Source organism: Solimonas variicoloris DSM 15731, from assembly GCF_000382285.1.
Classification (GTDB): domain Bacteria; phylum Pseudomonadota; class Gammaproteobacteria; order Nevskiales; family Nevskiaceae; genus Solimonas; species Solimonas variicoloris.
In genome coordinates this window covers 1-101,010 of sequence record NZ_KB907937.1, presented here as the reverse complement: position 1 = coordinate 101,010, position 101,010 = coordinate 1, and the positions used below count along the sequence as shown (strand labels likewise).

Genomic DNA, 101,010 nt, shown 5'->3' with positions numbered 1-101,010 from the left:
CGCCGTCAGGCCGTGGAGCCGGTGATCGGGCACCTGAAGGACGACTGCGGACTACGGCGGAACTGGCTCAAAGGATCGGAAGGGGATGTGCTGCATCCGGTGTTGTGTGCCGCCGGCTACAACCTGCGCTGGTTGATGCGGGCCATTGCCCGGTTGGGACTGAAGGCCCTTTTTGCACTCTGGCTTCTGGTCGGGATGCTTGAGCGGGTGGTCAGTGACGAGGGGGGCATGGCCGCCGGGTCGGCGGCTGGCGGCGGTGAATTGAATATTTCAGGACCGACTATTTGCTGTCGCACGATCAGGCGCAGGGCACGCAGATGGCGACCTACAAGCTGCTGGCGCAGGCCGCGCGTGAGAGCGGCAAGCTCGCCGAATCGGCCTACCAGATGGGCACCTACCTGTTCCTGCGCGGCGACCCCGGCGCCGCGCTGGCCCAGCTCGACGCCGGCCTGCGCCTGTCGGACCTGTCGCCGCAGGATCGCGCCCGTCTCGTCGCCAAGCGCACCGAGGTCCGCAACGCGCTGCCGGACAGCTACCGCATCCGCTGAGGATCAGCGCTTCAGCAAACCCGCCTCGTACAGCCAGTCGCGGCAATCGATGAGCATCGCCTCCAGCGTCTGCGGCACGTAGCCGAGTTCCTGCTGGGCGCGCTGGCTGCTGCAATACAGGTTTTCCGACAACAGCGCGACCGCGTCGCGCGTGATGTCCGGCTCGCGGCCGAACAGCGGCGCCGCCCATTCCTCCAGCGTCGCGTACCAGTGCAGCAGCCGCGGATGCAGCGTCAGCGGGTGGCGGCGCACGCCGATCAGCCGCGCGATCTCGCGCACCAGGCCGACGTAGCTCGCCTGCGCACCGCCGAGCAGGTAGTTGGCGCCGATGCGGCCGCGCTCGGCGGCGGCGACGTGGGCGCGCGCGACCTCGCGCACATGGCAGAAGCTGCCGCCGCCCGGCGGCATCGCCGGCAGGCGGCCCTGCTGCACGAGCCCGAACATCCGGGCCCAGGTTTGCGTGTCATAGGGGCCGACGATGTTCGACGGATTGAGGATCACCGCCGGCAGGCCGGCGCTGATGCCCTTGCGCACTTCGCGCTCGGCGAGCGCCTTGCTGCGCACGTAGTTGATCGCCGCGGTGCTGCCGCGGGTCGGCGTGTCCTCGGTGATGGTGCCGCTGTGCACGCCGTAGGCGACGATGCTCGAGGTGTGCACGAAGCGCTTGACCTGCGCCTCCAGCGCCGCGCGCACCATGTTGCGGGTGCCGCGCACGTTGACCTTGATCTGCTCGACGTGGGTGCGGTTCCACAGGCTGGTGTTGCCGGCGACGTGGAACACGCAGTCGACACCGCGCGGGATCGCGCCGCGCAGCGTGCGCTGGTCGGTGACATCGCCGACCACGCGGCGCAGCCGCGGGTAGCGGTCGAGCGGTCCGAGGTCGGAGTTCTGCCGGTGCAGCGCGATGACCTGCCAGCCGCGCTCGTGCAGCTCGGCGAGCAGATTCAGGCCGACGAAGCCCGTCGCCCCGGTCACGAATGCCGTTTTCGTCAAGCGTTTCTCCTCCGCCGACGGCTCTTGGTACTTCTTTTTTTGTTTCTTGCCGCCGCAGTCTAGCAGCGCTCCGGTCGCCGGCGCGGGGCGGCCGCCGGACGGCGTCGGATGGGGCGGAACGGCCGCAGCGGCGGCTCAGCCGAGGCGCATCGCCTCGTCGATCGGGGTGATCGTGCCCCAGCGCTTGCAGCTCGGGCACTGCCAGAACTGCTGGCGCGGCGAGAACCCGCAGTTGCCGCACTGGTAGCGCGGCGAGCTCTCCATCATGCGGCGCAGGGCCCGGTGCAGGCTGGCGGCCGGCTTGTCGAGACCGGCGGCGATCACCGCCGGCTGCTTTTCGAGCACTTCGAGGAACTGCGCCAGCACGGCGCGGCTCGGACGCACTTCCAGCCCTTGGGCGAGGCGGTCGGTCGGGTCGAGGCCTTCGTCGGCGAGCAGGCGTGCTTCGGCAACGTACGGCAGGCTGCTCGACGAGATCTCCTTGGCGTCGGCGAGAAACTGCAGGAAGCCTTCCGAATGGCCGGTCTTCTGCGAGCAGCGATACAGCGGCTCGATGACGTCCGGCAGGAAATGCGCATCGAGCTGGAAGGCACGCAGATAGGCCTGCGCGGCGGCGCCGAAGTCCTGCTTGCCCTCGTACAAGGCCCCCAGCATCAGATGCGCACGCACGCAGCCCGGATCCTCGTCGAGTGCGCGCTTGGCTTGGCGGATCGCCTCGTCGACGTTCTTGGCGCGGCGCGCCTCGTCGGCGAGTTCGCATTCGTACTGCGCGATCAGATCGCGCTTCGACTCGCCTTGCGCGGCCTCGAGACGGCGCGCCGCGGCGATCGCGTGCTCCCAGTCACGGCCCTGCTCGTAGATCGTGCGGATCTGGTCCAGCGATTCGGTGACGTAGCGGCCGTCGGCGACCAGCCGCTCGAACTGCGCTTCGGCGTGATCCATGACGCCGGCGCGCATGTAGTCGAACGCCAGTTCGCGACGCACCTGCGCCTGCATGTCGGGCGCCAGGCCTGGCCGCGACAGCAGGGCCTCGTGGATGCGCAGCGCACGGTCGATCTCGCCGCGCTTGCGGAACAGATTGCCGAGCGTCAGGTGCAGCTCGACGGTCGAGTGGTCGAGCTCGGCGACCTGCGTCAGGGCCGCGATCGCCTGGTCCGGATCATCCGAGGCCAGCTGCGTCAGCAGGCCGCCGAGCTGCTCGGGGGCGATCGCCGCCGCCGTCGAGGTCCGCGCACGCCGTCCGAGCGCCCAGCCCAGCGCAAGGCCCAGCGGCAGCAGCAGCCAGGGAAACAGGGAATCGAGCATGCGGGTCCTGAGCGGGACGGTAAGGAACGCTAGCGGGCTTCCGGCGGCGTGCCGACCGGCAGATTGCGCAGCGTGCGCAATTCGCCCTCGGCCTCGCGCAGCTGCTTGCGCAGGCGGCCGAGCTCCAGGCGCATGCTGAACAGACGGCTGGAGACGGCGGCGATCGCGAGCAGGATGCCAGCCGAGAACGCCGCGATCAGCACCGCGATCAGCGGAAACTCGGTGGCGCCGAACAGATAATTGAACTGCACGGGCTGGGCGTTGAAGTAGCCGATCGACGCGCCGAGCACGAGGATCACGAGCAGCACGATGAGGACGGCCAGGCGTGACATGGCGGCCTTACGCGACGCTGACCGCAGCGCTGGTCGCGGCGGCGGCAGCAGCTGCCGCTTCCTCGGCGGCGACCGCATTGACGCGCTCGCGCATCTCCTTGCCCGGCTTGAAGTGCGGAACCCGCTTCGGCGGGATCTGCACCGGCTCGCCGGTCTTCGGATTGCGACCGACGCGGGCCGGACGGTGATGCAGCGCAAAGCTGCCGAAGCCGCGGATCTCGACGCGCTCGTCGCGCGCCAGCGCGTTGCTGATCTGGTCCAGAACCAGTTTGACGGCCAGCTCGACGTCCTTGTGCATCAGGTGCGTCTGCTTCGCCGCGAGCTGTTCGATGAGTTCAGACTTCGTCATAAGTCCCGGAACCAAAAAGCGTTTTGACGCGCTAACAATAGTTAAAAAAAAAGGGCCACGCAAGCGTGGCCCTCTCATTTTTCCCAGAAATTCCGGGAAGATAGACGAACAACTTAATTGTTGCCGCCGCCCATCTGTTCCTTCAGCAGGTCGCCCAGGCTGGTCTTGCCAGTCGACGCGTTGCGGCTGTACTCCGCGACGGCCTCCTGCTCTTCCTGGATTTCCTTCTCGCGGACCGACAGCATCACCGTACGGCTCTTGCGGTCGACGCCGATGAAACGGGCGTCCAGCGAGTCGCCTTCCTTCAGCACCTTGGTGGCATCCTCGACGCGGTCACGCGAGAGATCGCCGGCCTTGATGTAGCCTTCGACGCCGTTGCCGAGGTCGATGACCGCACCACGCGCATCGACCGTCTTGGCGATGCCCTTGACGATGGTGCCCTTGACGTTCTTGGCGATGAACTCCGACAGCGGGTCCTGCTGGACCTGCTTGACGCCGAGCGAGATGCGCTCGCGGGCGCCGTCGATCGCCAGCACCACGGCGTCGAGTTCCTGGCCCTTCTGGTAGCGGCGGACCGCGAGTTCACCCGGCTCGTTCCAGTCGAGATCCGACAGGTGGACGAGACCGTCGATACCGCCGTCGAGGCCGATGAAGATGCCGAAGTCGGTGATCGACTTGATCGCGCCATGGACGCGGTCGCCCTTCTGGTGGTTCTGCGCGAACTCTTCCCACGGATTCGGACGGCACTGCTTCATGCCGAGCGAAATGCGGCGGCGCTCGCCGTCGATGTCGAGGATCATGACCTCGACTTCGTCGCCGACCTGCACGACCTTCGCCGGGTTGACGTTCTTGTTCGTCCAGTCCATTTCCGAGACGTGGACCAGGCCTTCGACGCCCGGCTCGATCTCGACGAACGAACCGTAGTCGGTGATGTTGGTGACCTTGCCGAACAGGCGGGTGCGCTCCGGATAGCGACGTTCGATGTCGCTCCACGGATCGGCGCCCAGCTGCTTGAGGCCCAGCGACACGCGGCGACGCTCGCGGTCGTACTTGAGGACCTTGACTTCGATTTCCTGGCCGACCTGCACGACTTCGGCCGGATCCTTGACGCGCTTCCACGTCATGTCGGTGATGTGCAGCAGGCCGTCGATGCCGCCGAGGTCGACGAACGCGCCGTACTCGACGAGGTTCTTGACGACGCCCTTCAGCACCACGCCTTCCTGCAGGTTGGCGAGCAGGCTGTCACGCTCGGCCGAGTATTCGGCCTCGAGCACTTCGCGGCGCGAAACCACGACGTTGTTGCGCAGCTTGTCGAGCTTGATGACCTTGAACTCGAGCGGCTTGCCCTCGAGGTACGAGGTATCGCGGACCGGACGGACGTCGACCAGCGAGCCCGGCAGGAACGCGCGGACCGTGCCGATGTCGACGGTGAAACCGCCCTTGACCTTGCCGGTGATGATGCCGATGACGGTTTCCTTGCCCTCGAACGCCTTGCCCAGGCGCTCCCAGGTCTTGATCCGCTCGGCCTTCTCTTTCGAGAACTTGGTTTCGCCGAAGCCGTCCTCAACGGTTTCCAGCGCCACTTCCACTTCGTCGCCCGGCGCGACCTTCAGCTCGCCGTCGACCAGGAACTCGGAAAGCGGGATCACGCCCTCCGACTTCAGGCCGGCGTCGACGATCACGACATCGGGCTTCACGGCCAGCACGCGCGCATTGACGATGGTGCCGGACTGCATGGACTGGCCGCCCTTGAGGCTGGCCTCGAACAACTCAGCGAAACTCTCGCTCATCTAAACACTCTTGAAATGGATGATCCCCGCGCCTCTTGCTTGGGGTCCTGTCAGGTCAGTCAACGGCTCGCATCCTTGCTCGCCGGCCACAAGCCGGGCCCCGGAGGGCGCGGCTGATGTTCTTCCTTCGCGCAGCGAAACGGGCTCAGACGATGGCGGACCGCTGCAGCAGGCTTTCGATGATCGCCAGCACTTCGACTGGTGGAAGCCCTGTCGTATCAACGACTTGAGCCCCATCCGCCGGCCTCAGCGGGGCGATGGGGCGATTGCGGTCGCGCTCGTCGCGGGCGCGTATTTCTTCACGAAGGGGGGCGAGTGTAGCCTCAATCCCCTTTGCCCTCAACTGCTTGAGCCGGCGCTGCGCGCGCTCGTCGGGGCTCGCGTCCATGAAGATCTTGAGGGCGGCATCGGGAAAGACAATGGTGCCCATGTCACGGCCATCGGCGACGAGGCCCGGCGCCTCGCGAAAATCGCGCTGGCGCTGCAGCAGGGCCGCGCGCACCGCCGGCTGCGCCGCGATCAGCGAGGCCAGCGCGCCGGTCGACTCCTTGCGCACGTCGTGGGTCCAGTCCTCGCCGTCGACCAGGATCGCCTCATCGTCCTCGGTCGCGCCGACGAAGCGGATCTTCAGCGCCGGCGCGAGCCGCGCCAGCGCGTCGCCGTCGTGCAGATCGATACCGCGGCGGTGGCCGGCCAGCGCCAGGATGCGATACAGCGCACCGCTGTCGAGGCGGTGGTAGCCGAGCCGCTCGGCCAGCCAGCGCGTGACCAGCCCCTTGCCGACACCGCTCGGCCCGTCAACGGCAATGACCGGGATCGCGGCCGCGCTCATGCGCGCACCCGCAGGTCGAGGCCGGCGTGCTGCGCGAGCGTGGCGAACCCAGGAAACGAGGTATTGACGTTGGCGCAGTCGAAGATGGTGATCGGCTGCTCGGCGCGCAGCGCCGCGATCGCGAACGACATCGCGATGCGGTGGTCGCCGCGGGCATCGACCGCACCGCCGTGCATGCGGCCGCCCGACACGCGCATGCCGTCGGGCAGCGCGATCGCTGCAATGCCGAGCGCGCGCAGGCCGTCGCACATGCTCTGGATGCGGTCGGATTCCTTGACGCGCAGTTCCTCGGCGCCCTCGACCACGGTCTCGCCGTCGGCGAAGGCGGCGGCGATGAAGATGATCGGAAACTCGTCGATCGCCGCCGCAACCAGCTCCTTGCCGATCTTCACGCCGCGCAGCCCGCCGCCACGCACGCGAATGTCGGCGACCGGCTCGTCGCCGAAGGCGCGCTGATTCTGCAACTCGATATCGGCGCCCATCGCGCGCAGCACGTCGATGATGCCGGTGCGCGTCGGATTGATGCCAACCTCGGTCAGCAGCACTTCGCTACCCGGCACGATCGCCGCACCGACCATGAAGAAGGCTGCCGACGAGATGTCGGCCGGCACCCGGATCTGCGTCGCGCGCAGCGGCTGGCCGCCCTCAAGCCCGGCATAGCCCGGCCGCGCTTCGACCCGCACGCCGAAGGCCCGCAGCATGCGCTCGGTGTGGTCGCGCGAGGCTTCCGGCTCGAAGACCTCGGTCTTGCCGTCGGCATAGAGGCCGGCCAGCAGGATGCCGGACTTGATCTGCGCGCTGGCAACCGGCGAGTGGTAAGCGATGCCGTGCAGCTTCTTGTGCGGCAGCACGTTCAGCGGCGCCTTGCCATCATTCGATTCGATGCGCGCGCCCATCTGTTCGAGCGGGCCGATGATGCGCTTCATCGGCCGGCGTGACAGCGAGGCGTCGCCAACCAGCGTGCTGGTGAAGGTCTGCCCCGACAGCAGGCCGGCCATCAGACGCATCGACGTGCCCGAATTGCCGAGATCGAGCGGTCCATCCGGCGACTTCAGGCCGTGCAGGCCGACGCCGTGGACGCGCAGCGAAGTCTCGCCGGGACGCTCGATCGCCACGCCCATCATCTGGAACGCCTTCATCGTGCACAGGCAGTCCTCGCCGGTGAGGAAACCCTCGACCGTGGTCACGCCGTCGGCCAGCGAGCCGAACATGATCGAGCGATGCGATATCGATTTGTCGCCGGGCACGCGCAACTCGCCGCTCAGGCGGCCGCCGGGGTACACCTCGAAGGTCAACGAACTCGAACTCATGGCTTTCCTGTACAGGATCGCGCGCAGTGCGCGGTCCTACTCGATCTGTGTGAGATAGCGCTCGCGCGCCGTCCGCGCTCGCGCGAACAGTTCGCGCAGCTCGTCCCAGCGCTCCTCGCGCATCATGCGCCGGATCTGCTGCAGCTCCTCGATCTGGCGATCGAGCAGCTCGCCGACGGCGCCGGCGTTGGCGCGAACGATGTCATGCCACATCTGCGCCGAGCTCGACGCGATGCGCGTGAAATCGCGAAAACCGCCGCCGGCGTTCGGGAAGATGTCGTCGCTGTGCGGCAGGCGCGCCAGCATGTCGACGAAGCTGTAGGCGATCACGTGCGGCAGATGGGAAGTCGCCGCGAAGATCGCGTCGTGCTCGGCGGCGCCCATTTCGACGACGCGCGCGCCGACCGCCTGCCACAGCTTGGCGACCAGCGCCCGGGCCGCCGGCGACTGTGCGGCGTGCGGCGTCAGCACCACGCGATGATTGCGGAACAGATCGACGAGGCTGTTCGCCACCCCGCTCTTTTCGGTACCGGCGATCGGATGCCCCGGCACGAACCAGGACGGCAACTGTCCGCAGACCGCCTCGACTTCGCGCAGCACCGACTGCTTGGTGCTGCCGACATCGGTGACGACGGTATCGGCGCGCAGGCCCGGCAGACAGGCGCGCAGCGCCTCGCCAGTATGCAGCACCGGCACCGCCAGCACGACGAGATCGGCGTCGCGTACCGCCGCCTCGGCAGTCTCGTACACCTGGTCGACGACGCCCAGGCGCAGCGCCTGCTGGCGCTGCTGCGGATCCGGGTCGTAGCCGGAAACGCGTCCCACCTCGCCGGCGGCGCGCAGCGCGCGCGCGAACGAGCCGCCGATCAGGCCGAGGCCGATGACGGCGAGGTGGCGAACGCTCACGCCGGCCGACCCGCGGCGCCGAGCACCGCGCGCAGCGCTTCGAGGAAGCGGTCGTTCTCGGCTTCGGTGCCGATGCTGACGCGCAGGAACTGCGGCATCTGGTACGAGGCCATCGGCCGCACGATGACGCCCTGTTCGAGCAGACCCTGGTGGATCGGCTTGGCGTCGCGGCCGAAGTCGATCGCGAGGAAGTTGGCCTGCGACGGCAGCACCGTCAGCCCCATCGCCTGCAGCGCGGCCGTCAGGCGCGCGCGCTCGCGCGCATTGAGCGCGACCGCGGCGCGAACGTAATCCTGATCGCCAAGCGCGACTTCCGCGGCGAGCAGCGCCAGGCTGTTGTTGTTGAACGGCTGGCGCACGCGGTTCAGCACGTCGGCCAGCGCCGCGCTCGACAGCGAGTAGCCGACGCGCAGGCCGGCCAGCCCGTAAGCCTTGGAGAACGTGCGGAACACGATCAGGTTCGGAAAGCGATCGAGCCAGGCGCGCGTCGGCGGCTGCAGCGCCGCATCGAGGTATTCGAAGTACGCCTCGTCGAGCGCGACGATCACGTGCGCCGGCACCTGCGCGAGAAAGGCCTCGATCGCCGCCGGCGCGAGCCAGGTTCCGGTCGGGTTGTTCGGGTTGGCGATGAAGACCAGCGCGACGTCCGGATTGGCCTGCAGCGCCGCCGGAAACGCGGCGAGATCATGGCCGTAGGGCTGTGCATCGCGGGCCGGCAGGGCCGGCACGACCACGGCGCGCGCATCCTGCGCCTGGGTGATGATCGAATAAACGGCGAAGGCATGCGCCGAATACAGCGCGGCGCGGCCCGGACCGAGGAAGACGCGGCCGAGCAGTTCGATGATGTCGTTCGAGCCGTTGCCGAGCGTGATGCGCTCCGGCGCGATGTCGTGCAGCGCGGCGATCTTCTGCTTCAGGCGATGCCCGCTGCCGTCCGGATACAGCGCCAGATTGTCGTGTGCGACGGCGGCGGCCAGCGCGGCGCGGACCTTCGGACTGGCGCCGAGCGGATTTTCGTTCGAGGCCAGCTTGATCGCGTTCGACACGCCGAGGCGGCGCTGCAGTTCGTCGATCGGCATGCCCGGCGAATACGCTTCGAGGCTCATGACGCCCGGCGAAGCCCTTTGCAAAGTCTGATCCATGATCTTGGTTTCTGAACGCATTACATGACGGCCCGCGGATACGAGCCGAGAATCTTGAAGAAGGCCGCCGACGAACGCACGGTCTCGAGCACCTCGCGCACCTTCGGATCCGATTCGTGTCCGGCGAAGTCCACGAAGAAGTAGTAGTCCGGGACCACCGAGCCCTTGACCTGCCGCGACTCCAGGCGCGTCAGATCGAGCCCGCTGTCGGCGAACGGCTGCAACAGCTTGAACAGCGCGCCCGGCTGATTGCGGTGCGCCGTCATCACGATCGAGCTGATGTCGTCGCCGGTCGAGGCGGGCTCATGCCTGCCGATGATGAGAAAGCGCGTCGTGTTGCTCGGATCGTCCTCGATGTTCGAGGCGAGGATGTTCAGCGCGTTGATGCGCCCGGCCTGCAGCGAGGCGATCGCCGCGGTGCCGGCGCCTTCGGCCGCCGCGCGACGCGCGGCCTCGCCGTTGCTCGACACCACTTCGCGCTCGGCCTTCGGCAGATGCGCGTCCAGCCACTTGCGGCACTGCGCGAACGACTGCGCGTGCGAATAGACCTTGACGATCGACTCGAGCTCGGTCTGCTTCGACAACAGCTGGTGGTGGACGGCCAGCGTCACCTCGCCGCAGATGCGCAGCTGGGTATGCACCAGTTCATCGAGCGTGTTGCTGACGACGCCGCCGATCGAGTTGGCGACCGGCACCACGCCGTAGTCGGCGGCGCCGGTCTCGACGTCGCGGAAGATCTCGTCGATCGCCCGCGTCGCGCGCGCCGTCACGCTGTCGCCGAAATGCTTCTGCACCGCGGCCTGCGTGTACGTGCCCTCGGGCCCGAGGTAAGCGATGGTGAGCGGCGACTCCAGCGACAGGCACACCGACATGATCTCGCGCATCAGGCGCGCGATCGTCTCGTCGGTCAGCGGGCCGCCGTCGGGGCCGTGATTGCGCTCGATCGCACGGCGCAGCACCTCGGCCTCGCGCGACGGGCGATAGTGATTGCCGGTGTCGCCGGAACGCTGCTTGATATGCGCCACTTCGAGCGCGATGCGCGCACGCTGCGAAATGAGCGCCTGGATCTGCTCGTCGAGCGAGTCGATCTGCGACCGCGCTTCGGCCAGGGTCTGCGGCACCTTCATCGGATGGGCGTCTCGAAACGGAAAAAGCAAAGGCCGCGGATTCTAGCGGGAATCCGCGGCCTTCGGGACTTGCGCCCGACCGCCCGAACCGGGCGGCCGGGCGCGAGCGGCATCAGCGGCCCACGATCACGCGGGTCGCCAGCACGCCCGGAATCGCCGCGATCTCGCCGGCCACCTCGGCGGGCACCGCCGAATCGAGGTCGGCGATCGTGTACGCCAGGTCGCCGCGCGACTTGTTCAGCAGGTCGGCGATGTTGAGGTGATGCTTGGCGAGCGCCGTCGAGATCTGGCCGACCATGTTCGGCACGTTCTCGTTGACGATGCACAGGCGCGTCTTGCCCGGCAGCAAGGGCATCTGCGCCTCCGGGAAGTTCACCGAATTGCGGATCGTGCCGAGTTCGAGGAACTCGCGGATCTGGTCGGCGACCATCACTGCGCAGTTGTCCTCGGCCTCGCCGGTCGAGGCGCCGAGATGCGGGGTCGCCAGCACGCGCGGATGGCCCTTGAGCGCGTTCGACGGGAAGTCGCAGGCATAGGCGTGCAGGCGGCCTTCGTCGAGCGCCTCGATGACCGCCTTCTCGTCGACGATCGCGTCACGCGCGAAGTTCAGAATCACGCCCTGCTTCTTCATCAGGCGGATGCGCTCGGCGTTGATCAGGCCGCGGGTCGCGTCGAGCAGCGGCACATGCACCGAGATGAACTGCGACTTCGACATCAGATCATCGACCGACAGCGCACGATGCACGCCGGCGTTCAGCTGCCAGGCGTTCTGCACCGTCATTGCCGGATCGAAGCCGTAGACCGTCATGCCGAGCTCGAGCGCGGCGTTGGCGACCTTGACGCCGATCGCGCCGAGGCCGATCACGCCGAGCGTGCGGCCCGGCAGCTCGAAGCCGACGAACTTCTTCTTGCCGGCCTCGACGGCCTCATGCATGGCCTTGTCGTCGCCGTCGAGCTTCTTGACGAAATCGAGCGAGGCCGGGATGTTGCGCGCCGTCATCAGCATCGAGGCCAGCACAAGTTCCTTGACCGCATTGGCGTTGGCACCCGGCGCGTTGAAGACCGGCACGCCGCGCTTGCTCATCGCCGCGACCGGAATGTTGTTGGTGCCGGCACCGGCGCGGCCGATGGCCTTCACCGAAGCCGGGATCTCCAGCTTGTGCATGTCGGCCGAGCGCACGAGGATCGCGTCCGGATTCTGGATCTCGGAAGCGATCTCGAAACGGTCGCGCGGCAGACGCTCGAGCCCGTTGACGGAGATGTTGTTGAGGGTTTGGACTTTGAACATGGCTTAAAACCGGAAATTGGGGATCGGGAAACGGCCAACGTCAGAATCGGGAAGCGGTTTCGTCTCGCAACGATTCCGCATTCCCGATACTCGATTGCCGCCTTTTCAGCCGCGCGTCCGCGCGAATTCCTTCATGTAGTCGACGAGCTGCTGCACGCCTTCGAGCGTCATCGCGTTGTAGATCGACGCGCGCATGCCGCCGACCGAGCGATGCCCCTTCAGGCCCGACAGGTCAGCCGCCTTGGCGCCCTTCAGGAACTCGGCGTCGAGCTCCGGATTGGCGAGCGTGAACGGCACGTTCATCCGCGAACGATCGGCCTTGGCGACCGGATTGCGATAGAAGTCCTGGCTGTCGATATAGGCATACAGCAGCTCCGCCTTCTTGGCGTTGCGCTCGCCGATGCCGGCGAGGCCGCCATGCGCCTTGATCCACTTGAAGACCAGACCCGAGACGTACCAGGCAAAGCACGGCGGCGTGTTCAGCATCGACTCGGCGTCGGCCATCTGCTTGTAGTCGAAGATGCCCGGCGTATTCGGCAGCGTCTGGCCGATCAGGTCGTCGCGCACGATGACGATCGTCACGCCGGCCGGGCCGATGTTCTTCTGCGCGCCGGCATAGATGAGGCCGTACTTCGTCACGTCGAACGGGCGCGACAGCATGTTCGACGACATGTCGGCGACCAGCGGCACGTCGCCGGTGTCCGGATCGGCGGCGAACTCGACGCCGTGGATGGTCTCGTTCGAGGTCACGTGCACGTAGGCCGCGTTCGTATCGAGCTTCCAGCTCGAGCGCTCCGGGATGTGCGTGAACTTGTCGGCTTCGCTGCTCGCGGCGACGTTGACCTTGGCATAGCGCGCCGCTTCCTTGGCGGCCTTCTTGCCCCAGTCGCCGGTCAGCACGAAATCGACGTTCTGCTTGCCGCGCAGCAGGTTCATCGGCACGAACGTGAACTGCGCCGTCGCGCCGCCCTGCAGGAACAGCACCTTGTAGTTCGCCGGAATGCCGGCGACCTCGCGCAGATCGGCTTCCGCTGCCTGCGCGATGCTCATGAACTCCTTGTCGCGATGCGACATTTCCATCACCGACATGCCGCAACCCTGCCAGTCGAGCAGCTCGGCCTGCACCTGCTGCAGCACTTCGAAAGGCAGCGTCGCCGGTCCGGCGCTGAAGTTCACGACTCTTTTCATTTCAGTTTCCTCGAAAGACCTGCTTCAACCACTCGTTTACCGCCTGAATACCGGCGGACCGCGCCCAGCCCGGTCCGCCCTCCTGGCCGCGACCCGCCGCAGCGCGCCCGGCCCTCATTCCCGCCGTCCCGCCCGTTCAGCTCCAGCGCTCGACGTCGAGATTCGGCACCGACGCGAAAGCCGCGACGCGGTCCGTCACCAGTACCAGCTGCCGCGCCGTTGCCGTCGCCGCGAGCCACAGATCCAGCGGCGCCAGCTTTTCGCCGGCTGCCTGCAGATAGGCGCCGATCACGACCGCCTGCTGCGCCTCGGCGGCGCCGATCCCGAGCACCTGCACCGAATGCAGGAACTCCTTCAGCAACTTGCCGTAGCGCGCCTGCGCCCGCGGCTGCAGGCGAAGCGCCGTCTCGGCCTCCGCCTGCCCCAGCACCGACACCGCGACGTCGCTCGGCTTCAGCGCCTGCAGCCGCAGCACGACCGGCAACCGTCCCTTGATCGCCGCGGCGAGCACGTCGGAGTCGAGCAGATACTTCACCAGTGCACCGGCGCCGAATCCGGCAGCGCCTCGCGCCAGGCCTGGAAGTCCAGCGTTTCCTCGGTCAGCTCCGGCGCCGGATTGCCGAAGTGGCTCTTCAGCACCGCCGGCCAGTCCTTTTCCTCATTGCGCGCCAGCCAATCCTGCACGGCGAGCGTGATCACGCGATTGCGCGTCAGGCCGACGCGGGCCACCGCGCGGTTCAGCCGCTCGATCGTCTCGTCGTCGAAATGGACACTGAAATTCATCGCCGCGAATAATAACCTAACATGTCCTGTTAGTCATATGGGCCCATAAAAAAGGCGCCGCAGCGCCCTCTTTATGCTCGATATTTTACGAGCCCGCCGATTCGTCGTCGTCAGCGCCGACGGTGTCCTCGCCGTTTTCGACCGGCACCGCGAGCGCCGGCAGGCTGTCGTCGTCTTCGGCCAGGATGCGGTCGATGCCGACCAGACGGTCGCCGTCCTGGGGACGCATCAGGCGCACGCCCTGGGTGTTGCGGCTCATCGTGCGCACGTCGGTCGTCCGGAAGCGGATCAGGTTGCCGTCTTCGGAAATCAGCATGACCTCGTGGCTGTCGTCGACCGTGACGGCGCCGATCAGACGCCCGGTCTTGTCCGACAGCGATTGCGCGATCACGCCCTGACCGCCGCGACCGCGGCGCGGGAACTGCTCGACCGGCGTGCGCTTGCCGTAGCCGAATTCCGAGACGGTCAGGATGTCGCCGCCCTCGGCGACGATCAGGGCGATGATGCGGGCCCCGTCGCTCAGCGCGTCGGCCGCCTCGTCACCCTCGGCAAGCTCGGCGCCCGCCTCGTCCGCCACTTCTTCACCGGCCTCGTCGCCGCCGGCAAAGGTCTTGATCAAGCGCATGCCGCGCACGCCGGTCGCACCGCGCCCCATGGCGCGCACGTCGCCCTCGTCGAAGCGGATCGCACGGCCGGCGTCGGAGATCAGGATGACGTCGTCCCGACCCTGCGTCAGCGCCACCCCGACCAGCTCGTCGTCGACGCGCAGGTCGACGGCGATGATGCCGTTGCTGCGCACGTTCTGGAACGCCGCCAGCGGCGTCTTCTTGACCGTGCCGCGGCGCGTCGCCATGAAGATGTACGGCGCGGCGCCCTCGGCCGCCTCGGCATCGGCCGCCGCGCCGAAGCTCTTGATCGGCAGCACGGCGTTGATCTTCTCGCCGGCTTCGAGCGGCAGCATGTTGTTGAACGGCTTGCCACGCGAGCCGCGCGAGCCGCTCGGCAGCTCGAACACGCGCAGCTTGTAGCACTTGCCGAGGCTGGAGAAGCACAGCAGCGTGTCGTGCGAGTGCGCGACCCACAGGCGGTCGACGAAATCCTCTTCCTTGGTGGTCGCCGCAATCTTGCCGCGGCCGCCACGCTTCTGGGCCTGATATTCGTCGAGGGCCACGGCCTTGACGTAACCCTCGTGCGAGAGCGTCACGACCATGTCCTTCGGCACGATCAGATCCTCGTGCGCGATGTTCAGCGCCGCGTCGGTGATCTCGGTACGGCGCGCGTCGCCGTACTGCGCCTGGATCTCGAGCAGCTCGCTGCGAATCACCGACAGCAGGCGCGCCTCGGAGCCGAGGATGTCGAGGTAATCGAGGATCGATTCGATCAGCTCGCGGAACTCCGCATGGATCTTGTCCTGCTCGAGCCCGGTGAGGCGGTGCAGGCGCAGGTCGAGGATCGCCTGGGCCTGGGCTTCGGACAGCCGGTAGCCGCCCTCGACGATGCCGAATTCGGCGGCGAGATCGGATGGCCGCGAGGCGTCGGCGCCGGCGCGCTCCAGCATCGCCGTGACCGGGCCCGGATTCCAGACGCCTGCCATCAGGCCGGCCTTGGCCTCGGCCGGCGACGGCGAACGGCGGATCAGCTCGATGATCGCGTCGATGTTGGCGAGCGCGACCGACAGGCCTTCCAAGACGTGCGCCCGCTCGCGCGCCTTGCGCAGCAGGTAGCGGGTGCGCCGCGTCACCACCTCGCGGCGGTGGCGGACGAAAATCTCCAGCAGTTGCTTGAGCGACAGCAGGCGCGGCTGGCCGTTGTCGAGCGCCACCATGTTGAAGTTGAAGCTGTCCTGCAGCTGCGTGTGGCGGAACAGGTTATTCAGCACCACATCGGCGTTCTCGCCGCGGCGCAGCTCGATCACCATGCGCATGCCGGACTTGTCCGACTCGTCGCGCAGCTCGGTGATTCCCTCGACTTTCTTGTCCTTGACCAGCTCGGCGATCTTCTCGAGCAGGCGCGCCTTGTTCACCTGGTACGGCAACTCGGTGACGATGATCGCTTGCTTGTCGTGGCCAATGTCCTCGAAGTGCGTGCGGCCGCGCACGACGATGCGCCCGCGGCCGGTCGCGTAGGCGTCGGCCAGGCCGGCGGCGTCGAGCAGCAGGCCGGCAGTCGGAAAATCCGGCGCCGGGATGTGCTGCATCAGCTCGGCCAGCTCGATCTCCGGCTTGTCGATCAACGCGATGCAGCCGTTGATGACCTCGGACAGATTGTGCGGCGGGATATTGGTCGCCATGCCGACGGCGATGCCGGACGCGCCGTTGACCAGCAGCTGCGGAATCTTGGTCGGCAGCACCGAGGGTTCGGTTTCCGAGCTGTCGTAGTTCGGCTGGAAATCGACCGTTTCCTTGTCGATGTCGGCCAGCAGCTCGTGCGCGAGCTTGGACATGCGCACTTCGGTGTAACGCATCGCCGCCGGCATGTCGCCGTCGATCGAGCCGAAGTTGCCCTGGCCGTCGACCAGCATGTAGCGCATCGAGAAATCCTGCGCCATGCGCACCATCGTGTCGTAGACGGCGGTGTCGCCGTGCGGATGGTACTTACCGATGACGTCGCCGACGATACGCGCCGACTTCTTGTACGGCTTGTTGTAGTCGTTGCCGAGTTCCTTCATCGCGTACAGCACGCGACGGTGCACCGGCTTCAGGCCGTCACGCGCATCCGGCAGCGCGCGGCCGACGATGACGCTCATCGCGTAGTCGAGATACGAACGGCGCATCTCGTCTTCGAGATTGACGCTGAGAACTTCCTTGGCGAAATCGGTCATGGAGCGTGTTGTAACGGGGTCTGTCCTGGATCAAGGCCCGGGCGTCGCGCCGGCGCGGCCGCCAGCGTCGTGCTCTCGTTTTCGGCGCGGAAAAGGCGTCGCATCCGCAGTCCTGGATGCAGCCCTTGTCGACCGCGAAATTCTAGCACGGACGAGGGCTTGGCGCCGCTTTTCGGGCCCCGGCGAGGCTTCCGCGGCGGCCTGCCGGCGCGGCTCAGCCCAGCACTGCGCGGACGGCCTCGCGGCTCGGCCTGGCGATGACGCCGGACTCGCAGACGATGGCGTCGATCAGCTCGGCCGGCGTGACGTCGAACACTGGATTGAAGGCATCGTAGCCCTGCGGCGCGATCGGCACGCCGCGAAACTCGGTGAGCTCGGCCGCCCCGCGCTCCTCGATCGGGATGTCGGCGCCGCTGCGGCAGCGCAGGTCGAAGGTACCGCTCGGCGCGACCACCATGAACTTCACGCCGTGCCGACGCGCGGCGACCGCCAGCGCATAGGTGCCGATCTTGTTGGCGGTATCGCCGTTTTCGGCGATGCGGTCGGCGCCGACGATGACCCAGTCGATCTGCTCGCGGCTCATCAGGTGCGCGGCGGCGCCGTCGGCGATCAGCTTGGCCGGAATGCCTTCCTGCTGCAGCTCCCAGGCTGTCAGCCGCGCGCCCTGCAGCCACGGCCGCGTCTCGGTGTTGTAGACGCGGGCGATGCGATTCAGCGCGTAGGCGCTGCGGATCACGCCGAGCGCCGTGCCGTGCCCGCCGGTCGCCAGCGCGCCGGTGTTGCAATGGGTGATGACGCTCGCGTTCGAACCGATCAGGGCCGCGCCGAACGCACCCATTTTCAGGTTCTGCGCCAGATCCTCGTCGTGGATCTTCACCGCCTCGGCTTCGAGCGCGGCGAGGTCCGGGCGCTCCAGCCACAGGCCGCGCATGCGCTCCAGCGCCCAGCGCAGATTCACGGCGGTCGGCCGCGATGCGGCGAGCAGGTCGAAGGCGCGCTGCACGCCGTCCGGATCAGCGCGCAGCGCCAGCACCATGCCATAGGCGGCAGCGATGCCGATCGCCGGCGCGCCACGCACCGCCATGCCGTGGATCGCGTCGGCAATGTCGCCGGCACTCTCGCAGCGCAGGTAACGCAGCTCGCCCGGCAGCACGCGCTGGTCGAGCAGCCGCAGGTGGTCGCCCTCCCAGATCAGCGGCTTCACCGGCTCGGGGCGCACAGCGGAAAGGTCAACGGCAGACATGACGGCCTCGGGTAAACTTGAACGGACATTCTATCCATCCCCGACTTTCGCCACTGCATGCAGACCGTAGACCTGCTGGTGACGCCGCGCTGGCTCGTGCCGATCGAGCCCGAAGGCGTCGTGCTCGAAGCGCACGCGCTCGTCGTCGACGCCGGCCGCATCGAAGCCGTCCTGCCGCTGGCCGAGGCGCAGACGCGCTACCAGGCCCGCGAGACCGTTGCGCTGCCCCAGCACGCCGTGCTGCCGGGCCTCGTCAATCTGCACACGCACGCTGCGATGAGCCTGCTGCGTGGCATCGCCGACGACCTGCCGCTGATGGACTGGCTGCAGAACCACATCTGGCCGGCCGAGGGCGCGCACGTCGGTGCCACGTTCTGCGAGGACGGCCTGCGCCTGGCGTTCGCCGAGATGATCCGCGGCGGCACGACCTGCGTGAACGACATGTACTTCTTCCCGGACGCGACGGCCCGCGTCGCCCGCGAAACGGGCCTGCGCGCGACCGTCGGCCTGGTCGTGTTCGACTTCCCGACCGCCTGGGGCAGCGGCGCCGACGACTACATCCACAAAGGCCTGGCGCTGCATGACGCGCTGCGCGACACGCCGCTGGTGCGCACGATCTTCGCGCCGCACGCGCCGTACACGGTGTCCGACGCGCCGCTGCAGAAGATCCGCCGCTACGCCAACGAACTCGGCATCGGCATCCACATGCATGTGCATGAAACCGAGTTCGAGGTCGTCGAGGCGGTCAAGCAGAGCGGCAGCCGTCCGTGGGCACGGCTCAAGGCACTCGAACTGCTCGGTCCTGACTTCATCGCCGTGCACATGACGCAGCTGACCGACGCCGAGATCGCCGAGGCGGCCGAGTACGGCGTGCACATCGCGCACTGCCCGGAGTCGAACCTCAAGCTCGCCAGCGGCTTCTGCCCGGTCGACAAGCTGCTGACGGCAGGCGCCAACGTCGGCATCGGCACCGACGGCGCCGCCAGCAACAACGACCTCGACCTGATCGGCGAGCTGCGCACCGCGGCGCTGCTCGCCAAGGCGGTCGGCGGCGACACGCGCGCGCTGGCGGCCCCGGCGGCGCTGCGCATGGCGACGCTGGCCGGCGCCCGCGCCCTCGGGCTCGACCAGGAAATCGGCTCGCTGGTCGCCGGCAAGTCGGCCGACTTCATCGCCGTCGACCTTCACGCTCCGGCCACCCAGCCGGTCTACAACGTCCTGTCGCAGCTCGCCTACGCCGCCGGCCGCGATCAGGTCAGCGACGTCTTCGTCGCCGGTCGTCCGCTGCTGCGCGGGCGGCAGCTGACGACGCTCGACGAAACCGCCGTCATCGCCAGGGCCGCCGAATGGCGGCAGAAGATCCGTCCATGAGCGCCACCACCGAACACGAGCGCGGCAACGTCGACGCCCGCGAAATCGCCAACTTCGAACGCCTCGCCTCGCGCTGGTGGGACCCGCGCGGTGAAATGGCGACGCTGCACCAGATCAATCCGCCGCGCGTGCGCTACGTCGCGCAATGCGCCGGCGGCCTCAAGGGCAAGCTCGCGCTCGACATCGGTTGCGGCGGCGGACTGCTCAGCGAAGCGCTGGCCGCCGAAGGTGCCGAAGTGCTCGGCATCGACATGGCCGGCGAGCTGATCGACATCGCGCGCCTGCACGCCCTCGAATCCGGCCGCACGCCGCCGGCGTTCCGGCTCGACTACCGGCAGATCAGCGCCGAGGCGCTGGCCGCCGAGCGGCCGCAGGCATTCGATCTGGTCTGCTGCATGGAAATGCTCGAGCACGTGCCGGACCCGGCCTCGGTGATCGCCGCCTGCGCCCGCCTCGCCCGGGCCGGCGGCGACCTGGTGTTCTCGACCATCAACCGCAGCCCCAAGGCTTTCGCGCTCGCCGTGGTCGGCGCCGAATACGTGCTGAACCTGGTGCCGCGCGGTACCCACGACTACGAGAAGTTCATCCGCCCGTCGGAGCTGGCGGCCTGGGCGCGCGGCGCCGGCCTCGAGGTCGTCGGCATCAAGGGCCTGCGCTACAACCCGCTGCTGAAATCGGCGCGGCTGGCCGACGACATCGACGTCAACTACTTCATGCATTGCCGCAAGCCCGCATGAGCGTCGCCCTGCCGCTGGACGCGTTCGCCGTGCGGCCGCGTGCGCTGCTGTTCGACCTCGACGGCACGCTGGTCGACACCGCGCCCGACCTCGGCGACGCCGCCAACCGGGTCCGCGAGGAGCTGGGCCTGGCGCCGCTGCCGCTCGCCGACTACCGGCCGGTCGCCTCGGCCGGCGCGCGCGGTCTGCTCGGCCTGGCGCTCGGCATCACGCCGCAGCACGCCGAGTACGGCGCGCGCGTCGAGCGTTTCCTGGCCTTCTATCGCGCGCGCCTGGTCCGCCACTCGGCCTTGTTCGACGGCATGGGCGAGCTGCTGCAGGCGATCGGCGCCGCCGGCCTGCGCTGGGGCGTGGTCACCAACAAGGCCGCGGCGCTGACGCTGCCGCTGCTCGAAGGCCTGGCGCTGCGCGCCGACTGCGCGGTCAGCGCCGACCAGGTGCCGCGCCCGAAGCCGGCGCCCGATTCGCTGCTGCGCGCCTGCGCGCTGCTCGGTCTGCCGCCGCGGGCCTGCTGGTACATCGGCGACGACAAACGCGACATCGTCGCCGGCCAGGCCGCCGGCATGCTGACGATCGCCGCCGACTGGGGTTACCTCGGCGCCGACGGGCCGATCACCAGCTGGGGCGCCGAACGCATCGCCGCAACGCCGCGCGACATCGTCGCCTGGCTGCAGGCATCCCGCTAAGCTCGGCACGGCCGGATTCGGGAACCTCATGAGCTGGCGATCACCGGGCAAAAGCGGCTTGCAGAGCCTCGACCGCATGGCAGGGCTGCTGCGCGGCCGGGCCAATCGCTACGCGTGGATGGGGCTCGTCGTCGCCCTGCTGGCGATCCTCGCCGCGACCCTGCTGAGCTGCCAGTACGAGCACGGCGATTACACGATCGGCGGTCTGCTCGACGTGCAGCAGAACAATCCGGCGCTGTGGGCGCTGGACCTGATGCCGATCGCCTTCCTGATCTGGGGCCAGTACATCGGCAGCGTGATGTCCTATCAGGCCGGCGCGCTGGTGCTCGACGAAACCCGCGAACTGCGCGATGAGGCCAACCGCCTGCAGTACGAGCTGAGCCGCCAGTCGGTCGCCGGCCACGCCACCGGCCTGCCCAACCGCCACGCGCTGGCCGGCGCGATCAACACCGCGATCCACCGCCTCGACGGCAAGCGCAGCGGCAGCTTTGCGGTGCTGGTGCTGACCACCGAGCACTATCACGAGATCGCCCAGGCGCACGGCGAGGCGGCCGCCGCCCAGTACATCGGCCAGCTCGGCGAACGCCTGCAGAATGTCACCGGTGGCGGCGACCTGCTCGCCCACTTCGGCCACGACGACTTCGGCATCCTCGTCGCGCAGGCCAGCGACGAGACCACTGCGCGCCATTACGCCAGCCGCCTGCAGCTCGCGCTCGACGTGCCGATCACGGTCGGGCGCAGCGCCTTCTCGCTGCGCGCCAGCATCGGCATCGCCCTTTATCCGGCACACGGCCCGAACGCAGAGACCCTGCTGCGCCACGCCGAGACCGCCAAGTACGCGGCGGTCGCCGCGCGCCGCGACTACCTGGTCTACGAGCCGACGCTCGATGACGCCCGCACCGAGGCCTCGCGCCTGTCGGCCGAGCTGCACGGCGCGCTCTACAACGAAGGGCTCGGCGACGACTACCAGCTGCAGACGCCGCTGCGCGCCGGCCTGCCGCCGCGCGTGCGCCTGCTGCCGTACTGGGAACATCCGCGCCGCGGTCGTCTCGGCGAGGCCGATTTCCTGCATCTGCCGGATCGCGTCAGCCTGATCCATGGCCTGACGACCTGGCTGCTGCGCGAAGGCCTCGCGCGCCTGTCGGCCTGGCGCGCCAGCGGCGCGCCGCAGCTGCAGCTGGTGCTGCGCCTGCCGGACGCCGCGGTGCGCGAGCTCGGCTTCGAGGACCTGATCCAGCGCATGCTGCACTCGCACGATCTGCCGGGCTCGGCGCTGGTGCTCGAGATCGGCGAACGCGCGCTGGCGCTGGCCGGCGACGCACAGCGCACGCAGCTCGCCGCGCTGCGCCAGGCCGGCGTGGCGCTGTGCCTCGACGGCGTCGGCGAGCCCGGCGCCTCGGCCCTGACCGCGCTCTATCATCCGCTCGACGAATACCGCTTCGCGCCGGCGCTGATCAGGCGCTCCGGCGCGGAACCGCTGGTCCGCGACGCCTTGCGCAAGCTCGTCGAGCTGACGCGCATGCTGCGACTGCGCATCGTCTACGCCGGCGTCGACCACGAAGCGGAGCGCGCGCTGATTGAACAGCTCGGCGGCGACTACGCCGAAGGTCGCGCCTACCGGCCGGCGCTGACGCCGCAAGCCGTCGAACGCTGGCTGCAGGCCGGCATGCGCTGAATGGCGCGTCCTGCCACACGCTGACCTCCCGGCGTCGCCGCCGCCGCGCGACGCCTTTCCTTCCCGACCCCCATCCGCCGCCATGTCCGCCCTGCCCGCCTCGTACACACCCGCTTCCGATCTGCTGCAGGGCCGCCACCTGCTCATCACCGGCGCCGGTGACGGTCTCGGCCGGGCCGCGGCGCTGGCCTGCGCCCGCCATGGCGCGACGGTGATCCTGCTCGGCCGCACGGTGGCCAAGCTCGAAGCCGTCTACGACGAGATCGGCGCCGCCGGCGGCGCGGCGGCGATCTATCCGATGAACCTCGCCGGCGCGACCTGGGCCGACTACTTCGAACTGGCGAGCACGATCGAGCGCGAGTTCGGCCGCCTCGACGGCCTGCTGCACTGCGCCGCCCACTTCAAGGCCTACACGCCGCTGTACGACGTCGAGCCGAAGGAATGGATCGAGAGCCTGCAGGTCAATCTGACCGCCGCGTTCGCGCTGACGCGCCACTGCCTGCCGCTGCTCGGCCGGGCGCCGGACGCGTCGATCGTGTTCGTCAGCGACCGCCAGGGCCGCGAAGCGCGCGCGTTCGGCGGCGCCTACGCCGTCGCCAAGGCCGGCGTCGAGCAGATGGCGCAGATCTGGGCCGCCGAGCTGCGCGCCAATCCGCACCTGCGCGTCAACACCTACGACCCCGGACCGATGCGCAGCGGCACGCGCCTGAAGGGTTATCCGGGCGAACCGATCGAACGCTCGCCGCTGCCGGACGCCGCGACGCCGGCGCTGCTGTGGCTGCTCGGCCCCGACAGCCGCGGCACCAGCGGCCAGCGCCTATAGCCGCTGGTCCGCGGCGGACGCGCCCAAACGAAAAACCCCGCCGGAAGGCGGGGTTTTTCGTTGCAGCCTGGTGCCGAAAACAGGAATCGAACCTGCGACCTACTGATTACGAATCAGTCGCTCTACCGACTGAGCTATTTCGGCAAGGGGCGCGATTATAGGGGGAGCGTCGCCCATGAACAATGCCGGCGGCACAGAAAGTGTGGAAGCCCTGCGGCGCCGTCGCACTCGATCGCGCTCAGTGGAAATCGCGCGACAGGTACGGCAGGCCGTCGATCCAGTGCGAACGGTCGGCGAAAGCCTCGGCGACGACATGAATCACCCAGCCGTCGGCCTCCGAGCCCTGCTTCTGCAGGCGGCCGCGGGCCAGCAGGAAGCGGCCGCCGACGACGATCTCGCGCTGCGCCTCGATCAGCGCCGGACGCACGATCAGATTGACCACGCCGGTCTCGTCCTCGAGCGTGAGGAACATCGTGCCGCTCGCCGAACCCGGCCGCTGGCGGAACATCACCATGCCGGCGACGCGCACCGCCTCGCCGTCCGTCCGCTCGCGCAGCGCGTGATTGGGCACGATGCGCTGCCGCTCGAGCCGCTCGCGCAGCAGCGCCGCCGGATGGCGGCGCAGGCTCAGCTCGGTCGCACGATAGTCGGCGTAGACCGCCTCGCCCTCGCTCGGCGCGCGCAGCGATGCCGCCTCGTCCGGCAGCGCGGCATCGCGCAGCAGGCCTTCGAGCCGCGCATGTCCGCGCGCCTGCCAGCGCGCCTGGAAGCGATGGCCGGCGAGCGCGGCCAGCGCGTCGGCGCCGGCCAGCAGATCGAGCTCGCGCCCCGTCAGCACCGCGCGCCGGGCCAGATCGTCGACGTCGCGGAACGCGCCGTGCGCGCGCGCCGCGACGAGACGCAGCGCCGGCGCCTCGCCGCAGCCCTTGACCAGACGCAGGCCGAGCCGGATCGCCGCCCGCCCGCGCGCATCGCGCTCCAGATGGCAGTCCCAGCGGCTCGTCTGCACGTCGACCGGGCGCACCTCGACCTCCATCCGCCGCGCTTCGGCGACCAGCATCGACACCGGATAGAAGCCCATCGGCTGCGCGTTGATCAGTCCGCAGATGAACGCCGCCGGGCGGTGGCGCTTGAGCCAGGCCGATTTGTAGGCGAGCAGCGCGAAGCTCGCCGCATGGCTCTCCGGAAAGCCGTAGGAGCCGAAGCCTTCGATCTGCTTGAAGATGCGCGCGGCATACGCATCGTCGTAGCCGTTTTTTTTCATGCCGCTCATCAGCTCGTCGCGGAAGCGGTCGACGTGGCCGTTGCGCTTCCACGCCGCCATCGCCCGGCGCAGCGCGTCGGCCCGGCTCGCCGAAAAGCCGGCGGCGACCATCGCGATCTGCATCACCTGCTCCTGGAAGATCGGCACGCCGGAGGTGCGCCCCAGCACGCCCCGGATCGGATCGTCCCTGCCCAGGGGATACTGGATGTCGTCCGGATTCATGTGCCGCTGCCTCAGGTACGGATGGACCATGCCGCCCTGGATCGGTCCCGGCCGCACGATCGCGACCTGCACCGTCAGGTCGTACAGGGTCTTCGGCCGCAGCCGCGGCAGCATCGTCATCTGCGCGCGCGATTCGATCTGGAACACGCCGACGGTCTGCGCCGCCGACACCATCTCGTAGGTCTGCCGGGTCGGCGCGTCGGCGTCGTAGCCCCGGTCCTGGATCGAGCGGTAGTCGACCGAGGTGTCGCCGAACTCGCGCAGGTGCTCGAACATGCGCCGCAGCGCGCTGAGCATGCCCAGCGCCAGCACGTCGACCTTCAGCAGGTTCAGCGATTCCAGATCGTCCTTGTCCCACTGGATGATCGTGCGCTCCGTCATCGCCGCGTTCTCGACCGGCACCAGCTCGTGCAGCGGTCCGTCGGAAATCACGAAGCCGCCGACGTGCTGCGACAGATGCCGGGGAAAGCCGTTGCCCTCGAGTAGTTCGCCGGCCAGCTGCAGCCACAGGCGGATGCGCGGCGCCGCCGGATCGACGCCCACCACTTTCAGGCGCTCCGCCAGTCCGTCCGGGCTGTCCCACCAGGCCAGCGACTTGGCGACGCGGTCGATCACCTCCGCGCCGATCTCCAGCGCGCGGCCGACGTCGCGCAGCGCCGAGCGCGGCCGGTAGCCGATCACCGTCGCCGCGAGCGCCGCCCGCTCGCGCCCGTAGGTGGCGTAGATGTGCTGGATCACCTCCTCGCGCCGCTCGTGCTCGAAGTCGACGTCGATGTCCGGCGGCTCGTCGCGTTCGATCGACACGAAGCGCTCGAACAGCAGCGCGTTGAACTCCGGATTGACCTCGGTGATGCCGAGCACGTAACAGACGACCGAGTTCGCGGCGCTGCCGCGCCCCTGGCAGAGAATGCCGCGCTCGCGCGCGTACCGGACAATCTGGTAGACGGTCAGGAAAAAGGCTTCGTATTCCTTCTGCGCGATCAGCGCCAGCTCGTGCTCGATCGTCGCCCTCACCTTGGCCGGACAGCCGTCCGGCCAGCGCGTGGGAATCCGCGTTTCGACCAGCTGGCGCAGCCAGCTGGTCGGCGTATGGCCGGCGCCGACGATTTCCTTCGGATAGCGGTACTTCACCGACTCGATGCGGAAGCGGCAGCGCGCGGCGACGTTCAGGCTCTCGTCGAGCAGCGCGCGCGGATACAGCGCAGCCAGATCGTCGAGCCTGCGCAAGTGACGCTCGGCGTTGGAAAACAGGCGATGGCCGCAGCGCGCCACCGGCAGATGGTGGCGCAGCGCCGTCATCACGTCCTGCAGCGCACGGCGCCGCGCGACGTGCATGTGCACGTCGCCGCTCGCCACCAATGGCAGCCCGTGGCGCCGGCCCAGCGCCTGCAGGCGCGCCAGCTTGCGCGCGTCCTCGCCGTCGCGATGAAGCTCGACGGCGATCCACACGCGGCCCGCATGACGCTCGTGCAGCCAGACCAGCGATTCGTCGTCGTCGCCATCGCCGGGCAGCCACAGCAGGCAGCATGCGTCGAGGGCGGCGAGATCCTCGCGCGCCAGCCGGTAACGGCCCTTGTCGCCGGCACGGCGCGCCTGCGTGATCGCGCGGCACAGATTGGCATAGCCGCGCGACGATTCGGCGAGGGCGACGCAGCGCAGGCCGTCCGCGGTGTTCAGCTCGCTGCCGATCAGCAACTCGGGCACGGGCGCGCCTTCCTCGCGCAGGCGCTTCTGGGCGTCGTACGCACGCACGACGCCGGCCATCGAGCACTCGTCGGTCAGGGCCAGCGCCGCATAGCCGAGCGCGCTGGCCTGCATCATCAGCTCCTGCGGCAGCGAGGCGCCGCGCTGAAAGCTGAACGCCGACACCGCGTGCAGTTCCGCGTAGCCCATGTTCAGCCCCAGAGCCCGTGCAGGAACCAGCGGCCGTCCGGCGTGCGGAAGACCCAGGCACGCTGGCCCTGCCACTCGGTCACGCCATAGTCGCGGCGCTGGTCGTCGCCGTCCCACCAGCCGCTTTCGATGCGCTCGATCGCGGCCGGCGGCGCCGGCATCGCCGGCAGCGGCAGCGGCCGCTGCAGCAGCCACAGCGGTCGCTGCCGCGGCGTGACCGCTTCGCCCGCGCCGTCGCTGCTGCGCCAGGCCCGCTCCGGGCGATGGTCGGCCTGCGGCGCCGGCGTCCATACCGCAGGCGCGCCGAGACGCGCGGCGATGCGCTCGACCGCGGCCGTCCACTCACCCTGCCCGTCGCTGCGCGCGAACAGATCCGCCTGCACCGCGCAGGCATCGGCGAGTTCGGTCGCCTGCAGTTCGAGCGCCCGCACCGCCGCCGGCAGCGGCTCGCGGGCGAGCCTTTCCTGCAGGCCGCCGAGAATGCGCGCGCCGTCGCGGTGCGCATCGAGGAAACGCAGCGTGAAGCGCGTACGCCGGCGCTGCGCGTGCAGCGCCTCGAGCCGGACCTCGCGCAGCGTCACGTCGCGCGCGCGCAGCCAGGCCTGCAGCTCGTAGGCCAGGCGGCGCAGCGGGAACAGCAGCGGCTCGACCTGCTCGATCTCGCCGGCCAGCTCGAAGCGACGGTGAAACCGGGGCGGCGGCATGATCGCCTCGGCCGGCTCGGCGGCCTGACCGTACAGGCGATCGAGTTCGAGCAAGCGCCCGGCGCCGAAGCGGCGCGCGAACGCGGCGCGCGGCAGCGCGCGCAGCTCGCCGAGCCGGCGCAGGCCGACGCCGTGCAGGGCTTCGAGCTCGGCGCCCGGCCACGGCAGCGCCGTCACCGGCAGTCCGGCGAGCCGGCGTTCGAGCGCATCCGGCCCACGGATCGGCATAGCGTCGCCGAGGCCGGCCAGCAGGGCCGCGGCGGCGCGCGTCGGCGCCACCGCCAGCTGCACCTGCTGCCCGGCCTCGGCGAGTTCGGCGCAAAGACGTTCGCGCAGCGCGTCGTAACCGCCGAACAGGCGCAGGCTCGCGGCGATCTCGACCCACAGCAGGGCCTGCGGCACGCGGCCACTCTCGGCGAATTGGCGGATCTCCAGATGCACCGGGCTGCCGTAGTGATAAAGCCGGTAGGCCAGACCGAGCAGCGCCGCGCGCTCGGCGCGCGCGTGGCGCGGCTGCGGACGCAGCAAGGGCTGCAGCGACAGCGCGGTGCCGAGCGGCATGCCGGCGGCGACGTTCGGTCCGGCCGTGATCAGCCAGCGGCTGGCACCGCGCTGCTCGGTGACGACGTCGAAGGGATCGCGCAGGCCGAGCGCCTCGGCCGGCAGACGCGGGAAATGCAGGCAGAGCCAGAGCATGCGCGCCTCATGCGGCGATCGCGCAGGCCCGATCCGGCCGGGCACCGCGGCACTTCAGCACCTCGACGCGCGCCGATCCGGCGACGCGCTCGATGCCGAGCCGCAGCGCCGCGACCGACGCGGCATCGCGGCGCGCGGCGCGCCGATAGACCAGGGCGAAGCCGCCGCCGTGCTCGGCGGCGAGCTGCAGGCGCCGCTGCGCGGTCGGCGCGATCGCGTCCTGCCACAGCAGCACGGCGCCGGCCCGGGCGCGCAGCAGTTCCTCGGCCGCCCACAGCGCGTCGGTCTCGTCGTGCGTGTCGACGACCAGCAGGCGCTGCGTCGCCAGCCCCTGCTGCACCAGCCCCGGCGCGTACGGCAGATGCGGCGGCGCGACCATCGCCAGCGCCCGCTCCGCGCGCGCCAGACGCACGAGCAGCGGCATCGCCAGCTGCAGTTCGCCGACCCCGGGCGCCGGATAGACGATCTCGCTGAGTGCCGCACAGGGCCAGCCGCCGCCCGGCAGCAGGGCGTCGAGCGCGGCGTGACCGGTCGGCTCGGCGCGCAGCGGCGCCTGACCGTTGCCGCGCCAGAGCCGCGCGTCGCGCAGCAGTGCGTCGGGCAAGGGCGCACGCATCGCCCGTTCAGGAAATGCCGAAGCCGCCATTGCGGACCAAGCCGACGACGCGGCCCTCGATGACCAGCTCCTCGCGACTCAGGTCGATGCGGATCGGCGCGAAATCCGGATTGGCGGCGAGCAGGCGCACGAGATCGCCGCGCCGCTCGAAGCGCTTGACGGTGACCTCGTCGCCGATGCGGGCGACGACGATCTCGCCGTTGCGCGCCGTGGCCCGGCGCTGCACGGCGAGCAGGTCGCCCGGCAGGATGCCGGCATCGCGCATCGACCAGCCCTGCACGCGCAGCAGGAAATCCGGCTCGGCGGCGAACATGCGCCGGTCGAGCTTGTACCAGCCCTCGACGCTCTCGGTCGCCAGCATCGGCAGGCCGGCGGCGACACGGCCGACCAGCGGCACGCCGTCGTTCGCCGCTTCCGGCGGATCTTCCGGTTCGAGCACGCGAATGCCGCGCGATACGCCCGGCCGCAGTTCGATCGCGCCCTTGCGCGCCAGCGCGCGCAAGTGGTCGTCGGCCGCCGTCGGCGAACGGAAGTCGAAGGCGGTGACGATCTCGGCCCGCGTCGGCGGCAGGCCGTGCTCGACACAATGGCGGCGGATGAAGGCGAGGATTTCAGCCTGGCGCGGCGTCAGGTCCATGTCGGAAGCCCGAATAACTGTATGCACATACAGTATTCGATCGGACCGACGACTGTAAATCCATACAGCCACCCTCCTCGCCGCCACGCAAACCATCTGGCGGCTGGCCGCGGCGGCCCGGGATTGCGGGCCGGCTGGCGCGGCACCCCAACGAAAAAGCCCACGCGATGCGTGGGCTTTTTCGTTTACAGCTGGCGGAGAGAGCGGGATTCGAACCCGCGATACGGCGATAAACCGTATACACGCTTTCCAGGCGTGCTCCTTCAACCACTCGGACATCTCTCCGGGAAGCGTGATCGCTGCGAGCGAGGCGCGCGATTATAGAGAAACGAGTGCTACCAGGGCCACCACCAGTGCTTCTTCTTCTCGGTGTCGTCCTCCGGCAGCGGCATCTTGGCGTCGCCCTTCGCCGGCGCCGCCTCGCCGGCCAAGCGCGGCGGCATGTCGAGGCACTCGTACCGGGTGCTGTCGGGGTCGGCCGGATCGCGTACCTTCTTGCCGAACGGCTCGCTGCTGGCCGGTGCCGGCGGAATGCGCAGCGCGGACGGCGATTCCGGCACCGTCAGCCCCGGCACGGCGCCCGGCGTCGCCAGCGTCTCGGCCTTCTGGTAGGCCTGCTCGGATTCGCAACGGCGGGTGTTGCTGCAGGCCGCGAGCAGCGCGGTCGCCGTCAGCAGGGCCACGGGGAGCAGACGCATCAGATCGCTCCCGCCGTGCGCAGCGCCGAACGCACCACGTCCTGGTGCGAAGGATCCATCGCCACGAGGGGCAGGCGCAGGCCAGCGGGAATCTTGTTCATTTCGTTCAAAGCCCACTTGACGGGAATCGGATTGGGTTCGACGAACAGATGCTTGTGGAGGGGCTGAAGTTCCGCATCGATGCGTTCGGCCTTGGCGCGATCGCCGGCGAGCGCGGCGGCGCACATCTCGTGCATCTTGCGCGGCGCGACGTTGGCGGTCACCGAGATGTCGCCATGCGCGCCCATCAGGATCGATTCGCAGGCCGTGGCGTCATCGCCGGAGTAGATCGCGAAGTCGCGCGGCAGGCCCAGCGCCAGCAGTTCCTGGATGCGCGCGAGATCGCCCTTGGCCTCCTTGAGGCCGACGATGTTCTTCAGCTGCGCGAGGCGCGCCACCGTCGCCGGCAGCAGGTCGCAGCCGGTGCGGCCGGGCACGTTGTAGAGGATCACCGGAATGTCGACCGCCTCGGCGATCGCCTTGAAATGGCGATACAGGCCTTCCTGCGGCGGCTTGTTGTAGTACGGCGTCACCTGCAGCACGGCGTCGGCGCCCGCTTCCTTGGCGGCGCGCGTCAGCTCGATCGCCTCGGCGGTCGAGTTGGCGCCGGTGCCGGCGATGATCGGGATGCGCTTCTTGGCGAGCTTGACGACGCGGCGGATCACTTCGATGTGCTCGTCGACGTCGAGCGTCGCCGATTCGCCGGTGGTGCCGACCGCGACGATGCCGTCGGTGCCTTCCGCGATGTGCCATTCGACAAGCGCCGACAGGCTGTCCCAGTCCACCGCGCCATCCGGGAACATGGGGGTGACGATGGCGACGATGCTGCCCTTGATCATGCTCGGTACGGGGAAACGGAAATTGCGGGGGGCGCAAGTATAGCGGCTGGCGCACCGCCGACGCATCGGGAGCACCACGCCCTGGCGCCGGCTCCGCCGCCGGCGCCAGGGCCCTGCCTATTGTGTCAAGCCCTGCAGCGTCCAGATTCCGGTCACATGATCGTTGTTCACCTGAGCGGCGTCGCCTTGGGCGCTCAAGCCGGAAGCGGCGATCTTCGGATCACCCGGGGTTCCAACGGTGATGTCCAGGTTGTGGGGGCTTAGCCCGCAAGCCTGCAGCACGGTGCCCGCCGAGGCATTGGCGGCCAGCACATTGACCAGGAAACCCGGCAACAGGAATCGGCGACTGGCCGTGCCCGCAGGCACCATGTGCATCATCGTGACCGAAGGCAGGTTGCCGCCGATACCGAGATTCCGCTGCCCGCTGCAAGCCGGCTTGCCGGCGCCGTCGGGCGGCACGTAGTACTCCCAGGACGCATCGCCTGAGGCGACGCGGTAAACCCAGCCCGGCAGCTGTGGCCCCTCCTCGCCCGGCTGCAGCGGATAGTCCGGCCAATAGCTGCCCGGGCCCGGCGCACTGGTATCCATCGTGTTTTCGAGGCGAGCGTTGGCGATTTCCAGCTTCTGCGTGGTGCCATCGAGGCCACTGAAGCTCATGTTCAGGGTGCCGACCCAGTCACGGCAGCCGATACTGGTCGCCAGCACGCCGGGCAACAGATCGCGTGAGCTGGTCGGACCGTAGTTCGGTGCGCCTTCGCCGGTTTCGGCGTTGCCATACATGACGATCATCTCATCGACTTTGGCGGCCGGATTGTCACGACAGAACGCCGCCCAGAACCGGTTCGACAGATCGGCCGTCGCGGCAACGCCGGGCGCCGGCGCTGCCTGCCAGCTGCCATTGATCTTCAGGTAGACCTGCATGCTGAGCCCGCGTCGCTCCAGCGCGCTGAGCCCGGTGTAGTACAGAGACTCGCCGAAATCGGGCGCGGTCTTGACCGTGGCCTTGAAGGTCCAGCCGTTGAAGATGGTGATGCTACGTGCCGCGCTGTCTGGAAACGCGACACGGTAGTAGACGGCTGCCGCATGCGGAATATCGACCGTATGGTTGATCACCGACGTGCCGGACCCATTCATCCGCAGGTCGGCGGAGTTGCCGGCCTCGATCTGCATCTTGCTGGCGATGCCGTCGGCGGCGAGATAGCCGGTCAAGCCATCGCTGTTCCAGTTGGCGGCAATGAACTTTGGCCAATCGAGCGCGAACGAAGCGCCGGCGTCGACCAGCGCCGCATCGATCGCGCTCAGCTCACTGTTGTAGGTCGCCGTCTGATCCCAGATGCTCTTGACGATCCCGGCGCCATGCAGTGACTCAAGGAACAAGGGGAAGACGTAGGCGCCGTAGCGGAAGAGGCCGGGCGTGCTGCGTGAATCGTACGAGTCAGACACATATCCGCCGCTCAGATAGTGCTTGACGTAGCCGTGCTCCCAGTTGTTCTTCGCGTAGACGTGGTTCGTCGCCCAGACCGCAGTCGCCTCCTTGGTCGTGTAGTAGTCGTCCACGCATCGCGCAGGTGACATCGCGTACTGGATCGCATGCATGAATTCATGCGCCGCCTGCGCAATCAATCCCTGGTTGGACAGCGAGCGATTGAGCGCAATGTGGACGGAAGTCGCCTTGCAGCGCCACGTCGACGGCGTCGTCAAGCCTTCATTGCCGTTCGCGAGATCAACCAGCGCGACATCGAGCCGGCCATCGGTTTCAGTCCACAGCGAGCCGGCCACGCCGCCAGTGCCCTCGTCGCTCAGCGGCGTGCGCCCCATGGTCGTCGTGAGCTTGGGCCAGATCGCCTGCTCGAACTCGGCAAGCAGTATGTTGGCTTTGGGGCGATCCGTTGCCTCCTGGTCGGCTTGATACCAAACGACGACCTTGTTCCCGCTGACATTCTTCCAACTGCTGAGTGGCGAGCAGCCCGGACAGGAATCTGCCTTCGCACGTCCACTGCTGAGAGCCTTGCCCGCAGCATGACGCTCCGCCCACCAACTGCCCGAGTAGTAGGGCGGAAGGAAGTACGGCAGCATCGCCGACTTGGTTTCGTCGGAAATCCTGTCGAGGCCGACACTGTCCACTTGCGCGACAAACGCGTCGTGTGCATGACCTTCGATCTGCCCGACGTCATCGCCGCGATACGCCGCCGGCAACCGAACATCATCGAACTGCGCATACATGCGATAAAACAGTGCCTGCTCCGTGTTCAGATCACCTTTGGCGAGCGCAGCGTCGATCAGAGCGTTGCTGCCTGGCGCACCGCTGGGCGCCGGAATCGGATCAGGATCCGAGCCGTACTGATCGCCGTCGCCACCAACGATCGCGGGCGGACCGTCCGTACCTCCCGAGCCACCACCCGCCTCGCCGCCCGCATCACTTCCGTCGCCACCTGCACCGCCGCCGCAAGCAAGCAGCATGGCCAGAACGCAACAGCCACTCCAACGCACGAATGTGCTGACGATCCTCATCGCTACTCCCCCTGGGCTCAGCCCGCAGCGCCCGCCGACGACGGGCGCGCCACGGTAGGCAGCGCAGCAAGAGCGCAACAAGCACCCGAATGAGTTGTCCGTGCGGCCGAAGTGTCGTATAGCGCACACTTTGAGCCCGGCTGACGGGCCAGATCGGCTGGCACTACAATAGGCCGCTTTTCCGCCTGCCGTGACCATGTCCGCCAACGATAATCTGCTTACCGTCTCCGTCATCGGCAAACCGAAAGGCAATGTGCCGCTCGAACTGTTCAAGGCGATCCGCGAGCGCGGCGGCGAAGTCGAGGACTGCCGCATCGCGCAGATCGGCGACCGCCTGACGGCCAATCTGCTGGTGTCCGGCAACTGGAGCACGCTCGGCCGCCTCGAGACCGCGCTGCCCGGCATCGCCGAAAAGCTCGAGCTGCAGGTGCGCTTCGAACGCTGCGAGACGCGCCCGGTCAACCCGGACTTCCGTCCGTACGCCGCCGAGGTGATCGCGCCGCAGGACCCGAACCTGCTCGTCAACATCCTCGAGTTCTTCCAGCATCAGGATGTCGAGGTCGTCGAGATCTCGACGCAGAAGTACCAGTCGACCTATACCGGCGCCGAGATGGCGAACGTGCAGATGGTGCTGCACGTGCCGGTCAATCAGCATCCGCAGGCGCTGCGCGAATCCTTCATGGACCTTTGCGACGATCTCAACGCCGACGGCATGCTCGATCCGATCAAGACCTGAGCGCCTGCGCGGTCCGGCGCCGCGCCGGGCCGCTCAGACCGGCGGCCATGCCCGGCGGCCGCCGATCCAGGTCTCGCGCACCGTCGTGCGCGCATCCAGCGGATCGCCGCTGAGAATCACGAAATCGGCCGGCGCACCGGCCGTCAGGCCCGGCGCCTCGTGCCCGTGGATCGCCCGGTATCCCCCGACGCTGTAAGCGGCGATCGCCGCCTCGGGCGCGATCGCCTCGCGCGCATCGACGACACGGCCGTCCGGCAGACGCCGCTCGACGGCGGCGCGGATATTGAACAGCGGATCGAGCGGCCCGCACGGATTGTCGGATGACAGCGCCAGCGGCACGCCGCGCGCCTGCAGCGAGGCCGCCGGCAGCACGCGCAGCCGCGGCATGGTGCGGCGTGCGATCAGGGCTGCGCCGTAGTGTTCGATGAAGCCGGTCTGCAGCGAAGCGACGGCGCCGCAGTCGGCGACCGCATCGAGCTCGGCGTCGCCGAGCACGACCAGGTGTTCGAGCGTGGCGTCGCGGATCCCGGCCTGCTTCAGCGCCGCGCAGCTGCACGCCACGGCGTGGTTGCCGAGCGCATGGATCTTCGGCCGCACGGCGTGCTGCGACAGCGTGTCGAGTCGCTGCTTCAGGGCGTCACCATCCATGCGCAGATACGGCATGTAGAAACGGCGGTCGCGGTAGACCGTGCGATAGCGCAGCAGGTCGCGCAGCGGCGAGGTATGCCCACGGCAAGCCTGCGCGACGGCGCCGCCGGCCATCGCCATGACGTGCGCAGGGTCGAGGCACAGGGCGCATTTGTGCGCGCCGTCCATGAACAGCTTGGCGCTGGCTGGCCCCTCGCCGCATTCGGGACACAGTTCGGCCGCCTCGGCAGCCTGCAGCAGGCTTGCCTCCGCCACGCGCGACCACGACAGGCGCAGCGGCGTCGCGCGCCGCAGGCGCTGCATCGCGTCCTGCATCGACGGCGGCACCAGCGGATCGTGGCAGGCGGTGATGCCGAGCGAGAGATGACGCTCGGCTTCGGCGCGCAGCAGCGCGTCGTAACCGCCGTCGCCGAGCTGCGCGGCGAGATCGGCGAGCGCGCGCTGGAACACCATGGCGCTGACCGCTTCCCAGAGCAAGCCGGTCGGCCGCCCGCGACGGCGCTCGATGTCGTCGGCGATCCGCGGCGCGAGCGTCGCCGCGCCGCTGGCCGCGAGCGCCGCCGACGAAACCCAGCAGCGGTGCAGCGAGCCGTCCATGACGATCGCCGGCCGGCCGCCGACGGCGTCGTCGAGCCGCGACTGTGCCGGCACGCCGCCGCGCCAGCCGTCGAAATCGACCTGCATCGCGATCAGCCACGGTGCGCCGGGCCGCGCCGTGGCCAGCTGCCGCAGCGCCGCGAGCGCGGCGTCGGCGTCGCGCCAGCCACTGCCGTCGAGCCATTCCGGAATCCACGCGCTCACCGTCAGATGCGAATGCGCGTCGACGAATCCGGGCACGATATGGCAGCCGCTGAGATCACGCCCGCCGCCGTCGGGCTCCGCCCCATCCGCCGCGATGGCGGCGATGCGCTCGCCGTCGAGTCGCAGCGATGCGCGCCGCGGATGTGCCTGCGCGCCCGCCCACACCATCGCGTTGTCGAACCGCATGCACGCCCCCTTTCGTCGGATCGGCCGATGCTCTATTAGTCAAATGACTAAGTCAATTGATCTATAGTGTCGTCGACCATGGGAAGCACCGCATGAGCAGCACCGCCACCACGCCCCGGCGCAGTCGCCGCGCCTGGACACCGATCAGCGCCGAGGAACGCCATCGGCGTCTGATCGAGGCCGCGATCCGCGTCATCGCCCGCGACGGCCTGCCGGCCGCCTCGACGCGCGCCGTCGCCGCCGAAGCGGGCATGAATCAGGCGATGCTGCACTACACCTACACCGGCAAGGACGCGCTGCTGATCGCGGTGCTGGAGGCTATCCACGCAGACGTGCGGGGCGTGATCGCCGCGGCCGTGCAGGGCGCCGCGACGCTGGCGGATGCCGCGCGGCAGGTGTCGCGCGCGTACTGGCAGCATGTCGTCGCCGCTCCCGCACTGCAGAAAGTTCATTACGAGCTGACGCTCTATGCGCTGACCGCAAACGGCCAGACCGGCCTCTCCCGCCGCCAGTACGAGGGCTACATCGAGATGCTCACGCAGGCCTTCGCCGGCGTGGCGCCGACGTGGCCGCAGGATGAACTGCGCCGGCTGGCCGGCGCGGCGCTGGCGGCGATGGACGGCCTGATCCTGCAGTTCCTCGCCACCGGCGACGCGGCCGCCTGCGAGGCGCGGCTGCAATGGATCGACGCCGCGATCGTCGCCGCCGCGCGCCGCGCGCCGCCGACGCCTTCTGCAGCGGAGCGCGCCACGCAGCGCCCGACGCGGCGCCCCCGCTCGCGCTGAGCGCGCGGCGCGGCGACCGGCACCGAGAGCCGCCGGCACATCACCTACCTAGCGTTGCCGGCAAGCCGCGCCGCCCTATACTCGCGGTTCCCGAAGGCCGGCCTGGCCGGACCGCAAACCGGCACAGCGCGCGGCCTGCAGCATCCGACACGCACCGATACGACCCGATAGGCGAAGAACCCCATGAGCCTGCAGATTGGCGACAAGATTCCCGACCTGACGCTGCCGGCCAGCGGCGGCCGCAACATCGCGCTGCGCTCGTTGAAGGGCAAGGCGCTGGTCGTCTACTTCTATCCGAAGGACAACACGCCGGGCTGCACGCAGGAAGGCCAGGATTTCCGCGACCTGTATGCGGACTTTCGCAAGGCCGGCGCCGAGGTGCTCGGCGTGTCGCGCGACAGCGTCAAGTCGCACGACAACTTCGCCGCCAAATTCGAGTTCCCGTTCGCGCTGCTGTCGGACGCCGACGAGACCCTGTGCCAGGCCTTCGACGTCATCAAGGAAAAGAGTTTGTACGGCCGCAAGTACCTGGGCGTCGAGCGCAGCACCTTCCTGTTCGACAGCCAGGGCGCGCTGCGTCAGCAGTGGCGCGCGGTGAAGGTCAAGAACCACGCCGCCGAGGTGCTCGCAGCGCTGCGCGCGCTGTAGTGCGGGAGGCCGGAACGGCCGCAGCGACCGGCTCGCGGGTTTTTCACAGTAGCGGCAAAGCCCCGCGCTGGAAAGCACTTTTTTCTGCAAACCGCATGGGCTAGTCTGAGCTCGGCCGCCGGAAATTCCGGCGCGGCGAACCAAGCCAGCGGCACAAGAAAATTCACACGCATCGCTTCAAGCGCAGCCGAACCCGCCAGGTCCTGAGCGACGGACGCGGGCCTCTTCTTCCCCCGACGACTCCAGACGGCGCCGCGAATCCGCTTCGCGCGCGCGAGGTGCTTCCTACCCGATGAGCAAGCGCAAGATCTTCGTCCTCGACACCAACGTCCTGCTGCACGACCCTTCCTCGCTGTACCGCTTCGAAGAACACGATCTCTTTATCCCCATGGTGGTGCTCGAGGAACTCGACGCCGCCAAGAAGGGTTCGAGCGAAATCGCCCGCAACGCGCGTCAGGTCAGCCGCTTCCTCGACGAGCTGATGCACGACAAGAACCACGCGCAGATCGAGAAGGGCCTGCCGCTGCCCGGCGTGCGCGGTTCGGCCAGCAGCCAGGGCCGCGGTCGCGGCGGTGAACCGGCGTCCGGCAAGCTGTTCTTCCAGACGCGGCCGAGCGAGGCGGTACTGCCTGGCCTGATGCCCGGCAACAAGCCGGACAACAGCATCCTGGTCAATGCCCTCGACCTGCAGGCCAAGAATCCGAACCGCCACGTCGCGCTGGTTAGCAAGGACATCAACCTGCGCATCAAGGCGGCGATCGTCGGCGTCCATACCGAGGACTACCACAACGATCAGGTCCTTGACGATCTCGATCTGCTGTACACCGGCTACAAGGAGCTTCCGCACGACTTCTGGCAGACGCACGGCGAGAAGATGGAGAGCTGGCAGGACAGCCGCGGCCGCGCCTGCTACCGCATCAAGGGACCGCTGGTGCGCAACTGGCACGTCAACCAGTTCCTCTACATTCCCGACGACGACGAAAAAGGTCTGGAACTGGTCGTGTCGCGCATCGAGGACACGACCGCCGAACTGCGTGTGGTGCGCGACTACCGCGCTGCCAAGACCAGCGTCTGGGGCATTCACGCCAAGAACCGCGAGCAGAACTTCGCGCTCAACCTGCTGCTCGATCCGGACGTCGACTTCGTGACGGTGCTCGGCACCGCCGGCACCGGCAAGACGCTGCTGACACTCGCCGCGGGCCTGGCGCAGACGATGGACGAGCAGCGCTACCGCGAGATCATCATGACGCGCGTCACCGTGCCGGTCGGCGAGGACATCGGCTTTTTGCCCGGCACCGAGGAAGAAAAGATGGCGCCGTGGATGGGCGCACTGATGGACAATCTCGAAGTGCTGACGCAGAACGGCGCCGGTGGCGACTGGGAGCGGCAGGCGACCAACGACATCCTGGCCAAGCGCATCAAGATCCGCTCGCTGAACTTCATGCGCGGCCGCACCTTCCTGAACCGCTACATCATCATCGACGAGGCGCAGAACCTCACCGCCAAGCAGATGAAGACGCTGATCACGCGCGTCGGACCCGGCTCGAAGATGATCTGCCTCGGCAATCTCGGCCAGATCGATACGCCCTATCTCTCCGAAACCACCTCGGGCCTGACCTACGTCGTCGACCGTTTCCAGGGCTGGCCGCACGGCGGTCACGTCACGCTGGCGCGCGGCGAACGCTCGCGCCTCGCCGCCTACGCATCGGATATCCTGTAGCGGATACGGGCGGCGCCCGAGCGGCGCCGCCCTGCCATGAACAGATCCGCACAGAACAAAGCCGTACCCGGAGACGCCGACATGCTCGGACGCTTAGGAAAATCAATGAAAGAGGGCGCACTCGCCGTCGCCCTGCGCGCCTACATCAACGACCGCTACAAGGAATACGGCGAGATCCTCGACCTGCAGGTCGACACGAACGAATGCCGCCTGTCGTTCCGCGTGCTGCTGCGCGGCGAGAAGGAACCGGCGAGCGCGTCGATCGACCGCTACGAGATCGAGCACGAAGGCGAGGACGTCTATCTGAAGCTGCGCAGTTTCTCGACCTCGCGCGAATGGATCACGTTGCTGCTCAACCAGCTGCTGGCCGGCAAGCGCTTCAAGATTCCGTCGAAGGTGGCTTCACTGCTCTGAGCACGGCCGGCGCCATGGCGATGACCGAAGCCGGCCTGCGCCGCTGCGTCGCGGCTTGGCCGGGCGTGACGCTCGACGTGAAGTGGCAGGATCACCTGGTGGCCTGCGTCGACGGCCGCATGTTCGCGATGCTGAACCTGCCCCGCTCGGCGCATCCGGACTGGCTGCACTTCAAGGTCGAGGACGATCTGTTCCTGGCGCTGACCGAGCAGCCGGGCATCATGCCGGCGCCTTACCTAGCACGTGCGCGCTGGGTCACCGTCACCGAGCCGCGACGCTATCCACAGGACTGGACCGTCGCCCGCCTGCGTCGCGCCTATGAGCTGGTCGCGGCACGCCTGTCGAAGAAGCGCCAGCGCGAACTCGGCCTGTGGTCCGCGTGATCCGCGCATGGAGCTGGCGCCCGAACTGCTGGCTGCGCTGTGCGGCTTCGCCTTCCTGGCCGGCTTCATCGATTCCGTGGTCGGCGGCGGCGGTCTGATCCAGGTCCCGGCGCTGTTCGTCCTGCTGCCGCAGACCGCGCCCGTCGCGCTGCTCGGCACCAACAAGTTCGTCAGCATCTGGGGCACCGCGGCGGCGGCCGTGCAGTACGCGCGCCGCACCCCGATCGAATGGCGCGCCACGCTGCCGACGGTCGCCGCGGCGCTGCTGGCCGGCTTTCTCGGTGCGCGCGCCGCAGCACTGATCCCGGCCGACGGCTTTCGTCCGCTGGTGCTGGTGATGCTGCTCAGCGTGCTCGCCTACACGCTGTGGAAAAAGGATCTCGGCGCGCTGCACACCCCGCGCCTCGGCCGCAGCGCCACGATCTGGGCGGGACTGGCGACCGGCACCCTGATCGGCTTCTACGACGGCTTCCTCGGCCCGGGCACCGGCTCGTTCCTGATCTTCGCGTTCGTCGGCCTGTTCGGCTTCAGCTTCCTGGCCGCATCGGTCTCGGCCAAGCTCGTCAACGTCACCACCAATGCCGCGGCGCTCGCCTACTTCATCACGCACGGCCACGTGCGTTACGAGCTGGCGCTGCCGATGGCGGTCTTCAACGTCGCCGGCAGCATCATCGGCGCGCGTCTGGCGATCCGCCGCGGCAGCGGCTTCGTGCGCGCGCTGTTCGTCGTCATCGTGACGATCCTGATTGCCCGCTACGCCTGGGACATCGCGCACCTGCACGCGCGCTGAGGCGGCCGCAGCGACGGCGCGGACCGCGGTTCAGGCGCGATCGGCGGCAAACGCGAGAACCTCGTCGAGCCGCTCGCGATCGCTCAGCAACAGCAGCAGGCGGTCGATGCCGAGCGCGACCCCGGCGCAGTCCGGCAGGCCGGCCTGCAGCGCGGCGATCAGGTTGGCGTCGTACGGCGGCACCACGCGACCGTTGGCGCGACGCCATTGCTGGTCGGCCTCGAAGCGGCGCCGCTGCTCGCTCGCATCGCTCAACTCATGAAAGCCGTTGGCGAGCTCAAGGCCGCGCCAGAACAGCTCGAAGCGTTCGGCGACCGGCGGGTCGCCGGCACGCACGCGCGCCAGCGCCGCCTGCGAAGCGGGAAAGTCATAGAGGAAAGCCGGCGCCTCGCGCCCCAGTTGCGGACCGACGACGTAGGACATCCACAGGTCGAGCCAGAAATCGCGGCTGGCGCAGTCCGCGTCACTGAGACCGTCCGGCTCGGCGACGCCGCGCGCCGCCAGCCGCTCGCGCAGCGCCGCGGCATCGAGCGCGAACGGATCGAAGCCGGCGTGCTTGCCGAAGGCCTGGCGATAGCTGTAGCGCCGCCAGCCGCCGGCCGGGGCGCCGCAGTGGCGCAGCAGCGCCTCGACCTCGTCCATCAGCCGGTGATGATCGAAGCCCGGCCGGTACCACTCCAGCATCGTGAACTCGGGGTTGTGGTGACGCCCCTGCTCTTCGTAGCGGAACACCGGCGCGATCTGCCAGATCGGCCCGCTGCCGGCGGCCAGCAGCCGCTTCATCGCGAACTCCGGCGAGGTCTGCAGCCAGCGGCCGTCCTGCGTGACGAAGCTCTCGATGTGACGATCGACGGTCGCGTGGCGCGACAGCAGCGGGGTCGCCACTTCCAGGACCTCGCGCGCGGCGAAGAACGCGCGGATCGCGGCGAGCAGCGCGGCGCGGGCCCGCAGCGACTCGATCGTGGCGCTCGGTTGCCAGTTCATGGCCATGTGCTCCGTTGACGGGTCTTCCGAAACGGCAAAGGCCGCCTCGCGGCGGCCTTTGCGACAGCGGCAAGCCTCGCGGCTTACTTGCCGACGCGGCTCAGGTATTCGCCGGTGCGGGTGTCGACCTTGATCTTCTCGCCTTCGGTGATGAAGAGAGGAACCTTGACGACCGCGCCGGTCTCGAGCTTGGCCGGCTTGGTGCCGCCGGTCGCGGTGTCGCCGCGCAGACCCGGATCGGTTTCGACGATCGTCAGCTCGACGGTGTTCGGCGCCGTCACCAGCAGCGGCACGCCGTTCCACAGCGTGATGCGCACGGTCTCCTCGCCCTTGATCCACTGCGCGGCGTCGGCCATCGCCGCCTTGCCGGCCTGGATCTGCTCAAAGCTCGTCGGATCCATGAAGGTCCAGAACTCGCCGTCGTTGTAGAGGTACTGCATTTCGGCGTCCTCGACGTCGGCGACTTCCCAGCTGTCGCCCGACTTCAGCGTCTTCTCGAGGACGCGGCCGGTCTTCAGGTTGCGGATCTTCAGCGTGTTGGTCGCCTGGCCCTTGCCCGGCTTGCGGTACTCGTTGTCGATGATCGAGTACGGATCGCCGTCGATCAGGACTTTGGTGCCGGCCTTCATTTCGTTGGTGCTGACGGTGGCCATATCGGTCGCTTGCGTGTTTCGGTCGCTTTAGTTTTGAGAGCCGTGCCCAGGGCCGCGGCGGCGCCATGGACGGCATAAAATGAGCGCGAATGATACCGTCCAACCCCCAAAACAACCAGAGCGGACCGCCCCGGGCGCCGGCCTGGCAACACGAGCTGCGGCAGTCCTTCACGCGCCCGCACGAGCTGCTGGCGTTTCTCGGTCTCGACCCGGCGATGCCGGCGCTGCGCGCCGCATCGCTGCGCGACTTTCCGCTGCGCGTGCCGCGCGGCTTCGCGGCGCGCATGCGCAAGGGCGATCCGCACGACCCGCTGTTCCTGCAGGTCTGGCCGGCGCCGCAGGAAGATGAGACGACTCCGGGCTACGTGATCGACGCGGTCGGCGACCTGCATCGCGTGCGCGGCGCCGGGCTGATCCACAAGTACCGCGGCCGCGTGCTGATGGTGGCGACCGGCGCCTGCGCCGTGCATTGCCGCTACTGTTTCCGGCGCCATTTCCCGTACTCCGAGCAGCTCGCCGCGCGCGAACACTGGGCCGCGGCGCTGGCCGAGATCGCCGCCGATCCGAGCATCGAGGAAGTGATCCTCTCGGGGGGCGACCCGCTGTCGCTGTCCGACGACAAGCTCGCCGAGCTGGTCGGCGCGCTCGACGCGATTCCGCAGCTCAAGCGCCTGCGCATCCACACACGCCAGCCGATCGTACTGCCCGAGCGCATCGACGAGCGCCTGCTGGCCTGGCTCGACACGACCCGCCTGCAAACCGTCTTCGTGCTGCACGCCAACCACCCCCGCGAACTCGACGCCGCGGTCGCCGAGGCCCTGCTGCCGCTGCGCCGGCGCGGCATCCCGCTGCTCAATCAGGCGGTGCTGCTGCGCGGCGTCAACGACGACGCCGAAACCTTGGCGGCGCTGTCGGAGCGGCTGTTCGAATGCGGGGTTCTGCCCTACTACCTGCACCTGCTCGATCGCGTGCAGGGCGCGGCCCATTTCGATCTGCCCGAAACCCGCGCGCAGGAGCTGATGCGCATGCTATCGTCGCAGCTGCCGGGCTATCTGGTACCGAAACTGGTACGCGAGATTGCCGGCGAGCCCGCCAAGACCTGGATCGACTGGCAGGAGCGGAGCTCGCCGCAGACCGACTAGACCCGGCGCGCACTCGTGGGGACGAGGCGAAAACGACGAATCGGGTTGGGGGCATCGATGGGTGTACCGAGGATGCGCGCGCCGCCGCTGCAGCGCGCCCGCTGCTTGTCAAGCTGCCGTTCGCGCGGTGCAGCCCGCCGCTCGTCGCCTGTGCGATGCGCGGGCCTGCGCACCCCGTTACTAAGCCTGTCACCCATGGAAATTCCCCAATGGCCGCCGGTGCCCTAGCCTCCCCCATGCCGATCGATCCCAGAGCCCAGCTCGTCCATGCCGCCGCTGCCGCCAACCAGGCGAGCAGCCACGTCGCGCTGGTCGTCAGCGACTCCGAAAACATCGCCAAGCGCATCGAGAGCTATCTGCGCAATGCCGGCCACCCGGTACGCACCGCCTGGGTCACCGATCTCGAGGACGTCGAGGAAGCGCTGCGGCGCGGCGCGCCGGATCTCGTGCTGTGCGCCGATGCGCTGGCCCAGGCCCCGCTGCGCGACGTCGTCGAGCTGTGCCGGCGCCTTGCGCCGGATCTGCCGGTGCTGCTGCTGAGCGCACGCGCGGCGGCGGACGACACGGTCGCGGCGATGGCGGTCGGCGCGCACGATCACGTCGCCTACGAGGATCAGCGCGATCTGCGCCATCTGGAACTGGCCGTGCTGCGCGAGATCGCTGCGCACCAGCACCACCGCGAGCTGCGCGCCACGCAGAAGCGTCTGGCGACTTTCGAATCGCGCCACGAGGAGCTGATCAGCGGCACCAACGACGCCGTCGCCTACATCCAGGAAGGCATCCTGTCGAACGCCAATCCTGCGTTCGCGCAGCTGCTCGGCCACGCCGACGCCAGCTCGCTGGCCGGCGTGCCGCTGATGGATCTGGTCGCGCCCGATTTCGTGCCCAAGGTCAAGGAACAGCTCAAGCTGCTGCTGCGCGGCAAGACCGATAACCGCACGCTCGACTGCTGCCTGCTCGATCAGCAAGGCCGCCGCGTCGCCATCAGCGCGCGCCTCACCGTCAGCGAACAGGACGGCGAGCAGCTGATCGAGATGCTGATCCGCGCCGAGGCGGCGCAGCTGGCACCGGCCAGCGCCACCGCCGCACCGAGCGGCCGCCTGCAGTTCTTCGAAACGCTGGCCGCGGCGATCGCCGGCGCCGGCCAGCAGAAGCAGCAACGCGCCGCGCTGCTGTTCACGATCGACGCTTTTGCCGCACTCGAAGAACAGCTGGGCCTGCACGACGTCGAGCAGGCGGTGCTGCAACTGCTCGCCTGGATCAAGGAGCGCCTCGGCAGCGGCGACCAGGTCTTCCGCTTCTCGACGCACGAGCTCGCGGCACTGACCACGCAGAAGGATGCGGCGGCGGTCCAGCAGCTCGGCGAGTCGCTGGTCCGCGACGTCACTCGCCAGATCTTCAACACCTCGGGCCACGAGGCACAGCTGTCGCTGACCGTGACCGCCTATCCGTTCAGCGGCAGCGAGCAGAGCAGCGCCGTCGTCGCCGAGCTGTCGCGCCATGCCCGCCAGCTGTCCGCCAAGGGCGGCCGCCAGTTCGCCAACCTCGGCCCGACCGCGCAGAGTTCACTGCAGGAGCGCGAGCTCGAGCGCAAGGCGGCGGTGATCCGCAAGGCGCTCGAAGCCAATCGCCTCAAGCTCGCCTATCAGTCGATCGCCAGCCTCGAAGGCGACACGCGCCAGCATTTCGACGTGCTGATGCGCCTCATCGACGAGGACGGCCGCGAGCTGCATGCGTCGGAATTCATCGAGTCCGCCGCCCAATCCGGCCAGATGCTCGCGCTCGATCGCTGGGTCGTGCAGCGCACGCTGAAGATGCAGGCCAAGCGCGATGGCGCACAGGAAGCCTCGAGCCTGTTCGTCAAGCTGTCGGAGGACACGCTCAAGGACTGCGAGGCCTTCGTCGGCTGGCTGCAGGAACAGCTGCGCAGCCGGCCGTTGCGTCCGGGCGAGATGGTGTTCGAGCTGCAGGAGCTGGTGCTGCAAAACCATATCCGCAAGGCCAAGCTGCTGAGCAAGGCGCTGATCGACCTCGGCGCCCAGTTCGCGATCGAGCACTTCGGCGTCGGCTCGAACTCGGCGCAGATGATCGAGCACATTCCGACGCAGTTCCTCAAATTCCATCAGTCGTACGCGAAGAACTTCGGCGACAAGGAAACGCACCGGCGCATGTCGGCGCTGATGGAACTCGCCAAGCAGCGGCAGATCAAGACCATCGTCAGCCACATCGAGGACGCCAACGTCATGGCGCGCCTCTGGCAGATGGGCGTCAACTTCATCCAGGGCTACCACGTGCAGGAGCCCGAAGTGGTGCTGCTGTCAGCCGAAGTCGGCGCGCGCTAACGCGGACGGGAGCCCACGAAAAAGGCGGCCCGGAGGCCGCCTTTTTTATCTGTGACGCCGCGCGCCTCAGACCACCTGCGCCTTCTGCAGCGCTTCGATGCGCACTTCGAGCGGCGGATGCGTCGAGAACAGCTTGGCGAGCTGGCCACCGCTGATGCCCATCGCCGTCATGTTGGCCGGCAGCGTCGACGGTTCGTGCGCCGCCTTCAGGCGCTGCAGGGCCGCGATCATCTTGCGCTTGCCGGCGAGGTGCGCACCGCCGGCGTCGGCGCGGAACTCGCGCTGCCGCGAGAACCAGGCGACGATCATGCTGGCGAGGATGCCGAACAGCAGCTCGAGGATCATCACCGTGAACATGTAGCCGAGACCGGGGCCACTGCTCTCTTCCGAGTTGCGGCGGAACAACGCCTGGTCGATGGCGTAGCCGATGACGCGCGCGAGGAACATCACGAAGGTGTTGACCACGCCCTGGATCAGCGTCAGCGTGACCATGTCGCCGTTGGCGACGTGGCTGATCTCATGGCCGAGCACGGCCTCGACCTCGTCCTGGCTCATCGAGCGCAGCAGTCCGGTCGACACGGCGACCAGCGCGTTGTTGCGGCTCATGCCGGTGGCGAATGCGTTCGGCTCCGGCGCGTCGTAGACGGCGACTTCCGGCATGCCGATGCCGGCGGCGCGCGCCTGACGCTCGACCGTCTGCAGCAGCCACATTTCCGACGAATTGCGCGGCTCCTTGAGGATCTGCGCGCCGGTCGACCACTTGGCGACCATCTTCGACATCGCCAGCGAGATGAACGCACCGCCGAAACCGAACACGGCGCAGAACACCAGCAGCGCCTGATAGTTGAGACCGTTCGCCGTCAGCCAGCGATTGACGCCGAGCAAAGAGGTAACGACGCTCAGGACGAGCACCACGGCGAGGTTCGTCGCCAGGAACAGCAACACTCTTTTCATGGACAAGACTGCCTTTCAGTCGAGGAATCGGGATCGGTTGTCAGATGCATTCGCCACGGCGAAGGCATCTGTTAACAGACCCGACTTTGCGTAATTTCGGGCTTTTGACCGGATTTTCAAGTCGAAGGTTTCGCCGACGTTTCCGTCTGCATGCTGTCGACGCGCTGGAAGCCGCGCGGCAGATGATTGCCGCGGCTGGCGCGCGAGCCACTGTAGTGCGCCAGATCGGCCGGTTTCAAGGTCAGCGTACGCTTGCCACAGACCAGCGTCAGGCTGGCGTCAGCCGGCACCACGCACGAGGCCAGAATGCGGTCCTCGCCCTTGAGCGCGACCAGCTTGTTGCCCTTGCCCTTGGCCAGCTCCGGCAGCTCGGCGAGCGGGAAGACCAGCAGGCGGCCCTCGGCGGTCGCCACCGCATAACGGTCCTGGCTGGCGTCGCCGACGCGCGCCGGCGCCAGCACGCTGGCGGTCGCCGAAAGGCTGATGACGGCCTTGCCGGCCTTCAGTCGCGATTCGAGATCACCGAGCTTGGCGATGAAGCCATAGCCCTCGTCGCTGCCGAGCACGAGCTTCTCGCCGGCGTCGCCCATCAGCAGGGCCGTGATGCGACCGCCGTCCTGCAGATCGAGCTTGGTCGTCACCGGCTCGCCCTGCGAACGGGCGCTCGGCAGCTCGCGCGGATTGAGCGTGTAGCTGCGTCCCTTGTGGTCGAGCAGCACGAGCAGCTGGTTGGTCCGGCCCTGCACGGCATGGCCGAACTCGTCGCCGGCCTTGTAGCTGAGCGCCGTCGGGTCGAGCTCGTGGCCCTTGCCGGCGCGAATCCAGCCGGCTTTCGACAGGACCACGGTGACCGGTTCGGTCGGCAGAATCTCGGTGGCCTCCAGCGCCGCCGCCGGCGGCCGCGCGTTGATCGGGCAGCGGCGTTCGTCGCCGTACTTCTTGGCGTCCTCGCGCAGTTCGTCGCCGATCAGCTTCCTCATCTTGTCGTCGTCGCCGAGCAGTTCCTCGAGCCGGGCGCGCTCGGCGGCCAGCTCTTCCTGCTCGCCGCGGATCTTCATTTCCTCGAGCTTCTGCAGGTGGCGTAGCTTGAGGTCGAGGATCCACTCGGCCTGCGCGTCGGACAGCGCGAACGTACTGATCAGCTTGGCCTTCGGATCGTCCTCGAAGCGGATGATGCGGATCACCTCGTCGATGTTGAGGTAGGCGATCAGCAAGCCTTCGAGGATATGCAGGCGCTCGTTGAGCTTGGCCAGACGATGATTCAGGCGCCGGGTCACCGTCGCGAAACGGTAGTCCAGCCACTCCGACAGGATGTCCTTGAGGTTCTTGACGCGCGGCCGGCCATCGAGGCCGATCATGTTGAGATTGACGCGGTGGCTCTTTTCGAGATCGGTGGTCGCGAACAGATGCGCCATCAGCTGCTCGGCGTCGACACGGTTGCTGCGCGGCACGATGACCAGGCGCGTCGGGTTCTCGTGATCGGACTCGTCGCGCAGGTCCTCGACCAGCGGCAGCTTCTTGGCGCGCATCTGCTCGGCGATCTGTTCCAGCACCTTGGCCGGCGACACCTGGTGGCCGAGGTGCGTGACGATGATGTTGCCGTCGTCGTCGCGCTCCCAGCGCGCACGCGCGCGGATCTGGCCGTAGCCGGTCTGGTAGATCTTCAGCAGGTCGTGCGGCTCGGAGACGATTTCGCAGCCGGTCGGATAATCCGGCGCCGGCACGAACTCGCACAGCTTCTCGATGTGCGCGTTCGGATGCTTGAGCAGATGCAGGCAGGCGGCGACCAGCTCGCGGATGTTGTGCGGCGGAATGTCGGTCGCCATGCCCACCGCGATGCCGGTGGTGCCGTTGACGAGGATGTTCGGCAGGCGCGCCGGCAGCAGGCGCGGTTCGTCGCGCGAGCCGTCGAAGGTCGGCAGCCAGTCGACCGTGCCCTGCTCGGTCTCGGCGAGCAGGGTCTGTGCGTAAGGCGTCAGCCGCGACTCGGTGTAGCGATAGGCGGCGAACGACTTCGGATCGTCCTGCGAACCCCAGTTGCCCTGGCCGTCGACCAGCGGATAGCGGTACGAGAACGGCTGCGCCATCGTCACCATCGCCTCGTAGCAGGCCGAGTCGCCGTGCGGATGGTATTTGCCGATGACGTCGCCGACCGTCAGCGCCGACTTGCGCGGCTTGGCGGTAGCGTTGATGCCGAGTTCGGACATCGCGTAGACGATGCGGCGCTGCACCGGCTTGAGGCCGTCGGCGACGTGCGGCAGCGCGCGGTCGAGCACGACGTACATCGAATAGTCGAGATAGGCCTTCTCGGCGAAGACGCGCAGCGGCAGGCGCTCGGTGTCGGCGCCGTTGTCGGTGGTGTTCTGGCTCATGGAGTCGGTCTGGATCGGTTCGGGCCGGCGGCCCGGTCAGGGAGCGGAATTCTACGGCCTGTCGCCGGCATCGCGGCAGAATGCCTGGATCGCACCGACGAAAGCCTCGCCGTACTGCTCGAGCTTGCGGCTGCCGACGCCGGAGATGTCGGCGAAGGCGTCGAGATCCTGCGGCCGCGCTTCCGCCATCTCGCGCAGCGAGGCATCGTTGAAGACCACGTACGGCGGCACGTTCTGGGCGTCGGCCAGGCGCTTGCGCAGGGCGCGCAGCTGTTCGAACAGCGACTGTCCCTGCGGCGGCAGATCGGCCGCCGCGGACGCGCGCCGGGCCTTGCGCGTCGCCGCCGTCTCGCGCGCCGGCGGCGGCACGACGCGCACGCGGCGCTCGCCCTTGAGCACGTCGCGGCTCTCCGGCGTCAGGCGCAGCACCGGATAGCCGTCGCTCGTCTCGCCGAGCAGGCCCTGATGCAGCAGCGCGCGCAGCAAGGCGCGCCATTCGTCGAGCGAACGCGCCCTGCCGATGCCGTAGGTCGACAGCTGCTGGTGGCCGCGGTCGATCAGTTTCTGGTTCTCGGAACCGCGCAGGATGTCGATCACGTGCGCGCCGCCGTAGCGCTCGCCGCGCTGCGCGAGACGCGCCACGCAGGACAACAGCTGCTGCGCTTCGAGCGTCCAGTCCTCGGTGACCTTGGCCTCGAGGCAGTTGTCGCAGGCGCCGCAGTTGCCCGCGTACGCCTCGCCGAAATAGCGCAACTGGATCGCGCGCCGGCATTCGTGCGATTCGGCGTAGTCGAGCACCTGGCGCAGCTGCTGGCGGGCGACGCGCTGCTCCTGTTCGAGCGGCGCGCCGGACTCCGGATCGGTTTTCTGCGCGATCAGGAACTCCGCGGTGCGGATGTCGCCGAGGCCGAAGAACAGGATGCAGCGCGAGGGTTCGCCGTCGCGGCCGGCGCGCCCTGCTTCCTGGTAGTAGCCCTCCATCGTGCGCGGCAGGTCGTAGTGCGCGACCCAGCGCACGTCGGGCTTGTTGATGCCCATGCCGAACGCGATCGTCGCGACGATGACCTGCGCGTCGTCGCGGATGAAGCGTTCCTGATTGGCGCGCCGCGTCTCGGCGTCGAGTCCGGCGTGGTACGGCGCGACGGCGATGCCGTCGGCAGCGAGCCGTGCCGCAAGTTCGTCGACGCGCCGCCGCGACAGGCAGTAGACGATGCCGGCACCGCCGTCGCGCACCAGCGCCAGCAGCTGCGCATAGGTCTGCTGCGTTTTCGGCCGTACCGCGTAATAGAGATTAGGCCGGTTGAAACTGGCGACGTGCACCGCCGGATCGCGCAGCTGCAGCTGGGCGACGATGTCGCCGCGCACGCGCTGCGTCGCCGTCGCCGTGAACGCGAACACCGGCACCGCGGCGAACTGCGCGCGCAGGCTGCCGAGCTGGCGGTACTCGGGCCGGAAGTCATGCCCCCACTCCGAAACGCAGTGCGCCTCGTCGATGGTGATCGCCGAAATGCCCTGCGCCTGCGCCAGCCGCACGAGGAAGCCGTCGCGGAACTCCGGCAGCAACAGGCGCTCCGGCGCCAGGTACAGCAGCCGGTAATCGCCGCGCAGCAGCCCGGCCATGCGCGACGCCGCCTCGGCGCTGCCCAGCGTCGAGTTCAGGAAGGTGGCGGGCACGCCCATTTCGTCGAGCAGCCGCACCTGGTCCTGCATCAGCGCGATCAGCGGCGAGACGACGAGCATGACGCCGGACTTGAGCAGCGCCGGCAGCTGGAAACACAGCGACTTGCCACCGCCGGTCGGCATGATCGCGAGCAGATCGCGGCCGGCCAGGGCGTCGCGGACCACGGCCTCCTGGCCGGGCCGGAAGTGGTCGAAGCCGAACCAGCGCTTCAGCGCCCGCTGCAGCGCATCGTCCGCAGCGGCGGGCATCGCCACGGCATTCACGGTAGCAAGGAGTCCGGCGGGCGCGATGCCGGCACCACGGCGAGGCCGAGCATGGCCTGCGCGATCTCGCGCTCGCCCATGATCGTCATGTTGGCGCCGCACTGCTGCAGGTAGCTCACTTCGGCATCGGAATGCGCACGGGCGACGATGACCAGTTCGGCGTTGGCCTTGCGCGCCTGCTTGACCACCTGCCCCGCTTCGAAGCTCTGCGGGATCGCCACGAACAGGTGGCTGGCGCCGCCGAGATTGGCGGCCTGCAGCACGCGCGGCTCGGCGGCGTTGCCGATCAGCAGCTCGGCGCCGTCGGCCCGCGCGACCGCGGCCGGCTTCTCGCGATCCTCGATCACCAGATGCGGCGCGCCGGCTTCGCGCAGTCCGGCCGCGACCAGACTGCCGACACGGCCGTAGCCGACCACGATCGCGTGGCCGTGCAGCGTGGTCGTGCGCAGCGGCGCCGGCGCTTCGGCAGTCGCGGCGCTCGCCGTCGCGGCCGCCGGCATCACCAGCGGCGCGGCCTTGCGCATGCCGCGCTCGGCGAGCGCGAAAGCGACCGGATTGAAAAGAATCGACAGGATCGCGCCGGCGAGAATCAGGTCCTGGCCCTGCTGCGGCATCAGGCCAAGTGCCAGCCCCAAGCCGGCGAGGATGAACGAGAACTCGCCGATCTGCGACAGGCTGGCGGCGATCGTCATCGCCGTCGGCCGCGTGTAGCCGAACGCACGCACGATCACGAACGCCGCGATCGACTTGCCGACGATGATGATGGCCAGCGTCGCCAGCAGCTGCAGCGGCGCGCGCAGCACGATGCTGGGGTCGAACAGCATGCCGACCGAGACGAAGAACAGCACGGCGAAGGCGTCGCGCAGCGGCAGCGACTCCTCGGCGGCGCGATGCGACAGCGGCGACTCGGCGAGGATCATGCCGGCGAAGAACGCGCCGAGCGCGAACGAGACGTCGAACAGGTACGCGGCGCCGAGCGCGACGCCGAGCGCGACGGCGAGCACCGACAGCGTGAACAGCTCGCGCGAACCGGTCCGCGCGACCCAGTCGAGGATGCGCGGAATCAGGCGGCGGCCGCCGATCAGCATCACCGCGACGAAGGCCATCACCTTGCCGATCGTGATCGCCAGCGTCGCGGCGATCGCACCCGCCCCGACCGAGGCGCCGCCGGCGGCGCCGAAGGCTTCCGCCAGCGCCGGAATCAGCACCAGCGCCAGCACCATCGCCAGATCCTCGACGATCAGCCAGCCGACCGCGATGCGGCCTCGGTCGGTCTCCAGCAGGCGGCGGTCCTGCAGCGCGCGCAGCAACACCACCGTGCTCGCCACCGACAGCGCCAGGCCGAACACGATGCCACCGCCGAGCGGCCAGCCGAGCAGCAGCGCGAGGCCGACGCCGAGCGCCGTGGCGACCGCGATCTGCACGACCGCGCCGGGCACGGCGATCTTGCGCACCGACAGCAGATCCTTGAGCGAGAAATGCAGGCCGACGCCGAACATCAGCAGGATCACGCCGAGCTCGGCCAGCTCGCTGGCGAGGCTCTGGTCGGCGACGAAGCCCGGCGTGTTGGGCCCCATCGCCACGCCGGCGAGCAGGTAGCCGACCAGCGGCGGCAGGCGCAGGCGCTGCGCGATCGCCCCGAACACGAAGGCGAGCACGAGGCCGCCGACGATGGTCGCGATCAGGGGCGTCGAATGATGCATGCGTCGGGCGCGAGGAAGGGAACCGGGGGACTGCCTTCAAGGATACGCAATACGCCGCCTCCGCGTCTGACCTCCCCGACAGATCGCTCCCGCGCGCTCAGACCTCGGCGCGGTTGCCTTCGCGCTCGAGCCAGTCCTTGCGATCCGAGGCGCGCTTCTTGGCCAGCAGCATGTCCATCACCTTGTCCGCCGACAGGCCGGCGTCGGCGACGCCGTCATCGAGCGTCAGCTGCACGAGGCGGCGCGTGTCGCGCGCCATCGTCGTCTCGCGCAGCTGCAAGGGGTTCATCTCGCCGAGACCCTTGAAGCGCGTGACCTGCGGCTTGGCGCGGCTGCCCTCGGCGGCGAGGCGGTCGAGCACGCCGTTCTTCTCGGCCTCGTCGAGCGCGTAATAGACCTGCTTGCCGGCGTCGATGCGGAACAGCGGCGGCATGGCGATGAAGATGTTGCCGGCGGCGACCAGCGGACGGAAATGCTTGAGGAACAGCGCGCACAGCAAGGTCGCGATGTGCAGGCCGTCGGAGTCGGCGTCGGCGAGCACGCAGATCTTGCCGTAGCGCAGGCTGGCGATGTCGGCACTGCCCGGATCGACGCCGATCGCCACCGAAATATCGTGAATTTCCTGGGAGGCGAGCGCCTCGTTGGCATCGACTTCCCAGCTGTTGAGGATCTTGCCGCGCAGCGGCATCACCGCCTGGTACTCGCGGTCGCGCGCCTGCTTGGCGGAGCCGCCGGCCGAGTCGCCTTCGACGAGGAACAGCTCGGTCAGCGCCGGGTCGTTGGACACGCAATCGGCCAGCTTGCCGGGCAGCGCCGGCCCGCTGGTGACCTTCTTGCGGACGACCTGCTTCGACAACTTCAGGCGCGCATTGGCGTTGGCGATCACCAGCTGCGCGATCTGCTCGCCGGCGTCGGTGTGCTGGTTCAGCCAGAGGCTGAACGAATCGTGCACCACGCCCTGCACGAAGGCGGCCGTCTCGCGCGAGCTGAGCCGCTCCTTGGTCTGGCCGGCGAATTGCGGGTCCTGCATCTTGACGCTGAGCACATAGGCGCAGCCGTTCCAGACGTCTTCCGGCGTCAGCTTCAGGCCGCGCGGCAGCAGGTTGCGGAACTCGCAGAACTCGCGAATCGCCTCGGTCAGGCCGGTGCGCAGGCCGTTGACGTGCGTGCCGCCCTGCGCAGTCGGAATCAGATTGACGTAGCTTTCGGCGACCGGCTCACCGCGCGCGCCTTCCTGGTTCAGCCACGCCAGCGCCCACTCGGCTTCCTCGCGCGCCGCCTTGAACTGGCCGATGAAAGGCTCGCCCGGCAAGGTCTCGGCGCCCTGCAGCGCATCCTTCAGGTAGTCCGGCAGGCCGTTCTCGTACTGCCAGCTCAGCTCCTCGCCGTGGATCTTGTCGATCAGCGTGACGTGCAGGTTCGGGCACAGCACGGCCTTGGCGCGCAGCACCTGCTTGAGGCGCGGCATCGAGAATTTCGGCGAGTCGAAATACTTCGGATCGGCCCAGAAGCGCACGGTGGTGCCGCGCTTGTTCCTAGCGACCGTACCGACCGGCTTCAGCTTCTCGGCGACTTCGCCGTCCTTGAACACGATCAGATGCTCGGTGCCGTCGCGGAACACGCGCACTTCGAGACGATTCGACAGCGCGTTGACGACCGAGACGCCGACGCCATGCAGGCCGCCCGAGAACTGGTACTGCTTGTTCGAGAACTTGGCGCCCGAATGCAGCTTGGTCAGGATCAGCTCGACGCCGGTGACCTTGTGCACCGGGTGAATGTCGACCGGCATGCCGCGACCGTCGTCGGCAACTTCGAGCGAGCCGTCGTCGTGGACGGTGACGGTGACGTTCTTGCAATAGCCGGCGAGCGCCTCGTCGACCGCGTTGTCGATCACTTCCTGGGCGAGATGGTTCGGGCGCTGGGTGTCCGTATACATGCCCGGGCGCTTGCGCACCGGATCCAAACCCTGAAGGACTTCAATTGCTTCGGCGCTGTACTGATTGTTGCTGGCCATCGGAGGGGGTCGCGTTGCGGACGCGCGAAGGTAGCCAATGCGTCGCGCCTCGGCAAGATTGCCCTCGCCGCCGTTCTCGGGCACGCAGGCGCGCGCCTGCGCCGCCCGTTCCGGTACCGCCGCTGCGGCCCGCGACGTTCTGGATGCGCCCGGCGGCGATTACACTACGGCTCTTTCGTCTCCGGCTCTCGCGAGCCGCGCTCAACATGCCCGCCAAAAACCCGGTTCCGCCGCCCGCCCCCGCTCCGTCCGCCGACCCGGTCGGCCAGTTCGAGGAGGCGATGAAGGAGCTCGAAAGCATCGTGCAGACGCTCGAGCGCGGCGATCTGCGCCTCGACGAGTCGCTGCGCCTGTTCGAACGCGGCGTGGCGCTGACCCGCCAGTGCCGCGGCTCGCTCGAACACGCCGAACTGAAAGTGCATGACCTGCTCGCCAGCGACCACGACGGCGATGACGATGCAGACGAGGACGCAGGCCCGTGAACGCGCCGTTCGCCGCGCGCGTCGAGGATTACCGGCAACGCCTGCAGGCCGCCTTCGAACGCGCGCTGCCGCCGGCGAGCTGCTATCCGGCGCGCCTGCACGAGGCGATGCGCTACGCCGTCGACGGCGGCAAGCGCCTGCGCCCGCTGCTGGTGTACGCGGCCGGCGAAGTGCTCGGCCTGCCGGCGCGCGCGCTCGACGCGCCGGCCTGCGCGATCGAGCTGATCCACGTCTACTCGCTGGTCCACGACGACCTGCCGGCCATGGATGACGACGACCTGCGCCGCGGCCGGCCAACGACGCACAAGGCCTACGACGAAGCGACCGCGATCCTGGTCGGTGACGGCCTGCAGGCGCTGGCCTTCCAGGTCCTCGTCGCCGACCGCGAGGCCGGGCTGTCCGCCGAACAGCGCGTTCAGATGGTCGACCTGCTCGCCGAGGCCGCCGGCTCGCGCGGCATGGTCGGCGGCCAGGCCGTCGACCTCGCCTCCGAGGGCAGTCAGCTGACCCTGGCCGAACTCGAAGCCCTGCACGTCCACAAGACCGGCGCGATGATCCGCGCCTGCCTGCGGCTCGCCTGCGCCGCCGCGCCGGCGCTGCGCGCCGAGGCGCGCGACGCGCTCGATCACTACGGCAAGTGCATCGGCCTGGCCTTCCAGATCCAGGACGACGTGCTCGACATCGAGGCCAGCTCGGCGGCGCTCGGCAAGACGGCGGGCAAGGACGAGGCCCGCCTCAAGTCGACGTACCCGTCGGTCATGGGCCTGCCGGCGGCCAAGGCCCGCGCCGCCGAGCTGTTCGCCTCGGCGCGGGCGGCGTTGGCGCTGTTCAATGACAGCGCGGAGCCCCTGCTGTGGCTGTCCCGCCATATCGAGGGCCGCGACCACTGAGCCACAGTGCCGTTCACGCACTGGTTCGGGGCAGCCCCTTGGCCGATAATCCCGTACTGCTTTCAGCACAGGGTGCCCTCGGGCACATAAGAAACTTCATGACCGATATTCCCGGATACGCCCTGCTCGGGCGCATCCAGACGCCGGATGAACTGCGCCAGCTGCCCGCCGACGAGCTGCCGGCGCTCGCGGTCGAGATGCGGCGTTACCTGATCGAGACGCTGGGCCGGATCGGCGGCCACTTCGCCGCCAACCTCGGCACCGTCGAGCTCTCGCTCGCCCTGCACTACTGCCTCGACACCCCGCACGACCGCATCGTCTGGGACGTCGGCCACCAGGCCTACCCGCACAAGATGCTGACCGGCCGGCGCGCGCGCCTGGAGACGATCCGCCGCCTCGGCGGCCTGGCGCCGTTCTGCCTGCGCGCCGAAAGCGAGTACGACACCTTCGGCGTCGGTCACTCGTCGACTTCGATCTCGGCCGCCGCCGGCATGGCCGCCGCGGCGCGCCTGAAGGAAGAGACGCGCCGCGTGGTCGCGGTGATCGGCGACGGCGGCATGACTGCCGGCATGGCCTTCGAGGCGCTGAACCACGCCGGTCATCTCGGCCTCGACATGCTGGTGATCTACAACGACAACGACATGTCGATCTCCGAGAACGTCGGCGCCCTGCGCGACCACTCGGCGCGCCTGATGCAGAAGCTCGGCATGAAGGCGCCGCACGCAGCCCGCGCACCGCGCGCCGCCCACAACGAAGCCCACCTCGACCATCCGGGCGCGATGTTCGAGACCTTCGGCTTCCGCTATTCGGGTCCGGTCGACGGCCATGACCTGCCGGCGCTGATGCAGGCGCTGGACGGTCTGAAGAACGCGCGCGGCCCGCAGCTGCTGCACGTCGTCACCGTCAAAGGCAAGGGCTTTGCGCCGGCCGAGGCCGACCCGATCAAGTATCACGGCATCACCCAGTTCGACCCGGTCACCGGCGCGTTCCCGGCCAAGAAGAGCGAATCCGCGCCGACCTATACGCAGGTGTTCGGCGACTGGCTGTGCCGCGCCGCCGAGCGCGATCGTCTGGTCGTCGGCATCACGCCGGCGATGCGCGAAGGCTCGGGTCTGGTGCAGTTCGCGCAGCGCTTCCCGGCGCGCTATTTCGATGTCGGCATTGCCGAGCAGCATGCGGTGACGCTCGCCGCCGGCCTCGCCTGCGAGGGCATGAAGCCGGTCTGCGCGATCTATTCGACCTTCCTGCAGCGCGGCTACGACCAGCTGATTCACGACGTCGCGATCCAGAATCTGCCGGTGCTGTTCGCGATCGATCGCGGCGGCCTGGTCGGCGCCGACGGCGCCACGCATCACGGCAGCTTCGATCTTTCCTACCTGCGCTGCATCCCGAATCTGGTGGTGATGGCGCCGTCGGACGAGAACGAGTGCCGGCGCATGCTGTCGACCGGCCTGACGCTGGCGCAGCCCAGCGCCGTGCGCTATCCGCGCGGCAATGGCATCGGCCTGGTCCCCGAGCACGAGGCCCGGCCGCTCGCCGTCGGCAAGGGCCGCATCGTCCGCGAAGCGCACGGCCGCCGCCGTCCGCGCGTCGCGATCCTGGCGTTCGGCGCGATGGTGCAGCCGGCGCTCGAAGCCGCCGAGATCCTCGACGCCGTGGTCGCCGACATGCGCTTCGTCAAGCCGCTCGACGCCGAGCTGATCCTCGAACTCGCCAACGAGAACGACCTGCTGGTGACGATCGAGGACAACGTCCGCCTCGGCGGCGCCGGCTCCGGCGTCAACGAAGTGCTGGTCGCCCAGCATCACACGGTGCCGGTACTGAACCTCGGCCTGCCCGACCAGTTCGTCGAGCACGGCACGCGCGAAGAATTGCTGGCGCAGGCCGGCCTCGACACCGCCGGCATCCTGCGCGCGATCCAGAAGCGCCTGCGTTCGCGCGATCTCGACGAGGCCAAGCGCGGCAGCACCGGCGGCTAACTAGACGCCGGCCGCCGCGCGACCGCGAAACCAGTCGAGCTTTTCGCGCAGCTTCACGACTTCGCCGACCATCAGCAGGGTCGGACCGTGCAGCTCGGCGGCGGCGACAGCCTCCGGCAGCGTGTCGAGCGTGGCGGCGATGACGCGCTGCGCCGGCGAGGTGCCGTCCGACACCACTGCGGCCGGCCAGTCGGGCGGCAGGCCGTGCGCGCGCAGCTCGGCGCAGATCTGCGGCAGCGTCTGCAGGCCCATGTAGAACACCACGGTCTGCCCGCGACGCGCGAGCTGATCCCAGTGCAGTTCGAGCTGGCCGTCCTTGCGCGCGTGTCCGGTCACGAACACGCAGGACTGCGCGTAATCGCGGTGCGTCAGCGGAATGCCGGCGTAGGCCGCGCAGCCGGCGGCGGCCGTCACGCCGGGCACGACCTGAAAAGCGATCCCTTCGGCCATCAGCGTTTCGATCTCTTCGCCGCCGCGTCCGAAGATGAACGGGTCGCCGCCCTTGAGGCGCAGCACGCGCCGGCCGGCGCGGGCCTGACGGACCAGCTCGGCGTTGATCTCCTCCTGCGGCACGGTATGCCGGTTGCGGGACTTGCCGACGAAGAGGCGCTCGGCATCGCGCCGCACGAGGTCGAGCACGCCGGGCGACACCAGGCGATCGTAGAGCACGACGTCGCACTGCTGCATCAGGCGCAGCGCGCGGAAGGTCAGCAGATCCGGATCGCCCGGGCCGGCGCCGACCAGATAGACCTCGCCAGCCGGCGGCGCGCCGCCGATCAGCCGCTCGAGTGCGGCGTCGGCGGCGGATTCGTCGCCGCGTTGCGCCGCCTCGGCACCGGGGCCATCCAGGAACTGCTCCCAGATCGCGCGCTTCTGCACGTGCGCCGTGCCGCGCACGCGGGCACGCCGGCTCTGCAGATAGCGGGCGAGCCGGCCGAGGCCGGACGGCAGCAGCGATTCGATGCGCTCGCGCAGACGCCGCGCCAGCACCGGCGCCGCGCCGCCACTCGAGATCGCGACCAGCAGCGGCCGGCGATCGACGACGGCCGGCACGATGAAGCGGCTGCGCGCCTCGTCGTCGACGACATTGACCGGCACATTGGCGCGCTCGGCCGCCTCGGCGACGGCAGCGTTGAGCACGGGATCGTCGGTTGCGGCAATGGCAAGCCGCCGCCCCTCGACCTGGTCAGGCGCGAAGTGCGGCGCCAGCCAGCGGGCCTGTCCCGCCTCGACGATTGCGCGCACCTCGGCTTCGAGCACGGCGGCGACGATGTCGACCTGCGCCTGCGCACGCCGCAAGGCCTGCAGCTTGCGTGCAGCGACCGCGCCGCCGCCCACCAGCAGCACCGGCTCGCCACGCAGACGGATGAAAACGGGAAAGTACGGCCAGGCATCGGAATCGGCGGACATGCGCGAAGCTTAGCGTGTCGAAGCGTTCAGCCGGCGATCGCCTTGGCCGCCATCGTGCCGCCGATGAAGATCAGAAAGGCGGCGACGAGCCGCTTGAGCAGGCGCGGCGGCAGGCGAAAGCCCAGCCGGGTGCCGAGCCAGATGCCGGGCAAGGCCCCCACCAGCAGCAGCCCCAGCATGCGGTAGTCCACCGAGCCGATGCCGGCATGTCCCAGGCCGGCGATGCCGGTGATCAGGACCGCATGTGCGAGGTCGGAACCGATCAGCACGATTGGCCGTTCCTTGGGGTACAGCAACAGCAGCAGCATCATGCCGATCACCCCGGCGCCGACCGAGGAAATCGTCACCAGCGTACCGATCAGCGCTCCGGAGAGCAGCGTCAGCGGCGCCTGCAGACGCTCGAGCATCGCCGCGCTCATGGCCAGACCGCTGCGCTGCATCCAGCGCAACAGCGGCTCCTGCAGCAGGGTGAAGGTGGCGGTGACGATGATCGCCGCCGACAGCACCAGCTTGATCAGATGATCGAGCCCGGGCCCGGCCGGAACCTGACGGAGTACCACGAGCGTAACGATTGTCGCCGGCACGCTGCCGGCCGACAGCATGCCGACCAGCCGCCAGTTGACCGTGCCGTTGCGGCGATGCAGGACCACGCCGAACGCCTTGCTGAGGCTCGCGTAGAGCAGATCGGTGCCGACGGCGATCGCCGGCTTGATGCCGCAGAACAGGATCAGGATCGGCGTCATCAGCGATCCGCCGCCAACACCGGTCGCACCGACCGCGGTGCCCACCACCAGTCCTGCCAATATGAAGCCGAGTTCTTGCATTTGATTTTTTAGGTATATCGACGCCCGAACCGTCGAAGATTCCGGAATAGCGGACTATACTTTTATTCTGTTTCCGAATATGAGGCCGCCATGAAACTCCGGCAGCTGCATTACATCCACGAAGTCGCCCAGCGCGGCCTCAACGTCACGGCCGCGTCCGAAGCCCTGTTCACGTCGCAGCCCGGCGTCAGCAAGCAGATCCGCATGCTCGAGGACGAACTCGGCGTCGACATCTTCGTGCGCAACGGCAAGCATCTGTCCGAGATCACGCCGGCAGGCCAGCGCATTCTCGACTGCACGCAGCGCCTGCTCGCCGAGGTCGAGAACATCAAGCGCGTCGCCGAGGAATTCCACGACGCCGACCGCGGCGATCTGGCGATCGCCACCACCCACACGCAGGCGCGTTATGCCCTGCCGCGGGTGATCCAGCCGTTCCGGCAGCTCTATCCGCGCGTCAGCCTGCACCTGCACCAGGGCTCGCCGCCGCAGATCGCAAGAATGGCGGCCGAAGGCCAGGCCGATTTCGCGATCGCGACCGAGGCCATGCATCACTTCGAAACGCTGGTGATGCTGCCCTGCTACCACTGGAACCGCGCGGTCCTGGTACGCCCGGACCATCCGCTCGCCGGCAAGTCGCGGCTGACGCTGCAGGACATCGCCGCGCATCCGATCATCACCTACACCTTCGGCTTCACCGGCCGCTCGAAGCTCGACCAGGCCTTCGCCGCGCGCGGCCTGAAGCCGGACGTAGTGCTGACGGCCGTCGACGCCGACGTCATCAAGACCTACGTACGCCTCGGCCTGGGCGTCGGCATCATCGCCAGCATGGCGTTCGACGAGAAGACCGACCGCGACCTCGTCTGCCTGCCGGCCGATCATTTGTTCGAAGACAGCGTCACGCATATCGGCTTCCGGCGCGGACTGTTCCTGCGCGGATACATGTATGACTTCCTGAAGCTGTTCGCCCCGCACCTGACGCGCGAGGTCGTCGATGAGATCAGCGCGATCGCCGATGCCGAGCAGCGGCAAAAGAGGTCCGAAGAATTGATGAAGTCCCTGCCCGATGCCCAATAACCGTTCGGCATGAGCTTATAACTTCAAGATCGGAATTCCGCCGCGCCGGATGGGAACCCGGATAATGCGCGTCCCGCGCAGGACACCGCCATGTACCGCTACGACTCCTACGACCAGAAGCTCGTCGACGAACGCGTCGCACAGTTTCGCGACCAGACCCGCCGCTTTCTGGCCGGACAGATCCCGGACGAAGAGTTCCGGGCCCTGCGCCTGCGCAATGGCCTGTACATCCAGCGCTTCGCGCCGATGCTGCGTGTGGCGATCCCGTACGGCCTGCTCGCCGGCCGGCAGCTGCGCATGCTGGCGCACATCGCGCGCGAGTATGACAAGGGTTTCGGCCATTTCACGACGCGCCAGAACATCCAGTACAACTGGCCGCAGCTCGAGCGCGTGCCGGACATCCTTGCCGATCTGGCCAGCGTGCAGATGCACGCGATCCAGACTTCGGGCAACTGCATCCGCAACATCACCTCCGACCATCTCGCCGGCGCCGCCCGCGACGAGCTCGTCGATCCGCGCCCGTATTGCGAGCTGACGCGGCAGTGGGCGACGTTCCACCCCGAATTCAACTGGCTGCCGCGCAAGTTCAAGATCGCCTTCTCGGCGACCAAGACCGATCGCGCTGCGACGCAGGTACACGACATCGGCGTGCACATCGTCCGCAACGCGGCCGGCGAGCTCGGCTACACGATTTATGTCGGCGGCGGCCTCGGCCGCATGCCGATGCTCGGCCATCCGATCCGCGAATTCCTGCCGGAACTCGATCTGCTCTCGTACCTCGAAGCGGTGCTGCGCGTGTACAACCGCCTGGGCCGCCGCGACAACATTCACCGCGCACGCATCAAGATTCTCGTCAAGGAGCTGGGGCCGGCGAAGTTCACCGAACTCGTCGAGGCCGAGTGGGCGCAGATCCGCGATGGCGAGCTGCGCCTCGACGCGCAAGACATCGAGAGCATGAAGTCGCACTTCGACGAGCACCCGTACGACCAGGGCGCTGCCGACGATGCGAGCTTCGCCGCGCACCTGCGCCAGGACAGTGCCTTCGCCGCCTTCGCCAAGCGCAACGTCAAGGATCATCGCGTCGACGGCTACAAGATCGTGTTCGTGTCGCTGAAGCCGCGTAACGGCGTGCCCGGCGATGTCTCGGCCGAGCAGCTCGACATCCTCGCCGATCTGGCTGAGCGCTACAGCTTCGGCGAAGCGCGCGCCACGCACGACCAGAACCTCGTGCTCGCCGAAGTGCGGCAGAGCGACGTCTACGCCGTCTGGCAGGCACTGCGCCAGTACGATCTGGCGACCCCGAATATCGGCCTGCTGACCGATATGATCTGCTGCCCCGGCCTCGACTATTGCTCGCTCGCCAACGCCGGCTCGATCGGCGTCGCACAGGACATCACCGACCGCTTCGAGTCGCTCGATTACCTGTACGACATCGGCGACATCAAGATCAAGATGTCGGGCTGCATGAACGGCTGCGGCCACCACACCGTCGGCCACATCGGCATCCTCGGCGTCGACAAGCACGGCGAGGAGTGGTACCAGGTCACGCTCGGCGGCTCGGCCGAGGATGACGCAAGCCTCGGCGACCGCACCGGTCCGGCGATCAGCCGCGCCGACATCGCCGAGGCCGTCGAACGGATCATCGCCGTCTACATGGAGCAACGGCACTCGGAAGATGAATCGTTCCTGCAGTGCTATCGCCGCATCGGCATGACGCCGTTCAAAACCCGCATCTATGCGGAAGACGGAGTTGCGGCGTGAACGTTCTGCTGCTCGACGGGCGCCTTGCCACGGACGAATACCAGGAACTCGCCGACGACGCGCCGCTGCCGGCGTCGGCGGATGCGATCGTGGTATCGCTCGAACGTTGGCATCGCGATACGCACGCGCTTGCGGCGACCGGATCTAAGGTCGCGGTCCGGCTTGCCAATACGATCGACGTCACGACGCTGCCCGACTCGCTGCTGGCATGCCCGATGATCGAGCTATGGTTCCCCGCGTTCGCCGATGGGCGCGCCTACAGCCAGGCGCGCCTGCTGCGCAGCCGGCTCGGCTATCGTGGGCAGATTCGTGCACGCGGCTCGGCGGTGGTCGCTGATCAGCTGCAGAGCATGGCGCGCGTCGGCATCGACGCGTTCGTCCTGCGTGAAGATCAGGATTCGGAGACCGCAGCGCGCGCCTTGCATGGCTTCGATCTCGCCTATCAAGGCGCCTGCGACGCCCTGCCCAGGGTACGGCAATTGCGACGTTCCGCGTTCGCATCCCGTTGAAGAGTACGAACTGTGCTCCGCGGCACAATTCGAATCCGATTTTCTTGCATCGCAAGATGAATTCGGTCAGTGTCGCGTAAGCCTATGCCCCAACGAAGATTTGTGGCGCCTGCGCACTACGCTCCACACCCCAATTCGGGCCTTGTATTTGGATATCTGAAACACTAGAGTGTTTCGCGGCGGCGCAACAAACGCATCGAAGCGTGCCGTACGAGCCAACCACAGGGGAATCACGGTTATGAAGGTAAAGAATAAGACGGTTCTGGTAACGGGCGCCCTGATGCTCGCAAGCGCGCCGGCGTGGGCCCAGAGCGGCTCCGAAGCCGCTAGCGCCGCCGCCAGCGAACTGAAAGGCTTCGCCGCACCGGCCCTGCAGGCTCCGGTCGCTTTCGGCGCGCGCTGGGGTACGTTCGGCGCTGGCGTCTATGGCCAGACCTGCGATTGCAACACGGATGATGCCGATGGCTCGCTGGGCGTCGCTTTCGGTCTCGGCGATCCGGACAAGTACGCGGCGCTGGAAGTCTCGGCGGTCGCGGCTTCGCTGTTCGGCGACAAGGGCGCTTCGGACGGCTTCGGCGAAGCCGGATCGATCGGCCTGAAACTGCACACCAATCTGCCGGGCTTCGCCTCGTTCGCCGTCGGCGTCAACGGCACCGGCCGCTGGGGCAGCGAGAGCTACAAGAACTCGAACAAGTCGAGTGTCTATGCGGTCGCCAGCAAGATGCTGCCGGTCGGCCAGTTCGCGACGATCCTGAACATCGGCATCGGCGATGAGATCTACAACGAACCGAACAAGAGCGGCGCCAACGTGTTCGGTTCGGCCGCGTTCTACTTCACGCAGCAGATTTCGGTGATCGCCGAGTACACCGGCCGCTTCACCAACGCGGCGGTTTCGGTTGCCCCGTTCCGCTCGTTCCCGCTGACGGTCACGCTCGGTGCCACCAACCTCGGCGAGCGTTACGGCGGCGACGTCGAGTTCGCCGGTTCGGTCGGCGTCGGTTTTGCGTTCAACTAAGGAGGCAGCACATGCGCAAGCACACCCTCATCAAGATCGCCTTCGCGGCAATCGTGGCCGGCGCGTCGCTTCCGGCGATGGCACAATCCGGCAGCAGCGGCAGCAGCGGGACCAGCGGCAGTGCCGGCCTTGGTATTGACTTCGCGGGCCTAAGCACGGCCAGCGGCACCGGCAATCCTTACATCAGCCTCCCCGGCTCGTCGAATCCTGGCCGAATGGGCGGCCCGATCGAAGGCCTCCGGGAACACTTCACGAAGACTAAGCCGTCGCAGCGGTCAAGCTTTTGATGACTGCGGGAATATCTTTACGAAAAGCCCCTCGCAAGAGGGGCTTTTTTATGGGCTCCGCACTGCTTCATCTCGCGGCTGTGCTCAACTCGGATTCGGCCTGCTCCGTGTAGTTGCGGTGTGCAAGCCCGAATTTCGAGGAAAGGTACGCCGCGCATGAGCCTGCGCAGACAGGATCAGTCCTGCGCAGCCTTGGTGGCGACCTTCGTGAAGCGCGGCGAAACTTCGACCAGCTGCTGCTTCGGTCGGTAGGTCTGGAAGTAACCCTTGACGCCGGTGAAGATGCTGGCTGCCAGCTTGCCCTGATAGTCCTCGCTGGCGAGCAATTTTTCCTCGTGCGGATTGGTGATGAAGGCCGTCTCGACCAGCACGGACGGAATGTCCGGCGCCTTGAGCACGACGAAAGCGGCCTGCTGGACATCCGACTTCTGCAGATTATTGACCTGCCCCATCGAGCGCAGGATGCGCGAGCCGATATCGAAGCTGGCCTCCATGGTCGCGCTTTGCGACAGATCGATCAGGACCGCAGCCAGATCGTTGTCCTTGCCGTGCAGTTCGACGCCGCCGACCAGATCGGCCGCGTTTTCCTTGTTTGCGAGCCAGCGGGCCTGTTCGTTGGTGACGCCGCGATCGCTCAGCACATAAACCGCCGTGCCCTGCATCTCCCGTTTCGTGAACGCATTGCAGTGGACCGACACGAACATATCGGCCTGGTGCTTGCGCGCAATCTCGACGCGCTGGCGCAGGCCGACGTAGTAGTCTCCATCGCGCGTCAGCACGGCGCGCATGTTCGGCTGCGTATTGATCAGCAAAGCCAGCTTGCGCGCAATCGACAGCGAAACATCTTTTTCTTGAAGGCCCGAAGCGCCGCGCGCGCCGGGATCTTCGCCGCCATGTCCCGCATCGATCGCGACGACGATCGGCTTATCCTGCAGACGGGTCCCGCCACTCGTGCTGGCAGCCGGCGGCACTGCCGCGGGTGCGGGCACCGGCGCAGCGGTCTCGGAATCGCCAGGGGATGCGGCACTGTTGCGGACAAGATCGACGACAACGCGGTGTCCGTACTCTTCGTTCGGCGCCAGTTCGAAGCTCTTGGCGTCGACGCTACCGGTGACGTCGAGCACGACGCGAATGCCGTCATCCCGCGGACCGCTGCGGATCTGCTTGACGAATCCTTTGGGAAGCGCGCGCGACGCACGCTTGATGCTCGCGGCATCGAGACCGGACAGATCGACAACCACACGATCCGGGTTGGCGAGCGTGAAGACCGTCGGCCGGCTCGCCGCGCTGATGTCAAAGACGACGCGCGTCGAATCCGGGCCGTCCCAGACGCGCAAATCCTTCAGCTCCGCCGCCTGCAGCAGCGGCGCAGCGAACAGGAGCGCCAGTCCGATCCCCCAACGCATACATCCCTTCCTCGCGGATTTGGCCGGAACAGTAGCCTATTTTTTATTCAACCGCAAATTTTAATCCGTCCAAACATGAAGATAGCGATCATTCTTCATGAAGGGCTCGAATCTGCGGGAGCGCTCGTACCCAGCTGCGCGCACAGCTCGGCCATCAGGCCAGCGTCATCGCTCTGCAGACAGGCCCGACGCCCGTGGCCGGCATCGGACAGATCGACGCACACGTTCGGGGCCGGCAGGAAGCCCTCGCCGCGCTCCGGCCATTCGACGAGCCAGAGGCTGCGCTCCGGCGAAAAATCGCGAACGCCGATCGCGACCAGTTCTTCAGGGTCGTGCAGACGATAGAGGTCCATGTGCAGGATCGGCGGACGTCCGCTGAGCTCATAGATCTCCAGCAAGGTGTACGTGGGACTGCGCACCGCACCGGCGACGCCCAGCGCCCGCAGCAGACCACGCACCAGCGTCGTCTTGCCGGCGCCGAGATCGCCGCGCAGGTACACGACGCCGCCACCCGCCAGCACGCGCGCCAGCACGCCCCCCAGCGCTTCAGTCGCTGCGCTGTCGGCCAGAACCTGCTCGATTCTCACGACATTCCCCTGCGCACGGGATTGACGATCGTGCGCAGGCGATCGATCAGGTCGCTCGGCAACAGGCCGCGCTCACCGGCCGACGCCGCCGCGTCGCCGGCCAGCGCATGCGCGAGCACACCGGCCTGTGCCGCGAGCGCTGCGGCCAGCCCCTGCGCCCGCAGCGCCGCGATGATGCCGGTCAGCGCATCGCCCATACCGCCGACGGCCATGCCGGGATTGCCGAACGGGCAGACGAGCGGCGCAACGCCGCTGACCATGGTGCCGGCCCCCTTGAGCACGACGGCCGCGCCATAACGCGTCTGCAGGGCATGCAGCGCCGCCGCCCGATCGGACTGCACGGCCGCGGACGTCGCGCCCAGCAGACGTGCTGCCTCGCCCGGATGCGGCGTGAGTACCGTATCGCCGAGCACGGTCGCCGGCGCCGCCGCCAGCAGATTCAGCGCGTCGGCATCGAGCACGCGCGGTTGGCTCGAACCCATGACCTCTGTCCACAGCAGGCGCGCCCAATCGTCGGTGCCAAGCCCGGGGCCGATCGCCACGACTGTCGCGCGCGCCATCAGTCGCCGCAAGCCGGCGGCATCCTCGATGCCATGGCACATCAGCTCCGGCTGCACCGCCGTGAGCATCGCCGCGTGCTCGTGGCGCGTGGCGATGCTGACCAGCCCCGCACCGGCACGCAGTGCGGCACGCCCGGCCAGCAGCGCCGCCCCCATCATGCCGAGATTGCCGCCAACCACGAGAACGTGTCCGTGCTCGCCCTTGTGCGCGGTCGGGACGCGCGGCGGCAGCACGGCATCGAGATCGACCGCGGCCTGCAAGCGCGCAGCCGGCGCCATCCCTTCATGAACCTCGGGGCCGAGCTCAAGCCCGGCAAATTGCACCGCGCCGCAGACGGCAGGCCCCTGCCCGGTATGCAGGCCCAGCTTGCGGCCGATGAAGGTGACCGTCAGATCCGCCTGCACCACGGCTCCGTAGTCGGCCGCGCCGCGCGTCGCATCGAGCCCGGAGGGAATGTCGATCGCCACCACGCCTGCGCCGGCGGCGCGCGCCTGTGCGATCGCCGTGATCGCCAGCTTCGATGCATCGTCCAGCGTCCGGCTCAGGCCCGTGCCGAACAAGGCGTCGGCCACGACATCGGTGGCCGGCAAACAGGTCGGCATCGGCAGCACTGCACCGCCATCGCCTTTCCAGGCCGCGCAAGCGAGCGCCGCGTCGCCCTGGCGGGGCTCGCCGCTCACGGCGTAGAGCTGCACGATCCAGCCGGCCGCGCGGGCCAGCCGCGCGAGCTCGTAACCGTCACCGCCGTTGTTGCCGCTGCCGCAGATGACCGCCAGCGACCGCGCGCGCGGCCAGCGTTGCTGCACGGCGGCCCAGCAGGCACGCGCCGCGCGCTGCATCAGGGTGTATCCGGAGATCCCGAAATCCTGGATCGCACGCCGATCCAGCTCACGCGCCTGGGCCGCCGTATAGAGTCGCCGAGCGATATCGTCCATGTCCGACAGTATAAGAGCCGTCCGCGCGGCACCCGCATACAATCGCGTTTCAGCCCTTCGCCCCGCCGTACCGATGCCCGTTCCCGACCCACAGCGACTCGTGACCGATATCCGGTCCTGGGCACAGGAATGCGGCTTCGCCGACGCCGGCATCGCGCGTCTCGAACTCGGCGAGGACCTTCAGCACCTGCGCGACTGGCTGGCCGAAGGCTTCCACGGCCAGATGGCGTGGCTCGCGCGCGACCTGCCGCTACGGGAACATCCGCAGCGTCTCCGCCCGGGCACGCTGAGCGTGATCTCGGTGCGCATGAACTACCGAGGCGATGCCGCTGCCGCCGATGCGGTGCTCGGCGATGCGAGCAAGGCCTACATCTCACGCTATGCGCTGGGTCGCGACTATCACAAGCTGGTACGAAGCCGCCTGCTCAAACTGGGCCGCCGCATCGAAGCTGCGGTCGGACCACACGGCTACCGCGTGCTTGCCGACAGCGCTCCGGCGCTCGAGAAGGCATACGCACGCAATGCCGGGCTCGGCTGGATCGGCAAGAACACGCTCGTGCTCAACCGCACGGTCGGTTCATGGTTTTTCCTCGGCGAGATCTATACCGATCTCGAGCTACCGCCCGACGCATCGCCGCCAGCCGACAACCTTTGCGGCCGCTGCTCGGCCTGCATTCGGATCTGCCCGACCCAGGCCATCATCGCGCCGTACCGGCTCGACGCGCGGCGCTGCATCTCCTATCTGACGATCGAGCATCACGGCTCGATCCCGCCGGACCTGCGGCCGCTGATCGGCAACCGCATCTTCGGCTGCGACGATTGCCAGCTGGTCTGCCCCTGGAACCGCTACGCGCAGCGCAGTCCCGAGGTCGATTTCGCACCACGCCACGGACTCGATGCGCCGCAGCTGCTCACGCTGTTCGCCTGGGACGAATCCGAATGGCTGCGCCGCACCGAAGGCATGGCACTGCGCCGTGCCGGCTATGCCCGCTGGCTGCGCAATCTGGCGGTCGCACTCGGCAACGCGCCGGCCACCGAGGAGATCGTTGCCGCCTTGCGGGGTCGCCTCGACGACCCTGACGAAACCGTGCGCGAGCACGTCGCATGGGCGCTCGAGCGTCAGCGATCCGCAACAATCGAAACGGCGCCGTCGCGACTCAGCTCGCGTTGAGGCGCAGCTTGCGCATCAGTTCTTCCGTCGACGGATCGAGCGGACCATCCGCCTGCCCGTCGAGGATGCGGTTCGCCAGCTGCTTGCCGAATTCGACGCCCCATTGATCGAACGCGTTGATGCCCCACAGCACGCTCTGCACGAAGGTGCGGTGCTCGTAGAGCGCCAGCAAGGCGCCGAGATGGAAAGGATCGACCCGTGGCATCAGCAGCGTGTTGCTCGGCCGGTTGCCCGGAAACACGCGATGCGGAACGGCCGCCTCCAGGGCGGCGCCCTCCAGGCCCTTGGCCCGCAGTTCGGCGCGTACCTCGTCGGCGCTCTTGCCGCGCATCAGCGCCGAAGCCTGCGCCAGGCAGTTGGCCATCAGCTTGCGATGCATGTCGCGAAACGGATGATCGGCGAAAACCGGCAGGATGAAGTCGACGGGGTGCACCGCCGGCCCCTGGTGCAGCATCTGGAAATAGGCGTGCTGGGCGTTGGTGCCGACACTGCCCCACAGCACCGGAGTCGTCGCATAGTCGACGGCGACGCCGTCGCGCGTGACGCGCTTGCCGTTCGACTCCATCTCCAGCTGCTGCGCCCAGGACGAGAACAGCGACAGGCGCTGCGCGTACGGCGCCAGCACGTGGCTGGTCGTGCCCAGGAAATTGCCGTTCCAGACCGACAACAAACCCATCAGCACCGGCAGATTGTGATCGAGCGGCGCACGCCGGAAATGCACGTCCATGCTGTGCGCGCCGCGCAGCAGCTCTGAAAAACGCGTCGGGCCAAGCGCCAGCATCGCACTCAGACCCACGGCGCTCCACAGCGAATAGCGGCCGCCGACCCAATCCCAGAAGCCGAACATATGATCGGCGTCGATCCCGAAAGCTTCGACGGCTTCGCGATTGGTCGAGACCGCGACGAAATGCTTGCTGACCGATTCGATGTCGAGCGACGACGCCAGCCACGCGCGCGCGTGCAGCGCGTTGGCCAGGGTCTCCTGCGTGTTGAAAGTCTTGCTGACGACGATGAACAAAGTTGTCTCGGGCCGCAGCCGCGACAGCACCGCATGCAACTCGGCGCCGTCGACATTGGCGACGAAATGCGGCCGTGGACCATCGATCATCGGCCCGAGCGCGTGGCATACCAGGCGCGGGCCGAGATCCGAACCGCCAATGCCGATGTTGACGATGTCGGTGATGCGCTTGCCCGTCACACCGCGCCAATCACCGTCGCGCACTCGCTCGGCGAAGTGCCGCATGCGATCGAGCACGGCATGCACTTCGTCGCCGACGCGGCGTCCGGCGTCACGAAAATCGGCGACGCACGGCGCGCGCAGCGCCATGTGCAATGCGGCGCGATTCTCGGTGCCGTTGATATGCGCGCCGCTGAACAGGCGCTCGCGCCAGACTTCGAGCTGTTGCTGACGCGCCAGCCCGAGCAGCAGCTCCAGCGTTTCGCGACTGACGCGCTGCTTGGAGTAGTCGAGATAGAACCCGACGTCCTCGCAGACGAAGTGCCGCGCTCGAGCCGGATCGTGCTCGAACAGATCTTGAATGCGCACGCCGTCCATCGCGGCTGCGTGAGTAACGAGCGCGCGCCATGCCGGCATCGCGCTTGCGGTCTTGGGAGTGGGGGCGTTCATCTGCGCCCAAGACTAGCGACTTGCGGGCGCCGCGAAAACTCCCGAAACGAGTGAAAGCTGCGCCAGATCCCGAATGCGCGTCAGAGCCAGTGGTAGTTGAAGCTGATACTGACGCGCTCGCTGTCGATGCGGCTTGCCGGCACCTCATGGCGCAGCCAGCTTTCGAACAGAATGAGCTGTCCGGCCTTGGCCGGATAGACGATGTGAGGCTGCTGTGACTTCGCGCCAGGCCGGCGCGGCGGCGCAGCCATCAGCTTCGAAAGGCGGGGATCCTCGAACTTCAGACCGCTGCTGCCGCGCGGCGTCCGCACGTAATAGGTGCCGCTGAGCACGGCCTGCGGGTGAATATGGAAGCTGTGCGCGCAACCGCGCGGCATGATGTTGATCCAGCAGTCGGTCATCAGCAACCGGCCGCCGCGCAGATTCCATTGCAACGCATTCGCGTAACGTCGCACGTGCGCGTCGACCTGTCGGCGCAAGGTGTCGAAGGTCGAGGAAAACTGGTGCAGCCGGTCGAGCGATCCGTAGCTGGTATAGCCGAGCGGATAGTTCGGCTCCGACCACTTGCGCCCGGCTGCGTCATGCTCGCGAATGCGATAGCACTCGTCGAGCAACTCTGCATTAAACGCCCGCAGGCCTTGCGCCTGCAGGCGTTCGCAGTAGATCAGCGTGGGAAACCACGCCTCGACGCGCTTCACGCGCTGGCGGCGGGCTGAACCGGAATCGTGTTCGCGGTGCGGACGACGCGGTTCTTTTCGTCTAGATAGACCAAGCTCGGCTTGTAGACGCGCGCCGCGGCTGCATCCATCGACGCAAACGCGCAGATGATGACGCGGTCACCGACGCCGGCCTTGTGCGCGGCAGCGCCGTTCACCGAGATGATGCCCGACCCCGGCTCGGCCTTGATGGCGTAAGTCGTGAAACGCTCGCCGTTCGTGATGTTGTAAATCTGGATCTGCTCGAACTCGAGGATATTGGCCAGTTCGAGGAGCTTGGCATCGATCGCGCAGGAACCGTCGTAGTCCAACTCGGCGTGCGTCACGCAAGCGCGATGCAGCTTGCATTTCAGCAGTTGCAGTTGCATGGAGGGCCTCAGGAATTGTTGCTGCGTCGGCGGCCCAAAAAGACATACGCCGGCGCTCGCGGATCTCGATAAAGGCGGGCGGCCCACAAAGACATACGCCCGGTGCTTGTGATGATGGTCACAAAGCTCTGGGCCGCGATTCTAGCCCATTTCGCTCTATGATCAAACCGTTTCCGTTATAAGACCGATGTTGTCAATCAGCCTCGTATTGCCCAGAAAAGATGCCAAAAGGACGCGAAATTCGTGGTCGGCCGCGTCCGGCTCGCTCAAGTCGGGCCGCCGGACGGTCAAATATTGCGGACGAAATCCGGCAGCCTCGAGGCGCTCGGTCTCAATCGCGCACAGCGCGGCGTAGTCGCGCCGGCCGGCGCGCAGTGCCTCGCCGACGCGCTGCAGGGCGGCATACAGCATCGCCGCCTGTGCCCGCTCGGCCGGCAGCAGGTACTGGTTGCGGGACGACAGCGCCAGCCCGTCCGCCTCGCGCTCGGTCGGCACGCCGACGATTTCCACCGGCATGTGCAGATCACGCGCCATCTGCCGGATGACCAGCAGTTGCTGGTAATCCTTTTCGCCGAACAGCGCGACATCGGGCGCCACCAGCGTCAGCAGGATGTTGACGACCGTGGCGACACCATCGAAATGCCCCGGCCGGAACGCGCCTTCAAGCAGACCGGCATAGCGCGGCACGCTGATCACCGTGAAGCCGTCGCGGCCGTGCGGATACATCTCGGCGACGCTCGGCGCGAACAGCAGGTCGCATCCGGCCTGGGCGAGCTTGTCGGCGTCGGCCTCCAGCGTGCGCGGATAGCGATCGAAATCCTCGTTCGGCCCGAACTGCAACGGATTGACGAAGACACTGGCGACGACGCGGTCGGCGCGGCGGCGCGCGGCTTCGACGAGACGCAGATGACCGGCATGCAGATTGCCCATCGTCGGCGTCAGCGCAATCCGCGCCCCTTCGCGCCGCCAGACCTGCAACTGTGCGCGCAGCGCGTCGATATGGTGAACGGTGTCCATCACGCGCGCGGCACCTTCATCGCGGTCTCGGCCGCCGCGCCGACCGGCGGCGACGCCAGCGAAGCCGCCGCTCCCGGCAGGGCCCTGGAAACCTCGGCGAAGCTGTGCTCGGCATCCGGATAGGCGCCGGTCTTGACCTCGTCAACGTACGCGCGAATCGCGGCCTCGATGCTCGCTGCCCCGTCCATGTAGTTCTTCACGAAGCGCGGACGGCGCCCCAAGGTGACCAGCGGCGAAATATTGAGGATGTCCTGCAGCACCAGAATCTGGCCGTCGGTCGCCGGGCCGGCGCCGATGCCGATCACGGGGACTGGCGAGATCTCGGTGATGCGACGGCCGAGCTCGGACGGGATGCACTCGAGCACCAGCAGATCGGCGCCGGCATCGGCCAGCACTTTGGCGTCGTGCAACATCGCCTCGGCTGCGGCGTCGTCGCGTCCCTGGACCTTGAACGCCCCCATCTTGTGGACGAACTGCGGCTGCAGGCCGAGGTGCGCGCAGACCGGCACGCCGCGGATGGCGAGATACTCGACGATCGCCGCCTGCTCGCGGCCGCCCTCGAGCTTGACCATCTTGGCCCCGCCCTCCTGCATCAGGCGCTGCGAAGCATCGAGCGCGCGCTCGAGCGTGGCGTACGACAGGAACGGCAGATCGGCGACCAGGAACGCGCGCTTGAGCTGCGGGGCGACGCATTTGCTGTGATAGACGACATGATCGACGGTGACCGGCGTGGTCGTCGTGCCGCCCTGCATGACCATGCCGAGCGAGTCGCCGACGAGGATGACGTCGACTCCGGCACGGTCCTCGACGAGCGCGAAACTCGCGTCGTAGCAGGTGAGGCTGGCGATCTTCTCGCCGGCCGCGCGCATGCGGCGCAGCTCGGCGACGTTGACGGGCTTGGCAACTTCCATGTGAGGGCTCCCGGAAGACTCGGCGTCGCGCCTCGTCGTCAGTGTCGAGGCGGGCACGCGGCTTCGATGGGGAAACGCGCGCGGCCCAAAAAGACATACGCGCGGCGTTTACGGGCTTTGTGAAAAGGGCGGCCCACTAAGGCAGACACCCGATGCGCGCCGCCCGCGGCCCGGCGGCCGAGTGCGAAGCGGGCGCAGTGTAGCCCATTCGAACGCCCGGTCAATTGCCGGAATCCCACAGCGCCAGACCTTCGTTGCCGATCCGCGCAGCACACTCGCCGACGCGGCCGAGACCGGGCACCTCGAGCGCCGGTGCGATCTCCGCCCAGGGCACCAGCACGAAGTTGCGCTCGGCGATCCCCGGATGCGGCAGGCGCAGCTCGGGCGTGTCGTGGACGAATCCTTCGACGTGCAGCAGGTCGAGATCGAGCGTGCGCGGCCCCCACTTGATGTCGCGGACGCGGCCGGCGTCGCGTTCGATCGCGAGCAGAGCCTGCATCAGTTCGGCGGGCTCCATCGCGGTATCGAGGCGCGCCACCGCATTGCAGAACTCGGGCTGCTCGCGCGGCCCCATCGGCGCGCTGCGGTACAGGGACGAATGCGCGACGACCTCGCCGAGTTCACGCAAGCGGGTCAAGGCCCAGCGCAGCCGCGCCGGCGGGTCGCCGAGATTGGCGCCGAGCCCGATGTAGGCGCGGCGCTTCACTCCGCGACGGGCTGAGCGCCCGGACGCCGCCGTCCGCGCCCGCCGCGGCGGCGGCGCTTGCGCGGCGCCTCTCCTTCCTCGGTCGCCGCGGCCTGCGTCAGCGGCGGCAGACCACCGCCGGTCTGCGCCTGCGTCCACCAGTCGGCGAGCTCCTGCGACACCTCGCCGGACTGCGCACGCAGCAAGAGAAAATCATAGGCGGCGCGGAAGCGCGGATGGGTCAGCAGGCGCTGCGCGCGCCCGCCGCGGCGCATGTCGAAGCGCGGCTGCAGTGCCCAGATTTCGCGCATCGGCACCGAGAAGCGCTTCGGAATCACGATGTGACGCTGCGATTCGAGAAGGATCTCGTCCGACGCCTGTGCGATCGCAATGTTGGTGTGCCCGTCATCGCCGTTGCAGAGCTTCTGCATGCGCGCCTGCACCGCCGGCCACAGCAGCGCTGCATAGAGGAACGCCGCACTGACGGTCTGGTCGGCAGCGATCCGCTCGGCGGTGTTCTCCAGGGCCCGTTCGATGAAATCACAGGCCTGAGGCCTTGCCATCGCCGTGTCGGCGTGCGGCAGCAGATGCGGCAGCAAGCCGTACTCGCGCAGGCCGCGCAGATTGGCTACCGCGTCGCGGCACTGCAGCAGCTTGACGACCTCGTCGAACAGGCGTGCCGCCGGAATCTCGCGCAGCAGCGGCGCGAGCTTGCGGATCGGCGCCGCCGTGCGCTTCTCGATGTGGAACTTCAGCTTGTTGGCGATGCGCACCGCACGCAGCATGCGCACCGGGTCCTCGCGATAGCGCAATTCCGGATCGCCGATCAGGCGGATCACGCCCGCCTTGATGTCGTCGAGTCCGCCGGCGAAATCGACGATCGAGAAATCGCGGATGTCGTAGTACATCGCGTTGACCGTGAAGTCGCGGCGGAACGCATCGCTCTCCAGCGTGCCGTACTCGTTGTCGGCAAGGATGCGGCCGGTCTCGTCGCGTTCGTGGCTTTCGGTGATCGGGCCGCGGAACGTCGTCACCTCGGAGATCTCGTCACCGAAGCGCACGTGCGCAATCACGAAGCGCCGGCCGACGAGGCGGCACGAGCGGAAGATCTGCCGCACCTCCTCCGGTCGCGCATTGGTGGCGATGTCGAAATCCTTGGGCTCCATGCCGGCCAGCAGGTCGCGGACACCACCGCCGACGACGTAAGCCTCGTAGCCGGCATCCTTCAGTCCATAAAGAACCTTGAGCGTGCCGGACGGCAGGAGGGAGCGCGATATCGGATGTTCCGCGCGCGGCACCCGTTTCGGGGTGGGAATTTTCTTGCTGCGCGGAAACAAGGTCTTGAGCCAATTCATGAGGCGCGTATAATACGCGGCCTCTTGCAGCGCAAAAAGGCGCAAAGAGAATCCAGTTTCAAGCTCCTATCGTCTAGAGGCCTAGGACGGAGCCCTCTCAAGGCTTAAACCCCGGTTCGAATCCGGGTAGGAGCGCCAATGCGCAAGCCCCGCCAAGTGCGGGGCTTTTTGTTGTCGACGCAGGGCAAAGGCGCCGCGCCGCCTGCGGACTTCAACCGACCGCCCGGGCAACCGCCCGCGAGTCGCCCGGCCGCGACAAGCCGTGGGACCCCAAAGACGCCGGCCCAAGCGCCGGACCTGTGCCGCGGAACGGGCGGACGGCTCGGGCAGCCGTCCGGACCCTTCGGTCCGCGACCGAGCCTCAGGCCGCCGCGCGCACCGGCGTGCCGCCGAGCGCCTGCTCCAGATCCTTGAGCAGCGCCACCAGTTCGCCGGACATCAGCGCGAACTCGGCATCGAACTGCTCTTCCGGACTTAGCGTCGCCGCGTCTTCGCGCGCCTTCTCGATGTCCTCGAAGCGCAGCTTCTTGACCTCGAACTTGTCGGTCAGCACGAAGCTGACGCGATTGTTCCAGCGCAGCCCCAGGCGCGTCGCCAGCTTGCCCTCGCTGATGTGCTTGCGCACTTCTTCACCGTCGAGCGTGTGGCGCAGGTAGCGAACGGTGGGCTTGGTCTGGTCGTTGCCGCGCAGCTCGCATTCCTGATCGAGATCGAAAGTGCCCGGCGCATTGCCGCCGGCGAGCCAGGCGGTCATCGCCGCCCCGGGCGACTGCGCCAGCTCCGGCAGTTCCAGGCTCAGGCCTTCGACCGCATCGCGCAGCACTTCGAGCAGTTCCTCGGCGCGCGCCGGCGAGGCGGCGTCGACGACGACCCAGCCCGACACCGGATCGAGCCACGCGCGCGTGCTGCGCCGCTTGGCGAAGGCACGCGGCATCAGCTCGGCGATCACCTGATCCTTGAGGTCGCGCAATTGCTTGCGGCCCGGCTTGAAGCCTTGCCGGGACGCCAGCTCCTCGGCACGCTCATCGACCGTCTGCTTGACGACCGCCGACGGCAGCAGCTTCTGCTCGACACCGAGCGCGATCAGCATCTGCCGGCCCTGTGCATAGACGAGTTGGGGGCTGGTCGCCGGCGCGACCCAGCCGCGGCTTTGCGGGTTGAGGCCAACGCAGGGCTGCAGGGGATGCTTGGCGAGACGCTCTTCGAGCGCACCGGGCGCGAGCGTCCACTCGCCGGCCAGACGATAGGTCTGCAGATTCTTGAACCACATGGCGATACGGGAACCGGCTGGGCGCGGCACCGGTCGGCACCACGCAGGAAAATCGGAAGAGTTGGCGAGTTTAGCAAGTCGCGCGCCGCGACTGTGCCGCCCGCGCTGCGCGGGCCGAGCGGCGCGCGAGCACCGACCGGCGGCAGTGGCGGAATCGGTTTCCGACGGCCGGAGCCGCCGGGCGGAATAGCGGCAAGCGGACCTCGCGCCGCTTCAAGCAAGCTTGCGGCGACCGGAACAGGGACATTCCAGGGGGAATGAGTGAATCCGATTTATCTCGCGGGCCAGTACGACACCGGCCTCGTGGTGCTGTCGTATCTGGTGGCGGCGTTCGCTTCGTACTCGGCGATCGATCTGGCCCATCGCATCTTCCGCAACCCCGAGCGGCAATGGCTGTGGATCGGCCTTGGCGCGATGGCGATGGGCACCGGCATCTGGTCGATGCACTTCATCGGCATGCAGGCATTCTCGCTGCCGATCTCGCTGGGCTATGACCTGACGCTGACGCTGGGCTCGCTGGCCGCCGCCATCGTCGCATCGGCGCTGGCCTTGTATATGGCGAGCCGCCGCGAGATGGGCCCGAAAGCCGTGGTCGTCGGCGCCACCCTGATGGGCCTCGGCATCAGCGTCATGCACTACAGCGGCATGTATGCGATGCAGATGCGTCCGGGCATCGTCTGGAACCCGCTGCTGTTCACCGCCTCGGTCATGATCGCCGTCGCCGCATCCGGCACGGCGCTGTGGATCGTCTTCAACCTGCGCCGGCTGAAGGACGGGCTGCAAATGCCGGCACGCCTCGGCGCCGCGCTGATCATGGGCCTCGCAGTCGTCGGCATGCACTACACCGGCATGGCCGCAGCCAGCTTTCCGGTCGGCTCGATCTGCGGCGCCGCCAGCAGCCTCACCGGCGCCTGGACGGCGACGCCGGTCGCCGCCTTCACGGTGCTGCTGACGACGATGATCATGATCCTGGCGGCACTGGATGCCCGCAAGCAGGCTCGCCTGCGCGAGGAGCGCTTGCAGCAGGCCCAGGAGGAACGCGCGCGCATCCTCGCCCTGCACGACCCGGAAACGATGCTGCGCAACCGCGCGTCGTTCCAGCAGGAAGCCGTCGGCTTCATCCAGCGCTGCGGCCGCAGCGGCGCGAAATTCGATCTGTTCTATGGAGCGCTGCGCTTTCCCGAAGGCGGCGACGAAAGCATGGCGATGAAGATCATCGCCGACCGGATCCGGCCGCTGGCGCGCCCGCACGACTTCCTCGCCCGCTACGGCAAGGCCGAGTTCGCGCTGCTGCGCATGCGCGACCCGATGGAAGGCGCGCCAGTCCTGTTGCGCGACCAGCTGCTGTCGGCCTGCACGATGCCGATCGAGGTCGGCGCGCAACGCCTGGTCCCGCAAGCGCACGTCGGCTGCGGAACTTTCCCCGACCACGGCCAGAATTCGCGACAGCTGCTGATGGCCGCAGCCCGCAGTGTCGACCCGCAAGCCGGCCCTGCCCCGAGCAAGGGCGCCGGCACACAGCGTCCGGTCGCGGCCTGAGCCCCCCTTACGCCTGCCGAAAGCCGCGCTCGCCGCGGCTTTTCTTTTGTCGGTCCGCGGCTATGCTGGCACCTTTCCCGTCTTCAGCCTCGTCGATGTCCGACTTCCTCTCGCCTGCCCCGCTCTGGCGCCGCCTGCTCGCCGCGGTCTACGACAGCCTGTTGCTGGTCGGTCTGTGGATGGCGGCTTTGCTGGTCGAAATGCTGGTGCGCGACGCGCTCGGTGCGGAGCGCCATTGGGCCGTGCTGCGCGCCTACCTGTTCACCGTCGGCCTAGTGTTCTTCGTCTGGTTCTGGACGCATGGCGGTCAGACGCTGGGCATGCGCGCCTGGCGCCTGCAGTTGCTCGCCGGCGACGACCGGCCTCCGTCATGGCTGCAAGCCGGGGCGCGCTACGCCGTGATGCTCGCGGTTTGGGGCATGGTCCTGACGCCGCCGCTGGCGCGCCTGCCGCATCTGCGCGAACTGCCGCATGCCGGACCGACCAGCCTGGCCTGCGCGGCGCTGAGCGCGCTCGCGCTGCTCGCCATGCTCGCCGACGGGCGCCGGCGCGCGCCGCAGGACTGGGTCAGCGGCACGCGCGTCGTCACCCTGCCGAAAGCCGGCCGATCCGCAACCGGCCCGTCCTGAGCACGCCGGCCGGCCGTGCCGGCGCGGCGACGGCGCTCCTTACTGCTTCGGCTTCGGCCGCACGACCTGCGGCTCGAGATTGGCCCGCACCTGGCGGGCATCGAACGCCTTGACGTCGTCGTCCTTCTTCTTGCCGGCGAACATCACGACGTTGGCTTGCGCCTCGTACTCGGTGATCGGCGTGGCGGTCGTCGTGCCGAGGCCGCCGTACATGCCGCGCGGATACCAGTAGTAGCTGCCCCAACCGTAGTAGCCGTTGAAGCTCTGCAGATAGCGCGTATTGGCCTCGGTGCTGTCGGTGACGAGCACGAAGTAATCATATCCGGACTGCAGCGTCAGCTCGGCGGCGCGGTACAGCAGATAGTTCTCGACGGTCTGCTTGGGCGTGTCGGAATTGCCGGTGAACGTCACGCGATAGCGGTTCTGCTCGATGCGCTGCTCGCTGTAGCCGTAACCGCGCTCGGCCGGCTGGTAGGGCGTCGCCGCTGCACAGGCCGCGAGCGTGGCGAACGCCGTGAGCATCAGCAGCCGCGGCGCGTAACGATAGGGGGAAGCCACCATGGTCATGCTCCTGTAAACGCCGCGGCCGAGGCACAGCGCGCCTCCGCGGCACGAAGCGCATTATGAATCGTCGCGCGCCGGCCGGCGTAACGAAGTGTAGGGCTGCGTCAGCGCGCGCGTTGCAGCCGCCAGACCGCCAGACCCGCCAGTGCCGCCGTCGGCAGACCGGCGGCGAGCACCGGCGCCCAGCCAAGGATCTGCCCGATGCTCGCGGTGACCTCGTTGACAACGTAGAACACCAGGCCGACGACGATGCCGACCAGCAGACGCTGCCCGGCGCCACCGCCGCGCTGCGAGCCGATCACGAACGGCACCGCGAACAGCATCATGGCCACCACGGTCAGCGGCGTGACGATCTTGCGCCACAGCGACAGCCGGTAGCTGCGCGTGTCGAGGCCGTTGCGGTCGAGGTAGGCGATCAGCCGCATCAGGCCCGGCGTGGTCAGGGCGTCGGCCTCGAGCACGAACAGGCGCAACACGTCCGGCGACAGATGCCCCTGCGTGTCGAGCTCGTCGAGATGCTCGGCGATCACCTGCTCGCCCTCGAAGCGCGTGCGGGCGATGCCGGTCAGGCGCCAGTGGCCATCGACGTACTCGCCGTGCTCGGCGCGCAGCACGGACTGCAGGGAAAGATCGTCGCCGAGCTGGTAGATCTCCAGTTCGGCGACCTCGCGCTCCGAAATCAGGGTGCCGATGTGCATGACGGCGGTGCCGTCGCGCAGCCAGACCGGGCGCGTCGCCAGGCCGGCCGGAGCGCCGTCCTTGGCCTGGTCGCGAAAATCGCGCGCCGCCTGCGTGCCGGCCGGCGCCAGCACGTCGCCGAGCAGCACTTCGAAGCCGCCGAACAGCACGCCGGCCAGCAGCGCCGCCGCGCCGATCTGCATCACCGTCATGCCGGCCGCGCGCATCGCCGTGATCTCGTTCTGCGCCGCCAGCGTGCCGAGACCCATCAGCGTGCCGAGCAGGGCGATGACCGGCATCAGCGTATACAGGCCGGTCGGCACCATCATGGCCGTGTAGTACAGCAGCTGGACCACGCCGAAACCGCCCTGCCCGGCCTGGTCGATTTCGGAGACGAAACTGATGAAGGTGTAGATCGCCACCAGCGCCAGCGCGACGATCGCCGAGAAGCTGACGATGTGCGTGACCAGATGCTGCGTCAGGCGCCGGGTCATGCGTGGCTCCCGCCGCCACGCCGGTGCAGCCAGTTCTGCTGCCGGGCGATCAGGAACAGTGCAACCGCCAGCATCAGCCCATGCACCCACCACAGTCCCAAGGCGCCGATCGGCTTGTCCTTGGCGACCCAGGACTGCGCGATGCCCATCAGCTGCGAATAGACCAGATAGGCGACGATGCCGAGCACCAGCTTGCCGTAACGTCCCTGGCGCGGCCGCACGTACGACAGCGGCACCGCCAGCAGGGCCAGCACGAACACCGCGATCGGCGCGCCGATGCGCCATTCGAGTTCGGCCCGGTCGCGCGGATCATCGGTGCCGAGCAGTTCGCCGGTCGGCTGGATCTTGCGCTTGGAACTGCTGTAGAGAAACGCCGGCGGATTGATGTGGGTCGTCAGCCGGTCGAAGTGCATGACGTCGAAGCGGGTCGTGCCCGGCTCGCCGACGTAGCGATAGCCCTGCTCGAGCACGACTTCGCGCGCCCCCGTGGCGGCATCGACGGACTGCGCGCCACTGCGCGCCGTGACGAAGCTGGCGCCCTGCGCTTCGCGCACTTCGGCAATGACGTTGTCGAGCTGACTGCCGTCAGCGCTCATCCGTTCGGTGAAGACCACGGCGCGGCCGTCGGCGATCGACTTGAAATGGCCTTCCTCGAACGGATTGAACTTGATGAAGCGCACCGCGTCCTTGACGAGGTAATCCGAGGTGCGCCCCGCCCACGGCCCGATCTGGAACGCGAGCAGCGCGGTCAGCACCGCAAGGCCGGCGCCGAGCAGCAGGAACGGCCGATACAGCGGCCACAGTCCCACGCCGCAGCCGGTCATCGCCGCGATCTCGTTGTCCTGGTAGAGGCGGCCGAGCGCCATCATCACCGCGAGCAGCAGCGACACCGGAATCAGCAGCACCAGGTACTGCAGGCTCGACAGCGCCGCCACCTGCAGCAGCAGGTTCTGCGGCAGCTCGCCGGCCGCCGCCTGCGCCAGATAGCGCGCGAACCGCGTCGACAGCATGATCGCCAGCAGCACCAGCGTCACGCCGAGCCAGGCACTGCCCGCTTCGCGCAGCAGATAGCGTCCGAGTACGCCTTTCATCTCTCTCCAAATGTCGTTCCTGCCTGCGCTGCCGCCGTGGCCGCCGGCGCGGCCCTGCGCGCCCTGCCGTCACCACGCGTCCCGCGCAGGCGGATCATTCAAATTCGCCCCCGGAAACCGGCAAATCGGGAAATCCCCTGCTTGTTCCGGCGGGTTCAAGCGCTAGAATGTGAAACTTCTCACATTCTAAAAGGTTTTTCGTTCCTGGCAGCCGCCGCCCCAGCATCGAGCGCGGGTCGGCCCTGGGCCGCATTAAACCTGAAGAGCCTCAAAGAGCCGAGTCCGTCCATGGAATACTTTGTAAAAAGCGGAAATCCCGAAAAGCAACGCGTTGCCTGCGTCATCGTCGGCATTTTTGATCGCCGCTCGCCGACCGAGGCCGCCGAGACGATCGACCGCGTCAGCGACGGCGCGATCGCCACGGTGATGCGTCGCGGCGACATGGACGGCAAGCTCGGCTCGACGCTGATCCTGCACAACGTCGCGGGCACTTTCGCGGATCGCGTGATGCTCGTCGGTCTCGGCAAGGAACGCAACTTTGACGAGACCGCGTTCCGCAAGGTGCAGGCGGCCGTCGCCCGCGCCCTGCGCCAGACCGGCGCGATCGATGCGGTGTCCTACCTGACGCACCTGACGATCAAGAATCGCGACTTCCAGTGGAATGTCGCCCATGCGCTGACCGCCACCGAGGACGTCTTCTACCGCTTCGACGAATGCCGCGGCGCGCGTGCGCGCGAAGAGGTCCAGCCGCCGAAGCTCGAACGCTATACCTTCGACGTGCCGCGCCGCTCCGACCTGCCGGCCGGCGAGCGCGGCCTCGCCGAAGCGCTGGCGATCGCCAAGGGCGTGGCGCTGGCCAAGGATCTCGGCAACCTGCCGGGCAACATCTGCACCCCGGCCTACCTCGCCGAGCGCGCCAAACAGCTGGCGACGCAGTACCCGATCAAGACCAAGATCCTCGACCAGGCCGAGATGGAGAAGCTCGGCATGGGCGCGCTGCTGTCGGTCGCCAAGGGCTCCAGCCAGCCGCCGAAGCTGATCGTCATGGAGTACCTGAAAGGGCCGAAGGGCGAACGCCCGATCGCGCTGGTCGGCAAGGGCCTGACCTTCGACGCCGGCGGCATCTCGATCAAGCCGGCGGCGCAGATGGACGAAATGAAGTTCGACATGTGCGGCGGCGCCGCGGTGTTCGGCACGCTGACCGCGATCGCCGAGCTCAAGCTGCCAATCAACGTCGTCGGCGTGGTCGCCGCGACCGAGAACCTCATCAACGGCGACGCCAACAAGCCGGGCGACATCGTCACCAGCATGGCCGGCATCACCATCGAGGTGCTCAACACCGACGCCGAAGGTCGCCTGATCCTCTGCGACGCGCTCAGCTACGTCGAGAAGGAATACGAGCCGGTCACCTGCATCGACATGGCGACGCTGACCGGCGCCTGCGTGGTCGCGCTCGGCAGCGTCGCCTCGGGCCTGTTCAGCAATACGCCGGCGCTGGGCCGCGCGCTGCTGAACGCCGGCGAGCAGGTCGGCGACCGCGCCTGGGAACTGCCGCTGTGGCCGGAGTACGACGAGAACCTCAAGAGCGAGTTCGCCGACGTCGCCAACATCGCCACGCGCGGCGGCCGCGAGGCCGGCGCGATCATCGGCGCGAGCTTCCTGCACCGCTTCACCAAGAAGATGAAGTGGGCGCATCTGGATGTTGCCGGCACCGCCTGGGTCGGCAAGAAATCGACGGGACGGCCGGTACCGCTGCTGACGCAGTATCTGCTCAACGTCGCCGCCAAGAAGGAACAGGACTAAACACCAGGGCAAGGCGGCCGCCGGTGCGGGCCGGCGGCCGGCGGCGGCCCGCGCCCTCAGCAGGGACGGCACGCAAACTGCAATACGATCGCGTGGGGTTCGGGGAAGTGATTCGATGAATGCGGTTTTGATCGCGGCTTGGCCGCGCGGCACCACTTGGGCACGACGCTACGGTCTGCCGCTCGCCGGCGCGGCGGTCCTGGGCGCCTACCTGTTGCTCGACGCCGGCTGGCGCGAAGCAGCCAAGGCGGCACTCGTCTTCCTGCTCGGCGGCTATCCGCTGCTGCGCCTCGCCCATCCAGTGGCGCAGCGCATCGGCTACCGCCTCTGGTGCGCCGCCTTCGCCGTCGACCTCGCGCTCAAGGGCTTCCTGATCGCGCTCTATCAGACCAAGCCGGACACGGTGCTGGTGCTCGACGCGATCGGCAACACCTCGGTCGACGAGAGCCTCGAATTCTTCAACCAGTACGGGCTGCTGATCGCGCAGTTCCTGCTCGCCGGCCTGCTGCTGTTCGCCGCGCTGCTCTACCTGCGCGCCGACGGCGAAAGGTTGCGCCATGCCCGTGCCCGCTGGGCGGTCGGCCTGCTGGTGATCTTCGTCGGCCTGCACGCCAACCCGACCTTCCGCCGCGCCAACCCGCTGCTGTTCTGGCCCAACCAGCTGACGCAGTATCAGCGCTTCCAGGACAAGATCGAACAGATCGACGAGAAACGCCTGCTCGCCGAACGCAAGCTGCCCGAGTGGCAGCCGACCTACGTCGGCCCGGCGCGCAACACCGTCGTCCTGGTGATCGGCGAAAGCACCAACCGCTGGAACTGGCAGCTCTACGGCTATCCGCGCGCGACCACGCCGCAGCTGCTGCGCGAAACCGCCGACGCCGTGGTCTTCCAGGACGTGATCTCCGGCGCCTCCGGCACGGTCGCCTCGTTCCGGCTGATGCTGACGCCGGCCGAGGTCGACCGCCCGCTCGACGACGAGGCCGAGCCGAGCGTACTGCTGCTCGCCAAGGCGGCCGGCTACAAGACCTACTGGATCTCCAATCAGCACGACCGCTACATCAACCCCCGCTTCGCGGCCGAGGCCGATGTCGTGCGCATCGTCAACAGCGGCGGCTCGCGCGGCGATCGCAAGCTCGACGAGGGCGTGCTGCCGCCGTGGGAAGAGGCCCTGCGCGACGACGCGCCACGCAAGCTGATCGTCGTCCACCTGCTGGGCGCGCATCCGCACTACGAGATGCGCTCGCCGCCCGAGTACAAGCGCTTCTCCGGCATCGACGACCCGGTCATCGAGCAGATGCGCAAGGACGAACGCTCGACCTGGGTGCGCCTGCAGCGCAACAGCTACGACAACGCCATGCTCTACCAGGACGCCGTCATCGCGCGCCTGCTGCGCAGCTTCAAGGCCGACGACGACAGCGGCTCCGGCGCCTTCCTCTACACCTCCGACCACGCCCAGGAAGTCGGCCACACGCGCGATTTCGCCGGCCACACCCTGAGCGAACCGGGCGTCACCGTGCCGTTCTTCGTCTGGCTGTCGAAAGCGCCCGACGCCAGGACCGACGCCCAGCTCGAAGGCCGGCCGTTCCAGACCGACCTGCTCGACTGGACCGTCCTCGATCTCGCCCGCATCCGCACCCGCTTCGACGTTCCGCATCTGGCGCTGCTCGGCGAACAGTTCCGGCCGCAGACGCGCTTCGTCGGCGATCTCCCCTACACACCGTCGCGGCGCCGCCACGATTGAGCCTCGCCCGTTCGCATAGAATGGGCGCATGACGCGGATCGATTTCTACATCCTCCGGGAGGGCGCGGCCGAGACTGGCGGACCGGTGATGACCGCCTGCAAGCTGTGCGAGAAAGCGAGCGCCGGCGGCCATCGCATTTACGCGCGCGTGCCCGACCCGGCGCTGGCCGAGGATCTCGACATCGCCCTGTGGACCTATCGCCAGGGCGGTTTCATCGCGCACGAGCGTCACACCGGCGGCACGCCGCCCGCGCCGCTGCCGGCGGTGCTGATCGGCAACGGCGAGCCGCCGGACAGCCACCACGGCGTGATGCTCAACCTGGGCCTGGACGTGCCGGACTTCTTCAGCCGCTTCGAGCGCGTTCTCGAGATCGTCGCCGCCGACCCGCAGGGCCGCGCGAAATCCCGCGAGCGCTACAAGTTCTACCGCGATCGTGGCTACGAACTGGCCACCCACAACCTGTGATCAAACGCCCGCTCTCCGCTTCCATCCTGCGACTGTCGCTGCCGGCGCTCGCTGGCCTGCTCAGCGCCTGCAGCTACTTCAGCCAGACGCCGGAGCCGGACGTCGTCAGCCGCGTGCACCGCGAGGTGCCGATCGGTCTCGACTTCGAGGAAGCCACGGCGCGCCTGTCCAGCCTCAATTTCTCTTGCGGCCCGTTCAAGCGCGGCGCCTACACCGACGAGAGCGGCCGCGACCACGAGGACGCCCGCTTCATGCAGTGCACGAAGCGCCCGGCCAAGATCAGCTTCGCCTGCGAGAACCGCGACCAGGTCGTCCTGCTGCCGGGCGCCGGCGGCACGGTCGCCGGCGTCGAGGTCACGCGCGGACCCGACTGCCAGTCGCGCTGAGCTGCGCGGGCCGCGCCCGCAAGCCCTAGAATATCGACCCTTTTTTTGCGCGCGATCCGTTCGCGCGCGCCGCCCACGACTTCAAGACGCTCCATGGACAAGACTTTCGAACCGCGCGATGTCGAAGCGCGCTGGCGCGAGTTCTGGGAACAGAACGGCTGCTACGCTCCGTCCGGCCACGGCGAGCCGTACAGCATCATGATCCCGCCGCCGAACGTCACCGGCACGCTGCACATGGGGCATGCCTTCCAGCACACGGTGATGGACGCGCTGATCCGCCACGCGCGCATGCAGGGCCGCGACACCCTGTGGCAGCCCGGCACCGACCACGCCGGCATCGCCACGCAGATGGTCGTCGAGCGCAACCTCAAGCTCGCCGGCGAGCCGCCACGCCTCGAACTCGGTCGCGAGAAGTTCGTCGACAAGGTCTGGGAATGGAAGAAGTACTCGGCCGGCACGATCGGCAGCCAGATCCGCCGCATGGGCAGTTCGGTCGACTGGTCGCGCGAAGCGTTCACGATGGACCCGGCGTACTCGAAGGCCGTCGTCGAGCACTTCGTGAAGCTGTATGAGGCCGGCCTGATCTATCGCGGCAAGCGCCTCGTCAACTGGGATCCGGTGCTGCTGACGGCGATCTCGGATCTCGAAGTCGTCAGCGAGGAGGAGAACGGCAAGCTCTGGCACTTCCGCTATCCGCTCGCCAATGGCGCCAAGACCGCCGACGGCAAGGATTACATCGTCGTCGCCACCACGCGTCCGGAAACGATGCTCGGCGACACCGCCGTTGCGGTGCACCCGGAAGACGAGCGCTACCGGCATCTGGTCGGCAAGAGCGTGCGGCTGCCGCTGACCCATCGCGAGATCCCGATCGTCGCCGACGATTACGTCGATCGCGAGTTCGGCACCGGCTGCGTGAAGATCACGCCGGCGCACGACTTCAACGACTACGCGCTCGGCCAGCGTCACCAGCTGCCGCTGATCAATATCTTCACGCCGACCGCGACGATCAACGACGAGGCGCCGGCGACCTACCGCGGCCTCGACCGCTACGTCGCGCGCAAGCAGATCGTCGCCGATCTCGATGCGCTCGGCCTCGTCGACAAGATCGACGATCACAAGCTCAAGGTACCGCGCGGCGATCGCAGCGGCGCCGTCGTCGAGCCGTACCTGACGGATCAGTGGTTCGTCGACCTGACGCGCGAAACCCTCGCCGACGGCCGCCCGGGCGGCTATGCGGCGATCACCAAACCGGCGATCGACGCCGTCGAGTCCGGCCGCATCCGCTTCGTGCCGGACAACTGGAAGAGCACCTACTTCCACTGGCTGCACAACATCCAGGACTGGTGCATAAGCCGCCAGCTGTGGTGGGGCCACCGCATCCCGGCCTGGTATGACGAGGCCGGCAAGGTCTACGTCGGCCGCGACGAGGCCGAGGTGCGCGCCCAGTACGGCCTTGGAGCCGACGTCGCGCTGAAGCAGGACGAGGACGTCTTCGATACCTGGTTCAGCTCCGACATCTGGCCGATGGCGACGCTCGGCTGGCCGGAGCAGACCGCAGCGCTGAAGAAGTGGTATCCGAGTTCGGTGCTCGTCACCGGCTTCGACATCATCTTCTTCTGGGTCGCGCGCATGGTGATGATGGGCCAGTATTTCCAGCACGACGTGCCGTTCCGCGAGGTCTACATCACCGGCCTGGTCCGCGATCCGGAAGGCAACAAGATGTCGAAGTCGAAGGGCAATGTCCTCGACCCGCTCGACGTGGTGGACGGCATCTCGCTCGATGAACTCGTCAAGAAGCGCACGACCGGCCTGATGAAGCCGGAGACCGCGCCGAAGATCGAAGCCAAGACGCGCAAGGATTATCCGAAGGGCATCGAAGCGGTCGGCGTCGACGCGCTGCGCTTCACCTTCGCGGCGCTGGCGACGCAGGGCCGCGACATCCGCTTCGACGCCGGCCGCGCCGCCGGCTACCGCAACTTCTGCAACAAGATCTGGAACGCGGCGCGCTACGTGCTGATGAACGTCGCGCCGGACGTGCCCGAGGGCACGACGCCGGAAATGGCGTCGGCGCAAGGCGCAAGCCGCGATTGCGGGCTCGACGCGACGCTGCCGGTCGAGCTGTCCGATGCCGACCGCTGGATCGTCTCGCGGCTGCAGAAGCTCGAAGCCGAAGCCGCCGAGCACTTCGCGACCTATCGCTTCGACCTGCTCGCGACCGCGCTCTACCAGTTCATCTGGAACGAGTACTGCGACTGGTATCTGGAGCTGAGCAAGCCGGCGCTGCAGCAGGGCAGCGAAGCCCAGCAGCGCGGCACGCGGCGCACGCTGGTGCGCGTGCTCGAAGCCTGGCTGCGCCTGCTGCATCCGCTGATGCCGTTCATCACCGAGGAAATCTGGCAGCGCGTCGCACCGCTGGCCGGCGTGCCGGCGGACCAGACCACCATCATGCACCGGCCCTACCCGCTCGCCGACGCGGCGAAGATCGACGAGGCCGCCGAGGCCGACATCGAGTGGCTGAAGGCGCTGATCCTCGGCGTCCGCCAGATCCGCGGCGAGATGAACATCGCCCCGGGCAAGCCGCTGCCGTTGCTGGTGCAGGACGCCGGCGCCGACGATCTCGCGCGGCTCGCGAAGATGGAAAGGGCGATTGAATTCCTCGCCCGCGTCGAGACGCCGCGCGTGCTCGGTCCCGGCGAGGCGGCGCCGCAGTCGGCGACCGCCCTGCTCGGCAGCGCCAAGCTGCTGGTGCCGATGGCCGGCCTGATCGACAAGGACGCCGAGCTGGCGCGCCTCGCCAAGCAGATCGCCAAGCTCGAAAGCGACTTCGAGAAAACCAGCGCGCGCATCGCCAACCCGAGCTTCGGCAAGGCGCCGGAAGCGGTGCAGCAGCAGGCCCGCGAGCTCAACGCCAAGCAGCAGGCGGACATCGCCGCTCTGAAGGATCAGGAAGCGCGCATCCGCGCGCTGTAGCGCCACGCCCGGCGACGGCGGCGCCGCAAGATCGACGGCGCCGCCAGCCGCGCCTGCACGGTGCATGCGTCCGGCTCGCCGGGTGCGACCGCCCTCTGAAGAGCTGGGCGGGCGAGGCGCCCGACGCGATCCGCCCATCCGCCATGCCGGTACGGGTGGCTACGGCGCCAGCCGCTGGAACGCGGCCGGCGCCGCACGAGCGCAATGGCTACTGCTCGCGCGTGCGCACCACGCGCAGCTCGGGCCGGCGCCCAAGCCGTTCGCCGCTGCCCGGCAGCGGCTGCACCTGTTCGAGCAGGCGCACGCAGTGGTCGAGCGTCTGGCTGATCAGCGTCTGGTTGCGGATCATCTCGATGCGCGGCCAGGTCGCGCGCTCGCCTTCGAGCATGAAGCGCTTGACCGCTTCCATCGACGGGTTCGTGGTCACGTTGGCGTAACGCCAGAGGCTGACCTCGGGCAGGATGTTGATGTTGCCGCGATAGTCCTGATCGAGGATCGACGAGGCGGTGTCGAGCGTGCGCCGCACGCCGCCGCCGAGCGGCAGGTTCTGCCGCGCCAGATCGACGAGGCTCTTGCTCTGCGCGCGCACCGTCGAATACAGGTAGTCGCGCGCCGAGTTGCGCAGGCCGCGCTCGCCGGGTTCGCGCTGCGCGGACACGAACGGCAGCACGTGCGGATTGGTCTGGCTGACGATGAAGTGATTGACGTTGTGCAGGCGGCGCATGCGCAGGATCGGCAGATCCGATTTCAGCGAGCCGTCGTTCCAGCGCAGCAGCGGCATGTACGGCACGCGCTCGTTGTGCTCGTCCTGCGTCATCAGCATGACCGGCGGGAACAGCAGCGGCACCGCGCAGGAGGCCAGCACCGCCTCGCGCACGTACAGGTACGGGAAGGTCAGGTAGTTCAGCAGGCGCGGCTGCTGATGCGTGCCGGCCGGCGACACCGTGATGTTGATCGTGCGGCCCGACAGCTGCTGCGCCTGCTCGAAGGTGAGGTCGCGGACGTTGGCGGCGATCGCGCTGCGCAGCTGGTCCTGATCCATCAGCGCGCGGCGGCGCAGGATGTCGCGCATCGGCAGGATGCGCCAGAAGTGGTAGTACGCCGCCTCCGGGTCGAGCAGGTCCTCGACCTCGTGCGTGGCGCGCGTGCCGACCGTGGCGCAGACCACCGAGCCGGCCGACGAACCGGACATGATCGGCGGCACCAGGTTCTCGCGGTACAGCGCCTTGACCACGCCGACGTGGAACAGGCCGAGCGTCGCGCCGCCCGACAGCATCAGTGCCGAGCGCCCGTAGCTGAGCGCGATGTCGTTGAAGAACTTGAGCTTGGCGGCGTGCGGCAGTTCCGGCAGCTCGGTCTCGCAGACCCATTGCAGGGCCGACGCCACTTCGCGCGCGTACTCGCCGACCAGATGCTTGGTGCCGACGTTTGCATGCGCGTAGAGGCTCGGGCTGCCGAGATTGCCGAGGTTCCAATGCAGGCCCTGACGCAGGTGATGGACCAGCTTGGCGACGTCGTCCTGTTCGCGATAGCGGCGGATCTGGCGCAGGCGCGAGCGGATCAGGCGCCAGTCGTAATCGTCGGAGGCTTCGTCGGCCTTCCAGTCCTCGTAGCCCTGCCGGCGATCGAGCTCCTCGGCGGCCTGGCGCCACTGCGCATAGCTCGTCGCCTCGCGCATTTCGCGCAGCAGCTGGCGGTTTCGTGAATCCAATGGCGGCTCCGGTGCCGGATCGATGGTCCGTATGGTGGGCGCAGGCCGGGGGTACCGCAAGCACGCCGCGGCGCGCCGCCGGTCACCCGTATGCGTCCGCGCTGCCGTTCGTCCGAAGCCGGCGCGCGCCTGCGGGTACACTGCCGCAACGCCGCTCAAATTCCGCCATTCGTCGAGTCGCCGCATGAGTTCGTCCGTCGCGCCGGTCCTGCACAGCCTCAACCAGATCATCCTCGGCAAGGACACGCAGCTGCGTCTGGTGCTCGCCTGCCTACTGGCGCGCGGCCACCTGCTGATCGAGGACGTGCCCGGCATGGGCAAGACCACGCTGGCGCTGGCGCTGGCACGCGTGCTCGGCCTGCACTTCCAGCGCGTGCAGTTCACCAGCGATCTGCTGCCGGCCGACATCATCGGCGTGTCGGTGTACGAGACCGCGACCGGCGGCTTCCGCTTCGTGCCCGGCCCGATCTTTTCGCAGCTGGTGCTCGCCGACGAGGTCAATCGCGCCAGTCCGAAGACGCAGTCGGCGTTGCTCGAGGCGATGGAAGAGCGCCAGGTCACCGCCGAAGGCGAGACGCGCGCGCTGCCCGAGCCGTTCTTCGTGATCGCGACACAGAACCCTTCATACCAGCTCGGCACCTTTCCGCTGCCGGAATCGCAGCTCGACCGCTTCCTGATGCGCATCTCGCTCGGCTATCCGCCGGCCGAGGCCGAGCGCCAGCTGCTGATGGAGCGCGAGCGCCGCGACCTACTCGGCGAGCTGCAGCCGGTGCTGACGCCGGCGCAGCTGCTCGGCCTGCAGGATCAGGTGCGCGCAGTGCGCACCGCGCCGGCGCTGATCGACTATCTGCTGGCGCTGGTGCAGCGCACGCGCGAGCTGCCGGGTCTGCGCCAGGGCCTGTCGCCGCGCGCCGGCCTGGCGCTGCGCCGCGCCGCGCAGGCCTGGGCCTTCATCGACGGCCGCAGCGGCGTGATCCCGGAAGACGTGCAGGCGGTGTTCGCCGCCGTCGTCGGCCACCGCCTGGTCGCCGCCGCCGAGCGCGACGGCGCGGCGACGAGCGCCGCCGCGATCCTCGCCCAGGTCGCGATCCCGTGACGCCGGCGGCGCGGCGCCGGACCGGCGCGGCTTGAGCGCGATGCCGATCCGGCGCGTCGCGGCGACGCTGCTGCATCCGCTGCGCGCCGCGCAGGCGCGCATCGACGCCTGGGTGATGGCGCGCGTCAAACGCCAGCCGGGCCCGATCGCGATACCGCGGCACCGCGTCTACATCCTGCCGACGCGCTTCGGCGCCGGCTTCGCGCTGATGCTGCTGGTGATGCTGCTCGGGGCGATGAACTACAGCAACAGCATGGCCTTCCTGCTGACCTTCCTGCTCGCCGGCCTGGGCCTGGTCGGCATGCATCACACGCACGCCAATCTGGTCAACCTGCAGCTGCGCGCCGGCGTCGCGCGCCCGGTCTTCGCCGGAGAGACGGCGCAGGTCGAAGTGCGCATCGACAACCCCTCGCTGCAGCCGCGACTGTCGATCGCGCTGGCCTGGCCACGCGCGGCGGCGACGCCGGAAGCGGTCGCCGACCTGCCCGCGCAGGACGGCGTGCTGCTGACGCTGACGCTGCCGGCGCCGCGCCGCGGCTGGCTGCGCGCCGGCGTGTTCAGCGTCTCGACCGAATATCCGCTCGGCCTGTTCCACGCCTGGACCTGGGCCGAGCTCGACACCGCGCTGCTGGTGTTCCCGCAGCCGGCGCCGCCGGGGCGCCTGCCGCCCGGCGCCGCCGGGCACGGCAGCCTCGACGCCGGCCAGCGCCCCGGCCAGGACGAATTCAGCGGCCTGCGCGCCTACCAGCGCGGCGACACCGCGCGCGCGATCCACTGGAAGAGCCTGCCGAAATCGCCGCAGCCGCTGGTCAAGCAGTTTCACGAAACGCTCGATCAGGATCTCTGGCTCGACTGGTCGACGCTGCCGCAGCTCGATGGCGAAGCGCGCCTGTCGCAGCTGACGCGCTGGGTGCTCGACGCCGAGGCGCTGCAGCAGCGCTACGGCCTGCGCCTGCCCGGACAGGTCATCGCGCCCGGACTCGGCGACGCGCACCGCTTCCAGTGCCTGAAGGCGCTGGCGCTGCACGGGGCCGAGGCATGAGCACCGGCGCCCCGGCCGCCGGCCTCGGCGACTACCTGCCGGTCGCCACGCTGCTGCGCCTGCTCGCGGTGCTGCTGCTGGTGTTCGCACCGCATGCGATGCGCCTGCCGCTCTGGGAATCCGGCTTCATCGCCGCGCTGCTGCTGTGGCGGGCGTTCGCCGCACGCCGGCAGTGGCGCATGCCGCCGAAGCTGCTGCGCGCGGCGCTGGTGTTCGCCGCGCTCGGCGGCGTCTACGCCAGCTTCGGCCGCGTCAGCGGCCAGACCGCCGGCACCGCGCTGCTGTGCGTGATGGCGGCGCTCAAGCTGGTCGAGCTGCGCGGCCGCCGCGACGTGATGGTGATGATCTTCCTGATGTACTTCATGCTCATCACCCATTTTCTGTACTCGCAGGAAATCTGGACTTCGCTGTACCTGCTGCTCAGCTGTCTGGCGATCACGGCCTTGCTGATCGAATGCCAGCATCTCGGCCAGCTGCCGCCGCGGCAGACGCTGCGCCGCGCCGGCGCGATGGTCGCGCAGGCGCTGCCGCTGATGCTGCTGCTGTTCGTGCTGTTCCCGCGCATCCCGGGGCCGATCTGGGGCCTGCCCGCCGACGCCGGCGCGGCGCGCAGCGGACTGAGCGACTCGATGGCGCCCGGCGACATCGCGGCGCTGATCGAGTCCGACGACGTCGCCTTTCGCGTGCGCTTCGACGGCCCGGCGCCGACGCCCGCCCAGCGCTATTGGCGCGGCCCGGTGCTGGAGAGCTTCGACGGTCGCACCTGGAGCAAGGGCTGGAGCGCGCCGCCGCCGCTGCAGGACGGCGACATCCGCTATCTCGGCACGGCGGTGCGCTACGAGCTGACGCTGGAGCCGGGCCGCATGCCCTGGCTGCTCGCGCTCGAACTGCCGCAGGCGGTCGATCTGCCGCCGGACGCGCGCCTCAACGGCAACGGCGAGCTGCTCGCGCGCCGTCCGATCATCGAGCGCCGCCGCTACACCCTGCTGTCGAATCCGGACTTCGCCTTCGCCCCGGCGCTCGACGCACGCCAGCGCCAGCGGCTCACGCGCCTGCCGAACGGCTACAACCCGCGCACGCTGGCGCTGGCGCGGCAGTGGCGCGACGAGGGCCTGGCCGACGCCGCGATCGCCGCCCGCGCGCTGCGCATGATCCGCGACGAGAACTTCGTCTACACGCTGCGCCCGCCGCCGCTGGCACGCGACAGCGTCGACGGCTTCCTGTTCGACACGCGACGCGGTTTCTGCGAGCACTACAGCAGCGCCTTCACAGTGCTGATGCGCGCCGCCGGCATTCCGGCGCGCGTCGTCACCGGCTATCAGGGCGGCACCCTCAACGAGCCCGGCGGCTACTACGTCATCACCCAGGCCGACGCGCACGCCTGGAGCGAGGTCTGGCTCGACGGCCGCTGGCAGCGCATCGATCCGACCGCCGCGATCGCACCCTCGCGCATCGAGCGCGGCCTCGGCTCGGCGATCGGCGCCGGCGAGGGCCTGCCCGACTACCTCGCCCGCCGCACCGCCTGGCGCGACGCGCTGAAGGCGCGCTGGGACTGGGTCAACGCGCGCTGGAACGGACTGGTGCTCGGCTACGGCCCCGAGCTGCAGCAGCAGTTCCTGCAGCGCTTCGGCATCGACGATCTGCGCACGATGATCCTGACCCTGACCGCGCTGCTGACCGCGACGATGGCGATCCTCGGCTTCGTGCTGCTGCGCCGCGCCGCGCCGGCGCGGGCGCACGACGCCGCGCAGCGCGAATGGCAGCGCCTGCTGCGCCAGCTCGCGCGGCGCGGCTACCGGCCGCGCGCCGACGAGGGGCCGCGCGATTTCGTCGCGCGTGTGCTCGCCGCCCGACCGCAATGGCGGGCGACGCTGCAGCCGGCCGCCGATCTGTATCTGCGCAGCCGCTATCTCGAAGCGCCCGACGCGGCACGGCTCGCGGCGCTGCATCGCGCCGTGCGCGGCGTGCGTCTGTCGTAGGCCTCGCCGGCGCGCGACGCAATCCGCCGGCGCTTGCCCGATAATGCGCGGCACGCCGGCGCCAGACCGGCGCCCCGACAGCCAGACCGAAGCCTTCGCCGGACGAAGGCCGTTGCGAGAAAGTGCCAGGCGTTTCCCATGAATGACCGTATCGAGATCGGCGCCGCCGTACCGCGCCGCCGCAGTCCCCTGCTGCGCGCCCTCGGCCGCGCCGTGCTGCGCGCCGGCGGCTGGACGCTGGATGTGCGCATGCCGGACGAACCGAAACTGGTGGTGATCGCCGCGCCGCACACCTCCAACTGGGACTTCGTCTACGGCCTTGCCGCGATCCTCGCGCTCGATCTGGAGCTGCACTGGTTCGCCAAGCACACGCTGTTCCGCGGCCCCTGGGGCCGAATCTTCCGCGCCCTCGGCGGCATTGCCATCGACCGCAGCGCCGCGGGCGACGTCGTGCGCCAGACGGCGCAGACCTTCGCTGACAGCGAGCGCCTGCTGATCGGCCTCGCGCCGGAAGGCACGCGCGCGCACGTCGCGCAATGGAAGCGCGGTTTCTACCACCTCGCCGCGAGTGCGCAGGTGCCGGTGCTCGCCGCCTACATCGACTACCGGCGCAAGGTGGTCGGCACCGGCCCACTGTTCCGGCCGAGCGGCGACTGGGACGCCGACATGGCGCCGGTGTTCGCGTTCTACCGCGGCGTCACCGCGAAAAAACCCGAGAACGTCGGGCTCGGCTAGGACGTCCTGGCCGGCTCGCGCACGCGGGCGAGCAGCCAGCCGCCGATCAGGAAGAATGGCAGCAGCGTCAGGATCGGCAGGCGCTGGTTGTCGACCAGCAGCGCCGTCTGGCCGACGACGACCGGACCGAGCACCGCGGCGAACTTGCCGAGCATGTTGTAGAAACCGAAGAACTGTCCGGACTGTCCAGCCGGGATCAGGCGCGCATAGTACGAGCGCGACAATGACTGGATGCCGCCCTGCACGCAGCCGATCGCGGCGGCGAGCAGATAGAAGTCGCGTTCGGACTGCAGCCAGTACGAGCCGAGCGTGACGCCGGCGTAGACCACGAGCGCGACGTAGATCATGCGCTTGGTGCCGAAGCGGTCGGCGAGCCAGCCGTAGGCGACCGCCGCCGGGAAGCCGATGAACTGCACCAGCAGCAGCGCCTTGATCAGCGCGCCCGGCTCGAAGCCGAGCTTGGTGCCGTAATCGACCGCCATGCGGATGATGGTGTCGACGGCGTCGATGTAGAGCCAGTACGCGGCGAGGAACAGCAGCACCGGCTTCATCGTCAGCACCTGGCGGAAGGTGCGCACCAGCTCGTGCCAGTCCGAGGCCGCATCGCTGGCCACCGGCGCCTCGTGGACGTGGCGGAACAGCGGCAGCGAGAACAGCATCCACCAGACGCCGACCATCAGGAACGACCACAGCACCGCCTGCGCGCCGTCGGCGAGACCGAAAGCCTGCGGCTTCTGGAACATGAAGACATTGAGCGTGAACAGCAGGCCGCCGCCCAGATAGCCGAGGCCGTAGCCGAGCGCCGACGTGCGGTCCATTTCCTCGGGCCGGGCGACCGCGACGATCAGCGAGTCGTAGAACGAGGTGCCGGCGAAGAAGCCGACCGAGCCGAGCGCGAACAGCGTCAGCGCCAGCGGCCAGTGGCCCTTGGCGACCCAGAACAGCGCCGCCGTCGACGCCGCGCCGAGCACCGTGGCGAGCAGCAGGAAGCGTTTCTTGTAGCCCTTGCGGTCGGCCAGGCCGCCGAGCAGCGGCGCCAGGATCATGACCACCACGCTGGCCAGCGAGCTGGCCAGCCCGAGCCAGAATGTGCGTTCGCCGGGCGCCAGGTCCTGCGCCCAGTAGGCCGAGAAGAACAACGGAAAGAAGCCGGCCATCACCGTCGTCGCGAACGACGAGTTGGCCCAGTCGTAGAACGCCCAGGACCAACGGGCGCGGCGATCGTTGTGCATCCCTACACTCCCTTGCGCGCCGGCTCGGCGGCGGACGTTCTTATGCGCCGACCAGTTCGAGCGCCAGCACCAGGGCATCCTCGCGGCCGTCGACGGCCGGATAGTAGCCGCGGCGTTCGCCGATCTTCTTGAAGCCGAAGGCGTCGTAGAGCCGCTGCGCGGCCTTGTTGGACTTGCGCACCTCGAGCAGCATCAGCGTCACGCCGGCCGCGCGCGCGACCATCAGCAGGTGCTTCATCAGGAAGCTCGCGAGGCCCAGGCGCTGCTGCTCCGGCGCGACGCAGATGTTGAGGATGTGCGCCTCGCCGACCGCCATGCTCATCAGCGCGTAGGCCTGCACCTCGCCGAGCGTGTTGGTCACCACCCAGGCGCTGTAGCCGACGCGCAGACAGTCGTTGAAGATGCCTTCGGTCCACGGATGCGTGTACGCGGCGCGCTCGATCTCCATCACCTGCGGCAGGTGCGCCGGATGCATCGGATACAGGCGCCAGATGTCCTGCGGCTGCGCGCTCATGACGAGATCGGCGCCGGCTGCGTGAGGAATTGGTGGATCTTCTTCAAGTCGTCCCAGCTCTTCGCCTTCTCGCGCGGGCTGCGCAGCAGATAGGCGGGATGGTAGGTGATCAGCAGCGGCGTGCGCGCCGCGCCGTAGTGATAGAGCGGCCCGCGCAGCCGCGACAGCGGCGCGTCGGTGTCGAGCAGACGCTGCGCGGCGACGCGGCCGAGCGCGACGATCAGCTTCGGCCGCACCAGCTCGATCTGGCGGTCGAGGTAGGGCCGGCAGGCCTCGACCTCGTCCGCCTCCGGATCGCGGTTGCCCGGCGGACGGCACTTGACGACGTTGGCGATGAAGACCGCGCTCGCAGCATCGTGCTGCTGGCGCGAACGACCGATGCTCTTCAGCATCTCGTCGAGCAGCTGGCCGGCGCGGCCGACGAAGGGTTCGCCGCGCGCATCCTCGTCGGCGCCCGGCCCCTCGCCGACGATCATCAGCGGCGCCTGCTCGTCGCCGACGCCGAAGACCGTGTGGGTGCGCGTGCGGCACAGCTTGCAGGCCTCGCAGCCGGCGACCGCCGCGCGCAGACCGTTCCAGTCGCCGGGCACTTCGCGCGGCGCCGCCGGTGCCGGCACCGGTGCCGCAGGCACGGACGCAGGCCGGGGCGCGACGGCCGCCGCGAGCGGCGGGCGCGAAGCGGCAGGCGCCGCGCGCGCCGGCGCCGGATCCGATGCCGCAGGACGGGACATCGCCGGACGGGATGCCTCGGCGGCCGCCGCGGGCACCGGCTCGGACACGACACCGCGCCGCTGCCAGGTTTCGAGACCAAGCAATTTGAGCGCGCGCTGACGACGGGCGGAATCCATACGCGGCATTTTACCGGGCCTGCTCGCCGGCCGCGTCGTTCACGGTGCCGGCGCGAAGTGCCCGGCCTCCGGCCCTTGCCGGCGAGCTTGCATGTCCGGCCCCTCGCCGATCGCGCCGCGCCCGCAGGCACCGAACATCAAGCCGAAGGCCGGGCCGGCCGAACGGCACCGAGGCGATGCGAAAATCGATGGGATTCTTGAACGCGACCGGATCCCGTTCCTGGCGCGCACCAGGGCCGGATTCGACACCGGTGAAGCCGGCCTGCTCAGTACCGCGCGGACGCGGCGGCGATGCCCCGGAGATCGTTGCCGCGAACGAAGCGAGGTGTCGCGGCAAGACCGGCGAGAAAGCCGCGCAGCGTGCGGCTCTGACAAGCGCGGCCCTCGGACGGCGACGCCCCGCCGGCCGGCCGGCCCGGCCCGCCGCACGCAGCGGCGAGCCGGGGCCGGTGGCCTTCAGCCGGCGTCAGGCGACGCGGCGTTCGCCGACCGTGCCGCGCTGCGCCAGCGCGCGGTTGAGACCGGACAGCACCGCCTTCAGCGAGGCGGTGACGATGTTCGGATCGCGGCCGGCACCGAACAGGGCCTTGCCGTCGCCGAGCTTCAGCTCGATGTAGGCGACCGCCGCCGAATCGGCGCCGGCGGTGACGGCGTGCTCGTGGTAGTCGACCACCGTCAGCCTCTCGCCGATCTGCTGCGACAAGGCCGCGATGAAAGCGTCGATCGGTCCGTTGCCGCGACCGGCCAGCTTCTGCGTGCGGCCGTCGACGGTGATCTCGGTCGCCAGCTCGACCTCGTTGCGCGTCGAATCCTCGACCAGATGGTGCGAGACGTAGCCGTACGGACGCTGCGCGTCGAAGTACTGCTGCGTGAAGAGGCCGCCGATGTCCTCCGCCGACATCTCGCGGCCCGACGCGTCCAGCGCCTCCTGCACGACCTGGCTGAACTCGATCTGCAGGCGCCGCGGCAGCACCAGCCCGTACTCGTGCTCCAGCAGGTAGGAGATGCCGCCCTTGCCGGACTGCGAGTTGACGCGAATCACCGCCTCGTAGCTGCGGCCCAGATCCTTCGGGTCGATCGGCAGGTACGGAATGTCCCACAGCTCGCCGTCCTGGCGCGCCGCGAAAGCCTTCTTGATGGCGTCCTGGTGCGAGCCCGAGAACGAGGTGAAGACCAGATCGCCGACGTACGGATGGCGCGGCGAGATCGGCAGCTGGTTGCAGTACTCGACGGTGCGGCGCACCTCGTCGATGTCGGAGAAATCCAGCCCCGGATCGACGCCCTGCGTGTACAGGTTCAGCGCCATGTTGACGATGTCGAAGTTGCCGGTGCGCTCGCCATTGCCGAACAGCGTGCCCTCGATGCGGTCGGCGCCCGCCATCAGCCCCAGCTCACCGGCGGCCAGGCCGGTGCCGCGATCGTTGTGCGGATGGATCGACAGGACGATCGCCTCGCGCCTGGCGACGTTGCGATGCATCCACTCGACCATGTCGGCGAAGATGTTCGGCGTCGACAGCTCGACCGTGGACGGCAGGTTGATGATGACCGGCTTCTCCCGGGTCGCGCCGATCGCCTCGACGACGGCATCGACGACACGCTTGGAGAACTCCAGCTCGGTGTTCGAGAACATCTCTGGCGAGTACTCGAAGCGCCAGTCGGTCTGCGGATACTGCGCCGCCAGTTCGCGCGCCAGTCCGACGTGCGTGACCGCCATGTCGACGACCTCGTCCTGGCTCATGTTGAAGACGACGCGGCGCATCACCGGCGCCACGGCGTTGTAGATAGTCGGTCCTGAAATATTCAATTCACCGCCGCCAGCCGCCGACCCGGCGGCCATGCCCCCCTCGTCACTGACCACCCGCTCAAGCATCCCGACCAGAAGCCAGAGTGCAAAAAGGGCCTTCAGTCCCAACCGGGCAATGGCCCGCATCAACCAGCGCAGGTTGTAGCCGGCGGCACACAACACCGGATGCAGCACATCCCCTTCCGATCCTTTGAGCCAGTTCCGCCGTAGTCCGCAGTCGTCCTTCAGGTGCCCGATCACCGGCTCCACGGCCTGACGGCG

85 protein-coding genes, 3 tRNA genes and 3 pseudogenes are annotated in these 101,010 nt (G+C 68.4%); 37 read left to right on the top strand and 54 right to left on the bottom strand.

The features are described 5' to 3' along the window. Positions 1-156, top strand: a pseudogene (locus H149_RS23300) (IS5/IS1182 family transposase); the annotation flags it as partial. A 128-nt stretch (positions 157-284) separates the two neighbouring features. Then, positions 285-548: a hypothetical protein gene (locus tag H149_RS23635; RefSeq protein WP_020650437.1), complete on the top strand. Its 264-nt coding sequence runs from the start codon at positions 285-287 to the stop codon at positions 546-548. A 3-nt stretch (positions 549-551) separates the two neighbouring features. On the opposite strand, the gene H149_RS0114225 is transcribed toward H149_RS23635, so the two are convergent. From H149_RS0114225 to mtnA, 15 genes and pseudogenes are all read right to left on the bottom strand, one after another. Continuing rightward, on the bottom strand, positions 552-1,541 hold the full coding sequence (locus tag H149_RS0114225; RefSeq protein ID WP_020650436.1) for an SDR family oxidoreductase: 990 nt from the start codon (positions 1,539-1,541) through the stop codon (positions 552-554). Between the two features lie 135 nt (positions 1,542-1,676). Next, positions 1,677-2,846, bottom strand: coding sequence for a tetratricopeptide repeat protein (locus H149_RS0114220; protein ID WP_020650435.1), 1,170 nt, complete (start codon positions 2,844-2,846; stop codon positions 1,677-1,679). Between the two features lie 29 nt (positions 2,847-2,875). Continuing rightward, positions 2,876-3,178, bottom strand: a complete 303-nt coding sequence (locus tag H149_RS0114215; RefSeq protein ID WP_020650434.1) for a LapA family protein — start codon at positions 3,176-3,178, stop codon at positions 2,876-2,878. Positions 3,179-3,185: 7 nt separating this feature from the next. After that, positions 3,186-3,527, bottom strand: coding sequence for an integration host factor subunit beta (locus H149_RS0114210; RefSeq protein ID WP_020650433.1), 342 nt, complete (start codon positions 3,525-3,527; stop codon positions 3,186-3,188). Positions 3,528-3,640: 113 nt separating this feature from the next. Next, complete coding sequence (gene rpsA, locus H149_RS0114205; protein ID WP_020650432.1) at positions 3,641-5,317, bottom strand: 30S ribosomal protein S1; 1,677 nt, start codon at positions 5,315-5,317, stop codon at positions 3,641-3,643. A 145-nt stretch (positions 5,318-5,462) separates the two neighbouring features. Next, positions 5,463-6,149, bottom strand: a complete 687-nt coding sequence (cmk, locus tag H149_RS0114200) for a (d)CMP kinase (protein ID WP_020650431.1) — start codon at positions 6,147-6,149, stop codon at positions 5,463-5,465. Then, positions 6,146-8,365: pseudogene (locus H149_RS24405) on the bottom strand (bifunctional prephenate dehydrogenase/3-phosphoshikimate 1-carboxyvinyltransferase). Before H149_RS24405 ends, cmk begins: the two are co-directional and overlap by 4 nt. Then, positions 8,362-9,507 carry a histidinol-phosphate transaminase gene (hisC, locus tag H149_RS0114185; RefSeq protein ID WP_026353181.1) on the bottom strand — a complete coding sequence of 382 codons (1,146 nt, stop codon included), beginning with the start codon at positions 9,505-9,507 and terminating at the stop codon, positions 8,362-8,364. The pseudogene H149_RS24405 and the gene hisC overlap by 4 nt, the downstream one beginning before the upstream one ends. A 20-nt stretch (positions 9,508-9,527) precedes the next feature. Next, a complete protein-coding gene (gene pheA, locus H149_RS0114180) occupies positions 9,528-10,634 on the bottom strand; it encodes a prephenate dehydratase (RefSeq protein ID WP_020650427.1) in 1,107 nt (368 codons plus the stop codon). 112 nt (positions 10,635-10,746) lie between these two features. Continuing rightward, a complete protein-coding gene (locus H149_RS0114175) occupies positions 10,747-11,922 on the bottom strand; it encodes a phosphoglycerate dehydrogenase (RefSeq protein WP_020650426.1) in 1,176 nt (391 codons plus the stop codon). A 105-nt stretch (positions 11,923-12,027) separates the two neighbouring features. Then, positions 12,028-13,110: a 3-phosphoserine/phosphohydroxythreonine transaminase gene (serC, locus tag H149_RS0114170; RefSeq protein WP_026353180.1), complete on the bottom strand. Its 1,083-nt coding sequence runs from the start codon at positions 13,108-13,110 to the stop codon at positions 12,028-12,030. A 136-nt stretch (positions 13,111-13,246) separates the two neighbouring features. Next, the gene (locus H149_RS0114165; protein ID WP_020650424.1) at positions 13,247-13,645 is read right to left on the bottom strand and encodes a PIN domain-containing protein; all 399 of its coding nucleotides are present in this window, start codon (positions 13,643-13,645) and stop codon (positions 13,247-13,249) included. Continuing rightward, positions 13,642-13,893 carry a ribbon-helix-helix domain-containing protein gene (locus H149_RS0114160; RefSeq protein WP_020650423.1) on the bottom strand — a complete coding sequence of 84 codons (252 nt, stop codon included), beginning with the start codon at positions 13,891-13,893 and terminating at the stop codon, positions 13,642-13,644. The genes H149_RS0114165 and H149_RS0114160 overlap by 4 nt, the downstream gene beginning before the upstream one ends. An 85-nt stretch (positions 13,894-13,978) precedes the next feature. Beyond that, entirely contained in the window at positions 13,979-16,714 is a 2,736-nt protein-coding gene (gene gyrA / locus H149_RS0114155; protein ID WP_020650422.1) for a DNA gyrase subunit A, read from the bottom strand. Positions 16,715-16,928: 214 nt separating this feature from the next. After that, positions 16,929-17,957 carry an S-methyl-5-thioribose-1-phosphate isomerase gene (gene mtnA / locus H149_RS0114150; RefSeq protein ID WP_039749055.1) on the bottom strand — a complete coding sequence of 343 codons (1,029 nt, stop codon included), beginning with the start codon at positions 17,955-17,957 and terminating at the stop codon, positions 16,929-16,931. Positions 17,958-18,014: 57 nt separating this feature from the next. On the opposite strand from mtnA, the gene H149_RS0114145 reads away from it, so the two are divergent. The 5 genes from H149_RS0114145 to H149_RS0114125 all read left to right on the top strand — a co-directional run bounded on the left by H149_RS0114145 (position 18,015) and on the right by H149_RS0114125 (position 23,249). Next, positions 18,015-19,328 carry a TRZ/ATZ family hydrolase gene (locus tag H149_RS0114145; RefSeq protein ID WP_020650420.1) on the top strand — a complete coding sequence of 438 codons (1,314 nt, stop codon included), beginning with the start codon at positions 18,015-18,017 and terminating at the stop codon, positions 19,326-19,328. Beyond that, positions 19,325-20,065 carry a bifunctional 2-polyprenyl-6-hydroxyphenol methylase/3-demethylubiquinol 3-O-methyltransferase UbiG gene (gene ubiG, locus H149_RS0114140; RefSeq protein WP_020650419.1) on the top strand — a complete coding sequence of 247 codons (741 nt, stop codon included), beginning with the start codon at positions 19,325-19,327 and terminating at the stop codon, positions 20,063-20,065. The genes H149_RS0114145 and ubiG overlap by 4 nt, the downstream gene beginning before the upstream one ends. Continuing rightward, complete coding sequence (locus H149_RS0114135) at positions 20,062-20,751, top strand: HAD family hydrolase (RefSeq protein WP_020650418.1); 690 nt, start codon at positions 20,062-20,064, stop codon at positions 20,749-20,751. Before ubiG ends, H149_RS0114135 begins: the two co-directional genes overlap by 4 nt. 28 nt (positions 20,752-20,779) lie before the next feature. Continuing rightward, positions 20,780-22,426, top strand: a complete 1,647-nt coding sequence (locus H149_RS0114130; RefSeq protein WP_020650417.1) for an EAL domain-containing protein — start codon at positions 20,780-20,782, stop codon at positions 22,424-22,426. A gap of 82 nt (positions 22,427-22,508) precedes the next feature. After that, the gene (locus H149_RS0114125) at positions 22,509-23,249 is read left to right on the top strand and encodes an SDR family NAD(P)-dependent oxidoreductase (RefSeq protein WP_020650416.1); all 741 of its coding nucleotides are present in this window, start codon (positions 22,509-22,511) and stop codon (positions 23,247-23,249) included. A gap of 68 nt (positions 23,250-23,317) precedes the next feature. On the opposite strand, the gene H149_RS0114120 is transcribed toward H149_RS0114125, so the two are convergent. The 9 genes from H149_RS0114120 to H149_RS0114080 form a co-directional block, all read right to left on the bottom strand. Next, positions 23,318-23,393, bottom strand: a tRNA-Thr gene (locus H149_RS0114120). A 94-nt stretch (positions 23,394-23,487) separates the two neighbouring features. After that, positions 23,488-26,628 (bottom strand): error-prone DNA polymerase, encoded by a 3,141-nt coding sequence (locus tag H149_RS0114115; protein WP_020650415.1) that lies wholly within the window; start codon positions 26,626-26,628, stop codon positions 23,488-23,490. Positions 26,629-26,630: 2 nt separating this feature from the next. Continuing rightward, positions 26,631-28,028, bottom strand: a complete 1,398-nt coding sequence (locus H149_RS21105) for a Y-family DNA polymerase (RefSeq protein ID WP_020650414.1) — start codon at positions 28,026-28,028, stop codon at positions 26,631-26,633. Between the two features lie 7 nt (positions 28,029-28,035). After that, complete coding sequence (gene imuA, locus H149_RS0114105; RefSeq protein ID WP_020650413.1) at positions 28,036-28,644, bottom strand: translesion DNA synthesis-associated protein ImuA; 609 nt, start codon at positions 28,642-28,644, stop codon at positions 28,036-28,038. A 7-nt stretch (positions 28,645-28,651) separates the two neighbouring features. After that, the gene (lexA, locus tag H149_RS0114100; protein ID WP_020650412.1) at positions 28,652-29,281 is read right to left on the bottom strand and encodes a transcriptional repressor LexA; all 630 of its coding nucleotides are present in this window, start codon (positions 29,279-29,281) and stop codon (positions 28,652-28,654) included. Between the two features lie 192 nt (positions 29,282-29,473). Then, a tRNA-Ser gene (locus tag H149_RS0114095) sits at positions 29,474-29,566 on the bottom strand. Positions 29,567-29,616: 50 nt separating this feature from the next. Next, positions 29,617-29,979, bottom strand: coding sequence for a hypothetical protein (locus H149_RS0114090; protein ID WP_020650411.1), 363 nt, complete (start codon positions 29,977-29,979; stop codon positions 29,617-29,619). Continuing rightward, positions 29,979-30,857: a 4-hydroxy-tetrahydrodipicolinate synthase gene (gene dapA / locus H149_RS0114085; protein ID WP_020650410.1), complete on the bottom strand. Its 879-nt coding sequence runs from the start codon at positions 30,855-30,857 to the stop codon at positions 29,979-29,981. The genes H149_RS0114090 and dapA overlap by 1 nt, the downstream gene beginning before the upstream one ends. Positions 30,858-30,974: 117 nt before the next feature. After that, positions 30,975-33,368, bottom strand: coding sequence for a hypothetical protein (locus tag H149_RS0114080; protein WP_154654819.1), 2,394 nt, complete (start codon positions 33,366-33,368; stop codon positions 30,975-30,977). Positions 33,369-33,564: 196 nt separating this feature from the next. Here H149_RS0114080 and H149_RS0114075 point away from each other — a divergent pair, with 196 nt between their 5' ends. Continuing rightward, the gene (locus tag H149_RS0114075) at positions 33,565-34,104 is read left to right on the top strand and encodes a glycine cleavage system transcriptional repressor (RefSeq protein ID WP_020650408.1); all 540 of its coding nucleotides are present in this window, start codon (positions 33,565-33,567) and stop codon (positions 34,102-34,104) included. 33 nt (positions 34,105-34,137) lie between these two features. On the opposite strand, the gene H149_RS0114070 is transcribed toward H149_RS0114075, so the two are convergent. Continuing rightward, positions 34,138-35,739 (bottom strand): amidohydrolase family protein, encoded by a 1,602-nt coding sequence (locus H149_RS0114070; protein WP_020650407.1) that lies wholly within the window; start codon positions 35,737-35,739, stop codon positions 34,138-34,140. A 92-nt stretch (positions 35,740-35,831) separates the two neighbouring features. Here H149_RS0114070 and H149_RS21100 point away from each other — a divergent pair, with 92 nt between their 5' ends. The 6 genes from H149_RS21100 (at position 35,832) to H149_RS0114040 (ending at position 40,479) form a co-directional block, all read left to right on the top strand. Continuing rightward, entirely contained in the window at positions 35,832-36,524 is a 693-nt protein-coding gene (locus tag H149_RS21100; RefSeq protein ID WP_020650406.1) for a TetR/AcrR family transcriptional regulator, read from the top strand. A gap of 183 nt (positions 36,525-36,707) precedes the next feature. Continuing rightward, positions 36,708-37,172 (top strand): peroxiredoxin, encoded by a 465-nt coding sequence (locus tag H149_RS0114060; protein WP_020650405.1) that lies wholly within the window; start codon positions 36,708-36,710, stop codon positions 37,170-37,172. A 292-nt stretch (positions 37,173-37,464) separates the two neighbouring features. Next, entirely contained in the window at positions 37,465-38,892 is a 1,428-nt protein-coding gene (locus H149_RS0114055; protein WP_020650404.1) for a PhoH family protein, read from the top strand. 105 nt (positions 38,893-38,997) lie between these two features. After that, positions 38,998-39,306: a hypothetical protein gene (locus H149_RS0114050; RefSeq protein ID WP_020650403.1), complete on the top strand. Its 309-nt coding sequence runs from the start codon at positions 38,998-39,000 to the stop codon at positions 39,304-39,306. A 14-nt stretch (positions 39,307-39,320) separates the two neighbouring features. Further along, positions 39,321-39,689: an MmcQ/YjbR family DNA-binding protein gene (locus H149_RS0114045; RefSeq protein ID WP_020650402.1), complete on the top strand. Its 369-nt coding sequence runs from the start codon at positions 39,321-39,323 to the stop codon at positions 39,687-39,689. A 7-nt stretch (positions 39,690-39,696) separates the two neighbouring features. Further along, positions 39,697-40,479 carry a sulfite exporter TauE/SafE family protein gene (locus H149_RS0114040; RefSeq protein ID WP_020650401.1) on the top strand — a complete coding sequence of 261 codons (783 nt, stop codon included), beginning with the start codon at positions 39,697-39,699 and terminating at the stop codon, positions 40,477-40,479. Between the two features lie 30 nt (positions 40,480-40,509). Here the strand turns inward: H149_RS0114040 and epmA are convergent, their stop codons facing one another. Both epmA and efp read right to left on the bottom strand, forming a co-directional pair. Next, positions 40,510-41,469, bottom strand: a complete 960-nt coding sequence (gene epmA, locus H149_RS0114035) for an EF-P lysine aminoacylase EpmA (RefSeq protein WP_020650400.1) — start codon at positions 41,467-41,469, stop codon at positions 40,510-40,512. A 77-nt stretch (positions 41,470-41,546) separates the two neighbouring features. Beyond that, a complete protein-coding gene (efp, locus tag H149_RS0114030) occupies positions 41,547-42,116 on the bottom strand; it encodes an elongation factor P (RefSeq protein WP_020650399.1) in 570 nt (189 codons plus the stop codon). An 89-nt stretch (positions 42,117-42,205) separates the two neighbouring features. Here efp and epmB point away from each other — a divergent pair, with 89 nt between their 5' ends. Further along, entirely contained in the window at positions 42,206-43,258 is a 1,053-nt protein-coding gene (gene epmB, locus H149_RS0114025) for an EF-P beta-lysylation protein EpmB (RefSeq protein ID WP_039749051.1), read from the top strand. Positions 43,259-43,494: 236 nt separating this feature from the next. Further along, positions 43,495-45,600: an EAL domain-containing response regulator gene (locus tag H149_RS0114020; RefSeq protein WP_020650397.1), complete on the top strand. Its 2,106-nt coding sequence runs from the start codon at positions 43,495-43,497 to the stop codon at positions 45,598-45,600. A gap of 66 nt (positions 45,601-45,666) precedes the next feature. Here H149_RS0114020 and htpX read toward each other — a convergent pair whose 3' ends face one another. The 5 genes from htpX to parE form a co-directional block, all read right to left on the bottom strand. Further along, positions 45,667-46,554, bottom strand: coding sequence for a protease HtpX (htpX, locus tag H149_RS0114015; RefSeq protein WP_026353176.1), 888 nt, complete (start codon positions 46,552-46,554; stop codon positions 45,667-45,669). 116 nt (positions 46,555-46,670) lie between these two features. Then, on the bottom strand, positions 46,671-48,926 hold the full coding sequence (gene parC / locus H149_RS0114010) for a DNA topoisomerase IV subunit A (RefSeq protein ID WP_020650395.1): 2,256 nt from the start codon (positions 48,924-48,926) through the stop codon (positions 46,671-46,673). Positions 48,927-48,977: 51 nt separating this feature from the next. Further along, positions 48,978-50,855: a DNA helicase RecQ gene (gene recQ, locus H149_RS21095; RefSeq protein ID WP_039749069.1), complete on the bottom strand. Its 1,878-nt coding sequence runs from the start codon at positions 50,853-50,855 to the stop codon at positions 48,978-48,980. Between the two features lie 11 nt (positions 50,856-50,866). Further along, positions 50,867-52,573, bottom strand: coding sequence for a YbaL family putative K(+) efflux transporter (gene ybaL, locus H149_RS0114000; RefSeq protein ID WP_020650393.1), 1,707 nt, complete (start codon positions 52,571-52,573; stop codon positions 50,867-50,869). A gap of 97 nt (positions 52,574-52,670) precedes the next feature. After that, positions 52,671-54,587 carry a DNA topoisomerase IV subunit B gene (parE, locus tag H149_RS0113995; RefSeq protein ID WP_020650392.1) on the bottom strand — a complete coding sequence of 639 codons (1,917 nt, stop codon included), beginning with the start codon at positions 54,585-54,587 and terminating at the stop codon, positions 52,671-52,673. A 206-nt stretch (positions 54,588-54,793) separates the two neighbouring features. Between parE and xseB the strand changes: the two genes are divergently transcribed. The 3 genes from xseB (at position 54,794) to dxs (ending at position 57,938) form a co-directional block, all read left to right on the top strand. Continuing rightward, the gene (xseB, locus tag H149_RS0113990; protein WP_020650391.1) at positions 54,794-55,069 is read left to right on the top strand and encodes an exodeoxyribonuclease VII small subunit; all 276 of its coding nucleotides are present in this window, start codon (positions 54,794-54,796) and stop codon (positions 55,067-55,069) included. Next, the gene (locus tag H149_RS0113985; RefSeq protein WP_020650390.1) at positions 55,066-55,959 is read left to right on the top strand and encodes a polyprenyl synthetase family protein; all 894 of its coding nucleotides are present in this window, start codon (positions 55,066-55,068) and stop codon (positions 55,957-55,959) included. The genes xseB and H149_RS0113985 overlap by 4 nt, the downstream gene beginning before the upstream one ends. A gap of 98 nt (positions 55,960-56,057) precedes the next feature. After that, complete coding sequence (gene dxs, locus H149_RS0113980) at positions 56,058-57,938, top strand: 1-deoxy-D-xylulose-5-phosphate synthase (protein WP_020650389.1); 1,881 nt, start codon at positions 56,058-56,060, stop codon at positions 57,936-57,938. On the opposite strand, the gene cysG is transcribed toward dxs, so the two are convergent. Continuing rightward, on the bottom strand, positions 57,939-59,348 hold the full coding sequence (gene cysG / locus H149_RS0113975; RefSeq protein ID WP_020650388.1) for a siroheme synthase CysG: 1,410 nt from the start codon (positions 59,346-59,348) through the stop codon (positions 57,939-57,941). Positions 59,349-59,374: 26 nt separating this feature from the next. Next, positions 59,375-60,172: a sulfite exporter TauE/SafE family protein gene (locus H149_RS0113970; protein ID WP_026353175.1), complete on the bottom strand. Its 798-nt coding sequence runs from the start codon at positions 60,170-60,172 to the stop codon at positions 59,375-59,377. Between the two features lie 90 nt (positions 60,173-60,262). Between H149_RS0113970 and cysB the strand changes: the two genes are divergently transcribed. The 5 genes from cysB (at position 60,263) to H149_RS0113945 (ending at position 64,818) form a co-directional block, all read left to right on the top strand. After that, positions 60,263-61,246 (top strand): HTH-type transcriptional regulator CysB, encoded by a 984-nt coding sequence (gene cysB / locus H149_RS0113965; protein ID WP_020650386.1) that lies wholly within the window; start codon positions 60,263-60,265, stop codon positions 61,244-61,246. A gap of 90 nt (positions 61,247-61,336) precedes the next feature. After that, positions 61,337-63,007, top strand: coding sequence for a nitrite/sulfite reductase (locus tag H149_RS0113960; RefSeq protein WP_020650385.1), 1,671 nt, complete (start codon positions 61,337-61,339; stop codon positions 63,005-63,007). Beyond that, positions 63,004-63,516 carry a DUF934 domain-containing protein gene (locus tag H149_RS0113955; protein WP_020650384.1) on the top strand — a complete coding sequence of 171 codons (513 nt, stop codon included), beginning with the start codon at positions 63,004-63,006 and terminating at the stop codon, positions 63,514-63,516. Before H149_RS0113960 ends, H149_RS0113955 begins: the two co-directional genes overlap by 4 nt. Before the next feature lie 280 nt (positions 63,517-63,796). Further along, the gene (locus tag H149_RS0113950; RefSeq protein ID WP_020650383.1) at positions 63,797-64,531 is read left to right on the top strand and encodes a hypothetical protein; all 735 of its coding nucleotides are present in this window, start codon (positions 63,797-63,799) and stop codon (positions 64,529-64,531) included. Between the two features lie 11 nt (positions 64,532-64,542). After that, positions 64,543-64,818 (top strand): hypothetical protein, encoded by a 276-nt coding sequence (locus H149_RS0113945; protein WP_020650382.1) that lies wholly within the window; start codon positions 64,543-64,545, stop codon positions 64,816-64,818. Positions 64,819-64,994: 176 nt separating this feature from the next. Here H149_RS0113945 and H149_RS0113940 read toward each other — a convergent pair whose 3' ends face one another. The 3 genes from H149_RS0113940 to H149_RS0113930 all read right to left on the bottom strand — a co-directional run bounded on the left by H149_RS0113940 (position 64,995) and on the right by H149_RS0113930 (position 68,307). Further along, positions 64,995-66,224: an N-acetylmuramoyl-L-alanine amidase gene (locus H149_RS0113940; protein WP_020650381.1), complete on the bottom strand. Its 1,230-nt coding sequence runs from the start codon at positions 66,222-66,224 to the stop codon at positions 64,995-64,997. A gap of 95 nt (positions 66,225-66,319) precedes the next feature. Then, on the bottom strand, positions 66,320-66,811 hold the full coding sequence (tsaE, locus tag H149_RS0113935; protein WP_020650380.1) for a tRNA (adenosine(37)-N6)-threonylcarbamoyltransferase complex ATPase subunit type 1 TsaE: 492 nt from the start codon (positions 66,809-66,811) through the stop codon (positions 66,320-66,322). Then, the gene (locus tag H149_RS0113930) at positions 66,808-68,307 is read right to left on the bottom strand and encodes a bifunctional ADP-dependent NAD(P)H-hydrate dehydratase/NAD(P)H-hydrate epimerase (protein WP_039749047.1); all 1,500 of its coding nucleotides are present in this window, start codon (positions 68,305-68,307) and stop codon (positions 66,808-66,810) included. The genes tsaE and H149_RS0113930 overlap by 4 nt, the downstream gene beginning before the upstream one ends. 73 nt (positions 68,308-68,380) lie before the next feature. Here H149_RS0113930 and queG point away from each other — a divergent pair, with 73 nt between their 5' ends. Beyond that, a complete protein-coding gene (gene queG, locus H149_RS0113925; protein WP_026353172.1) occupies positions 68,381-69,478 on the top strand; it encodes a tRNA epoxyqueuosine(34) reductase QueG in 1,098 nt (365 codons plus the stop codon). On the opposite strand, the gene pgi is transcribed toward queG, so the two are convergent. From pgi to pcnB, 7 genes are all read right to left on the bottom strand, one after another. Continuing rightward, the gene (gene pgi / locus H149_RS0113920; protein WP_211213606.1) at positions 69,465-71,072 is read right to left on the bottom strand and encodes a glucose-6-phosphate isomerase; all 1,608 of its coding nucleotides are present in this window, start codon (positions 71,070-71,072) and stop codon (positions 69,465-69,467) included. The two genes, queG and pgi, sit on opposite strands and share 14 nt — an antisense overlap. Before the next feature lie 113 nt (positions 71,073-71,185). Beyond that, positions 71,186-71,803, bottom strand: a complete 618-nt coding sequence (locus H149_RS0113915) for a TIGR02466 family protein (protein ID WP_020650376.1) — start codon at positions 71,801-71,803, stop codon at positions 71,186-71,188. Next, positions 71,800-72,189: an aspartate 1-decarboxylase gene (gene panD, locus H149_RS0113910; protein ID WP_020650375.1), complete on the bottom strand. Its 390-nt coding sequence runs from the start codon at positions 72,187-72,189 to the stop codon at positions 71,800-71,802. The genes H149_RS0113915 and panD overlap by 4 nt, the downstream gene beginning before the upstream one ends. 162 nt (positions 72,190-72,351) lie before the next feature. Then, a complete protein-coding gene (panC, locus tag H149_RS0113905; RefSeq protein WP_020650374.1) occupies positions 72,352-73,206 on the bottom strand; it encodes a pantoate--beta-alanine ligase in 855 nt (284 codons plus the stop codon). Further along, the gene (panB, locus tag H149_RS21090; RefSeq protein WP_020650373.1) at positions 73,206-74,117 is read right to left on the bottom strand and encodes a 3-methyl-2-oxobutanoate hydroxymethyltransferase; all 912 of its coding nucleotides are present in this window, start codon (positions 74,115-74,117) and stop codon (positions 73,206-73,208) included. Before panB ends, panC begins: the two co-directional genes overlap by 1 nt. Positions 74,118-74,337: 220 nt before the next feature. Next, entirely contained in the window at positions 74,338-74,823 is a 486-nt protein-coding gene (gene folK / locus H149_RS21085) for a 2-amino-4-hydroxy-6-hydroxymethyldihydropteridine diphosphokinase (RefSeq protein ID WP_020650372.1), read from the bottom strand. Continuing rightward, positions 74,820-76,157 (bottom strand): polynucleotide adenylyltransferase PcnB, encoded by a 1,338-nt coding sequence (gene pcnB / locus H149_RS0113885; protein WP_020650371.1) that lies wholly within the window; start codon positions 76,155-76,157, stop codon positions 74,820-74,822. Before pcnB ends, folK begins: the two co-directional genes overlap by 4 nt. Positions 76,158-76,219: 62 nt before the next feature. Here pcnB and H149_RS0113880 point away from each other — a divergent pair. Beyond that, positions 76,220-76,295: transfer RNA gene (locus tag H149_RS0113880), tRNA-Glu, on the top strand. 223 nt (positions 76,296-76,518) lie between these two features. On the opposite strand, the gene H149_RS0113875 is transcribed toward H149_RS0113880, so the two are convergent. Then, positions 76,519-77,427 carry a recombination-associated protein RdgC gene (locus H149_RS0113875; RefSeq protein ID WP_020650370.1) on the bottom strand — a complete coding sequence of 303 codons (909 nt, stop codon included), beginning with the start codon at positions 77,425-77,427 and terminating at the stop codon, positions 76,519-76,521. A 261-nt stretch (positions 77,428-77,688) separates the two neighbouring features. On the opposite strand from H149_RS0113875, the gene H149_RS21080 reads away from it, so the two are divergent. Next, complete coding sequence (locus H149_RS21080; protein ID WP_020650369.1) at positions 77,689-78,966, top strand: MHYT domain-containing protein; 1,278 nt, start codon at positions 77,689-77,691, stop codon at positions 78,964-78,966. A gap of 95 nt (positions 78,967-79,061) precedes the next feature. Continuing rightward, the gene (locus tag H149_RS22280) at positions 79,062-79,595 is read left to right on the top strand and encodes an RDD family protein (protein WP_020650368.1); all 534 of its coding nucleotides are present in this window, start codon (positions 79,062-79,064) and stop codon (positions 79,593-79,595) included. A gap of 39 nt (positions 79,596-79,634) precedes the next feature. Here H149_RS22280 and H149_RS0113860 read toward each other — a convergent pair whose 3' ends face one another. The 3 genes from H149_RS0113860 to lptF all read right to left on the bottom strand — a co-directional run bounded on the left by H149_RS0113860 (position 79,635) and on the right by lptF (position 82,422). Continuing rightward, positions 79,635-80,156, bottom strand: a complete 522-nt coding sequence (locus tag H149_RS0113860) for a CC0125/CC1285 family lipoprotein (RefSeq protein ID WP_026353168.1) — start codon at positions 80,154-80,156, stop codon at positions 79,635-79,637. Positions 80,157-80,263: 107 nt separating this feature from the next. Then, positions 80,264-81,331 carry an LPS export ABC transporter permease LptG gene (lptG, locus tag H149_RS0113855; RefSeq protein WP_020650366.1) on the bottom strand — a complete coding sequence of 356 codons (1,068 nt, stop codon included), beginning with the start codon at positions 81,329-81,331 and terminating at the stop codon, positions 80,264-80,266. Next, entirely contained in the window at positions 81,328-82,422 is a 1,095-nt protein-coding gene (gene lptF, locus H149_RS0113850; RefSeq protein WP_020650365.1) for an LPS export ABC transporter permease LptF, read from the bottom strand. Before lptF ends, lptG begins: the two co-directional genes overlap by 4 nt. A gap of 288 nt (positions 82,423-82,710) precedes the next feature. Between lptF and H149_RS0113845 the strand changes: the two genes are divergently transcribed. The 5 genes from H149_RS0113845 to H149_RS0113825 all read left to right on the top strand — a co-directional run bounded on the left by H149_RS0113845 (position 82,711) and on the right by H149_RS0113825 (position 89,788). Then, a complete protein-coding gene (locus H149_RS0113845) occupies positions 82,711-84,225 on the top strand; it encodes a leucyl aminopeptidase (protein ID WP_020650364.1) in 1,515 nt (504 codons plus the stop codon). Between the two features lie 115 nt (positions 84,226-84,340). After that, the gene (locus H149_RS21070) at positions 84,341-85,966 is read left to right on the top strand and encodes a phosphoethanolamine transferase (protein WP_051101870.1); all 1,626 of its coding nucleotides are present in this window, start codon (positions 84,341-84,343) and stop codon (positions 85,964-85,966) included. A gap of 28 nt (positions 85,967-85,994) precedes the next feature. After that, on the top strand, positions 85,995-86,432 hold the full coding sequence (locus tag H149_RS0113835; RefSeq protein ID WP_020650362.1) for a DNA polymerase III subunit chi: 438 nt from the start codon (positions 85,995-85,997) through the stop codon (positions 86,430-86,432). Further along, positions 86,429-86,818 carry a hypothetical protein gene (locus H149_RS0113830; protein WP_020650361.1) on the top strand — a complete coding sequence of 130 codons (390 nt, stop codon included), beginning with the start codon at positions 86,429-86,431 and terminating at the stop codon, positions 86,816-86,818. Before H149_RS0113835 ends, H149_RS0113830 begins: the two co-directional genes overlap by 4 nt. Before the next feature lie 93 nt (positions 86,819-86,911). Beyond that, positions 86,912-89,788: a valine--tRNA ligase gene (locus tag H149_RS0113825; RefSeq protein WP_020650360.1), complete on the top strand. Its 2,877-nt coding sequence runs from the start codon at positions 86,912-86,914 to the stop codon at positions 89,786-89,788. Between the two features lie 208 nt (positions 89,789-89,996). Here H149_RS0113825 and H149_RS21065 read toward each other — a convergent pair whose 3' ends face one another. Continuing rightward, positions 89,997-91,499: a DUF3336 domain-containing protein gene (locus H149_RS21065; protein WP_245540530.1), complete on the bottom strand. Its 1,503-nt coding sequence runs from the start codon at positions 91,497-91,499 to the stop codon at positions 89,997-89,999. A 184-nt stretch (positions 91,500-91,683) separates the two neighbouring features. On the opposite strand from H149_RS21065, the gene H149_RS0113815 reads away from it, so the two are divergent. The 4 genes from H149_RS0113815 (at position 91,684) to H149_RS0113800 (ending at position 96,351) form a co-directional block, all read left to right on the top strand. Further along, the gene (locus H149_RS0113815; RefSeq protein ID WP_020650358.1) at positions 91,684-92,595 is read left to right on the top strand and encodes an AAA family ATPase; all 912 of its coding nucleotides are present in this window, start codon (positions 91,684-91,686) and stop codon (positions 92,593-92,595) included. 31 nt (positions 92,596-92,626) lie between these two features. Continuing rightward, a complete protein-coding gene (locus tag H149_RS0113810; RefSeq protein WP_154654818.1) occupies positions 92,627-93,637 on the top strand; it encodes a DUF58 domain-containing protein in 1,011 nt (336 codons plus the stop codon). Further along, positions 93,634-95,616, top strand: coding sequence for a transglutaminase TgpA family protein (locus tag H149_RS0113805; protein WP_020650356.1), 1,983 nt, complete (start codon positions 93,634-93,636; stop codon positions 95,614-95,616). The genes H149_RS0113810 and H149_RS0113805 overlap by 4 nt, the downstream gene beginning before the upstream one ends. Positions 95,617-95,754: 138 nt before the next feature. Continuing rightward, complete coding sequence (locus tag H149_RS0113800) at positions 95,755-96,351, top strand: lysophospholipid acyltransferase family protein (RefSeq protein ID WP_020650355.1); 597 nt, start codon at positions 95,755-95,757, stop codon at positions 96,349-96,351. Here H149_RS0113800 and H149_RS0113795 read toward each other — a convergent pair. The 5 genes and pseudogenes from H149_RS0113795 to H149_RS23630 form a co-directional block, all read right to left on the bottom strand. Next, positions 96,348-97,583: an MFS transporter gene (locus H149_RS0113795; protein WP_020650354.1), complete on the bottom strand. Its 1,236-nt coding sequence runs from the start codon at positions 97,581-97,583 to the stop codon at positions 96,348-96,350. The genes H149_RS0113800 and H149_RS0113795 overlap by 4 nt on opposite strands. A gap of 40 nt (positions 97,584-97,623) precedes the next feature. Beyond that, the gene (gene rimI / locus H149_RS0113790) at positions 97,624-98,097 is read right to left on the bottom strand and encodes a ribosomal protein S18-alanine N-acetyltransferase (RefSeq protein ID WP_020650353.1); all 474 of its coding nucleotides are present in this window, start codon (positions 98,095-98,097) and stop codon (positions 97,624-97,626) included. Further along, complete coding sequence (locus tag H149_RS0113785) at positions 98,094-98,729, bottom strand: uracil-DNA glycosylase (RefSeq protein WP_245540529.1); 636 nt, start codon at positions 98,727-98,729, stop codon at positions 98,094-98,096. Before H149_RS0113785 ends, rimI begins: the two co-directional genes overlap by 4 nt. A 682-nt stretch (positions 98,730-99,411) precedes the next feature. Next, the gene (locus H149_RS21060; RefSeq protein WP_169518355.1) at positions 99,412-100,782 is read right to left on the bottom strand and encodes a 2-isopropylmalate synthase; all 1,371 of its coding nucleotides are present in this window, start codon (positions 100,780-100,782) and stop codon (positions 99,412-99,414) included. Positions 100,783-100,854: 72 nt separating this feature from the next. Next, positions 100,855-101,010: pseudogene (locus H149_RS23630) on the bottom strand (IS5/IS1182 family transposase); the annotation flags it as partial.

Coding starts and splice junctions, on each gene's coding strand:
- H149_RS0114220 (WP_020650435.1), bottom strand. CDS start 2,846: ATGCTCGATTCCCTGTTTCCCTGGCTGCTGCTGCCGCTGGGCCTTGCG.
- H149_RS0114215 (WP_020650434.1), bottom strand. CDS start 3,178: ATGTCACGCCTGGCCGTCCTCATCGTGCTGCTCGTGATCCTCGTGCTC.
- H149_RS0114210 (WP_020650433.1), bottom strand. CDS start 3,527: ATGACGAAGTCTGAACTCATCGAACAGCTCGCGGCGAAGCAGACGCAC.
- rpsA (WP_020650432.1), bottom strand. CDS start 5,317: ATGAGCGAGAGTTTCGCTGAGTTGTTCGAGGCCAGCCTCAAGGGCGGC.
- cmk (WP_020650431.1), bottom strand. CDS start 6,149: ATGAGCGCGGCCGCGATCCCGGTCATTGCCGTTGACGGGCCGAGCGGT.
- hisC (WP_026353181.1), bottom strand. CDS start 9,507: ATGGATCAGACTTTGCAAAGGGCTTCGCCGGGCGTCATGAGCCTCGAA.
- pheA (WP_020650427.1), bottom strand. CDS start 10,634: ATGAAGGTGCCGCAGACCCTGGCCGAAGCGCGGTCGCAGATCGACTCG.
- H149_RS0114175 (WP_020650426.1), bottom strand. CDS start 11,922: ATGTTCAAAGTCCAAACCCTCAACAACATCTCCGTCAACGGGCTCGAG.
- serC (WP_026353180.1), bottom strand. CDS start 13,110: ATGAAAAGAGTCGTGAACTTCAGCGCCGGACCGGCGACGCTGCCTTTC.
- H149_RS0114160 (WP_020650423.1), bottom strand. CDS start 13,893: ATGAATTTCAGTGTCCATTTCGACGACGAGACGATCGAGCGGCTGAAC.
- gyrA (WP_020650422.1), bottom strand. CDS start 16,714: ATGACCGATTTCGCCAAGGAAGTTCTCAGCGTCAATCTCGAAGACGAG.
- mtnA (WP_039749055.1), bottom strand. CDS start 17,957: ATGTCTGCCGTTGACCTTTCCGCTGTGCGCCCCGAGCCGGTGAAGCCG.
- H149_RS0114145 (WP_020650420.1), top strand. CDS start 18,015: ATGCAGACCGTAGACCTGCTGGTGACGCCGCGCTGGCTCGTGCCGATC.
- ubiG (WP_020650419.1), top strand. CDS start 19,325: ATGAGCGCCACCACCGAACACGAGCGCGGCAACGTCGACGCCCGCGAA.
- H149_RS0114135 (WP_020650418.1), top strand. CDS start 20,062: ATGAGCGTCGCCCTGCCGCTGGACGCGTTCGCCGTGCGGCCGCGTGCG.
- H149_RS0114130 (WP_020650417.1), top strand. CDS start 20,780: ATGAGCTGGCGATCACCGGGCAAAAGCGGCTTGCAGAGCCTCGACCGC.
- H149_RS0114125 (WP_020650416.1), top strand. CDS start 22,509: ATGTCCGCCCTGCCCGCCTCGTACACACCCGCTTCCGATCTGCTGCAG.
- H149_RS0114115 (WP_020650415.1), bottom strand. CDS start 26,628: ATGGGCTACGCGGAACTGCACGCGGTGTCGGCGTTCAGCTTTCAGCGC.
- H149_RS21105 (WP_020650414.1), bottom strand. CDS start 28,028: ATGCTCTGGCTCTGCCTGCATTTCCCGCGTCTGCCGGCCGAGGCGCTC.
- imuA (WP_020650413.1), bottom strand. CDS start 28,644: ATGCGTGCGCCCTTGCCCGACGCACTGCTGCGCGACGCGCGGCTCTGG.
- lexA (WP_020650412.1), bottom strand. CDS start 29,281: ATGGACCTGACGCCGCGCCAGGCTGAAATCCTCGCCTTCATCCGCCGC.
- H149_RS0114090 (WP_020650411.1), bottom strand. CDS start 29,979: ATGCGTCTGCTCCCCGTGGCCCTGCTGACGGCGACCGCGCTGCTCGCG.
- dapA (WP_020650410.1), bottom strand. CDS start 30,857: ATGATCAAGGGCAGCATCGTCGCCATCGTCACCCCCATGTTCCCGGAT.
- H149_RS0114080 (WP_154654819.1), bottom strand. CDS start 33,368: ATGAGGATCGTCAGCACATTCGTGCGTTGGAGTGGCTGTTGCGTTCTG.
- H149_RS0114075 (WP_020650408.1), top strand. CDS start 33,565: ATGTCCGCCAACGATAATCTGCTTACCGTCTCCGTCATCGGCAAACCG.
- H149_RS0114070 (WP_020650407.1), bottom strand. CDS start 35,739: ATGCGGTTCGACAACGCGATGGTGTGGGCGGGCGCGCAGGCACATCCG.
- H149_RS21100 (WP_020650406.1), top strand. CDS start 35,832: ATGAGCAGCACCGCCACCACGCCCCGGCGCAGTCGCCGCGCCTGGACA.
- H149_RS0114060 (WP_020650405.1), top strand. CDS start 36,708: ATGAGCCTGCAGATTGGCGACAAGATTCCCGACCTGACGCTGCCGGCC.
- H149_RS0114055 (WP_020650404.1), top strand. CDS start 37,465: ATGAGCAAGCGCAAGATCTTCGTCCTCGACACCAACGTCCTGCTGCAC.
- H149_RS0114050 (WP_020650403.1), top strand. CDS start 38,998: ATGAAAGAGGGCGCACTCGCCGTCGCCCTGCGCGCCTACATCAACGAC.
- H149_RS0114045 (WP_020650402.1), top strand. CDS start 39,321: ATGGCGATGACCGAAGCCGGCCTGCGCCGCTGCGTCGCGGCTTGGCCG.
- H149_RS0114040 (WP_020650401.1), top strand. CDS start 39,697: ATGGAGCTGGCGCCCGAACTGCTGGCTGCGCTGTGCGGCTTCGCCTTC.
- epmA (WP_020650400.1), bottom strand. CDS start 41,469: ATGGCCATGAACTGGCAACCGAGCGCCACGATCGAGTCGCTGCGGGCC.
- efp (WP_020650399.1), bottom strand. CDS start 42,116: ATGGCCACCGTCAGCACCAACGAAATGAAGGCCGGCACCAAAGTCCTG.
- epmB (WP_039749051.1), top strand. CDS start 42,206: ATGATACCGTCCAACCCCCAAAACAACCAGAGCGGACCGCCCCGGGCG.
- H149_RS0114020 (WP_020650397.1), top strand. CDS start 43,495: ATGCCGATCGATCCCAGAGCCCAGCTCGTCCATGCCGCCGCTGCCGCC.
- htpX (WP_026353176.1), bottom strand. CDS start 46,554: ATGAAAAGAGTGTTGCTGTTCCTGGCGACGAACCTCGCCGTGGTGCTC.
- parC (WP_020650395.1), bottom strand. CDS start 48,926: ATGAGCCAGAACACCACCGACAACGGCGCCGACACCGAGCGCCTGCCG.
- recQ (WP_039749069.1), bottom strand. CDS start 50,855: ATGCCCGCCGCTGCGGACGATGCGCTGCAGCGGGCGCTGAAGCGCTGG.
- ybaL (WP_020650393.1), bottom strand. CDS start 52,573: ATGCATCATTCGACGCCCCTGATCGCGACCATCGTCGGCGGCCTCGTG.
- parE (WP_020650392.1), bottom strand. CDS start 54,587: ATGGCCAGCAACAATCAGTACAGCGCCGAAGCAATTGAAGTCCTTCAG.
- xseB (WP_020650391.1), top strand. CDS start 54,794: ATGCCCGCCAAAAACCCGGTTCCGCCGCCCGCCCCCGCTCCGTCCGCC.
- dxs (WP_020650389.1), top strand. CDS start 56,058: ATGACCGATATTCCCGGATACGCCCTGCTCGGGCGCATCCAGACGCCG.
- cysG (WP_020650388.1), bottom strand. CDS start 59,348: ATGTCCGCCGATTCCGATGCCTGGCCGTACTTTCCCGTTTTCATCCGT.
- H149_RS0113970 (WP_026353175.1), bottom strand. CDS start 60,172: ATGCAAGAACTCGGCTTCATATTGGCAGGACTGGTGGTGGGCACCGCG.
- cysB (WP_020650386.1), top strand. CDS start 60,263: ATGAAACTCCGGCAGCTGCATTACATCCACGAAGTCGCCCAGCGCGGC.
- H149_RS0113960 (WP_020650385.1), top strand. CDS start 61,337: ATGTACCGCTACGACTCCTACGACCAGAAGCTCGTCGACGAACGCGTC.
- H149_RS0113950 (WP_020650383.1), top strand. CDS start 63,797: ATGCTCGCAAGCGCGCCGGCGTGGGCCCAGAGCGGCTCCGAAGCCGCT.
- H149_RS0113945 (WP_020650382.1), top strand. CDS start 64,543: ATGCGCAAGCACACCCTCATCAAGATCGCCTTCGCGGCAATCGTGGCC.
- H149_RS0113940 (WP_020650381.1), bottom strand. CDS start 66,224: ATGCGTTGGGGGATCGGACTGGCGCTCCTGTTCGCTGCGCCGCTGCTG.
- H149_RS0113930 (WP_039749047.1), bottom strand. CDS start 68,307: ATGGACGATATCGCTCGGCGACTCTATACGGCGGCCCAGGCGCGTGAG.
- queG (WP_026353172.1), top strand. CDS start 68,381: ATGCCCGTTCCCGACCCACAGCGACTCGTGACCGATATCCGGTCCTGG.
- pgi (WP_211213606.1), bottom strand. CDS start 71,072: ATGCCGGCATGGCGCGCGCTCGTTACTCACGCAGCCGCGATGGACGGC.
- panD (WP_020650375.1), bottom strand. CDS start 72,189: ATGCAACTGCAACTGCTGAAATGCAAGCTGCATCGCGCTTGCGTGACG.
- panC (WP_020650374.1), bottom strand. CDS start 73,206: ATGGACACCGTTCACCATATCGACGCGCTGCGCGCACAGTTGCAGGTC.
- panB (WP_020650373.1), bottom strand. CDS start 74,117: ATGGAAGTTGCCAAGCCCGTCAACGTCGCCGAGCTGCGCCGCATGCGC.
- pcnB (WP_020650371.1), bottom strand. CDS start 76,157: ATGAATTGGCTCAAGACCTTGTTTCCGCGCAGCAAGAAAATTCCCACC.
- H149_RS0113875 (WP_020650370.1), bottom strand. CDS start 77,427: ATGTGGTTCAAGAATCTGCAGACCTATCGTCTGGCCGGCGAGTGGACG.
- H149_RS22280 (WP_020650368.1), top strand. CDS start 79,062: ATGTCCGACTTCCTCTCGCCTGCCCCGCTCTGGCGCCGCCTGCTCGCC.
- H149_RS0113860 (WP_026353168.1), bottom strand. CDS start 80,156: ATGGTGGCTTCCCCCTATCGTTACGCGCCGCGGCTGCTGATGCTCACG.
- lptG (WP_020650366.1), bottom strand. CDS start 81,331: ATGACCCGGCGCCTGACGCAGCATCTGGTCACGCACATCGTCAGCTTC.
- lptF (WP_020650365.1), bottom strand. CDS start 82,422: ATGAAAGGCGTACTCGGACGCTATCTGCTGCGCGAAGCGGGCAGTGCC.
- H149_RS0113845 (WP_020650364.1), top strand. CDS start 82,711: ATGGAATACTTTGTAAAAAGCGGAAATCCCGAAAAGCAACGCGTTGCC.
- H149_RS21070 (WP_051101870.1), top strand. CDS start 84,341: ATGAATGCGGTTTTGATCGCGGCTTGGCCGCGCGGCACCACTTGGGCA.
- H149_RS0113835 (WP_020650362.1), top strand. CDS start 85,995: ATGACGCGGATCGATTTCTACATCCTCCGGGAGGGCGCGGCCGAGACT.
- H149_RS0113825 (WP_020650360.1), top strand. CDS start 86,912: ATGGACAAGACTTTCGAACCGCGCGATGTCGAAGCGCGCTGGCGCGAG.
- H149_RS0113815 (WP_020650358.1), top strand. CDS start 91,684: ATGAGTTCGTCCGTCGCGCCGGTCCTGCACAGCCTCAACCAGATCATC.
- H149_RS0113805 (WP_020650356.1), top strand. CDS start 93,634: ATGAGCACCGGCGCCCCGGCCGCCGGCCTCGGCGACTACCTGCCGGTC.
- H149_RS0113800 (WP_020650355.1), top strand. CDS start 95,755: ATGAATGACCGTATCGAGATCGGCGCCGCCGTACCGCGCCGCCGCAGT.
- H149_RS0113795 (WP_020650354.1), bottom strand. CDS start 97,583: ATGCACAACGATCGCCGCGCCCGTTGGTCCTGGGCGTTCTACGACTGG.
- rimI (WP_020650353.1), bottom strand. CDS start 98,097: ATGAGCGCGCAGCCGCAGGACATCTGGCGCCTGTATCCGATGCATCCG.
- H149_RS21060 (WP_169518355.1), bottom strand. CDS start 100,782: ATGGCCGCCGGGTCGGCGGCTGGCGGCGGTGAATTGAATATTTCAGGA.